The sequence below is a fragment of the gamma proteobacterium symbiont of Axiagastus rosmarus genome (genome assembly GCF_059730925.1).
In genome coordinates this window covers 1490116-1605458 of the sequence record NZ_AP035925.1, presented here as the reverse complement: position 1 = coordinate 1605458, position 115343 = coordinate 1490116, and the positions used below count along the sequence as shown (strand labels likewise).

Annotated in this window: 94 protein-coding genes, 1 tRNA gene and 1 riboswitch (2 of these 96 only partly in view); of the genes, 39 read left to right on the top strand and 56 right to left on the bottom strand. The window is 56.4% G+C overall.

The features are described from left to right. From AC6I8F_RS07330 to galF, 13 genes are all read right to left on the bottom strand, one after another. Nucleotides 1–350, bottom strand: the beginning of a protein-coding gene (locus AC6I8F_RS07330) for a glycosyltransferase family 4 protein (RefSeq protein WP_168715151.1). The gene continues 766 nt to the left of window position 1, outside the view; 350 of the gene's 1116 nt are visible here — the first part of the coding sequence; it begins with the start codon at nucleotides 348–350; its stop codon lies beyond the left edge, outside the window. Then, nucleotides 347–1513, bottom strand: a complete 1167-nt coding sequence (locus AC6I8F_RS07325; RefSeq protein ID WP_498028681.1) for a glycosyltransferase family 4 protein — start codon at nucleotides 1511–1513, stop codon at nucleotides 347–349. The genes AC6I8F_RS07330 and AC6I8F_RS07325 overlap by 4 nt, the downstream gene beginning before the upstream one ends. After that, the gene (locus AC6I8F_RS07320; protein ID WP_058757305.1) at nucleotides 1489–2391 is read right to left on the bottom strand and encodes a GDP-mannose 4,6-dehydratase; all 903 of its coding nucleotides are present in this window, start codon (nucleotides 2389–2391) and stop codon (nucleotides 1489–1491) included. The genes AC6I8F_RS07325 and AC6I8F_RS07320 overlap by 25 nt, the downstream gene beginning before the upstream one ends. 1 nt (nucleotide 2392) lies before the next feature. Then, nucleotides 2393–3433, bottom strand: a complete 1041-nt coding sequence (gene gmd, locus AC6I8F_RS07315) for a GDP-mannose 4,6-dehydratase (protein ID WP_058757304.1) — start codon at nucleotides 3431–3433, stop codon at nucleotides 2393–2395. A gap of 38 nt (nucleotides 3434–3471) precedes the next feature. After that, complete coding sequence (locus tag AC6I8F_RS07310; RefSeq protein WP_104189692.1) at nucleotides 3472–4857, bottom strand: glycosyltransferase family 4 protein; 1386 nt, start codon at nucleotides 4855–4857, stop codon at nucleotides 3472–3474. After that, complete coding sequence (locus AC6I8F_RS07305) at nucleotides 4850–6067, bottom strand: glycosyltransferase (RefSeq protein WP_498028680.1); 1218 nt, start codon at nucleotides 6065–6067, stop codon at nucleotides 4850–4852. The genes AC6I8F_RS07310 and AC6I8F_RS07305 overlap by 8 nt, the downstream gene beginning before the upstream one ends. Nucleotides 6068–6072: 5 nt before the next feature. After that, on the bottom strand, nucleotides 6073–6990 hold the full coding sequence (locus AC6I8F_RS07300) for an FkbM family methyltransferase (protein ID WP_498028679.1): 918 nt from the start codon (nucleotides 6988–6990) through the stop codon (nucleotides 6073–6075). A gap of 1 nt (nucleotide 6991) precedes the next feature. Then, complete coding sequence (locus AC6I8F_RS07295) at nucleotides 6992–8209, bottom strand: ABC transporter ATP-binding protein (protein ID WP_058757301.1); 1218 nt, start codon at nucleotides 8207–8209, stop codon at nucleotides 6992–6994. Next, nucleotides 8209–9006, bottom strand: coding sequence for an ABC transporter permease (locus AC6I8F_RS07290; RefSeq protein ID WP_058757300.1), 798 nt, complete (start codon nucleotides 9004–9006; stop codon nucleotides 8209–8211). The genes AC6I8F_RS07295 and AC6I8F_RS07290 overlap by 1 nt, the downstream gene beginning before the upstream one ends. Next, entirely contained in the window at nucleotides 9003–10382 is a 1380-nt protein-coding gene (cpsG, locus tag AC6I8F_RS07285; protein WP_104189686.1) for a phosphomannomutase CpsG, read from the bottom strand. The genes AC6I8F_RS07290 and cpsG overlap by 4 nt, the downstream gene beginning before the upstream one ends. A gap of 14 nt (nucleotides 10383–10396) precedes the next feature. Beyond that, nucleotides 10397–11812 carry a mannose-1-phosphate guanylyltransferase/mannose-6-phosphate isomerase gene (locus AC6I8F_RS07280; RefSeq protein ID WP_058757298.1) on the bottom strand — a complete coding sequence of 472 codons (1416 nt, stop codon included), beginning with the start codon at nucleotides 11810–11812 and terminating at the stop codon, nucleotides 10397–10399. Nucleotides 11813–12331: 519 nt separating this feature from the next. After that, complete coding sequence (gene galE / locus AC6I8F_RS07275; RefSeq protein WP_150058652.1) at nucleotides 12332–13345, bottom strand: UDP-glucose 4-epimerase GalE; 1014 nt, start codon at nucleotides 13343–13345, stop codon at nucleotides 12332–12334. A 45-nt stretch (nucleotides 13346–13390) separates the two neighbouring features. Then, complete coding sequence (gene galF / locus AC6I8F_RS07270) at nucleotides 13391–14287, bottom strand: UTP--glucose-1-phosphate uridylyltransferase GalF (RefSeq protein WP_021509335.1); 897 nt, start codon at nucleotides 14285–14287, stop codon at nucleotides 13391–13393. A gap of 531 nt (nucleotides 14288–14818) precedes the next feature. On the opposite strand from galF, the gene AC6I8F_RS07265 reads away from it, so the two are divergent. Then, a complete protein-coding gene (locus AC6I8F_RS07265; protein ID WP_021312959.1) occupies nucleotides 14819–15781 on the top strand; it encodes an IS110 family RNA-guided transposase in 963 nt (320 codons plus the stop codon). Nucleotides 15782–16247: 466 nt separating this feature from the next. On the opposite strand, the gene AC6I8F_RS07260 is transcribed toward AC6I8F_RS07265, so the two are convergent. The 11 genes from AC6I8F_RS07260 to wbaP form a co-directional block, all read right to left on the bottom strand. Continuing rightward, nucleotides 16248–17588 (bottom strand): MOP flippase family protein, encoded by a 1341-nt coding sequence (locus AC6I8F_RS07260; protein ID WP_021509334.1) that lies wholly within the window; start codon nucleotides 17586–17588, stop codon nucleotides 16248–16250. Further along, nucleotides 17585–18808, bottom strand: a complete 1224-nt coding sequence (locus AC6I8F_RS07255) for a glycosyltransferase (RefSeq protein ID WP_058775759.1) — start codon at nucleotides 18806–18808, stop codon at nucleotides 17585–17587. The genes AC6I8F_RS07260 and AC6I8F_RS07255 overlap by 4 nt, the downstream gene beginning before the upstream one ends. Before the next feature lie 3 nt (nucleotides 18809–18811). Continuing rightward, nucleotides 18812–20074 carry a colanic acid biosynthesis pyruvyl transferase WcaK gene (wcaK, locus tag AC6I8F_RS07250; protein ID WP_058757295.1) on the bottom strand — a complete coding sequence of 421 codons (1263 nt, stop codon included), beginning with the start codon at nucleotides 20072–20074 and terminating at the stop codon, nucleotides 18812–18814. Nucleotides 20075–20388: 314 nt separating this feature from the next. Next, nucleotides 20389–22599: a phage tailspike protein gene (locus AC6I8F_RS07245; RefSeq protein ID WP_282954584.1), complete on the bottom strand. Its 2211-nt coding sequence runs from the start codon at nucleotides 22597–22599 to the stop codon at nucleotides 20389–20391. 69 nt (nucleotides 22600–22668) lie between these two features. After that, a complete protein-coding gene (locus tag AC6I8F_RS07240; RefSeq protein WP_021509330.1) occupies nucleotides 22669–23703 on the bottom strand; it encodes a glycosyltransferase in 1035 nt (344 codons plus the stop codon). Between the two features lie 155 nt (nucleotides 23704–23858). After that, entirely contained in the window at nucleotides 23859–24611 is a 753-nt protein-coding gene (locus AC6I8F_RS07235; protein WP_058757293.1) for a glycosyltransferase family 2 protein, read from the bottom strand. A gap of 70 nt (nucleotides 24612–24681) precedes the next feature. Beyond that, nucleotides 24682–25599, bottom strand: coding sequence for a glycosyltransferase family 2 protein (locus tag AC6I8F_RS07230; RefSeq protein WP_282954585.1), 918 nt, complete (start codon nucleotides 25597–25599; stop codon nucleotides 24682–24684). 407 nt (nucleotides 25600–26006) lie between these two features. Continuing rightward, complete coding sequence (gene wzc, locus AC6I8F_RS07225; protein WP_021509327.1) at nucleotides 26007–28184, bottom strand: tyrosine-protein kinase Wzc; 2178 nt, start codon at nucleotides 28182–28184, stop codon at nucleotides 26007–26009. Between the two features lie 12 nt (nucleotides 28185–28196). Further along, nucleotides 28197–28631, bottom strand: coding sequence for an arsenate reductase/protein-tyrosine-phosphatase family protein (locus tag AC6I8F_RS07220; protein WP_021509326.1), 435 nt, complete (start codon nucleotides 28629–28631; stop codon nucleotides 28197–28199). Nucleotides 28632–28640: 9 nt separating this feature from the next. Continuing rightward, nucleotides 28641–29771, bottom strand: coding sequence for a polysaccharide export protein (locus tag AC6I8F_RS07215; protein WP_031280061.1), 1131 nt, complete (start codon nucleotides 29769–29771; stop codon nucleotides 28641–28643). A gap of 299 nt (nucleotides 29772–30070) precedes the next feature. Then, entirely contained in the window at nucleotides 30071–31504 is a 1434-nt protein-coding gene (wbaP, locus tag AC6I8F_RS07210; RefSeq protein WP_058757291.1) for an undecaprenyl-phosphate galactose phosphotransferase WbaP, read from the bottom strand. A 789-nt stretch (nucleotides 31505–32293) separates the two neighbouring features. On the opposite strand from wbaP, the gene AC6I8F_RS07205 reads away from it, so the two are divergent. After that, nucleotides 32294–33862, top strand: coding sequence for a TerC family protein (locus AC6I8F_RS07205; protein WP_498028678.1), 1569 nt, complete (start codon nucleotides 32294–32296; stop codon nucleotides 33860–33862). A gap of 118 nt (nucleotides 33863–33980) precedes the next feature. Here AC6I8F_RS07205 and asmA read toward each other — a convergent pair whose 3' ends face one another. The 3 genes from asmA to udk all read right to left on the bottom strand — a co-directional run bounded on the left by asmA (nucleotide 33981) and on the right by udk (nucleotide 37180). Continuing rightward, the gene (gene asmA / locus AC6I8F_RS07200) at nucleotides 33981–35780 is read right to left on the bottom strand and encodes an outer membrane assembly protein AsmA (RefSeq protein ID WP_498028677.1); all 1800 of its coding nucleotides are present in this window, start codon (nucleotides 35778–35780) and stop codon (nucleotides 33981–33983) included. Nucleotides 35781–35839: 59 nt separating this feature from the next. Then, complete coding sequence (gene dcd / locus AC6I8F_RS07195; protein WP_021509321.1) at nucleotides 35840–36421, bottom strand: dCTP deaminase; 582 nt, start codon at nucleotides 36419–36421, stop codon at nucleotides 35840–35842. A 120-nt stretch (nucleotides 36422–36541) separates the two neighbouring features. Next, complete coding sequence (udk, locus tag AC6I8F_RS07190; RefSeq protein ID WP_498028676.1) at nucleotides 36542–37180, bottom strand: uridine kinase; 639 nt, start codon at nucleotides 37178–37180, stop codon at nucleotides 36542–36544. 229 nt (nucleotides 37181–37409) lie between these two features. Here udk and AC6I8F_RS07185 point away from each other — a divergent pair, with 229 nt between their 5' ends. The 3 genes from AC6I8F_RS07185 (at nucleotide 37410) to yegD (ending at nucleotide 42357) form a co-directional block, all read left to right on the top strand. Next, a complete protein-coding gene (locus tag AC6I8F_RS07185) occupies nucleotides 37410–38021 on the top strand; it encodes a phosphatase PAP2 family protein (protein WP_021509320.1) in 612 nt (203 codons plus the stop codon). Nucleotides 38022–38364: 343 nt separating this feature from the next. Then, nucleotides 38365–40929, top strand: a complete 2565-nt coding sequence (locus AC6I8F_RS07180) for a diguanylate cyclase (protein ID WP_394521590.1) — start codon at nucleotides 38365–38367, stop codon at nucleotides 40927–40929. Between the two features lie 75 nt (nucleotides 40930–41004). After that, nucleotides 41005–42357 (top strand): molecular chaperone, encoded by a 1353-nt coding sequence (gene yegD / locus AC6I8F_RS07175; RefSeq protein ID WP_021509318.1) that lies wholly within the window; start codon nucleotides 41005–41007, stop codon nucleotides 42355–42357. A gap of 115 nt (nucleotides 42358–42472) precedes the next feature. Here the strand turns inward: yegD and AC6I8F_RS07170 are convergent, their stop codons facing one another. Both AC6I8F_RS07170 and AC6I8F_RS07165 read right to left on the bottom strand, forming a co-directional pair. Further along, nucleotides 42473–43807, bottom strand: coding sequence for a carbohydrate porin (locus AC6I8F_RS07170; protein ID WP_021509317.1), 1335 nt, complete (start codon nucleotides 43805–43807; stop codon nucleotides 42473–42475). A 221-nt stretch (nucleotides 43808–44028) separates the two neighbouring features. Continuing rightward, nucleotides 44029–44991 (bottom strand): aldo/keto reductase, encoded by a 963-nt coding sequence (locus AC6I8F_RS07165; protein ID WP_498028675.1) that lies wholly within the window; start codon nucleotides 44989–44991, stop codon nucleotides 44029–44031. A gap of 240 nt (nucleotides 44992–45231) precedes the next feature. Here AC6I8F_RS07165 and AC6I8F_RS07160 point away from each other — a divergent pair, with 240 nt between their 5' ends. The 8 genes from AC6I8F_RS07160 to yegS all read left to right on the top strand — a co-directional run bounded on the left by AC6I8F_RS07160 (nucleotide 45232) and on the right by yegS (nucleotide 58896). Further along, nucleotides 45232–46461 (top strand): MdtA/MuxA family multidrug efflux RND transporter periplasmic adaptor subunit, encoded by a 1230-nt coding sequence (locus AC6I8F_RS07160; RefSeq protein WP_088516600.1) that lies wholly within the window; start codon nucleotides 45232–45234, stop codon nucleotides 46459–46461. Further along, entirely contained in the window at nucleotides 46461–49583 is a 3123-nt protein-coding gene (locus AC6I8F_RS07155) for an MdtB/MuxB family multidrug efflux RND transporter permease subunit (RefSeq protein WP_371221157.1), read from the top strand. Before AC6I8F_RS07160 ends, AC6I8F_RS07155 begins: the two co-directional genes overlap by 1 nt. After that, a complete protein-coding gene (mdtC, locus tag AC6I8F_RS07150; protein WP_021509313.1) occupies nucleotides 49580–52654 on the top strand; it encodes a multidrug efflux RND transporter permease subunit MdtC in 3075 nt (1024 codons plus the stop codon). The genes AC6I8F_RS07155 and mdtC overlap by 4 nt, the downstream gene beginning before the upstream one ends. A 98-nt stretch (nucleotides 52655–52752) precedes the next feature. Next, the gene (gene mdtD, locus AC6I8F_RS07145) at nucleotides 52753–54159 is read left to right on the top strand and encodes a multidrug transporter subunit MdtD (RefSeq protein WP_498028674.1); all 1407 of its coding nucleotides are present in this window, start codon (nucleotides 52753–52755) and stop codon (nucleotides 54157–54159) included. Further along, a complete protein-coding gene (gene baeS, locus AC6I8F_RS07140; protein ID WP_058757282.1) occupies nucleotides 54156–55541 on the top strand; it encodes an envelope stress sensor histidine kinase BaeS in 1386 nt (461 codons plus the stop codon). Before mdtD ends, baeS begins: the two co-directional genes overlap by 4 nt. 9 nt (nucleotides 55542–55550) lie before the next feature. Further along, on the top strand, nucleotides 55551–56258 hold the full coding sequence (gene baeR / locus AC6I8F_RS07135; protein ID WP_498028673.1) for an envelope stress response regulator BaeR: 708 nt from the start codon (nucleotides 55551–55553) through the stop codon (nucleotides 56256–56258). A 139-nt stretch (nucleotides 56259–56397) separates the two neighbouring features. Next, nucleotides 56398–57768 carry a prephenate-dependent tRNA uridine(34) hydroxylase TrhP gene (trhP, locus tag AC6I8F_RS07130; RefSeq protein ID WP_498028672.1) on the top strand — a complete coding sequence of 457 codons (1371 nt, stop codon included), beginning with the start codon at nucleotides 56398–56400 and terminating at the stop codon, nucleotides 57766–57768. Nucleotides 57769–57996: 228 nt separating this feature from the next. Then, nucleotides 57997–58896, top strand: coding sequence for a lipid kinase YegS (gene yegS / locus AC6I8F_RS07125; RefSeq protein ID WP_058757280.1), 900 nt, complete (start codon nucleotides 57997–57999; stop codon nucleotides 58894–58896). A 132-nt stretch (nucleotides 58897–59028) separates the two neighbouring features. Here the strand turns inward: yegS and AC6I8F_RS07120 are convergent, their stop codons facing one another. Beyond that, nucleotides 59029–60150, bottom strand: coding sequence for a Gfo/Idh/MocA family protein (locus AC6I8F_RS07120; protein ID WP_498028671.1), 1122 nt, complete (start codon nucleotides 60148–60150; stop codon nucleotides 59029–59031). Between the two features lie 308 nt (nucleotides 60151–60458). On the opposite strand from AC6I8F_RS07120, the gene AC6I8F_RS07115 reads away from it, so the two are divergent. After that, nucleotides 60459–60534: transfer RNA gene (locus AC6I8F_RS07115), tRNA-Asn, on the top strand. Between the two features lie 55 nt (nucleotides 60535–60589). On the opposite strand, the gene AC6I8F_RS07110 is transcribed toward AC6I8F_RS07115, so the two are convergent. Genes AC6I8F_RS07110 through AC6I8F_RS07100 form a run of 3 tightly spaced genes read right to left on the bottom strand, consistent with a single transcriptional unit; the run spans nucleotide 60590 to nucleotide 62867 of the window. Next, on the bottom strand, nucleotides 60590–61363 hold the full coding sequence (locus tag AC6I8F_RS07110; protein ID WP_021509306.1) for a molybdopterin-binding protein: 774 nt from the start codon (nucleotides 61361–61363) through the stop codon (nucleotides 60590–60592). After that, the gene (locus AC6I8F_RS07105; RefSeq protein ID WP_498028790.1) at nucleotides 61360–62187 is read right to left on the bottom strand and encodes a cytochrome b/b6 domain-containing protein; all 828 of its coding nucleotides are present in this window, start codon (nucleotides 62185–62187) and stop codon (nucleotides 61360–61362) included. The genes AC6I8F_RS07110 and AC6I8F_RS07105 overlap by 4 nt, the downstream gene beginning before the upstream one ends. Nucleotides 62188–62231: 44 nt before the next feature. Then, entirely contained in the window at nucleotides 62232–62867 is a 636-nt protein-coding gene (locus AC6I8F_RS07100; protein WP_498028670.1) for a hypothetical protein, read from the bottom strand. 230 nt (nucleotides 62868–63097) lie between these two features. Between AC6I8F_RS07100 and AC6I8F_RS07095 the strand changes: the two genes are divergently transcribed. The 5 genes from AC6I8F_RS07095 (at nucleotide 63098) to AC6I8F_RS07075 (ending at nucleotide 68684) form a co-directional block, all read left to right on the top strand. Beyond that, a complete protein-coding gene (locus AC6I8F_RS07095) occupies nucleotides 63098–63643 on the top strand; it encodes a chorismate mutase (RefSeq protein WP_058780335.1) in 546 nt (181 codons plus the stop codon). 296 nt (nucleotides 63644–63939) lie between these two features. Continuing rightward, on the top strand, nucleotides 63940–64950 hold the full coding sequence (locus tag AC6I8F_RS07090) for a Zn-dependent oxidoreductase (protein WP_498028789.1): 1011 nt from the start codon (nucleotides 63940–63942) through the stop codon (nucleotides 64948–64950). Nucleotides 64951–65101: 151 nt separating this feature from the next. Beyond that, nucleotides 65102–66385 carry an MFS transporter gene (locus tag AC6I8F_RS07085; RefSeq protein WP_058757273.1) on the top strand — a complete coding sequence of 428 codons (1284 nt, stop codon included), beginning with the start codon at nucleotides 65102–65104 and terminating at the stop codon, nucleotides 66383–66385. Between the two features lie 52 nt (nucleotides 66386–66437). Further along, complete coding sequence (locus AC6I8F_RS07080) at nucleotides 66438–67898, top strand: mannitol dehydrogenase family protein (RefSeq protein ID WP_498028669.1); 1461 nt, start codon at nucleotides 66438–66440, stop codon at nucleotides 67896–67898. Between the two features lie 99 nt (nucleotides 67899–67997). Further along, a complete protein-coding gene (locus AC6I8F_RS07075; protein WP_021509299.1) occupies nucleotides 67998–68684 on the top strand; it encodes a GntR family transcriptional regulator in 687 nt (228 codons plus the stop codon). Nucleotides 68685–68888: 204 nt separating this feature from the next. On the opposite strand, the gene fbaB is transcribed toward AC6I8F_RS07075, so the two are convergent. The 3 genes from fbaB to thiM all read right to left on the bottom strand — a co-directional run bounded on the left by fbaB (nucleotide 68889) and on the right by thiM (nucleotide 71670). Then, nucleotides 68889–69941: a class I fructose-bisphosphate aldolase gene (gene fbaB / locus AC6I8F_RS07070; protein ID WP_058757271.1), complete on the bottom strand. Its 1053-nt coding sequence runs from the start codon at nucleotides 69939–69941 to the stop codon at nucleotides 68889–68891. Nucleotides 69942–70087: 146 nt separating this feature from the next. After that, on the bottom strand, nucleotides 70088–70888 hold the full coding sequence (thiD, locus tag AC6I8F_RS07065) for a bifunctional hydroxymethylpyrimidine kinase/phosphomethylpyrimidine kinase (RefSeq protein ID WP_058769946.1): 801 nt from the start codon (nucleotides 70886–70888) through the stop codon (nucleotides 70088–70090). Then, nucleotides 70885–71670, bottom strand: coding sequence for a hydroxyethylthiazole kinase (gene thiM / locus AC6I8F_RS07060; protein WP_058769945.1), 786 nt, complete (start codon nucleotides 71668–71670; stop codon nucleotides 70885–70887). Before thiM ends, thiD begins: the two co-directional genes overlap by 4 nt. 33 nt (nucleotides 71671–71703) lie before the next feature. Further along, a riboswitch (TPP riboswitch) is annotated at nucleotides 71704–71800 on the bottom strand. A gap of 345 nt (nucleotides 71801–72145) precedes the next feature. On the opposite strand from thiM, the gene AC6I8F_RS07055 reads away from it, so the two are divergent. After that, nucleotides 72146–72343, top strand: a complete 198-nt coding sequence (locus AC6I8F_RS07055) for a hypothetical protein (RefSeq protein ID WP_498028668.1) — start codon at nucleotides 72146–72148, stop codon at nucleotides 72341–72343. A 52-nt stretch (nucleotides 72344–72395) separates the two neighbouring features. Here the strand turns inward: AC6I8F_RS07055 and ahpF are convergent, their stop codons facing one another. Both ahpF and ahpC read right to left on the bottom strand, forming a co-directional pair. Beyond that, the gene (gene ahpF, locus AC6I8F_RS07050) at nucleotides 72396–73964 is read right to left on the bottom strand and encodes an alkyl hydroperoxide reductase subunit F (RefSeq protein ID WP_058769944.1); all 1569 of its coding nucleotides are present in this window, start codon (nucleotides 73962–73964) and stop codon (nucleotides 72396–72398) included. A gap of 70 nt (nucleotides 73965–74034) precedes the next feature. Further along, a complete protein-coding gene (gene ahpC / locus AC6I8F_RS07045; RefSeq protein WP_010617942.1) occupies nucleotides 74035–74598 on the bottom strand; it encodes an alkyl hydroperoxide reductase subunit C in 564 nt (187 codons plus the stop codon). 290 nt (nucleotides 74599–74888) lie between these two features. Here ahpC and AC6I8F_RS07040 point away from each other — a divergent pair, with 290 nt between their 5' ends. Then, nucleotides 74889–75332, top strand: coding sequence for a GNAT family N-acetyltransferase (locus AC6I8F_RS07040; protein ID WP_058757267.1), 444 nt, complete (start codon nucleotides 74889–74891; stop codon nucleotides 75330–75332). Nucleotides 75333–75335: 3 nt separating this feature from the next. On the opposite strand, the gene apbC is transcribed toward AC6I8F_RS07040, so the two are convergent. Beyond that, entirely contained in the window at nucleotides 75336–76448 is a 1113-nt protein-coding gene (gene apbC, locus AC6I8F_RS07035; protein ID WP_058757266.1) for an iron-sulfur cluster carrier protein ApbC, read from the bottom strand. A gap of 162 nt (nucleotides 76449–76610) precedes the next feature. Between apbC and metG the strand changes: the two genes are divergently transcribed. Beyond that, a complete protein-coding gene (gene metG, locus AC6I8F_RS07030) occupies nucleotides 76611–78644 on the top strand; it encodes a methionine--tRNA ligase (protein ID WP_498028667.1) in 2034 nt (677 codons plus the stop codon). Nucleotides 78645–78986: 342 nt separating this feature from the next. On the opposite strand, the gene AC6I8F_RS07025 is transcribed toward metG, so the two are convergent. Beyond that, nucleotides 78987–79334 carry an endonuclease domain-containing protein gene (locus AC6I8F_RS07025; protein ID WP_021509290.1) on the bottom strand — a complete coding sequence of 116 codons (348 nt, stop codon included), beginning with the start codon at nucleotides 79332–79334 and terminating at the stop codon, nucleotides 78987–78989. 151 nt (nucleotides 79335–79485) lie between these two features. Between AC6I8F_RS07025 and AC6I8F_RS07020 the strand changes: the two genes are divergently transcribed. The 5 genes from AC6I8F_RS07020 to sanA all read left to right on the top strand — a co-directional run bounded on the left by AC6I8F_RS07020 (nucleotide 79486) and on the right by sanA (nucleotide 84290). After that, nucleotides 79486–79869: a CidA/LrgA family protein gene (locus AC6I8F_RS07020; RefSeq protein ID WP_021509289.1), complete on the top strand. Its 384-nt coding sequence runs from the start codon at nucleotides 79486–79488 to the stop codon at nucleotides 79867–79869. Next, entirely contained in the window at nucleotides 79862–80554 is a 693-nt protein-coding gene (locus AC6I8F_RS07015) for a CidB/LrgB family autolysis modulator (protein ID WP_021509288.1), read from the top strand. Before AC6I8F_RS07020 ends, AC6I8F_RS07015 begins: the two co-directional genes overlap by 8 nt. 124 nt (nucleotides 80555–80678) lie before the next feature. Beyond that, on the top strand, nucleotides 80679–81575 hold the full coding sequence (gene cdd, locus AC6I8F_RS07010; protein ID WP_021509287.1) for a cytidine deaminase: 897 nt from the start codon (nucleotides 80679–80681) through the stop codon (nucleotides 81573–81575). 158 nt (nucleotides 81576–81733) lie between these two features. Continuing rightward, nucleotides 81734–83431 (top strand): NAD-dependent malic enzyme, encoded by a 1698-nt coding sequence (locus AC6I8F_RS07005; RefSeq protein WP_058757262.1) that lies wholly within the window; start codon nucleotides 81734–81736, stop codon nucleotides 83429–83431. 139 nt (nucleotides 83432–83570) lie between these two features. Then, nucleotides 83571–84290 (top strand): outer membrane permeability protein SanA, encoded by a 720-nt coding sequence (sanA, locus tag AC6I8F_RS07000; RefSeq protein WP_031280053.1) that lies wholly within the window; start codon nucleotides 83571–83573, stop codon nucleotides 84288–84290. Nucleotides 84291–84481: 191 nt separating this feature from the next. Here sanA and mglC read toward each other — a convergent pair whose 3' ends face one another. The 7 genes from mglC to AC6I8F_RS06965 form a co-directional block, all read right to left on the bottom strand. Beyond that, on the bottom strand, nucleotides 84482–85492 hold the full coding sequence (mglC, locus tag AC6I8F_RS06995; protein ID WP_021509284.1) for a galactose/methyl galactoside ABC transporter permease MglC: 1011 nt from the start codon (nucleotides 85490–85492) through the stop codon (nucleotides 84482–84484). Nucleotides 85493–85510: 18 nt separating this feature from the next. Next, the gene (mglA, locus tag AC6I8F_RS06990; RefSeq protein WP_021509283.1) at nucleotides 85511–87031 is read right to left on the bottom strand and encodes a galactose/methyl galactoside ABC transporter ATP-binding protein MglA; all 1521 of its coding nucleotides are present in this window, start codon (nucleotides 87029–87031) and stop codon (nucleotides 85511–85513) included. A 71-nt stretch (nucleotides 87032–87102) separates the two neighbouring features. After that, entirely contained in the window at nucleotides 87103–88098 is a 996-nt protein-coding gene (gene mglB / locus AC6I8F_RS06985; RefSeq protein ID WP_021509282.1) for a galactose/glucose ABC transporter substrate-binding protein MglB, read from the bottom strand. Between the two features lie 308 nt (nucleotides 88099–88406). Continuing rightward, nucleotides 88407–89447, bottom strand: coding sequence for an HTH-type transcriptional regulator GalS (gene galS / locus AC6I8F_RS06980; RefSeq protein WP_058757261.1), 1041 nt, complete (start codon nucleotides 89445–89447; stop codon nucleotides 88407–88409). A 141-nt stretch (nucleotides 89448–89588) separates the two neighbouring features. Then, a complete protein-coding gene (yeiB, locus tag AC6I8F_RS06975; RefSeq protein ID WP_498028666.1) occupies nucleotides 89589–90749 on the bottom strand; it encodes a DUF418 domain-containing protein YeiB in 1161 nt (386 codons plus the stop codon). Between the two features lie 54 nt (nucleotides 90750–90803). Then, nucleotides 90804–91469, bottom strand: a complete 666-nt coding sequence (folE, locus tag AC6I8F_RS06970; RefSeq protein ID WP_021509279.1) for a GTP cyclohydrolase I FolE — start codon at nucleotides 91467–91469, stop codon at nucleotides 90804–90806. 124 nt (nucleotides 91470–91593) lie between these two features. Beyond that, nucleotides 91594–92724, bottom strand: coding sequence for a YbfB/YjiJ family MFS transporter (locus AC6I8F_RS06965; RefSeq protein WP_127834345.1), 1131 nt, complete (start codon nucleotides 92722–92724; stop codon nucleotides 91594–91596). A gap of 103 nt (nucleotides 92725–92827) precedes the next feature. On the opposite strand from AC6I8F_RS06965, the gene ptrR reads away from it, so the two are divergent. From ptrR to fghA, 3 genes are read left to right on the top strand one after another with little or no spacing between them, the layout of a single operon-like run. Then, nucleotides 92828–93739 (top strand): putrescine utilization regulator PtrR, encoded by a 912-nt coding sequence (gene ptrR / locus AC6I8F_RS06960; RefSeq protein ID WP_058757258.1) that lies wholly within the window; start codon nucleotides 92828–92830, stop codon nucleotides 93737–93739. A gap of 45 nt (nucleotides 93740–93784) precedes the next feature. Continuing rightward, nucleotides 93785–94909, top strand: a complete 1125-nt coding sequence (locus tag AC6I8F_RS06955) for an S-(hydroxymethyl)glutathione dehydrogenase/class III alcohol dehydrogenase (RefSeq protein ID WP_152390648.1) — start codon at nucleotides 93785–93787, stop codon at nucleotides 94907–94909. Nucleotides 94910–94921: 12 nt separating this feature from the next. Continuing rightward, nucleotides 94922–95764 (top strand): S-formylglutathione hydrolase, encoded by an 843-nt coding sequence (fghA, locus tag AC6I8F_RS06950; RefSeq protein ID WP_498028665.1) that lies wholly within the window; start codon nucleotides 94922–94924, stop codon nucleotides 95762–95764. Nucleotides 95765–95811: 47 nt separating this feature from the next. On the opposite strand, the gene AC6I8F_RS06945 is transcribed toward fghA, so the two are convergent. The 5 genes from AC6I8F_RS06945 to AC6I8F_RS06925 form a co-directional block, all read right to left on the bottom strand. Further along, entirely contained in the window at nucleotides 95812–96600 is a 789-nt protein-coding gene (locus AC6I8F_RS06945) for an ABC transporter ATP-binding protein (protein ID WP_021509274.1), read from the bottom strand. Beyond that, entirely contained in the window at nucleotides 96600–97679 is a 1080-nt protein-coding gene (locus AC6I8F_RS06940; RefSeq protein ID WP_498028664.1) for a FecCD family ABC transporter permease, read from the bottom strand. The genes AC6I8F_RS06945 and AC6I8F_RS06940 overlap by 1 nt, the downstream gene beginning before the upstream one ends. A gap of 161 nt (nucleotides 97680–97840) precedes the next feature. Further along, the gene (locus AC6I8F_RS06935) at nucleotides 97841–99307 is read right to left on the bottom strand and encodes an amino acid permease (protein ID WP_021509272.1); all 1467 of its coding nucleotides are present in this window, start codon (nucleotides 99305–99307) and stop codon (nucleotides 97841–97843) included. Nucleotides 99308–99443: 136 nt separating this feature from the next. After that, the gene (gene yieE / locus AC6I8F_RS06930; protein WP_498028663.1) at nucleotides 99444–100310 is read right to left on the bottom strand and encodes a DNA-binding transcriptional regulator YeiE; all 867 of its coding nucleotides are present in this window, start codon (nucleotides 100308–100310) and stop codon (nucleotides 99444–99446) included. A 9-nt stretch (nucleotides 100311–100319) separates the two neighbouring features. Next, nucleotides 100320–100697 (bottom strand): YkvA family protein, encoded by a 378-nt coding sequence (locus AC6I8F_RS06925; protein WP_058757253.1) that lies wholly within the window; start codon nucleotides 100695–100697, stop codon nucleotides 100320–100322. 106 nt (nucleotides 100698–100803) lie between these two features. Here AC6I8F_RS06925 and AC6I8F_RS06920 point away from each other — a divergent pair, with 106 nt between their 5' ends. Further along, nucleotides 100804–101850 carry a YeiH family putative sulfate export transporter gene (locus AC6I8F_RS06920; protein WP_498028662.1) on the top strand — a complete coding sequence of 349 codons (1047 nt, stop codon included), beginning with the start codon at nucleotides 100804–100806 and terminating at the stop codon, nucleotides 101848–101850. Nucleotides 101851–101906: 56 nt separating this feature from the next. Continuing rightward, nucleotides 101907–102752, top strand: a complete 846-nt coding sequence (gene nfo, locus AC6I8F_RS06915; RefSeq protein WP_132465074.1) for a deoxyribonuclease IV — start codon at nucleotides 101907–101909, stop codon at nucleotides 102750–102752. Nucleotides 102753–102821: 69 nt separating this feature from the next. Here the strand turns inward: nfo and fruA are convergent, their stop codons facing one another. The 4 genes from fruA to AC6I8F_RS06895 all read right to left on the bottom strand — a co-directional run bounded on the left by fruA (nucleotide 102822) and on the right by AC6I8F_RS06895 (nucleotide 107133). Next, nucleotides 102822–104519 carry a PTS fructose transporter subunit IIBC gene (fruA, locus tag AC6I8F_RS06910; protein ID WP_058769933.1) on the bottom strand — a complete coding sequence of 566 codons (1698 nt, stop codon included), beginning with the start codon at nucleotides 104517–104519 and terminating at the stop codon, nucleotides 102822–102824. 16 nt (nucleotides 104520–104535) lie between these two features. Continuing rightward, entirely contained in the window at nucleotides 104536–105474 is a 939-nt protein-coding gene (gene fruK, locus AC6I8F_RS06905; RefSeq protein ID WP_021509266.1) for a 1-phosphofructokinase, read from the bottom strand. Next, the gene (fruB, locus tag AC6I8F_RS06900) at nucleotides 105471–106601 is read right to left on the bottom strand and encodes a fused PTS fructose transporter subunit IIA/HPr protein (protein ID WP_498028661.1); all 1131 of its coding nucleotides are present in this window, start codon (nucleotides 106599–106601) and stop codon (nucleotides 105471–105473) included. The genes fruK and fruB overlap by 4 nt, the downstream gene beginning before the upstream one ends. 277 nt (nucleotides 106602–106878) lie before the next feature. Continuing rightward, the gene (locus AC6I8F_RS06895; RefSeq protein WP_058775788.1) at nucleotides 106879–107133 is read right to left on the bottom strand and encodes a YkgJ family cysteine cluster protein; all 255 of its coding nucleotides are present in this window, start codon (nucleotides 107131–107133) and stop codon (nucleotides 106879–106881) included. Between the two features lie 152 nt (nucleotides 107134–107285). On the opposite strand from AC6I8F_RS06895, the gene yeiP reads away from it, so the two are divergent. From yeiP to AC6I8F_RS06860, 7 genes are all read left to right on the top strand, one after another. Continuing rightward, the gene (gene yeiP / locus AC6I8F_RS06890; protein WP_031280049.1) at nucleotides 107286–107858 is read left to right on the top strand and encodes an elongation factor P-like protein YeiP; all 573 of its coding nucleotides are present in this window, start codon (nucleotides 107286–107288) and stop codon (nucleotides 107856–107858) included. 99 nt (nucleotides 107859–107957) lie between these two features. Further along, nucleotides 107958–108932, top strand: coding sequence for a CobW family GTP-binding protein (locus tag AC6I8F_RS06885; RefSeq protein WP_058769931.1), 975 nt, complete (start codon nucleotides 107958–107960; stop codon nucleotides 108930–108932). 46 nt (nucleotides 108933–108978) lie between these two features. Continuing rightward, on the top strand, nucleotides 108979–109686 hold the full coding sequence (locus tag AC6I8F_RS06880) for a phosphatase PAP2 family protein (RefSeq protein WP_058769930.1): 708 nt from the start codon (nucleotides 108979–108981) through the stop codon (nucleotides 109684–109686). A gap of 514 nt (nucleotides 109687–110200) precedes the next feature. After that, on the top strand, nucleotides 110201–110776 hold the full coding sequence (gene mepS, locus AC6I8F_RS06875) for a bifunctional murein DD-endopeptidase/murein LD-carboxypeptidase (protein WP_031280047.1): 576 nt from the start codon (nucleotides 110201–110203) through the stop codon (nucleotides 110774–110776). A gap of 226 nt (nucleotides 110777–111002) precedes the next feature. Beyond that, nucleotides 111003–112568: a cyclic di-3',5'-guanosine monophosphate phosphodiesterase PdeN gene (gene pdeN, locus AC6I8F_RS06870; protein ID WP_058757525.1), complete on the top strand. Its 1566-nt coding sequence runs from the start codon at nucleotides 111003–111005 to the stop codon at nucleotides 112566–112568. 65 nt (nucleotides 112569–112633) lie between these two features. After that, a complete protein-coding gene (locus AC6I8F_RS06865; protein ID WP_498028660.1) occupies nucleotides 112634–114442 on the top strand; it encodes an extracellular solute-binding protein in 1809 nt (602 codons plus the stop codon). Between the two features lie 10 nt (nucleotides 114443–114452). Beyond that, on the top strand, nucleotides 114453–115343 hold the 5' portion of the coding sequence (locus AC6I8F_RS06860) for a microcin C ABC transporter permease YejB (protein ID WP_059009158.1). The gene runs 201 nt beyond the window's last position; the window shows 891 of its 1092 coding nt (coding positions 1–891); it begins with the start codon at nucleotides 114453–114455; the stop codon falls past the right edge of the window.

Below are 115343 nucleotides of genomic sequence, written 5' to 3'. Positions count from 1 at the left end.
TGATAGCTTACGATCGATGGCTTTTTTGTAAAATTTGAGAAATGCAGGACATCCATAAACGGATAGGGAAAATGATAATGAATAATGTCTGCCTGTGTTGCTAGCTTTTTAAACTCAGCAATAGCAGTAAATGAAATTGGCGTAGAAGCATACTCAAATAATGTTTTAACACGATGAATAGTATGATGATCCAACATTGAAATAGCATCATCAAAATCAGGACTATGCGTAAAAACCGTTGATTGGATATTTTCTTTCACACCGCCTTCAGCGAGCTGATAAATAACTTGCTCAATCCCACCAAAAGTATCCGGGTAATATGTTTTATAGCAGTGAAGGACTTTTATCATATTAATTTAGAAACCTGATCATACGCTTCTATCGTTTTATCGGCACAGAATGACCACGAATAATTTTGGGCTTGACTAAGACCAACCTGGATCATTTTCTGTTTCAACTCCTCATCATTAATCATCATTTTCAGATAATGCGTGAGCGATTCTATGTCTTCCGGTTCATGCATTAGCGCGGCATCTCCAACAACTTCAGGTAATGACGTTGCATTTGAACAAATAACGGGAGTGCCAGATGACATAGCCTCCAAAACTGGTAATCCAAACCCTTCATAAATCGAAGGAAAGAGGAAACTGTTAGCAGCACTAAAGAGCATGGGTAAATCGTTACCTGGCACAAAGCCTAAATATTTCAACCAGCCTTCCCGCTCGCCTTTATCAAAAAGACGAAAGAGCTCTTCATTTTCCCAGCCTTTATATCCGCTAATAACGAGCGGGAAATTGTTCTTCTCTTGTAATGACAAGCGATCATATGCACGTAGAAGCGTTAAAATATTTTTTCTGGGTTCGATTGTACCAGTATAAAGAAAGAAGCGACGCCATTTTAAATGATACTTATCCAATACTGCGTGAACATCCTCTTGAGTTCGCGAATGAAATTGGTGATTACACGCCAATGGTGCAACTGAAATTTTCTTCTCATCCAGCGAAAAAAATTCCATCAACTCATTTTTTGTATAATACGAATCCGTTATCAATACCGAAGCACGCTTTACAGTGTTACGCAACTCTTTCTGCATGAGATGTACTCTCCCAGCAGGATGGAACTGTGGCCAATGAAATACTGACAGATCGTGAAAAGTCGCAACGCAATTTTTAACACGCGGAGGGAGATAATAATTAGGACTATGGTAAATGTATTCTTTGAATTTTTTAAGTGCCCGGGACTTTAAATGAGGAAAAACAAGGCGATAAACTTCACTAACTATTTTGCTTTTTTGTAACTCTCGCTTAAGCGACTGAACGGATTGCGAAGATTCACTTGCAACCGCCAATGAATCTCTTATTCTTGTTCCATGCAAAAAAGTAAGTGAAAGTTTATCTTCCCGTTGCTGAAGTTGTTTCGCCAGTTCAAAAGCATAACGCCCGATACCCGTTAAAGGGTATTTTATGCAATCCGTCGAGAAAACAACCTCTAGCTTTTTGTTTCCAGCATCCATTTCAGAGTTTCCCTAAGTGGTACTTTTTGCATTTCATGGCCAATCAGACTATTCAGCAACGAAATATCACCGCACAACTCTTTGATTTCATTTGGTCTAACAAATCCAGGATTTACCTCAATGGTTATGGAGTGACCGGTAATATCTTCACAAAGGCTAATAACATCTCTAAGTGAATGCATCTCTCCAGTAGCAACATTGACCACTTCCCCAAAAGCTTTACACTTTAGTAATTCAGCATAGCATTTTACTAAATCTCGTACATCTGAGAAGTCACGCCATACATCTATATTACCAAGTTCAATAACGTCTTTGCGTTCGCGGAAATGTTTGACAATTTTAGGAATTAAAAAATTCTCAGCTTGCCCTACTCCCGTATAGTTAAAAGGACGGGTAATAATTAATGGCAACTTATCTTTAAACAGGTTAGCCATGTATTCCATAGCAAGTTTGCTAACGGCATAATCATTGGCAGGATTCGGAAGCGTTGATTCATCAAGCTTACCAGCAATATTATTTCCATAAACGTTTGCGCTACTTGCCACTAATACGGCTTCGGGCTTTTTCTTTGTTTCTGTTAACGCAGATAGCAAGTTGCGCGTGCCGGAAAGGTTGACATCATAGAATGCGTTCGGATTTGAGTGACCAACAAAAGCAATTGCTGCCAAATGAACGACCACATCGGGACTTATACAATCTACTGCGTTTTTAACTTGAATATTATCTGTGAGATCTACTTGAAAATAGTTATCGATATTATCCGAGGAAGCTGAACCCAGGCCATAAACATCATATCCAGCAGCGGAAAGTTCCGCTGCCATATAATGGCCGGTAAAGCCCTTGATCCCGGTGATCAATGCTTTTTTGCCATTAGTCATATTAGAAAGAGAATCCTTGTTCGTTACGGCGAAGGTCTTCTTTAACCATCATAGCACATAACTCTTCAAGAGTAGTTTTAGGTTCCCATCCAAGAATATCCTTAGCACGCTGGGGATTACCGATCAGTAATTCAACTTCGGCTGGACGGTAGAATTTCGGATTCACTTTTACAACAACTTTATTTGTTGCCACGTCAATTGCCACTTCCTGTTCGTCTTTACCTTCGAAACGTAATTCAATACCAGCAGCTTTAAATGCCATCGATACGAAGTCACGTACAGTTTCTGTTCGGTTGGTAGCAAGTACAAAGGTATCCGGTTCATCTGCCTGAAGCATCAACCACATTCCTTCTACATACTCTTTAGCAAAGCCCCAGTCGCGTTTCGCATCAAGGTTGCCCAGTTCAAGTACATCAAGCTTACCAAGTTTGATTTTTGCAACTGAATCAGTGATTTTGCGAGTAACAAATTCCTGACCACGCAGCGGGGATTCATGGTTAAACAAAATTCCGCTTGAAGCAAAAATGTTATAGCTTTCACGGTAGTTAATCGTCATCCAGTGCGCATACAACTTAGCCACGCCATATGGGCTTCTTGGATAGAATGGTGTGTCTTCTTTTTGAGGGATAGCCTGAACTTTCCCAAACATTTCGGACGTAGAAGCCTGATAGAACCGAATTGATGGATTAACAATTCGGATGGCTTCAAGCAAATTTACAGGGCCTACACCTGTTATTTCGGCAGTCGTCAATGGTTGTTCGAATGAGACACCAACAAAGCTCTGAGCCGCTAAGTTGTAAACTTCAGTTGCACCGCTAGTTTGAAGAAGGCGAATACTTGCTGATAGATCAGTCAAATCATATTCGATCAGATGCAAGCTTGGGTTGTTTTTAATTCCCAACTCTTCAATACGCCAGAAGTTCACGGAGCTAGTACGACGATATGTGCCATAAACTGTATAATTTTTCTGTAAGAGAAGCTCTGCAAGATAAGCACCATCTTGTCCAGTGATACCAGTTACGATTGCAACCTTGTTACTCATAAGAAATTCCACTTTTTTGGTTAAACATAAATACAGTTTTACTTTACTAATATAGATTCAGCGGTATCAGACCATTTGGTCGAACTATATTCTTTACTGATTCTTAACTCTTTCTGCCTTATAACATCCGGATTTTCAATAAGATACTTAATATTATTTGACCATGCGGGCACATCCCAGGGATCCACATAATCGAGCAAATCCCCAGCGATTTCTGGGATAGATGCTGCTGAAGAAGCCAGGCAGTATTTTCCAAACGCTAAACTCTCAGCAACAGGCAATCCCCAACCTTCATATAATGACGGATAAACTGTAAACCAACAATTTTTATAGAGCAGTGTTAATTCTGGATCGGAAACATTATTCAATTGAATAATATTACCTTTCACCCTTGGATCCAGATTCAAATCGGTAATAAAATCATTCATACCCCAACCTGGCATGCCAACAAATACAAGTAATGGCAGATCATGGACCTTGCTATCCACTAGTCTTGTATAGGCTTTATATAATACCTCATGATTCTTTCTTCTTTCAATCGTAGAAACAAATAATAAATATTTTTTGCCCAATAAAAATTGTACTTCATTAGAGATTTCTGGTTGCGTATCAACTTCACTAATTTCACAACCTAACTTAACGATAGTTAACTTTGGGATAGGCGTTCCAAGTTGCTCTAACAATTCTTTCAAATCATCCCTGGAGCATTTAGAAATACAAAATATTTCATCGGCACACCAGGCAACATCGGAAAAATAATGTGAAAATTTTCCAGCAACGTCCCCCACACAAAGATGAGGTAATTTTACAGGAATCACATCGTAACAGAAAAGCTTAACTTTAAGATTAAGTTCTTTTTTTAATCTATATAAATACTGAAAATCTTTTTGATCCCAATCCAGTCCCATTGATATGTATTCATCACCTTGGCTAAAAGGTGAATTCACATTATCAGAAGCCCTATGTCCAAGCTGCTGAACGTTTACGGGAGTTGCATTAGGTTTTAACAACTGCTGTAAAGCTAACTTTGCATATCTTAAGGAAGCTAACAAACTACTAGCCGCAATACGCCGTGGCAGAAGATAGTTTAAAACTCTTCTCTGTAAGCTCGTTGGTAACTTACGAATTAAATTAAGAATGAAACTTTTGAATTTTGCTTTATAATTAATCGTTGACGGTCCCGGCTGAGCAATTAAAGTTTCTTTCTTTTTAATATGTCCATTTATCCGCTTGATTGTTTCTTCGACAACTCCTTTCTCTACCTCATAATAACCTTTTGATGGATTATATGCGCAGAATTTAACAGAGGCTGATGAATTCATCTTTAAGGCATACGTGGCGCATTCAACTTCTGTTCTGACAATACCAACAGCAGATCTATGCCATCCTAAAATTGTTGTGACATCAATCCAAGTATTATGCATTTAGACTAGCCTCATATTCTTTTTCCACCTCGAGAATCAAACTATCCAATGTTTTGTCCCATGTTAACTTTTCTAAGCTGGAAAGCTCTTTGGAATCTAAAATTGGTGAAATTCTTGTCAAAACTTGCCTGGTTGCTGAAAAGAATTCTTCAGGATTATTAATAATATTGATACGAGAGCTATCACAAAATTCTTCGAAACCTCTAAAAGCTGATAGAGTGCCTATTACTGGCTTGCCTGAGTAAAGAGCTTCAGCGGTTTTGAGATTTGAACCACCACCATGTTCAATAGGTAAAAAATATGCATGTGCTCTATTCTTAACTTCCGCTAAGTCATCATCATCTAACACATACAAAAACTCTAGACGGCTGATATTAATGCTAGCCCATTTCGATTTTAAAACTTCTTTATAAATATGTTCACAAACACTACCAGCAATAACAAGCTTACTATCAGGCGGAATACAAGCTAAACTCTCCCCAATAATTTTATTAAAACTGGTAAAGTTAGGTGGATGAGCACTGGCAACATAGAGCATCCATGGGGATTTAGGTAATTTACTTTCCCATTTACTGGTCAAAGTATCCGTTTTCCATGGTTCAATACCATTTGCTGCTAACGTAATGGATTCACGGCCCCAACCTTGCATAGACTTAACATCATTTTTTGTCACCGCAGCTACTACATCTGCTTCATGTACGGCTCTCATTTCCAGATGCTTGATGTCTTCAATTACATCGTCTCGGTCTGCAATATTATATTGTTCTAATATATCATTCTTTAATAAAAACTCTATATTTTGAGAACCAAAAACTACGATCGAGTTTTTATATTTTGGAATGCTCTTTATTTTTTCGACCAGATTCCAGAGCCAACATTGTTCAACGTGAATTACGTCAATTTCTGTCGGGAGGTTAGCTAAAATTTTACTGAACCCTCCTTCATCTGAAGTAGCATATGCGCCAGTTAAAAGATCATTAATTAGTGGAACGTGTCGTCCCTTGTAAGATCTAAATAAGGAATCAACAGGAAATGGGATATCATAGGGACCAAGTTCGTCACCCAAAAAACTTTCTTCCTCATATACTGCGATGGACCTAGTCTTCCAACCATTTCGCTCGAACTTCTTGACTAACTGGCTAAGTCTGATCTGACCGCCATGTCTTGGTTTGGCAAATGGATAAGTGCTCAAAAAAAGGATGTTTTTCATTATATTTATTTCCTTCTTAAAAATGCTGAAACACGTCTAAAAGGAGATGTTAGCTTCCATGAGTGGCTGCTGTAAACTTCACTCAATTTATTTTTCAAGATCATATTTTCATCCAAAAAAATACGCAACTCTTCATTCTTGTCTATTAAAAGCTCATTCAGAGAGCTAACCTCGTCATTCATTACTTGAAGATTATCTTGAAGCTCCGCGATAACTTCTTTATTCAAATGTTCAGCATAAGTAATAAATTCGTCAAAAACATTAGGTGGATTTTTAAAATTAGGAAGTAATTCCTCATGCTCTTTGCTAATATAAAATCTATTCAAACCATCAAAGTATGAAAATATATAATCGTTAGCAAGCAATATCTCTTCCCAACTAGTATGACTTTCATTTTGTGAGTTTGGTGCTGTCGATTCAATAACAAGAATCCAGGGTCGATACTTTGACCAATCGTTACTCATTACGACTTGCTCTTCAACTCCTTCAACATCAATTTTTAGAAAATGTATATCAGTAATATTAGCTGGCAACGATTCTTCGATTGTTTGTTTAAGAGTTTTTACTGGCGTTTTTCTCCAAACGCCCTTAAATCCATTTAACTCATGTTGCTCGACAACACTTTTATCCAGTGTCGCCCACCCTCTAATATCAGATTCCCAAATATCTAATTCGCTTGTGCAATTTGATATAGCACAGTTCAGATTTATATCTCGTTCTCTATTTTCAACTAATGCATCGTAATGTTTTTTGAGTGGTTCTATATTTATCCCACTCCATCCATTTAGGTAAAAAAGATTGGTAACAGAATCGATTAGCGGGTCATTAGCACCAATATCAATATAGAATCCATTAGTTATATCTTTTAAAGAACGCCACAACATCACGTCTTCAAAGTTTTGAGCGAAACTTACTATCGGCATTTCAATTTATCTCTATATCTGGATCAATCCATGCGCATCCGGCAAAGTGTGGTTTATTAATGTTAATGATGTTAAAAACCATCGCCAAGTCTCGCCACTCGTAATTGTTAACTAAGTGAGTATCCGTACTGACTAATGCTGTTTGAATTGAGTAGCTACCAGGACCTAAGTTAGCGTTAAATCTAATGTTAAACACATACTCTGACCCTTTTCTAGCCTCAATTATGGCTTGTTTTTTTAAGTCAGTATTGGTTCCGTATATTACTTGTCCCAGTCTGTCTTTAATACCGTAACCCAACACAAGTCTCGGCAGATTTTCATTAACAACCACTGTTATTTTGAGTGTAACAGCTTCACCTACATCGATAAATTCAATGCTGTCTCCTTTCTGATTTAATATCCGAATATCTTTGACGGTTGCTTCTCCACTGCCCGATACAGTTTGGATACTACCATCAGCAAGCTCAACTTGTTCTATTTTCTGATTCTGTTTATCAGCCAACAGAGCATTATAGTAATCCATTACAGACTCAGGATCCCCTTCCATCTCCAGCTTGCCCCTGTTTAACAAGATGGCTTTATCACAAATACTCTGGATGGATTGTTTATCATGCGAAACTATAAGGAGAGTCGTGCCTGCACGACTGAATTCTCTGATTCTATTGAAGCTTTTATGCTGAAAATAAGCATCACCAACAGAGAGTGCTTCATCAACAATAAGAATATCTGGTCTAACAGCTGTAGCGACTGAAAAAGCTAGTCTCATTTGCATCCCGCTCGAATACACTCGAACAGGCTGATCTATATATGCTCCGATCTCTGCAAACTCCTCTATCCCCGGCATCAGCTGATAAATTTCTTCAAGACTAAATCCTAAAAGCTGTCCAGACATAATTACATTTTGTCTACCTGTAAAATCTGGATGGAATCCCATCCCTAATTCCAGCATAGCTGCAACCCTACCTTCTAAACTAATTTTTCCAGTAGTTGGTTGCGTGGTACCAGTAATCATTTTTAGAAGTGTGCTTTTACCTGCGCCGTTAATCCCTATAATACCCAGCGCTTCTCCAGGATGGACCTCGAAGGAAATATTTTCTAATACCCATTTTAGCTTATGGCGTTTTCTTTTACCTGGTAGAAACCATTCCGCTAAACGACTCCACCTTGTGGGATACTGCTTATATGCTTTTCCAACATTATTAACTGTTATCTTACCCATTACAATTCATCCACCATTTCACCGGAATGCTTGCGAAACAACTTCAAGCCAATTACGCATAGAATAATCCCGATAAATAACGTAGGTATTAACTGGTGCAGTTGAGGCGATTCGCTTTTGACTAGAATATTCTGCGCTGCAGTAATTACTCCATACATGGGATTGTATGATAGGTATTGCTGAGCCTTAGCAGGCAATATGTCTGCAGGATATATGATCGGAGTTAGCCAGAACCAAAACTGGAGAGCTATTCCGAAAAATTGCCCAACATCTCGAAAAAAAACATTCAATACACCTAATGTGATACCCAAGCCAATTGCAAAGACCATTAATACTAAAAGCACTGGAATTAAGTAAAAATAACTTAACCCCGGAAAGTTGCCAGAAACCAACAAAAATAGTGTAAATAAGCTAAAAACTATTGAGAAGTTTAATAAAGCATTACATATAATTGTCACTGGCAAACATAAGCGCGGAAAGCTAATTTTTTTAAGTAGATTAGCATATTCAAGGAATACATTCTGACCTCTACCAACGACTTCAGCGAAAAGCCCCCAAGTCAAAATACCGGAGCAAAGGTAAATGCTATAGCCAAAGCTATTAGTAACTCCAGGCATCCTCGAATGCATCACTTGAGAAAATATAACTGTGTAAACCACTATCATGGATAGTGGGTTAAGTATATTCCACAGCGCACCTAATAGTGAGTTTTGATATTTCGCTTGAAATTCTCGCTTAACATTACCTAAAACGAACCCACGATAACCCCATAAGGATTTAAAAAGAGATAGATTCATTCCTGCGCCTTAATTAAATAAGAGATAGCCTCAAGCTTTTCTTTCACTAAACCATCATTTGATCTTGATTCAACGTTCAATCTTAGTAATGGCTCAGTATTTGATGTTCTAACATTGAATCTCCAATCAGTAAATTCAAAGCTCAAGCCATCAATAGTATCTGATTTAAAAGCATCCAGTCCAAATTCACTTTTTAAATTTTCAAGGATTTTTTTTGCATCATTAACTTTATAGTTAATCTCGCCACTGCACGGAAATGCTTTCATACGTTCCGCAACCAGTTCAGACAGCGTCATTCCTTTCACCGCCAGCAACTCTGCTACCAGCAGCCACGGAATCATTCCGCTATCGCAATAAGCAAAATCACGGAAGTAATGATGTGCGCTCATTTCGCCGCCGTACACAGCATCTTCTTCACGCATGCGCTCTTTAATAAACGCATGACCTGTTTTAGACATAACAGGTATGCCACCCGCTTTAGTGACGACGTCGATGGTGTTCCAGGTCAAACGGGGATCGTGAATGATCTTCGCGCCAGGCTCTTTTTTGAGGAACGCTTCGGCCAGCAGGCCAACAATGTAATAACCTTCGATGAACTCTGCATTCTCGTCAAACAGGAAGCAGCGATCAAAGTCGCCATCAAATGCGATGCCCATGTCGGCTTTGTTCGCTTTCACCGCATCGGAGGTATCTTTCCGGCACTCTGGCAGTAAGGGATTAGGAATACCATTCGGGAAGTTGCCATTCGCTTCATGGTGAACTTTAACGAAGGTGACCGGTGCATTCGCCTGCCGGAAGCGCTTTTCGATCTCATCGATAACATGACCGGCAGCGCCATTACCCGAGTTGATGACCAGCGTCATGGCTTTGGTGAAATTTGCCAGATCAATGTAGCCCATCAGGTGATCGACATAGGCATCCAATACCGAAATCTGTTTATAGCTGCCACGCTTCGCTGCATCGACCGGCGCAAAATCGTTAGCTTCAGCCAGACGCTGAACATCACGTAAGCCTGTATCGCCACTGATAGGACGGGAACCTTCACGCACCAGCTTCATGCCGTTATAGTTCATCGGATTATGGCTTGCCGTCACTTCGATGCCACCATCAATGCCTAAATGGAAGGTGGCGAAATAAATCTCTTCCGTGCCGCTTAAGCCGATATCAAGTACATTGGTACCCGCATCCATTAAACCATTGGCCAGGGCCATTTTCAGGCTTTCGCTGGTCAGCCGAACATCGCCGCCCACAACAATCGTTTCCGGCTTTAAAAATTCGCCATAAGCGCGACCAATACGATATGCAATTTCTTCATTTAATTCCGCGCCAAGCTCACCGCGAATGTCATAAGCTTTAAAACAGGTCAATGCTGCCATGATCTCGTCTGTCCTTACTTACTTGCAAATTGTTCTTTAATCAGAATTAAATCGTCATCGCCCAGATAGGAGCCTGACTGAATTTCCAGCAGCTCTAACGGAATCTTGCCTGGATTTTCTAACGTGTGCTGATGGCCAATCGGAATAAAGGTCGATTGGTTTTCCGTCAACAATAAGGTTTTATCCTGAATAGTCACTTTGGCAGTGCCGGATAAGATCACCCAGTGTTCAGTTCGGTGATAATGCATCTGTAATTCGAAACGTTCACCCGGTTTAACGGTGATACGATTTACATTAAAACGGCCGGTATTGACCACCAGATCGCAGCGTCCCCATGGCCAGTAAGTTTCACGATGACGACGATATTCCGTACGGCATTCGCTCTTCAGGAACTCCACCACGCGTTTGACGTCCTGAACCTGATCTTTGCGCGCCACCAGCACGGCATCTTTGGTGTTAACAATCACCAGATTTTCCACGCCGATAGCTGCCACTAACTGATCTTCGCTGTTGATGTAGCAATTTTTAGTGTTGTGCAGGAAGGTATCGCCTTTCAGCGAGTTACCGGCTGCATCTTTTTCATTCACTTCCCACAGCGCGGACCAGGATCCGACATCGCTCCAGCCCGCATCCAGCGGCACCACGACGGCTGCGTCCGTTTGCTCCATCACGGCATAATCAACTGACTCATCCGGGCAGGCAATGAAATCGTCTTTATCAATGCTGATGAAGTCGTTACCTTCTGCCACGTTCGCCATGGCACGGCGGCAGGCATCCAGGATATCTGGACGGAATTTTTCCAGTTCCTGCAGATAACGTTTGGCGCGGAACATAAACATCCCGCTGTTCCAGTAATATTCACCGGAAGCCAGATAATCCTGAGCCGTTTTCAGGTTAGGCTTTTCCACAAAACGCTGCACGCTAAACGGCGCATGTTCATCACCCGCCAGCTGCTCACCGCGATGAATATAGCCGTAACCGGTTTCAGGTCCGGTGGGCACGATGCCGAAGGTGACCAGATGCCCCTGCTTGGCATATTTCGTTGCGGTGGTGATGGCCTGGTGGAATGCCGCGCGGTTCTCAATGACATGGTCGGCGGCTAACACTAACAGCACCGGATCATCGCCTTGCTCAATCGCGTTAATCGCTGCCAGAGCAATCGCTGGCGCCGTGTTGCGACCAACCGGCTCAAGAATGATGTTATGGGAAAGTTTGTTGATCTGACGAAGTTGTTCAGCGACGAGGAAACGGTGCTCTTCGTTGCAGATGACCAGTGGAGCTCGCGCTTCAACACCGGTCAGGCGGTTGACAGTCTCCTGCAGCATCGAGTGCTGTCCATGCAAGCTGATGAACTGTTTTGGATACAATTCACGTGAAAGGGGCCACAAACGACTGCCGGTTCCTCCGGCCATGATTACGGGAAGTAACATTCCACAACCTCTAATGTGTCTTTTAGACTGCTCTATCATTTCCAGCGGGACAATTTTTCAGCAAAACAAAAAATAGCCACGCTACCGCCCTTGGCTTGCAGCAACCAATATGCTGTGTAACAAGTCAATCCTGTGCTTTCCGTCTCGGCTAATTATGGTCAATATTGCAGCATCAACCGCTTTGTCTGAGACCATCGCAAATAATACATTTTGTGCTGCCGAATTAACATGGTTATTGTCCGATGCCAGCGCGACGAATCTTAATTTTCTTTCACCGGTGCGTTTATCGCCAAGCTACTGAGCCGGAAAGAATATAGCTGGCGATTCGCAGAATGAAAGGCTGTAACGAGGTTTCACTAAATCAATATGATGAGCTGTGACGTTGATGCATTAGTCTGGTGCTGATTAGGATTTTTCTGCATCCCGCAAATGAATGCCTGACCAAAAAAACATCAAAGTAAATTATTTGCCCATAAAAAAACCCGGCATATGCCGGGTTTTTACTCATTACCTGCTTAATCACTTAAACCCATTCGGGTTCTTCGACTGCCAGTTCCAGGTATCGCGCATCATCGCATCGATACCGCGCGTGACGCGCCAGTCGAGCTCTTTGTTGGCCAGGCTGGCATCCGCCCAGAACGCTGGCAGATCGCCGTCGCGGCGCGGTTTGAACTCGAACGGAATCTGTTTACCGGATGCCTGCTCAAACGCCTTGATCATCTCCAGCACTGAGAAGCCTTTGCCGCCGCCGAGGTTGTAAGCTTTGTAGCCTTCAACTTTTGGCAGGTGATCCAGCGCTTTCAGATGCCCTTCCGCCAGGTCGACGACGTGAATGTAGTCGCGCTGGCAGGTGCCATCTGGCGTCGCATAGTCATCGCCAAATACGCCCAGCTTCTCCAGACGCCCAATCGCCACCTGCGCAATGTACGGCAGCAGGTTGTTCGGAATACCGGTTGGGTCTTCGCCAATCTCTCCGGATTCATGCGCGCCGACCGGGTTGAAGTAGCGCAGCGCGATGGCTTTGAAGTTCGGCTCGGCTTTGGCGAAGTCGCGCATCACGAACTCAATCATCAGCTTGGAGGTGCCGTACGGACTGGTGGTGCCACCAATCGGCGTCGTTTCAACGTACGGAACCGGTGCGTCAGCGCCATATACGGTGGCGGATGAGCTGAAGATAAAGTTCCACACGCCAGCGGCGCGCATCTCTTCCAGCAGCACCACGGTCCCGGCGACATTGTTTTCGTAATATTCCAGCGGCATGCGCGTGGATTCGCCTACCGCTTTCAGCGCGGCGAAGTGGATGACGGCTGAGATGTCATTGCTGGCAAACAGATCGCGCAGGCAGGCGCGGTCGCGGATATCGCCTTCAACGAAGACCGCTTTCTTACCAGCCAGCTTCTCAACGCGATTGATTGCTTCGCGCGAGGCATTGCAAAGGTTATCCAGGACTACAACGTCGTCGCCGCGCTCTAACAGCGCCAGCACCGTATGGGAGCCGATGTACCCTGCTCCGCCCGTTACCAAAATAGCCATGTGTACTCCTTTAAAACCGCGCAACCTGCGCGGCGGGGAAAGAGATTATTTTGCCAGAATTTTTTGGATTGCTTCGCGGAAATCGCGGCCCTGGGTGTTGTTGCGCAGACCGTAAGAGACGAAGGCCTGCATGTAGCCGAGTTTACGACCGCAGTCGAAGCTGGTGCCGGTCAGCAGCTGGGCATCAACCGGTTTTTTCTGGCTCAGGGAGGCGATGGCATCGGTCAGCTGGATACGGCCCCAGGCACCTGGCTCCGTGCGCTCCAGTTCACCCCAGATATCCGCAGAAAGCACGTAACGGCCCACGGCGGTCAGGTCTGAGTTCAGCTCGGACGGATGCTCAGGTTTTTCCACGAAGTTGGTGATGGTGCTGATATCGCCCGGGTTATCCAGCGGCTGCTCGGTGGTCAGCACACCATATTCAGACAGGTCTTCGCCCGGCATGTGTTTCGCCAGAACCTGGCTGCGGCCGGTCTCTTCGAAGCGTGCCACCATCGCGGCAAGGTTGTAACGCAGGTGGTCAGCGGTGGAGTCATCCAGCAGCACGTCTGGCAGTACCACCACAAATGGGTTGTCGCCAATCATCGGACGGGCACACAGTACTGAGTGGCCAAGACCCAGCGGGTTCGCCTGACGCACGTTCATGATAGTCACGCCCGGCGGGCAGATTGACTGCACTTCGCTCAGCAGTTGGCGCTTCACGCGCGCTTCAAGCAGCGCTTCCAGCTCGTAGGTGGTATCGAAGTGGTTTTCCACTGCATTTTTGGAAGCATGGGTGACCAGCACAATCTCCTTGATGCCCGCCGCCACGCACTCGTCGACAATGTACTGAATCATTGGTTTATCGACGATAGGCAGCATCTCTTTCGGAATGGCTTTAGTCGCAGGGAGCATATGCATACCGAGACCCGCAACCGGGATTACTGCTTTAAGCTTGGTCATATTTATTCCATTTCATGAAGTGAATACGTGGGTCGATTATGCAGGATCGGCCGGTTGAGCAAGTATAATCTTTATCTGAAAAACCGGCACTAACTCTCTGTCAACACATAAAAAATCGTCAAAAAGTCCATCTGCCATCCGGTAATCAGGCGGGAAAAAAAAGCGGCTAAATGGCTGAAAAACAGTGGAAGGCAGAGTGCTGAGCAATGACCTGTGAGGCCAGTGATTGTTGAGCGTTTAGACCGGCGTTGCGGAAACATCATTGGGGCGAAGATGGAAGCGTATTTTTGAAAGGTCGCCATGAATGGCGCCCCTTATATCCCGATCATTCTCCTCCGGGTATGATGATCCCCGACTGATCATCGGGAAGTTGCTGGTGAGATGGGGGCGCCCCCTGGGCATAAAGCCTGCTTCGTAGATTCATCCCCGGCAACTTAACTCCCGCCTTCAAGACCGGACGGTATCCTGTGCCCCGAGCACGCATCCATAAGGATGGTCATGGCGGTTTCCCTGTGCTGTTAAGGAGAATCTATGCAAACCCGTATGCCTGTCGGCATTGATGTTGCCTCCGGAAAGTTTGATGTGGCCGTCTGGAAAGGCGACACGTCTTACAAAACCAAAGTCTTTCCCAACACCCCTAAGGGCTTTATCGCCCTGAAAAAATGGCTGGAGCCGTTCGGCTGCTGCCATATCTGCATGGAGGCTACCGGCGCGTACAGTGAGCCGCTGGCCACCTTCCTGCACGACGAAGGCTATGATGTCAGCGTGGAAAATCCCGCGCGCATCAGGCGCTTCGGACAGGCGGAGCTGAGCCGTAACAAGACGGATAAAGACGATGCGCGCATGATAGCGCGCTACTGTAAACTGCACGGCCCGTCGCTGTGGCAGCCGGCGCCGCTGAATGAACGCAGGCTGAAGGCGCTGGTGAAGCGCCTGACGAATCTTCAGGAAATGCGGCAGATGGAAGAGAACCGGCTGGAGGTCTCGGATGCGGTGGTGCAGCCCTCAATCCGCGTGGTCATTGCGGCGCTGGATGCGCAGATAGACGAAACGAAGCGGGCAATAAACGACCATATCGACAATGATCCGGGCCTTAAAAAGAACAGGGAACTGCTGGAGTCCATCCCGGGCATCGCGGGCGTGCTGAGCAGCACGATGCTGGCGTATCTGGGGGACATGTCGAGGTTCAGCAGCAGCAAGGCGCTTGTGGCGTGGGTGGGTCTGAATCCGATGCGGCAGGAGTCCGGTGAGTGGAAGGGCAAAAGCAGGATATCGAAGATGGGCAACAGCGCGATGCGCAAGGCCCTGTACATGCCTGCGATAGTGGCGATGAAGTGGAATCCGGCGGTGAGTGCGCTGAAGAAACGGCTGGATGCGGGTAAGAAAACGGGAAAAGTCGTGGTGTGCGCGGCGATGAAGAAGCTGCTGCAGCTGGCTTATGGCGTGCTGAAATCGGGTCGTCCGTTCGATGCCGAAATATGTCTTGCCAGGTAACCGGCAAGACGGTATCTACGGGATCACAGCAGGTTTTTGTAGGGTGCGCATTGATGCGCACCGGCAGCTGCACGTCATTCACCGTCCACATCTGATTTTGAAAGGTCGCCATGAATGGCGCCCCTACAGGATCACAGCATGTTTTTGTAGGGTGCGCATTTGATGCGCACCGGCAGCTGCACGTCAGTCACCTATCACATCTGATTTTAAAGGTCGCCATGAATGGCGCCCCTGCGAGATCACAGCAGGTATTTGTAGGGTGCGCATTGATGCGCACCGGCAGCTGCACGTCAGTCACCAATCACATCTGATTTTAAAGGTCGCCATGAATGGCGCCCCTACGGGATCACGGCAGGTTTTTGTAGGGTGCGCATTAATGCGCACCGGCAGCTACACCTCAGTCACCGATCACATCTGATGATGCCGGGCGGTCGCCGTTGCCAACGACCACTCCCGTCATTACCGCTTACAGCCAGCCCTCAAACCACTCGGGCATTACGAACAGGTTGAAATGATTCACCAGCAGCATCAGGCCGACAAACACCACCGACACCGACACCCATTGGCGCGCATACGGCATAAAGCGGATGCCAATCACCGGTTTGATGAAGAACGGATGCGCGAAGGCGGAGATCAGCACCTGTGAAATCGACAGCGTCAGCGCCACGTAAATCACGTTCGGCCAGATCCACGTGGTCGCCAGCACCACCACCACCACCAGGCTGGCGACGATATTCCAGTAGAACTCGACGTTGGTGCGTCCGTTCGCCTGGGAGATCGCGCCGGTCAGACCGCCCATCGGGCGCAGCATACCGAACAGCAGCATCAGCGGGATCAGGTGATACACCTGCTCGTGCGAAGCGCCATATAGCACACGCACAATCACCGGAGACAGAATACCAATCGCCAGGTACATCGCGCTGCTGAACAGCATGATGACGAAGGTGCCCTTAAGGAACAGTTTTTTCAGCTGCTCGGGATCGTGCTGCTTCTCGGCGAAGCGCGGCAGCGCCAGGCGGTTAATCACCGGCGACACCAGCTTCAGCGGCTGCAGAATCAGCTCTTTCGCCAGTGAGTAAATTCCCAGCATCTCGGCACCCATCACTTTACCGACGATCAGCGCATCGGCCTGAGTACGCAGCTGGTTAATGGTCTGCGAACCCAACTGATAGATACCGTAACGCACCGCGCTGACAAAGGTTTTGCCGTCGAACTCCCACGTTGGCCGCCACGACTTCTCGCCAAAGTAGATCATGCAGAGAATGCGCGTGAAGGCGTTGATGAACAGCCCGAGAATCGCCGCCGCTACCGTCAGGGAGGTGAAATAGAGCATCGCCACCGTACACAGGAAGGCAAACAGCTTGGTGCCCATCTCAATCTTCGCCAGCGTCACCATGCGTTTGGTTTTGACATAGTGCGCCTGATACTGCGACAGGTGGCCGAGCACGAGGAAGTTGAGGCTGGTGAGCATAATCAGCGCCGTCAGCTCCGGCAGATGGTAGAACCACGCCACCGGCCAGGCGATGGCCAGCATGATCAGACCGGTACAGAAGCTCAGCGAGACGTTAACCCAGTAAATGGTGCTCTGCTCACGACGTGTAATCTCCTGACGATGCACGATATAGCTGCTCATGCCCATGTCCTGCAGCACGGTAGCCACCGCCAGAATGGCATTGATGATCGCCAGCAAACCCAGCTCGTGCGCTTCCAGCTTGCGCGCCAGCACCGCCAGCTGCAGCACCTGCAGCAGCGCGGCAAAGCAGGTGCTGCCAAACAGCCACACCGCCTGTTTTTTTAATCCACTCACACCATGCGCTCCAGAATTTTCGCCAGCTCACCGTAAGCGATGTGCTGATTGAACTCAGTTTCCACTTTATGGCGCGCTGCGGCCACCACCGGTGCAACGTCAACGTCGCCGCGCGACAGGCGCAGCAGCGTGTCCGCCAGCTCATCGGCATCATTTTCCGACACCAGCCAGCCGCTGACGTTATTCTGAATCAGCTCCGGGATGCCGCTGTGGTAGGTGGACACCACCGGCAGGCCGACCGCCATCGCTTCCATCAGCGCCACCGGAATGCCTTCCATATCGCCATCGGCGGCGGTTTTCGACGGCAGCAGGAAGATGTCGGCCTCGCTCAGCGCCTGACGAATCTCCTCCTGCGGTTTGAAGCCCGGCATGGTCACCATGTCTTCCAAACCGGCCCGTGCGATGTGCTCGCGCATCATGCCGTCCTGCTCGCCGTTACCAATGATGGTGAACTGGAACTGACCGCCGTTATCGCGCAGGATTTCACTGGCTTTCACCGCCACGTCCAGCCCTTTTTTCTCGGTCAGGCGCGCCACCGAAACAATGCGCAGCGGTTTGTGGAACGCGTCGCGCGGCTGGAAGTTAAACTTCTCCGGCTCGATGCCCATACGCGTGACGTGCACTTTCTCGCGCGGACAGCCCATCTCAATCAGCTTGTTCTCCCACAGATGGCTGATGGGCAGCATCAGTTCGCTCTGTCTGAACAGGTTGATGTAATCCTGTTTGTGCTCTTCAAGAATGTGGCGACGCGAGATATCAGCGCCGTGGAACACCGTCGCCTGCTTGCCCTTCAGCACCCCCAACTCGCGCAGTTTATTCGCCAGCGCACCGGCATAGCCGAAGTGCACCAGGAACACATCGGCGGTAAAGGTCTGCCGGGCATTGGCGACAATGGCTGGCAGCAGCAGTTTTTTCGCCTGCGCACCGTAGCGGCCAACGTTAAGCGACTTCAGCAGCGCCGGCTTGGCGATTTTGGGCAGCATCAGTCCGATGCGCTGGGTCAGTTTGTCGAGGTTTGATACCTTCTCTTCCGGCAGCAGATAGTGGGTTTTCGCCGCCAGATTGTACTCATCGAACGCGGCATGACGGTTGATCATGTCGCCCGGAAACACCGAGATGATCTCGACGTCATAGCCGGCATCGATGAAATGCGTCACCTGATTGAGGACAAACGTCTCAGAGGCAACCGGAAAACGCATGGTGAAAAAGGTTAGCTTCATCACTTACCCCAGGACGTTGAGAATTTCTTCGGTGATGCGGTTGCCGATTTCACGCTCCTGCGCCACCGCGGTGTTCACTTTTTGCTTCACGTTGTCGTAGTCCGCCAGCACCGTCTGCACTTTGTCGATCAGCGAGCCGTCCATCAGGCTCTGCACGTCGGTGGCCATCTGCGGCAGACCCAGCTGGTTCATCACGCCGAGCGATTTGTGCTCGTAGTTGATGGCCACGGCTGGCGTGCCGAAGTTCATGGAGATGATTGCCGAGTGCAGGCGCGTGCCGATGGTGAGATGGCAGTGGCTGAGCAGGATGCCGAGTTCCAGGTCGTTGAACTCGTCCATGATCACATGGTAGTGCTCCGGTTGCTCAACGTGGTCGCGCAGCGTCAGCGCCACCATCCGGTCATCTTTGGCATAGCTGTCGATGCCGGTACAGGTGGAGAACGCCACCACCTGATAACCTTCGGCGATCATGGCGTTGATCACCCGGCCAAACGCGGCTTCGTACTCTTTCTGCGTGACGCCAAGACGTTTGTCGAACGGTGCCAGCTCACGCACGGTGATAGCGATGGTTTTGCGCGACTGAATGATGTTCTGCCAGTGCAGCAGGTTGTGGCTCGGATTTTCCACCTCGCGTGCCTGCACCAGGAACGCAGTGTCCACGCCCTTCTTCACCCGGCTGGTGGTCACGCCATCCTGCTTCAGGCGATCGAGGCTGACCTCTTCGCGCAGCACCAGGCTGTCGACGCGGTCAAAAACAAAGTTTGCCAGCGCATTAACGCGCGGGTTTTCGAACGGGCCCACCGAGTGACCGATCATGTGCAGCGGCTTCTTCGCCATCAGCGCGCACAGCGCGTGATCGAACTGGGTAACGCCGTACAGATCGACGAAGAACGAGCCGCCGACCTGAATGATGGCGTCATATTTCGCCAGGCTGCGGGTGAATTCCGCCAGATGCGGCGGCACCGAGAAGGATTTATACACGCCACCTTTGCCGAGGTGCGCCATCATGATGTCCGGCATCAGACGGTTGGCGACTTTGCGCTTCAGGCTGCTGACCAGCCCTTTTGGCGCCTTACTGTTATGCAGAAACAGCGAATCCTGCTGGATGTGCTGCTGCAGTAAATATCCGGAGCTGGTTGGATAGCGGCTGATGACATCGATATCCAGATCCCCACGCGCGGCCTGCAATGAATCAATCAGTCCACGTAAAATCGCGCCATCCCCACGATTTCCACAGGTATGGTTACCCACCAATAAAATCTTCATAAAAACTCCAGATAAATTTTTGTAATTTTTTACAAGCCGCCAGTTCCATACTGGCTAAGTGAACTCTGTAAGAAAAAACTGCTAATGGGCCAGCGGCCCGAAATTAACGACTGCCTGTTGTGACGTAAATGCGTTACCTGTTTAGCGGTGCTCATAAATGCGCACCCTACATATCTGGCGCTGCGCCGGGTATCAATCCGCGCCCTGCATCGCCGGTATACGGTGCGCATAAATGCGCACCCTACAAGTCCTGTGCGCGATGATGAGAAGTGCACAGACGTAGGGTCGCCATTCATGGCGACCGCCGCTCACCCTCACGACTTCAGCGCAAAATACGGCAGCGCCACCTGCTCGCCGTTGATCACCACTGAAACAAACCCCTTCGGCTGGCGCGTATCCACCTCTTCGGGCTTGAGCGCGCGCGACGCCAGCAGCAAATCGCCCTGCTCATTGCCGCCGATGCCGGCTTTACCGTTGTGCAGGCTAAACCGCTGCGGGGCCGGCTGGCTGCCGCTGGTCGGAGTGCCCTGCGCCATGGTGGCATCAACGCGCGCACAGCGGCCGGTGAGGAACCGGTCCTTGGCGGTGCTCTTAATCAGCACCACCGCCGTCGGCGTCCAGCCCGCCAGTTTGACGAACACTTTGCTATCGGTATCGCTGCGCGCATCGATGCGCACCTCCAGCACCGGCGAACTGCCTTCCGCGGACCAGCTGGCTTCCGCCTTGCTGGTTTTGCGCTGCAGATGAATCACCGCGCGACCGCCGGTCTGTTTACCGCCCATCACGTCGAGCAGCGGCTGTTTGTCGCTGCCGTTGCTGAACTGCGACTGACCAAACAACTCGATCTCCCAGCTGTCACCCACGGTGGGCGAGTAAAAATTCCCCAGCTCGAACCAGGTGGCCTGATTGGTGTTGTTGGTCAGACGGAAACGCGACGTGATGTAGTTGTATTTCAGGCTGCCGTCGATGGCCACGCCGTAAGACTCCACCCGCGTTGAGCCCATCTCCCAGATATTCAGCCAGCGCTCGCCTTCCAGCGAGTTATCGATCCAGCTGCCAGACTGCAGATTGGTCTGGCGCATGTTGAGGCGGGAATTGCGCGCGTTCAGCGGGTTTTTGCAATCTTCCAGGCTCAGCGCATCAATAATCCACTGGCCGTTCGAGATGTCGCCGGGGTGCTCACTGTGCTCAATCCAGCCGTTATGAATGATCGACTGGCTGCAGCGCGGCAGGTTAAGTACCATGCCGCCGGTACAGCGCTGGGCGTTGAAGTTCGACAGCTCAATCGCCGTACTGTGGTCCCACGCACCCTGCTTCTGTCCGGACCAGCTGGCTTTGATCACGTCACCGGTACAGGTGTCGGCGTACCACTGGTCGATTTTGCAGTCCAGCGTATCCAGCAGGCTGATCGAGGTGCCGCCGACGCGGTTGAAGCGCAGGCAGGCACCGCGGAAGAACTGGCCGCCCGGACAGGTGTTGCGGAACAGCCCCTGTTTGTTTGGCCGCTTGTCGTTCTGACCGTTGAAGATTAGGTTGGAGATTTCGGTCCAGCGCGCATTCACCTGGAACAGGAATTCGGAACGACCGTCAGATACCAGCGTGGTCGCCGGGAAATAGCCGAAGTTAACCATCGCGCCGGAAATGCGGAAGAAGCGCTGCTGCTGATCGCCAAAGTCACAGCCGGTCACGAAGAAGGTGCCTGCCGGAAACTGCACGCAGATCTGCTGGTTAGCCTTGAGCGACCACTGATACATGGCTTTTATCGCCGGTGCCGTATCGGTTTTGCCGTCGGCGATGGCGCCGAAGTCAAACAGCGTCAGGCGGTTGAAATCTTCCACCACGCGGCGCCAGTAGAACCCGTTGCCGCTGAAAATCACGCCGCCATCATCTTCGCCTTCGCCATACACGCCGACGAACTCGCCGCCGCCCACTTCCAGCCCTTCGTGCCAGCTTTTCAGCTTGATTTTCGCCCCGGCAAACAGCGGTCGGGTTTTACGCAGCTCTTCCACCGACGGTATTTCGCCGATCAGCTGATAGCCGTTCGGCTGCGCCAGGCGCTGGCTGAAGTTGCTGGCGTTCGGGCGCGACACGTCGCTGATGGAAAACAGCGTATTGCCCTGGTTATCTTCCACCACCATCGAGTGCGCGGGATTGGCGATTAACGCGGCGTTATCGTGAATAAACTGGGCAAAGTTGCCTTTATTGAGCGCAATGGGCTGGCTCACCTGGGACACCTTACCGCTGGCGTCGCGCAGATACACCGGAATCTGGTTGCCGGCCTGGCTGGCATCTTTGCCTGCTGCGCCAATCCACAGTTTGCCCTCAAAGTTCTGCCAGAACTGCGGTGGCATGGTATAGACATTTTCCGGCGTCAGAATCGGCACATCGCCCGGCGGGACGCTGGAGGCATCAACCGCTTTCAGCGCCGGCTGACCACTTTTGGCGGCGTAACTGGAAAACGCGCTCACCGACAGCGCGGCAACAATGGAGGAGGCTGCAGTTTGCAAGACTTCTCTTCTTTTCATGCTAACAATCCCGTGGTCATGGGGCCGCATGGCGGCCGAAAAGGTATCCCCGAGGCACGATAAAAGTGGTTACACCAGCGCCAGCCAGCTCTGTTTGATCTGATTACCGTCAAACTTCAGCGCCGTCTCTTTGGTCTTTTCGCTCATGGCAAAGAACAGGCGATCGTCGCTGGCCAGCTGCTCCATGCGCGCCAGGAATGTGGCTTTGTCGTTCATTGGCACCAGGAAGCCATCTTCGCCGTGGTTGATGATCTCCTGCGGTCCGGTCGGACAGTCATAGGCCACCACCGGCAGCGACCAGGATTTGGCTTCCAGCAGTACCAGCGGCAATCCTTCATAACGTGAGGTCATCAGCGCCATGTCGCTGTCGCGGTAGTAATCATTGATATTGCTGACTTTGCCGACAAAGTTAACGCTGCCGGTGATGCCCAGCGCCGCGGCCTGATCGTGCAGCTGCTGGCGCAGTTCGCCGTCACCGGCGATCACCAGCTTCCACTCCGGGTGTTTTTTGCTGAAGTCGGCCCAGATATCCAGCAGCAGGTCAAAGCCCTTCTGGTTATCGAGGCGGCCTACCGCCAGCGCCTGACGGCTGCGCGTCTCGCGCTGCCAGGATTTGTACACCACCGGATTAGGAATTTGCTGGCTGGGGATATGCCAGCGGGTGAAGACCTGATGGTCTTTGTCAGTCAGCACGATCACCTGATCGTAGTAGCGCAGCAGCAGCCACTTCAGCAGTTTGATCGGCTTGCTGAACGAGTTGATGGCGATGTGCTCGCAGGCGTAGGCTTTGAAGGTTTTTTTCTTCATTGCCATCAGGTTCCAGAAGGCAAACATCACGCTCAGGCGCCCCATACTGATCAGGAATACGCTGTCGAAGCCCTCCTGATGGATGCGCGCCACGGCACTTTTAATCGGGTTGCTGTGGCCTTCGAAGCTGACAATCTCTTTCACCCGCTCAAACGGGTAAAAGGTTTTGCCGTGCCCTTCAAGCGAGTAAATGGTGACGGCATGCTCTTCACCGAGGCACTCCGACATGAAGTTGCAGATGTTCTCCGTGCCTGCGTAGGAGTAGGCATCCTTAATAACCAAAACAATCTTTTTCATCTGATACTTTTCACCTCAAATTGCTCAAATCCAGACCCAAGTCATTTGCGTTGCCGCAAGGCGGCAAGTGCGTTCATTCCCGGGAGCTTACTCAAGTAAGTGACCGGGATGGACGTGCGCAGCCAACGTAGCGGCAGCGCGAAGGACACAGGGTCTTAGCGATGTTTAAGGGTGAAAAGAACCCCATTCACCATATACCAGCCGTAATAGTAATAGATTTTTAAAGGATTGTTTTTATAGATAATTCTTAATAATTCGAGGTGCCATTTCGCCGCTTTATTTTTGTTACGCGACAGCGAATCGCCCAGCTCGTAGTAGTTGACCAGCGTCTTCTGGATCACCCGGGCTTGTTTGTAGCGGAGGAACAGCTCATAGAGGAACAGGAAGTCTTCATGGCCTTTACGCTGGAAGAAGATGCCCTGTGGCGGACGTCGGAAACACACCGAGGAGAAGCAGACGCGATACTGCTTCTTCACGAAGTTTTCCTGCTGCAGATAAGGTTTGTGGTAGTTGATGTCGTGATCGGCGGTTTTGGTTTTGTAGTGATAATGGGTGATGACGAAGTCGTCACCGGCGGCCAGCGCCGCGGCCTGCTCGGCCAGTTTCTCCGCGTGCCATTCGTCATCGCTGTCGAGAAACGCAATGATCTCCTCTTTGGCCGCGCGCAGGCCCACGTTGCGCGTTTCCGCCGCGCCGAGGTTGACCTCGTTGCTGAGGATAGTGATGCGCGCGTCCTGGCAGTGCTCGCGCACAAAAGCGAGTGAATCATCGGTGGATTTATCATTGACCAGGTAGAGATGCCAGTCGCTGTAGGTCTGATTCACGATCGACTCAACCGCACGCAGCACGGTGTTGCGCGCGTTGTACATCGGCATCACGATACCGATGGTGCCAACATGATTTGTCATTTGTATACCCGGAGTGTCAGGAACCGAAAAAATGCTCCCGCTGCGGGAGCAAGTGAAAGTCATAAATCGATCAGGAAACCGCTCTTCGCCCCGTGAAGCGCGACTTCAGCTTATCGACCAGGCGATTGATGAAGTAGGCGCGGTTATCACGGTTGGTGAGGAAGAAGTGGCGCGCAAAACTGACGCTGGCCAGCAGCGAATTGCCATCCATTTTGTAGCGCAGCGGCAGCTTGAACGCTTTGTAGGTATGGATATCGCGCGCCGTCAGGTGCGGCTTCATGGTGTCGAGCCAGAAGAAGGAGTACTTCACCGACTCGCCTTTGTGTTTGGAACCAAATTTGGTCACCAGATGGTAGGTCGCCAGCGGTTTGGCGATCATCACAAATTCATAGCCCATGCGGTCGGCGCGGATGCAGAAGTCATAATCCTGATGGCGAATATAGCGCGCATCAAACTGGATTCTGGCGGCATCTTCGCGTTTCAGCACGATGGTACTGGTCTGGATAAAGCCGTAACAGCCAAACAGGTACTCCGCCACGGTCTCATTTTTCCCCGGCGGCTGCATCGGCATCACTTTGAGGAAGCTGCCGTCCTGATGAATATTGACCTGGCTGAAGATGACATAGCGCGATTTACCCTGCGCTTCCAGCTTGCGGATGGTATCGCACACTTCCAGCAGCTTGTCCGCGTGCCACTCGTCGTCGGCATCGAGGAAGCTGATGAAGTCGCCCTGCGCCAGTTCAATACCTTTGTTGCGCGCGCCGGCGCCGTTGAGTTTGACCTCAGACAGCTCCAGTTTGATGTCCAGATCCTGATAGCGCTCGCCGCGTACCACCTGCGCCAGTTCCGCGGCATCGGCGGATTTGTCATCCACGATGATGACTTCAAAGTTGCGATAGGTTTGCGCTTTGACGCAATCCAGCGTCGTGACAATCGATTTCGACGCGTTATAAGCGGGAATTACAATTGAGAAGCGGATGTCCTGCATTGCCAGCACCTCTTAAACAGCTGTTCCAGATTCAACGGTAACGCGAGCGGCCTGTAGAAAGGAATCGGCTTTGTTCTGAAAAATCATGCCGTTAGTATTCTTTTTCAATAAGACTTTTCGTACCGTCACGGAAATACCTAAGATTGTGCTGTGTGTATGTTGGATGGTGCAAAACGCACCGAAAAATTTAGTCGCCATGCATGGCGTTATGTTCGAGAAAGCGGTTTGCCGGTCGCCATGAATGGCGACCCTACAGCCTCGGGCACGGTTCTGACCGTCAGTGCATTTATGCGCACCAGCAAAGAGGTCAATTCTCCTGCACCGTCCACGTAGGGTGCGCATTTATGCGCACCTCGCTAACGCATTTTAGTCATAAAAAGGGGCGGAAAATCCGCCCCCGATGTTGCTTAGCTTTTGCTCTCTTTGCCGTATTCGTAGTTGTAATAGTCGTAGCCATAACCATAAGCATTCGACGCTTTACGGACCACGGCGTTGAGGATGACGCCTTTAATCTCGATACCGTTCTGGGCGAAGCGCTTGTAGCTGACATCCAGCTCTTTGGTGGTGTTGGTTTCGAAACGCGCCACCATCAGCGAGGTACCGGCCAGCTTACCGATGATGGAAGCGTCGGTCACAGCCAGAATCGGCGGCGTATCGATCAGCACCAGGTCATAGTTCTTGCTCGCCCAGTCCAGCAGCTCCTGCATGCGACGATGCATCAGCAGCTCAGACGGGTTCGGCGGCACCTGACCGCGCGGCAGGAAGTCAAAACCGTACACGCCCTTCTGAATCATCGCCGGCGAGAACTCGCTCTTGCCTGACAATACGTTAGACAGGCCGGTCTTATTGTCCGCACCCAGCAGCTCGTGGGTATAGCCGCGACGCATATCACCATCGATGAACAGCACGCGCTGACCTGCTTTGGATACCAGCGTCGCCAGGTTGGCACAGATAAAGGTTTTACCAATACCCGGGCTGGCACCGGTGATCATCAGGATATTGTTTTTCGCTTCCATCATGGCGAAGTGCAGGCTGGTGCGCAGGCTACGAATCGCTTCGATGGAGAGGTCTGTCGGGTTACCCAGCGCCAGCAGCGTGTTGTGCGGATCCGACTTCTCTTTGCTGCCGCGTCGCGCCAGCGCTTCGGTGTCTTTCTTACGCTGCCACTCGGAGAGCGGTACGCTGGCATAGACGTTCATGCCCAGCTCTTCCAGCTGCTCCGGATTGTCGATACCGTGGTGGAACAGTGCTTTCAGCAGCACCAGACCAACCGACAGCATCAGACCAACAATCAGGCCTGCGACAATAATCAGCAGTTTCTTCGGTGCCACCGGGCTGGTGCTGGTTTCGGCACGGTCGATGATGCGCACATCACCCACGGTGCTGGCCTTGCTAATGCCCAGCTCCTGCTGACGGTTCAGCAGCTGCATGTAGATTTCCTGACCGGCCTGCACATCACGCGTCAGACGCAGAATCTCCTGCTGGGTCTGCGGCATGGCCGAAATTTTCTTGTTCAGCTGCGCCTGTTCCGCTTCCAGCGTTTTGCGTTTTTCCAGCAGCGCGCGGTAGGTCGGGTGGTCTTTGGTGAACAGCTGGGAAACTTCGGCTTCACGGAAGGTCAGCTCGTTCAGCTGGCTCTGGACGCTAACGGACGAGTCGAGCGCCGATTTGGCTTCCAGTGACATGTCGACCGACTCGTTCTGACGACGGAAGGTGTTCAGCTTGTCTTCCGCATCGTCCAGCTTGGCACGCACGTTAGGCAGCTGGGTGCGCAGGAATTCGAGGCTCTTTTCCGCCTGCTCAGACTTACGCTCAACGTTCTGCAGCAGATAGTTGTTGACGATCTGGTTCAGCACGCGGCTCGCCTGCTCCTGATCTTCATCCTGGAACTCCAGGCCCAGCACGCCGGTGGTTTTGCCTTTATCGGCGACGGTCAGCGCGCCCAGCACAGTTTTAATCGCCTGCAGGTCGCTCAGCTTGGTAACGCTGAAGCTGGTGCCTTCGTCAGCCTGAATGCCGCTAACCAGCATGGTGACGTCGCCGTGCTGCTCCAGCTGGCCGACGCGGCCTTTGAACAGCTCGTCGCCGTCTTTGCTCACGGTATAGGTCTGCGGACCGGTGACTTCCAGCTCAACGGTACGTTTGTCGATGCTGCGCGGAATTTCCAGGCGTGAAATGGCAATCTGCGCCGGCTTGTTGCCCATCAGGCGCGACAGACCTTTACCGATCACCGGGAAGTAGTTTTGCTGAATGACCGTGTCCAGACCGAGGTCGTTAACGGTTTTACCAATCACCATGCGGGATTCGATGATCTGAATCTCGGTGTCTGATGCTGGCGTGGTCGGAATCACATCCTGTAATTCGTTCAGCACCGAGGCGGTGTTTTTCTGCTCCACCTGCACCATAGCGTCCGCGCTATAGATTGGCGTAGCAAACAGTGTGTAGAGCGTTGCCATCAGCATAAAGAAAGCGGTGACCGCCACGATGATCCAGCGATGATCGATCAGCTGTCCCACAAGATGCGCCAGATCCCATCCATTCGAATCTTCTTTTGGCGCAGTCATAACCTTGTTTTTGATATTCATGGATATTCCCAACTATCGGCTTAGTACGTTAACCCATTTCTGGGTAGCGTTTTCCAGTAACCCGTAAACCTCTTCAAAGGCCTCACGGCTTTTTTTGTACGGATCCGCAATTTCCTGTTGGTTAAGCCAGTGGCCCAGCAGCATGGTCTTCCCCCGCGCGGCCGGATCGATGCGGTTCACCTGCTCAACGTGGCGCTTCTCCATTACCAGAATCAGGTCAAAGTCACGGCACATGCTGGCCGTTAACTGCTGAGCCTCATGACCGTCCAGCGAAACGCCATGTTCAGCGGCGACGGCGCTGGCCGTCTTATCCGCCGGGTGGCCCTTCAGGGCGCCAAGACCGGCAGAAGCGATACGGGTATGCGGAAGTGCGCGTTTAAACAGACGCTCCCCGGTGGGGGAGCGGCAAATGTTGCCGACGCAGACGACTAACACTGACTTAATCATGGTAAAACCTTAGTCCGACCAGTTGCGGAAACGCAGCGCTGCGGAGCTTGCATCGTCGATACCCACGATGGTCGGCAGCAGTCCGGAAATCACGCGGTTCCAGCGGGTGATTGGTGTTGCGGTGACGTAGACAATGTCGTACGGCTCCAGTTGGAATTCGGTGCCCATCACCATCGACGCCGCATCTTTGGTGTTCAGCTGATAGATGTTGGCGATCTTGGTGCGGTTAGCACCGCGAATCGGACGAATGACGAATACGCCGGTGGCGTCAGAGGTGGTTTGATCCATGCCCTGTGCGTTACCCAGCGCTTCAGCCAGCGTCATGCCGCTGCGGTCCATCTTCAGCGTGGTCTGCTGTTTCACTTCGCCCATCACGAAGATCTTCAGATCGTCGTTACGCGGTACGTAAAGGATGTCGCCCGGATAGAGCAGATGGTTCTGGCTCAGGTCGCCGTTTTGCATCAGCGCCTGCAGCGAAATGCGCTGCTCGCGGCCGTTGTGCGTCAGCACCACGTTGCGCCAGTCGGCGTCGGCGGCAAGGCCACCCGCGGCGTTCACCGCATCCAGCACGGTCAGCGGCACGTTGGTGATCGGCTGCTGGCCGGAGGTGGTGACCGAACCAGTCACGTAGGCTTTCTGCGAACGGAACGCGGCCACATTGACATCCACCTGCGGACTTTCAATGAACTGCGCCAGACGACGCGCGATTTCACTGCGGATTTCCGTCACGGTGCGGCCTGCAACGCGCACTTTACCGATGTACGGATAGAAAATGGTACCGTCTGCCTGCACCCAGTTACCGGTGTCGCTGGCGCTACGGTACTGACCGGCCGGCGTGGTCAGCTCAGGGTGATCCCATACGGTGACGTTCAGTACGTCGCCGATGCCAACGCGGTATTGATAGCTCTGAATCTCGTTCTGCAGCAGCGGGTTAGCCTGAGCAACCAGCGGCTTCGGACGCATCTGTTCAACCAGACGCGGCGTCAGAGGGAAGACGTTAACGTATTTGTCGATGTCAAAATTGCTATCCTGTTGCTCAATGACATCTTTTCCGCTAGTGGAAAGGTGCGAACCTGGTTCGATGGTGCACCCGGAGAGGAAAGTCGCGGATACCAGTAACGGTATCAATTTAGTTTTCATTATCATCTGGTTCTTCGCTATCAGTTAATGATTGATAGAGGCGAAAACGCCGCTGTGTAAGCGTCTAACAAAAATAAAGGCAAGGAATTAAACACTGAAACTGAGGTTCATTATCATTAGCTCCCTGGTTTATGTTGTCATCCTGGTTGCAGACGACTTCAATTAAAGTGGGTTATCGTTAAGCGGCTTAATAACCCGCTCTGTTCGGGCTCGATAATGGCAGTTATCAGTTACAGACACTCCCAGCACCGGCAGTTATCAGGCGGGAACGTTATTTCGTCCCCTGCCCTTGCTGTCTATCAATAAGCGCCGTCGCGTTTGAGTACCACGCCGACCGTCTTAAACAGAATCGCGATGTCATTCCACAGCGACCAGTTTTTGACATACCACGAATCGAAATAGACGCGCGTCTCATAGTCAACGTCGTTACGACCGCTGACCTGCCACAATCCCGTCATGCCTGGCTTTGCCATCAGGTAATAATCAACATCACCGGCATAACGGCAGAGTTCATCTTCAATCACCGGGCGCGGGCCAACAAGGCTCATGTCACCGCGCACGACGTTCCACAGCTGCGGCAGCTCATCCAGGCTGGTTTTACGGATGAAATGACCGACTTTGGTAATACGTGGATCGTTTTTCAGTTTGAAATCTTTGTCCCACTCGGCACGGGCTACCGGGTCGGTGCGCAGCACCTCTTCCAGCACCTCTTTCGAGTTAATTACCATCGAGCGGAACTTCAGGCACTTGAACTTGCGGCCATTGAGACCCACACGTTCGTGACCGTAAATCGGTGGTCCGCCATCACGGCCAACCATGAAGCCGAGTACCAGCAGCGCAGGTGACAGCGCGATGATGATGCTGAGCGCGCCGACGATATCGAATGCCCGCTTCAGGACACGCGAGGTGCGTTTCGCCAGGTTGTTATTCACACGCAGAATCATCACTTCATGGCTGAAGATGTAAGCCATATCGGTGCCGTACAGCGGTACGCCGCGCAACGTCGGGATAACCGAGACCGAGCGACAGTTATGCATCGCCAGCATTTTCAGCCAGCGGTCGCGGTGCTGACTCTGCTCGAACTCAACCGCAACGATAAACTGGGTTTCGCTGTTGGTCAGTTGCCACAGCTCCTGCTCGTTATGCAGCACCGGTACACCGGAGATGCTAGCCTGCGGGCAGCTGCCATCGACGTCGAAGAAGGCGATCACATCAAAGCCCATCACTTCTTCGCTCTGCAGCGCCTGCCAGGCTTCCTGCGCGTTACGGTTGCTGCCAATAATAATGGTTTGCTTTTTCCACATACCGAAATGATTCAGCACGCGTTTGGAAATAGCGCGCGCCAGCGGAATCAGCACCAGCGCTAAAATCCACGTTAATACCCAGACAAAACGGGACATCTGCCATTGTGATAATGCTGAAATTGACAAATCGATGACAGAGAAAATGAGAATGGTACGAAAGATCTCTTTCAGCTCAAACCAGAAGGGTTTGCGATAGGTATAATGACGCAGGCGAACCCAGAACCAGCCTGTACAAATTAAGGACAGACAGACATGGGTGGCGATTTTTAAGTTGAGGTCTTTTTCAGAAATATCTGCCAGTGGAGAATCGGCGAACGAATTAATCAGCGCGAGTGCAATAAACAATGCCGCGTTGAAACAAATTAAATCCGAGCACGCCAGTAAAATTTTTGTCAGAAGACTTTTATATGTAAATTCATTATCGCGCATATTTGACTCTTTTATTTTATTTCCCTTAATCCCTAACGCCTAAGCCTGAGTAATTAATGAGCGATGCACTAACTAAACCAGCGAGACAAACTGCGGCGAACTCCCCGGCATTTAGGCCAATTCTCTTTCCAGTTAAGCAAGAAAATTGTGATAAATACCAACAGATTAGTCTGACTTCCTTTTGCCGCAAGGCCAGACAATTCTTAACCTGTGAAAACCACGTCAGGCACGCTACCGCCCTTGGCTGTCGCTGCCAATACCGCTTACAACACCCTATTTTTTTTCCGCGCTTTGTCGCCACGCCGGGAAATACCCGCCTTAACCCGTGCACGATCACAATTCACAACATTAAGAAGCTAAACAGCGCGCTATTAACAACATTGGCGCAGACATTTACTAACACGTTGCTATACTAGTTATTACTGGCTTGTTTACAAGTAGGCCCCGTCTTCCCTGCACTATTTTAGGAAAAAGACTACCAGCCATAAGTATTGATGCCAGCCCCGCCAGGCAATTTCACGCCAAATTTCAGAATAATTCGATACCCGTCTTCAGATTAGTCGCATTAAAAATGTACGCTTTTGCCGCTGGATAAGAATAAATAGTGGTCTTCATCCACACAGGATGTTTATCCATACTTTTCACTTATCGCCCGGCTGAACAAGGTAAGATTAATCCTAATAAGCCGCCAGCCCGCGACTTCCGCGCGGCCGGGGCGTATTTGTACCCTGTCTGACGATTAACTATCATCAGACTAAGCTCATTTTTAGACATTATGGTGATGAAAGTATGTGGGAGTGGATCATCGATCCGTCGCTCTGGGCAGGATTAGTCACGCTAATCGTTCTTGAGCTGGTGCTGGGTATTGATAACCTGGTTTTCATTGCCATCCTGGTGGAGAAGCTGCCGCCGACGATGCGCGACCGCGCGCGGGTGTTCGGCCTGCTGCTGGCGCTGGTATCACGGCTGGTGCTGCTGGCGTCGCTGTCGTGGCTGGTTACGCTGACCCAACCGCTGTTCACCCTCTTCCAGCACAGCTTCAGCGCACGCGACCTGCTGCTGCTGGGCGGCGGTATCTTCCTGTTGTTTAAAGCCACCACCGAACTGAACGCCCGGCTGGAGGGCAGCGACGAGGAATCGGGTCAAAATAACAGCGGTGCTAAATTCTGGCCGGTGGTGGCGCAAATCGTGGTGCTGGACGCCATCTTTTCACTTGATGCCGTCATTACCGCCGTCGGTATGGTCAACGACCTGCCGGTGATGATGATCGCCGTGACCATCGCCATCCTGTTAATGCTGCTGGCCAGCAAGCCGCTGACGCGCTTCGTTAACGGCCATCCGACCATTGTGATTCTCTGCCTGAGCTTTCTGCTGATGATCGGCTTTAGTCTGGTGGCAGAGGGTTTCGGCTTCGTCATCCCGAAAGGCTATCTGTACGCGGCCATTGGCTTCTCGATTGTGATTGAGATCTTTAACCAGCTGGCGCTGTTTAATCGCCGCCGTTTTCTTACCGCCGGACGACCGCTGCGCCAGCGCACCGCCGAAGCCGTGCTGCGCATTCTGCGCGGTGAAGCACAGCGCGCCGATCTGGATGCCGACACGGCATCGCTACTGAGCGATAACCAGGGCGCAGCGCTGTTTAATCGTCAGGAGCGGCGCATGATAATGCGCGTGCTGGGTCTGGGTCAGCGCCAAATCAACAGCATCATGACGTCACGCCATGACGTCGAGCACATCGATCTGAGCGAAGACCCGCAGTCGATCATGGATAAACTCGACCGCAACCAGCATACGCGCCTGCTGATCACCGAACAGGGGCGCGAGCCGCTGGGCGTGGTGCATGTGATCGATCTGCTGCATCAGTCGCTGCACAGTAAATCGCTGGATTTGCGTGCGCTGATTCGCCAGCCGCTGGTGTTTCCCGAGCGCGTCACCCTGCTGCAGGCGCTGGAGCAGTTTCGCCATGCGCGCACCCATTTTGCCTTTGTGGTGGATGAGTTTGGTTCGGTGGAAGGCGTGGTAACGCTGAGCGACGTGATGGAGACCATCGCCGGCAACCTGCCCAATGAAGGGGAAGAGATTGATGCCCGTTACGATATTCAGCCCGCAGAGCATGGCGGCTGGATCGCCAACGGCCATATGCCGCTGGAAGATTTAGCGCTGTACGTGGCGCTGCCGCTCGACGAGAGGCGCAATTACCATACACTGGCGGGATTGCTGATGGATAGCCTGCAGCACGTGCCGGCCGAAGGTGAGGAGTTGCGCGTCGGGGATTATCTGCTGCGCACCCTGCAGGTGGAGAACCATCGGGTGCAAAAAGTCGAGATTGTGCCGGTCGCGCCCGCACCGTCTATTTAACCCGGTGCCGGGGCGTGATTTATCGCGTGTTGCTTAGCTGGTCGCCATAAATGGCGACCCTACACGGAAAGCATCGGTTTTTTGTAGGGTGCGCATTCATGCGCACCGGCATCGGGTTTTATTGCCGCGGTGCAGACTTCTGGCTATCCAGCCACTGATTGAGGCGCGTTTTGGCTTCGCCCTGCAACTGCTGGCGCACCACGTCGTCCACTGGCAGTGAATACTGCAGATTGCCCCAGCTGCCGTACATGCGCAGCGGAATCGGCTGGCCGTTGAGTACTTTCGCCAGCCGGTCGTCGCCCTGCCAGCCGCGCAGAATCATATTAATGGTGACATCCAGCTGCTGCTTCACCACATCCACGTTGCCGTGGGTTTGCAGCGCCAGCCGGCTGCTGCCGCCCTGCAGATCCGGCAGCGTGATGTTGCCCTGCTTCAGGCTGATGCGCCCGCTTAACTGTTCAATTCCCTGATCATCCGGCTGATCGTTACTGACGCGATTGCTGACGCGCGCCACGGCGCGGCGCACCATCTGCTGTAAATTCAGCTGCGCCAGCTGCAGATTAGTCGCTTCCAGTTCTGCATTGCCCTGCCAGTTCTGTTTCGCCTCCGCCACGCTCAGCCCGGCACCGCTGATGTCGCCCTTGAGCGAGACCGTGCCCTGCAGCGAAGCTGGCAGTTCCAGCGCTTTAAGCAGCGGCGCAATGGCAATGCTGCTCAGCTCCGGCTGAAACGCCACCTGCGTGACCGGCTGACGGATATCCACCGAGCCGGGAATGGAAAAGTGGCCGTCACCAAATTTGCCCTGCAGCTTGTTGAGCGTCAGCAGCCCGCGCTGATTGCGGGCGTCAATTTGCAGATTGCTGAGCGTCAGACCGCGCCACACGCTGCTGTCAGCTTCGAGCGTCAGCTGTAAATCCATGCTGTTGAGCGGCGAGTCGGCATTATTGTGCGCGCGCGGCTCAGCGATCACCGGCGTGCGCATCACGTTAGCCTGCTGCGTGGTGCTGTTATCGCTGGCGGGCGCGCTGGCCATCAGGTTATCCAGATTGAGCGAGGTCGCGTGCAGCGCGAGGTTGAGCTGCTGCGGCAGGGCCAGCCGGCCCTCAGCGCTGCCGTCGAGGGCGCTGTCGTTCGCGGTTAACTGCAGCTTGTTCAGCGCAAACTGCTGCTGGTCGCCATCCCACTGCGCCTGCCCGCTCAGCGTGCCCTTGATGCCCTGCGGCGGCAGGTTCGCGCCGTCCAGCGTGTAATCCAGCTCATCCAGCTGGCCGCTGATACGGTGCGGATAGTGCGCTACGTCCATCTGCCCTTTCAGGTTCAGGCTGAGATTACGCTGATTGCGCGACACGCGTGTCGCCAGCTCAACGCTGGCCTGCCGGTTATCGTCCTGATTCAGATTGAGGTTGAGATCGCGGAAGTTGTACTCGTCACCGCCCGGCTGCTGCCAGATGAGCAGGCTATCGGCGATGCGCAGTTTACTGATGTTAAAGGTCCAGCCGTTGCTGGCGGCGATGGCCGGTTCACTGTCGCCCGGCTCAATCGGCGCGCCCTGCGGTTTCTGCACCGCACTGTCTGGCGTGGCGCGAATAATCGCGTTTTTCAGCATCACCTGACTGACGCTCAGCTGATGCGACAGCAGCGGCCACAGATTGACGTCCAGGCGCATATTATCGGCGGTCACCATCGGCTGGCTGGCGCCGGGCGCGGTCAGGCTCATGCGGCCCGCCAGAATGCTGAGCTGCGGCCAGACGTGCCAGCGCAGGTCGCCGCTCACTTCAAGCTGATAACCACTGCGCTGTTTTACCTGCTGTACCATATAGGTACGAAAGTCGTTGGGATTGACCAGCAATACCAGTGCCGTCATGCCCGCTACGACCACCACTAACAGGATGGCCAGCGTGGTTATCAGTCTTCTCATTGCATCCTCATCACCGTCAGATTTCAGGCCGCTGGCGCGAAATCACTCCAGGAGAAACGTTAGTCTTTATCAATACGGCTGGCGTCAGCGCCCTGCTGCCCGCGATATTTGGCGTCTTCGCGGCGATTGTAAGGACGCGCCGCCGGCCCGGACAGCGGTTCAAAGCTCAGTGCGCCAATCAGCATGCCGGGACGCAGCGCCAGCGGCAGCTTACCGGAATTGTAAAACTCCAGCACGATTCGGCCCTGCCAGCCCGGATCGATGCGGTGCGCGGTAACGTGCACCATCAGCCCGAGGCGCGCCAGTGACGAACGGCCATCCAGCCAGCCCACCAGATCGTCGGGGATGGTGACAGACTCCAGCGTCACCGCCAGCGCCAGTTCACCCGGATGCAGAAAGAACGCTTCGCCTTCCGGCAGCACAATCTCATCGCTCATCACGCGATCCAGCGCCGCGCTCACTTCATGCTTTGGACCACTCAAATCTATAAATGGGGCGGTGTGGCCGCTAAAAGTACGGAACTGGTTACCGAGGCGCACATCCACGGTAGCACCGTTGATGCGCTCAACCGGCGGACGGGGATCGATGGCCAGTTTGCCGCTGTCCAGCCAGCTTTCAATATCGCGATCGCATAATCTCATCGCAGAAACTCCATGATTTAAGTGTAGCGAAAGGTGGTCAGGTTGTGACAAACCGTTCGCGTCACGTCCATCCGGACGCACGGTGTCCCGTTCCGGTCCTGCTGAACCGGACGGGCGTCGTCAAAGATACTGGTTAATTTTGGCCTTGAGGATATCAATGGCGATGCGGTTTTTGCCACCGCGCGGCACAATGATGTCGGCATACTGCTTGGAAGGCTCAATAAACTGCAGGAACATCGGACGCACGGTCTTTTGGTACTGGCTCATCACCGAGTCCATCGAGCGCCCGCGCTCGTTGACGTCGCGCTTCATACGGCGCATCAGGCAGATATCCAGCGGGGTATCGACGAAGATCGAGAAGTTAAGCTCCTGGCGCAGCCATGCATCGGTCAGCAGCAGAATCCCTTCCAGAATAATCACTTTCTTTGGCTTCAGGTGAATACACTCGTCGGTGCGGGTGTGCTCAACGTAGCTGTAAACCGGCAGGTCGATATCTTCGCCGGCCTTCAGCGCGCGCAGATGCTGCAGCAGCAAATCGTGGTCCATCGCGCTCGGATGGTCGTAGTTGGTTTTCACCCTCTCTTCCATGGTGAGGTGGCTTTGATCTTTATAGTAGGCATCTTCGGGGATCACACCGATATGCTCGTCACCGACCTGGTCACGGATTTCACGATAGAGCGTGCTGGCAATAAGACTTTTTCCGGATGCGGATGCACCTGCAATGCCAACGATCACGCACTGATGAGACTTGTCAGTCATACTTTTTTAAGACCTGATAACTGGAGCCGGTTTCTGTCTGCACAAAAACAGGCCGATTGAGAGGGTTAGTTGGCGGCAATTATAGGGATTTCACCGGGTTGATGCCAGTGAAAACCGGCGCGCCGCCTTTTCAGACTATCCCGTTTTGCAGCCAGCGGCTTAATCGATACACTGTTTCTCTGCCCGCCGTGTGACTGGCGGGAGCCCGATAGTCGTTGCAAGGAAAAGTATGAGCTGGAGAACCCTGACCTATTTCGGCGACAGTATGTTGCTGATCCCCACTGCGGTGATCATCGCACTGGTGCTGCCGTGGAAAAGCGACAACCGTCGCACCGTCTGGTACTGGCTGCTGGCGTTTGGCCTGGCGGGCCTGCTGGTCAGCATCTCGAAAATTATGTTTCTCGGCTTCGGCATTGGCAGCGCGCGTTATAACTTTACCGGTTTCAGCGGCCATAGCGCGATGTCAGCGACGCTGTGGCCGGTGATGATGTGGCTGATTTCCGGCCGCTGGCCCACGTTCTGGCGCGCTCTGACTATCGGTATCGGCTATCTGATTCCGCTGATGGTGGGATTATCGCGCTTGGTGATCCATGCGCACTCGGTAAGTGAAGTACTGGCCGGACTGATGCTGGGCTTTACCCTGAGCAGCGCGTTCCTGCTGAGCCAGCGCCGCACCGCGCTGAAGGGGTTTAGCGTGGTGCAGGTGGCAGTGGCATTTCTGATTCCGCTGTTGCTGATGGGCCACGGCCGCGTCGCCACCACCCAGCAGTTCCTCGAGCGTTTTTCCGCTGACCTCGCCGGGCTGGAAAAGCCCTTCACCCGCGCCGATTTGTTTCGCTGAGTGCGTTGCGCGGTAAAGGGTGTAAGGTCTGTCCATTACGTTTTGAACACGTTTCATAAATGATTGCACATACGGTAGCGGCGCAATTTATTGCGCGATAAATCGCGCCGCTACAAAATTGTGCAATTTGTCGTGTCCTTACCTGAATCGCTGCAGATCCAGCAGGTGCCATACTGCCAGCAGATTTCACCGTTTTTGTCGGGTGCGCATTCATGCGCACCTGGATGCAGGCCGCAAAAAAACATTTCCGCACAAAGATATCTGACAGATGTGCTAGCATGGATTAAGAGATTGACTGGCGCATTTTTCTTCGAGTAATCAATGCGCGCTGCTGGATTCGTGCATGACTCTTGAGATAGTAACCTCGCAGGATAATCCGCAAAAAAAGTGGCTCAGCGCCCTGCTGCTTTGCGCGCTGGCATTTTTACTGACGCTGTTCTGTCTGGAACTGATTGTCGTCAGCGGCCGCATTTCCCCGCTCTGGTACTCCACCGCGTTAATGACCGTCGTGGTGTTCCGCGCGCCCTCGCGACAGGTACCGCTGCTGCTGGCCAGCTGCGTGCTCGGCACGGCGCTGGCCAATCTGCTGGTGATCGGCCCAGCCCTGAGCAATGTCAAATTCGCCATCCTTAATATGGTGCAGGCCATCCTCGGCGGGCTGATGCTGCGCGCGCTGCTCGACCGCAAAGCCCCGCTCAACTCACTGGCCGACTGGATACGCTTTGCGCTGGCTGCGGGCCTGATCGCGCCGCTGCTGGGCGGCGTGGTGGCGCTATGGATGCTGCACGTCGACGGCCACGCCTCGCTGCCGTTTTTCTCCACCTGGGTGATCTCTGAAGTGATTGGCGTGCTGGCCTTCGGTCCGGTGCTGCTGCTGTGGCCTGATAAACCGCTGCGCCAGCTGATCACGCCGGAACGTCAGCTGGAGACGCTGCTCACGCTGATCGTCACGCTGCTGGCCAGCTATCTGGCGCTACGCTTTCTGCCATGGCCGTTTACCTTTATCGTGGTGATTCTGTTCTGGTGCGCGGTGCGCCTGCCCAAATTCGAAGCCTTTCTGCTGTTTTTCCTTAACGCCAGCTTTATCTCGCTGCTGCTGGCGCTCGACTGGGTCAACCTGGCGCGCAACGATCTGCTGCTCGGCCAGGTTAGCACCTGGCTGCCGTTTCTGCTGGTGCTGCTGCCGAGCCACGTAATGTCGCTGGTGATGGATGCCTTCCAGCGTGAAAAGCACCACATCAGCGAAAGCGAAACCCGCTTCCGCAACGCTATGGAGTATTCCGCCATCGGCATGGCGCTGGTATCACCGGAAGGCGGCTGGCAGCAGGTCAACCAGTCGCTGTGCCGCACGCTGGGCTTCGCGGCGGAAGAGCTGAAAAAACTCACCTTTCAGCAGATCACCCATCCGGACGATCTCAACAGCGACCTGCAGCAGCTGGAGCGGCTGATCGCCGGTGAGATCCTGACGTATACCCTGGAGAAGCGCTATTTCCGCAAAGATGGCGAGATCGTCTGGGCGCGCCTCACAGTCTCGATGGTGCGTGATGCGCGGCTGCAACCGCTCTACTTTATCGCGCAGATTGTGGATATCTCCGAGCTGAAGCAGAGCGAGCAGGTCAACCAGCGGCTGATGGAGCGCATTACGCTGGCCAACGAAGCGGGCGGCATCGGCGTGTGGGAGTGGAACCTGCTAAACGGCGAGATGTTATGGGACAAGCGCATGTACGAGTTATTTGCGCTGGAGCCGCACCGGGTGCCGAGCTACGACCTGTGGCTGCATCTGGTCGATGTTCAGGAACGTGAAGCGGCCGCGCTCACCATTCAGCAGGCGATTGAACGCCGCAGCGCCTTTCAGCTGGAGTACCGCATCAATCTGCCGCAGGGCGTGCGCTACGTGCGCTCCGAGGCCAATAGCATCATCAGCAAGGATGGGCAGATCGAACGCATGCTCGGCATTTGCCAGGACATCACCTCGCTACGTACGCTGAATGAAGCGCTGTTCCAGGAGAAGGAACGTATGGCCATCACCCTCGACTCGATCGGTGAAGCGGTGATTTGTACTGACGATGAGATGCGGGTGACCTTCATGAATCCGGTGGCCGAGACGCTGAGCGGCTGGCCGCAGGCGAAAGCGGCTGGCGTGGCGCTGAGCGAACTACTGACGATTACGCGTGGTGCGCAGGGGCCGCGCGTGGAGAATCTGTTGCTGTGCAGCCTGCCCGCCAGCAAAACCACACCGGACCTGGAAGAGGAGCTGGTGTTGCATACCCCGGATGGTGCCCAGGTCGAGATTCACTACAGCATCACGCCGCTGAAAACCCTGACCGGCAGCGACATTGGTGCCGTAATGGTCATTCATGACGTCAGCGAGTCGCGCCGCATGATGAAACGCCTGAGCTACAGCGCCTCCCACGATATGCTGACGCGCCTGCCGAACCGTCACAGCTTTGAACAGCAGCTGAAGCGACTGGTGAATGACGCCGCCGCGCATCACAGCGAGCACGTGCTGGTGTTTATCGATCTGGATAAGTTTAAAGCGGTCAACGATACCGCCGGCCATGCCGCTGGCGATGCGTTGCTGCGCGCACTGGCCGATCTCATGCAGCAGCACTTGCGCAATAGCGATGTGCTGGCGCGCCTCGGCGGTGACGAATTTGGCCTGCTGCTGCCCTACAGCAATGTTGACCAGGTGCGCGAGGTGGTGCAGGGCATCGTCAGCGCGGTGCATGACTTTACCTTTATCTGGCAGGACCGGCCGTATCACGTCGGCGCCAGCGCCGGTATCACGCAAATCGATCAGCATAACTGCATCAGCAATGTGGTGATGTCGCAGGCCGATGTCGCCTGTTACAGCGCCAAACACGCCGGGCGCGGCCAGTATCAGGTTTACCAGGAAGTTCAGGGATAAACTGCGGCGCTGCCCATTGCCAGCCCGCGTTGGCTGCGCTAAAGTCGCCCCCTTTTTTCTGGCATGGGGGATACAATGTTTATCGGATTCGACTACGGCACGGCTAACTGTTCCATCGCGGTAACGGATAGCGGCACACCGCGGTTACTGACACTGGAAAACGGTCAGCGCCTGCTTCCCTCCATGATTTGCGCGCCCACGCGCGAAGCCATCAGTGAATGGCTGCACCGCCATCATCAGGTCCCAACGCCAGACAGCGAAAGCACCGCGCTGCTGCAGCGCGCGCTGCGTTATAACCGCGAAGAGGATATCGAGGTAACGCCTGCCAGCGTGCAGTTTGGTCTGACCGCGCTGCAGCACTATATGGTTGATCCGGAAGAGGTGTGGTTCGTCAAATCGCCGAAGTCGTTCCTCGGCGCCAGTGGCCTGAAACCCCAGCAGATCGCCTTCTTCGAAGATCTGGTGTGCGCCATGATGCTGCACATTCGCCAGCAGGGTGAAACCCAGCTCGATCAACCGATTGACCAGGCCGTGATTGGCCGGCCAATCAACTTCCAGGGACTGGGCGGTGAAGATGCCAACCAGCAGGCGCAGGGCATTCTGCTGCGTGCCGCACAGCGTGCCGGGTTCCGCGACGTCGAGTTTCAGTTCGAGCCGGTTGCCGCCGGTCTGGAGTTTGAAGCCACGCTGCAGCAGGAGACACGCGTGCTGGTGGTGGATATCGGCGGCGGAACCACCGACTGCTCCATGCTGCTGATGGGGCCGCAGTGGCGTAATCAGTCCGATCGCCGTGCCAGCCTGCTTGGCCACAGCGGCTGCCGCGTCGGCGGTAACGACCTCGATATCATGCTGGCATTCAAAACGCTGATGCCGCTGCTGGGTTTGGGCGGTAACACGCTGAAGGGCACTGCCCTGCCCGCGCTGCCGTGGTGGAACGCGGTGGCGATTAACGATGTGCCGGCACAAAGCGACTTCTACTCGGCCGCCAGCGGTAAGCTGCTGCGCGATCTGGTGCGTGATGCCGAACAGGGCGATAAAGTCGCGCATCTGCTGAAAGTATGGCAGCAGAAGCTGAGCTACCGGCTGGTGCGCGCGGCGGAAGAGAGCAAGATTGCGCTCTCCGATCAGCGCGAGACTGCGGCCTCGCTGGCGTTTATTGCGCAAACGCTGCAGGCGGAGATCAGCGCCGCGCAGCTGGAAGAGGCGATCAATCAGCCGCTGGCGCGCATTCTTGAGCAGGTGCAGCTGGCGCTGGCCAGTTGTGACACCCGTCCGGAGGTGATTTACCTTACCGGCGGCAGCGCCCGTTCGCCGATCCTGCGCGCCGCGCTGCAGCAGGCACTGCCCGACACGCCCATCGCCAGCGGCGATGATTTCGGCTCGGTGACCGCCGGCCTGGCGCGCTGGGCCGAAGTGATGTTCAGATAATTCCCTCTCCCGCTTGCGGGAGAGGGTTAGGGTGAGGGCCAGACAGCTCCGTGCGATTTTCCCCTCACCCTGCCCTCTCCCAAAGGGAGAGGGAAAAGTCACACATTCTGCCAGATTAGAAATTCACGTTCGCACTGATCCCACCCACAAACGCATCTTTCACTTCGCTCACCGCACCCGGTGCCACCACGTATTGCAGGTTTGGACGCAGCTGCAGCCATTTGGTCAGCTGCGCATTGTAATAAACCTCGTAGTTGTACTCGGAACCATCCTGAATCGGCAGATAAGTTGGGCTGTCGAAATCAGTTTCGCCGTTGGCATCATTCTGCTGACGCAGCGAACGGGTATACGCGCTGTTGACGTGAATACGCGCCGCGCCGACGCCAATCTCATCCTGCGGACGCGCATCAAACGGCCCTTTCCAGGTAAAGCTGATCGACTGATAGTTGTCGGTTTTCGAGGTTTTGTGATCGTTCATCACCGCCTGCACCGTCACGCCGAGGCCGCGGCTGGCATCGCCGCCCTGCGCGGTCAACTGCTGCTGTAACAGCACGTAGCCGCCGTAGGCGTGATCCTTGCTCTGATAAGCGCCATCGCGCCAGCTGCCGTAGTTATCGCCGTTGGCCGACGAGTAGTAGTAACCAATGCGGTAGTTACCCGGAAGGTTGGCCGGCCCGAAGGTCGGTTTCCAGCCCAGTTCCACCGGCACCAGATTGCCTTCGGAGTTGCTGGTGTCCAGACGGAAACCGTCACCGCGATCGTAGTTGGCACTGTTCTGGTTGTAGAAGCCCACCTGGAAGAACACTTCCGGCGTGAAGTTAACCTTCACGCGCCCGCCCCACTGGGAAACCGGCCAGTTAAACCAGCGGTCGCCGCGCCAGTTACCCGCCTGGCCGCTGCCGAATGCAAGGTTCTGGAACTTGCTGTCAAAGTTGTCGAAATCTTCCCCGACGGTAACGCGACCGGCTTTCAGGTTGACGGTGTTATCAAACAGCCCTTTGCTGAGCCAGAACTGCGTCAGACGCCAGGTCTGGCCACGTCCGTACACTTCCTGCACCGATGACAGCATGCCGGTACGGCGGTCTGCCACCTGATCGGAGATATTGCGACCGTTACGGTCGGTAATGGTCATCTGGAACTGCGCATCCTGCCAGTCGAGCAGTTTTTGCAGGTCAAGATTCAGGCCAAACGCCCACTGATCGCTGTAGCGCATCGAGGTGTTGGTATCGGCACCGCCGCCCAGGTTCGAGGCACTTTCCATGGTGTAGTTAACGTCGAACTTCACGCCGTCGTTTTCCAGCTGCGTTCGGTTACCGCCCCAGTCGCCAAACATGTAGGGGGAATCGTAGCTGAACGCATCGGCTGCCACCGCCGACGCACTCAACATGGCAAACATCAGGGTGCCCGCTGCCAGGCGAGGCATATGCTGCACTGCTTTTTTTCTGTTCATGATGATTATTCTTCTGTGAATTTCCGGAGAGGAACGGGCAGAGAATAATGCTGAGGTTATGTCAGTTTTTGCAAATCTGTGCGCAGTGAGTGCAAAGGTGACAGTGACTTAACGCAATTGTGACAGCGATCGATGAATGGATATGTTCTGGAGGAAAAAGGCATTTTTTGCGTGGCGAAAAAATTATTACGTGACGGGACGCCGCAGCGTCCCGCTTCGCGTTACGGCTTGCTGGCGCTGGCCAGCTCTTCAATCTCCTGCTTGCTGAGCTCCAGCTCAGTGGCTTTCACCAGCTCATCCAGCTGCTGCAGCGAGGTGGCACTGACAATCGGTGCCGTGATGCTCGGTCGCGCAATCTGCCACGCCAGCGCCACCTGTGTAGCCGAGGCGTCGTGCGAGGCCGCGACATCTTCCAGCGCTTCAATGATGCGCTTACCGCGCTCGTTGAGATATTTTTCTACAATGCCCTGGCCGCGCGCGCTTTTGCTGGCGTCTTCCGGCTTTTTGTATTTCCCGCTCAGGAAACCGCTGGCCAGCGAGTAGTAGTTAATCACGCCGAGACCGTTTTTCACCGCCACCTGCTCCAGTCCGCTTTCATACTCCTGACGATCGTATAGGTTGTACTCCGGCTGCAGGGTTTCATAGCGCGCCAGTCCCTCCTGCTTACTGATGTCGAGCGCTTCCTGCAGGCTCTGCGCGCTGTAGTTGGACGCACCAATAGCCCGCACTTTGCCCTCTTTGATCAGCGAGTCGAAGGCTTTCAGCGTCTCCACCAGCGGCGTGCTGTCGTCATCACGGTGCGCCTGGTACAGATCGATGACATCCGTCTGCAGGCGGCGCAGCGAATCTTCCACGGCCTGGCGGATATAGGCCGGTTTCAGCCCGGTTTTCTCCGGCGTCAGCTCCATGCCTACCTTGGTGGCGAGCACGATACTGTCGCGCTTACCGCTTTTTTTCAGCCATTTACCGATGATGGTTTCCGATTCACCGCCGGCGTTGCCCGGCGCCCAGCGTGAGTAAACGTCTGCGGTATCAATGAAGAACAGCCCCTTTTCCACCAGCGCGTCGAGCAGTGAAAACGAGGTTTTTTCATCGACGGTCCAGCCAAAAACGTTGCCGCCAAACGTCAGCAGCGGCACGCTGATACCGCTGTCGCCCAGCTGACGGGTTTTGTGTTGACGCATGTGATCCTCCTTAGTGAAACGAGACTGGTCTGTCATTCAGCTTAGCAAAGGAAAAAGTCACGCTTATGCGTATTGCTGCCAAAATATTTACTGAATATGAATACTTAGCGTGCCCGGGGCGATATTCTTAATTCCTTCAATTTTTGCCCGGCCCGGGCGACTACAATCATTTCGTTTGCGCCGCGGTTCGTTTGCGCGCGCATGTGGGGAAAACGAAACCGCCGGAGAGCACACAGAGCAATGAATAAACGATTAAAAACAGGCCTGATTAGCGTGGTGGTACTGGCTGCGCTGGCGGGCGCTTACTACTGGTGGCAGCATCCGGCCGAGCCTGCGCAGGCTACCCAGGCTGATGGCCAGCCGCATCACGGACGCGGTGGCAACAACGGCGGTGGACGCCGTCCGCTGGCACCGGTGCAGGCCGCAACCGCGACCACCGAAAGCGTGCCCTATTACCTCAGCGGACTCGGCACCGTCACCGCGGCCAACACCGTTACGGTGCGCAGCCGGGTCGACGGCCAGCTGATGGCGCTGCACTTCACGGAAGGTCAGCAGGTGGAGGCCGGCGCGCTGCTGGCAGAAATCGATCCCCGCCCATGGCAGGTAGCGCTCACCCAGGCGCAGGGCCAGCTGGCCAAAGATCAGGCGACGCTGGCTAATGCGCGCCGCGACCTCAGCCGTTATGAAAAGCTGGCGAAAACCTCGCTGGTGTCGCAGCAGGAGCTGGATACCCAGCGCTCGCTGGTCAGTGAAACCCTCGGCACCATCAAAGCCGACGAAGGCAATGTGGCCAGCGCGCAGCTCAATCTGACCTACAGCCGCATCACCGCGCCGATTGCCGGACGCGTCGGGCTGAAGCAGGTGGATGTCGGCAACTACATTACCGCCGGCGATACCAATGGTCTGGTGGTGATCACCCAGACGCACCCGATTGACGTGGTGTTCAGCGTTGCCGAGAACAATATCAGCCAGATCCTGAAAGCCCAGAAAAGCGGCCAGCCGCTGCCGGTTGAAGCCTGGGATCGCAGCAATAAAACCCTGCTGACCACGGGTGCGCTGCTGAGCATTGATAACCAGATCGATGTCACCACCGGCACCATTAAACTCAAGGCGCGCTTCAGCAATCAGGACGACGCCCTGTTTCCCAATCAGTTTGTTAATGCCCGGCTGAAGGTGGATACGCTGCAAAACGCAGTGGTGATCCCGACCGCCGCGCTGCAGATGAGCAACGACGGCCACTTTGTCTGGGTGGTGAACAGCGATAACAAAGTGAGCAAGAAACGTGTCACCGCCGGGCTGCAGGATAGCCAGAAAGTGGTGATTGATGCCGGGCTGCAGGCCGGTCAGCGCGTGGTCACCGACGGTCTCGACCGCCTGACCGAAGGCGCCACGGTGGAAATTGTCGCCGCACAGAGTACCGCCACGCACAGCACGCGCGCGGCGCAACCGGCTCGCGGAGAACGTCAATAATGCAGGTGATGCCTCCCGACGCCAGCGGCGGCCCGTCACGCCAGTTTATTCTGCGCCCGGTGGCCACCACGCTGCTGATGATCGCAATTTTGCTGGCCGGCGTGCTGGGCTATCGCTTCCTGCCAGTTTCCGCGCTGCCGGAAGTCGATTACCCGACCATTCAGGTCGTCACGCTCTATCCCGGCGCCAGCCCGGATGTGGTGACCTCGTCGATTACCGCGCCGCTGGAGCGTCAGTTCGGGCAGATGTCCGGCCTGAAGCAAATGGCGTCGCAAAGCTCCGGCGGTGCCTCGGTGATTACGCTGCAGTTCCAGCTGACGCTGGCGCTCGACGTTGCCGAACAGGAAGTGCAGGCGGCGATCAACTCTGCCACTAACCTGCTGCCTAACGATCTGCCAAATCCGCCGGTGTACAGCAAAGTGAATCCGGCCGATCCGCCAATCATGACGCTGGCCGTTACCACCACCAGCATGCCGCTGACGCAGGTGCAGGACATGGTGGAAACGCGGGTGGCGCAGAAGATTTCCCAGGTCTCCGGCGTCGGTCTGGTCACGCTCTCCGGCGGCCAGCGCCCGGCAGTGCGGGTGAAGATGAACGCTCAGGCGCTGGCGGCCCTCGGCCTCACCAGCGAGACGGTGCGCACCGCCATCAGCAACGCCAACGTCAATTCGGCGAAAGGCAGTCTTGATGGCCCAACGCGCTCCATCACGCTGTCAGCCAATGACCAGATGACCTCCGCGGAGGATTACCGCAAGCTGATCGTCAGCTACAGCAACGGCGCGCCGGTGCGGCTGGGCGACGTCGCCACGGTTGAACAGGGCGCAGAAAACAGCTGGCTGGGCGCCTGGGCCAACCGTCAGCCGGCGATTGTGCTGAACGTGCAGCGCCAGCCGGGCGCCAATATTATCGCTACCGCTGACAGCATCCGCGCGCTGCTGCCGTCGCTGACCGCCACGCTGCCGAAGTCGGTTGACGTCAAACTGCTCACCGATCGCACTACCAACATTCGCGCCTCAGTAGCGGATACCCAGCATGAGCTGATGCTGGCCATCGGGCTGGTGGTGATGATCATCTATCTGTTTCTGCGCAATGTCCCGGCCACCATTATTCCGGCAGTCGCGGTGCCGCTGTCGCTGGTCGGCACCTTTGCCGCCATGTATTTCCTTGGCTTTTCGATCAATAACCTGACGCTGATGGCGCTGACCATCGCCACCGGCTTTGTGGTCGATGACGCCATCGTGGTAATCGAGAACATCTCGCGCTACATCGAAAAAGGCGAAAAGCCGATGACCGCCGCGCTGAAAGGTGCCGGTGAGATTGGCTTCACCATTATCTCCCTCACCTTCTCGCTGATCGCGGTGCTGATTCCGCTGCTGTTCATGGGCGATGTGATTGGCCGTTTGTTCCGCGAGTTCGCCGTGACGCTGGCGGTGGCGATTCTGATCTCGGCGGTGGTCTCGCTGACGCTGACGCCGATGATGTGCGCGCGCATGCTGAGCGCCGAATCGCTGCGCAGGCAGAACCGCTTCTCCCGCGCCAGCGAGGCGATGTTCGATAAGGTGATTGCCGGCTATGGCCGCTGGCTGACGCGCGTGCTGCGCCACCCGTGGCTGACGCTGTCAGTGGCGCTTGGCACGCTGCTGCTGACGGTGCTGCTGTGGGTGGTGATTCCGAAGGGCTTCTTTCCGCAGCAGGACAACGGCATCATTCAGGGCACGCTGCAGGCGCCGCAGTCGGTCTCTTACGCCAGTATGGCGCAGCGCACCCGCGACGTGGCGTCGATCATTATGAAAGATCCGGCGGTGCAGAGCCTGACCTCGTTCGTCGGCGTGGATGGCACCAACGCGGCGCTCAACAGCGCGCGGCTGCAAATCAACCTGAAACCGCTGGACCAGCGTGACGATCGTATTCCGGTGGTGCAGCAGCGGCTGCAGCAGGCGATCGATCGCCTGCCCGGCGTGTCGCTGTGGCTGCAGCCGGTACAGGATCTGACCATTGATACCCAGGCGAGCCGCACGCCGTACCAGTTTACCCTGCAGTCGGGTTCGCTGGAGTCGCTGGGCAGCTGGGTGCCGAAACTGCTGGCACAGCTCAACACCTTGCCACAGCTGCGCAACGTCAGCAGCGACTGGCAGGATCAGGGGCTGGAAGCCTTTGTGCGCGTCGATCGCGACAGCGCCAGCCGGCTCGGCATCAGCATGGCAGACATTGATAATGCGCTGTACAACGCCTTTGGTCAGCGCCTGATCTCAACGATTTACACCCAGGCCAATCAGTATCGCGTGGTGCTGGAGCAGGACAACACGCAAACCCCCGGTCTCGCCAGCCTCGACGCGATTCGCCTGAACAGCAGCGACGGCGGCAGCGTGCCGCTCAGCGCCATCGCGCAAGTCGAAGAGCGCCACGCTGCGCTGAGCATTAATCACCTCGACCAGTTCCCGTCGGCCACCTTCTCGTTTGACGTGGCGCACGGCTACTCGCTCGGCGATGCGCTGCAGGCGATCACCACGGCGGAAGATCAGGTCGGCATGCCGGCCGAGATGATGACGCAGTTCCAGGGTAGCACGCTGGCGTTTGAAGCAGCGCTGACCAGCACCATCTGGCTGATCGTCGCGGCGGTAGTGGCGATGTATATCGTGCTCGGCGTGCTGTATGAGAGCTTCATCCACCCGATTACCATTCTGTCGACGCTGCCCACCGCCGGCGTTGGTGCGCTGCTGGCGCTGATGCTGAGCGGCAACGAGCTGGATATCATCGCCATCATCGGCATCATTTTGCTGATCGGTATCGTGAAGAAGAACGCCATCATGATGATCGACTTCGCGCTGGCCGCCGAGCGTGAACAGGGCATGGCGCCGCGTGAGGCGATCTATCAGGCCTGTCTGCTGCGCTTCCGGCCGATTCTAATGACCACACTGGCGGCGCTGCTTGGCGCGCTGCCGCTGATGCTCAGCACCGGCGTCGGAGCAGAGCTGCGTCGTCCGCTCGGCATCGCCATGGTCGGTGGCCTGGTGCTGAGCCAGGTGCTGACACTGTTTACCACTCCGGTGATCTATCTGCTGTTTGATCGCCTTGCCCATGCCACGCGCCGGCGTCTGAAAGGCACGGAGGCGCAGTCGTGAAGTTTTTCGCCCTGTTTATCCATCGGCCGGTTGCTACCACGCTGCTGACGCTGGCGATTGCGCTGGCGGGCATCCTTGGCTTCCGTCTGCTGCCGGTAGCGCCGCTGCCGCAGCTGGATTTCCCGGTGATTCTGATCTCGGCCTCGCTGCCCGGCGCGTCGCCGGAAACCATGGCGGCCTCGGTCGCCACGCCGCTGGAGCGCTCGCTGGGGCGCATTGCCGGCGTCAGTGAAATGACCTCCACCAGCTCGCTGGGCAGCACGCGCATCATTCTGGTGTTTGATTTCGACCGCGACATCAACGGCGCGGCGCGCGACGTGCAGGCGGCGATCAATGCCGCCCAGAGCCTGCTGCCGACCGGTATGCCCAATCGCCCAACCTACCGCAAAGCCAACCCGTCCGATGCGCCGATCATGATCCTCACCATGACCTCGGACATTTATAATCCCGGTCAGCTGTATGATTACGCGTCGACGCAACTGGCACAGAAGCTGTCGCAGATTGATGGCGTCGGTGATGTCACAGTGGGCGGCAGTTCGCTGCCGGCGGTGCGCGTCGACCTCAATCCGCAGGCGTTGTTTAATCAGGGCGTGTCGCTGGATGCAGTGCGCACCGCCATCAGCAACGCCAACCAGCGCCGTCCGCAGGGTGCCATCGACGATACCCAGCAGCGCTGGCAGGTACGGACCAACGATGAGCTGCAAACCGCCAGCGTCTACCAGCCGCTGGTGGTGCATTACAACAACGGCGCGGCGGTGCGGCTGAGCGATGTGGCGAACGTGCAGGATTCGGTGCAGGACGTGCGCAACGCCGGGATGACCAACGGCAAACCGGCGGTGCTGCTGGTGGTGCGCAAGTCGCCGGACGCCAACATCATTGATACCGTCGACCGCATCCGGGCGGAAATGCCGGAGCTGCATGAGGTGATCCCGGCAGCTATCGACCTGCAAATCGCCCAGGACCGTTCGCCCACTATCCGCGCCTCGCTGCATGAAGTGGAGCAGTCGCTGGTGATCGCCGTGGCGCTGGTGATTCTGGTGGTGTTTTTCTTCCTGCGCGACGGCCGCGCCACGCTGATTCCGGCGGCGGCGGTACCGGTATCGCTGATTGGTACCTTCGCCGCCATGTACCTGTGCGGTTTCAGCCTGAATAACCTGTCGCTGATGGCGCTGACCATCGCCACCGGCTTTGTAGTGGATGACGCCATCGTGGTGCTGGAGAACATCGCGCGTCACGTCGAAGCTGGGATGAAGCCGCTGCAGGCGGCACTCACCGGGGTGCGCGAGGTGGGCTTTACCGTGCTGTCGATGAGCCTGTCGCTGATTGCGGTGTTCCTGCCGCTGCTGATGATTGGCGGTATTATTGGCCGCTTCTTCTCGGAGTTTGCCATCACGCTGTCGGTGGCGATTCTCATCTCGCTGTTTATCTCCATTACCCTGACGCCGATGATGTGCGCTTATCTGCTGAAACCACAGGCGAAGCGCAGCCAGCCGCGCACGCGCGGATTTGGCCGCGTGCTGCTGGCGGTGCAGCAGGGCTATGCGCGCTCGCTGGGCTGGGTGCTGAACCACGCGATCTGGGTGCTGTTGCTGCTGCTCGGCACCGTCGGGCTGACCATCTGGCTGTTTATCGCCATCCCGAAAACCTTTATGCCCGAGCAGGACACCGGCCGTCTCAACGGCTTTATCTCCGCCGATCAGAGCATTTCGTTTCAGGCGATGCGCGGCAAGCTGCAGGATTTCATGAACATCATCAAGGCTGACCCGGCGGTCGATAACGTCACCGGCTTCACTGGCGGCTCGCGCACCAACAGCGGCTCGATGTTTGTGTCACTCAAGCCGCTGTCAGAACGCAGCGAAAGCGCGCAGGAAGTGATCGCCCGCCTGCGCGTGAAGCTGGCGAAAGAACCGGGTGCCAACCTCTACCTCAATGCGGTGCAGGATATTCGCGTCGGCGGCCGCGAGTCGAACGCCAGCTATCAGTACAGCCTGCTGTCGGATAACCTCGCCGATTTACGTGAGTGGGAGCCGAAAATCCGCCAGGCGTTTGCCGCGCTGCCAGAACTGGCCGATGTGAACTCGGATCAGCAGGACAACGGCAGCGAAATGGCGCTGACTTACGATCGCGAAAGTATGGCTCGCCTCGGCATCGACGTGTCGGCGGCCAATGCGCTGCTGAATAACGCCTTCGGCCAGCGGCAAATCTCCACCATCTACCAGCCGCTGAATCAGTACAAAGTGGTGATGGAGGTGGATCCGCGCTATACCCAGGATGTCAGCGCGCTGGATCAGATGTTCGTGATCAACAGCGACGGCAAAGCGATTCCGCTCAGCTGGTTTGCCAAATGGCAGCCGGCCAACGCGCCGCTGTCGGTCAACCATCAGGGGCTGTCGGCGGCCTCGACCATCTCGTTTAACCTGCCGGAAGGGGTCTCGCTGTCGCAGGCGTCAGAGGCCATTGACCGCACCATCACGGCGATTGGCGTGCCGTCCAGCGTGCGCGGCAGCTTCGCCGGCACCGCGCAGGTATTTCAGGATTCGCAGTCGAACCAGCTGTGGCTGATGCTGGCGGCGATTGCCGCGGTGTATATCGTGCTCGGCATTCTGTATGAGAGCTACGTGCATCCCCTGACGATTCTCTCTACCCTGCCCTCGGCGGGCGTCGGCGCGCTGCTGGCGCTGCAGCTGTTTAATACGCCGTTCAGCCTGATTGCGCTGATCGGCATCCTGCTGCTGATCGGCATTGTGAAAAAGAACGCCATCATGATGGTGGATTTCGCGCTGGAGGCGGAGCGCAACGGCAACCTGTCGGCGCGCGACGCTATTTTCCAGGCGTGCCAGCTGCGTTTCCGCCCGATTCTGATGACCACGCTGGCGGCGCTGTTTGGTGCGCTGCCACTGGTGCTGACCAGCGGGGACGGCGCGGAGCTGCGCCAGCCGCTGGGCATCACCATTGCCGGTGGGCTGGTGATGAGCCAGCTGCTGACGCTGTACACCACACCGGTGGTGTACCTGATGATGGATAAACTGCGCCGTCGGAAAAAGCAGCCGCGGTTGATAACGGAGCCATAACGTCATACTTGCACTAAGCGTAGCGGCGCAATTCAACGCGCGATAAATCGCGCCGCTACGCGACCTGCGGCTGATGAAACTGTTAACACGGGATGACCATGAACGCACAAACCGCCACCGTCCGCTGGCAACTGTGGATTGTGTCCTTCGGCTTTTTTATGCAGACGCTGGATACCACCATTGTGAACACCGCGATTCCGGCGATGGCCCACGATCTCAACGTCAGCCCGCTGCATATGCACTCGGTGATTGTCTCCTACGTGCTCACCGTGGCGGTCACGCTGCCGCTCAGCGGCTGGCTGGCAGACCGCTTTGGCGTGCGCAACATCTTCTTCTGCGCCATCGTGCTGTTTAGCCTCGGTTCGCTGCTGTGTGCCTTCGCCACGTCACTTGACCAGCTGGTGATGGCGCGCGTGGTTCAGGGCATCGGCGGTGCGATGATGGTGCCGGTAGGCCGGCTGACGGTGATGAAGATCGTGCCGCGTGAGCAGTACATGTCGGCCATGACCTTTGTCACCCTGCCCGGCCAGATTGGCCCGCTGCTCGGCCCGGCGCTGGGCGGCATTCTGGTGGAGTATGCCAGCTGGCACTGGATCTTCCTGATTAACATTCCGGTTGGCATCATCGGTGCCATTGCCACGCTGCTGCTGATGCCGAACTACACCATGCAGACGCGACGCTTTGACTTCCTCGGTTTTGTGCTGCTGGCGGTCGGCATGGCTACGCTGACGCTGGCGCTCGACGGCCAGCGCAGCGCCGGCGGCTCGCCGCTGCTGCTGTGCCTGCTGATTCTGCTGGGGGTGTTTTCCCTGCTGTTCTACCTGATGCACGGCCGCAACAACGATAACGCGCTGTTTAGCCTGAAGCTGTTTGATAACCGCATTTACGCCATCGGCCTGCTCGGCAGCTTCACCGGCCGCATCGGCAGCGGCATGCTGCCGTTTATGACGCCGATTTTTCTGCAGGTGGGTCTCGGCTTTAGCCCGTTCCACGCGGGTCTGATGATGATCCCGATGGTGCTGGGCAACATGGGCATCAAACGCGTGGTGGTGCGCATCGTAAACCTGTTTGGCTATCGTAACGCGCTGGTGGGCGGCACGCTGGCGCTGGCGCTGGTGGTGCTACTGTTTCCCGTGGTGGCGCTGCTCGGCTGGATCTGGCTGCTGCCCGTGGTGCTGCTGTTGCAGGGCATGGTCAATGCCATCCGCTTCTCGTCGATGAATACCCTGACGCTGAAAGAGCTGCCGGACGAGCTGGCCTCGAGCGGCAACAGCCTGCTGTCGATGATCATGCAGCTGTCGATGAGTATCGGCGTCACCGTGGCCGGTCTGCTGCTCGGCGCTTTCGGCCATGGCGCGGTGAGCGACAGCGCCGCGACCCATCAAACCTTCATGTACACCTATTTGTGCATGGCGCTGGTGATTGCGCTGCCGGCGCTGGTGTTCTGGCGCGTACCCGCCGATGTGAGTAAAAACGTGGACCTGAGAGGCAGGAGAAAAGGATGAAGCAGCCGGTAAAACTCGGCATCAGCGCCAAACTGTTTATGGCGATTTTTTCCACCTGCATGCTGGTGATCATCACCATGCACTGGGGCGTGCGCCTCAGCTTTGAGCATGGCTTTGTCGATTACATCAAAAAGGGCAATGAGCAGCGCCTGACGCTGCTGAGCGATGCGCTGGCCGATCAATACGAACAGCACGGTAGCTGGGACTTTTTGCGTAACAACGACCGGCTGATTTTCACCATTCTGCGCTCGCTGGAACAGAATCCCGGCAGCGGCACTCAGCTGCCGCCGCACGGCTGGCGCACCCAGTTCTGGATTATCGATCAGCAGTACAAAATATTGTCCGGCCCGCGCTCGCCGGTGCCGCCGGAAGGCTCGCGCCGCAATATCACCACCAGCAACGGCAAGATTGTTGGCTGGGTGATTGCGTCGCCCGCTGAGCGACTGACGCGCAGCACCGATATCAACTTTGACCATCAGCAGCGCCAGACCAGCTGGCTGATTGTCGGCCTCACCACGCTGCTGGCCGCGCTGGTCACCTGGCTACTGGCGCGCGGTCTGCTGGCGCCAGTGAAACGGCTGGTGGACGGCACCCATCAGCTGGCGGCGGGCAAATTTACCACCCGGGTGGAGGTCGGCAGCAGCGACGAAATTGGCCAGTTGGCGCGCGACTTCAACCAGCTGGCGCGCTCGCTGGAGAAAAACGAGAGCAACCGGCGCGCCTTTATGGCCGATATTTCCCATGAGCTGCGTACGCCGCTGGCGATTTTGCGCGGTGAGCTGGAGGCGATGCAGGATGGCGTACGCAAGCTGACGCCCGACGCCATCAGTTCGCTGCAGAGCGAAGTCGCGCTGCTGACCCAGCTGGTGGAAGACCTGCACCAGCTGTCGCTCTCCGACGCGGGTGCCCTCGCCTACCGCAAACAGCCGGTGGATCTGGTCAGTCTGCTGGAGGTGGTGGCGGGCAGTTTTGGCGAACGCTATCGCAGCCGGGGGTTGACGCTCAGCCTGATGCTGCCGGCGCAGGCCAGCAGCTTTGGCGATCCGGACCGGCTGATGCAGCTGTTTACTAACCTGCTGGAAAACAGCCTGCGCTACACCGATGCCGGCGGCACGGTGCAGCTCAGTATGCAGCTCAGCGGCGAGCAGTGGCAGCTGCAGTTTGCCGACAGTGCACCGGGCGTCGAGCGTCAGCAGCAGGCACAGCTGTTTGAGCGCTTCTTCCGCGCCGAAAGCTCGCGCAATCGCGCCAGCGGCGGCTCCGGGCTCGGTCTGGCGATCTGCAAGAATATTGTTGAGGCGCATGACGGCAGCATTAATGCGGCCGACTCTGATTTAGGTGGGCTGAAAATCACGCTAAACTTGCCGTATGTTCCTCACTAGACACCCTTTATGAGCACGGAAAATAGCGATCCCCTGATTCTTGTTGTGGAAGACGAACCCAAACTGGCGCAGCTGATGATTGATTATCTGCAGGCGTCAAACTACCGCACGCATCACCTCGCCGATGGCAACGCGGTACTGAGTTATGTGCAACAAACGCCGCCAGACCTGATGCTGCTGGATTTGATGCTGCCGGGCCGTGACGGCCTGACGCTGTGTCGGGAAATCCGCCGCTTCTCCGAGTTGCCGATTATCATGGTGACCGCACGCACGGAAGAGATTGATCGCCTGCTCGGGCTGGAGATTGGCGCTGACGACTATATCTGCAAACCCTTCAGCCCGCGTGAAGTGGTGGCGCGGGTGAAAACCATTCTGCGCCGGGTGAGACGTTCGCCAGAAGAGGCGCAGCTGGCCTCGCATCTGCTGATCGATGAAGGACGTTTCCAGGCCAGCTGGCGCGAACAGCCGCTGGAGCTGACGCCTGCCGAGTTCCGCCTGCTGAAAACGCTGGCGCTGGAGCCGGGCAAAGTGTTTTCGCGCGAGCAACTGCTGAACCATCTGTATGACGACTATCGCGTGGTCACCGATCGCACCATTGACAGCCACATCAAGAACCTGCGGCGCAAGCTGGAGAACCTTGATGCCGAACAGCCGTTTATTCGCGCCGTGTACGGCATGGGATATCGCTGGGAAGCGGATGTTGGCCGCCTGCTGTAACCGCTTAGATTGATCCAGGTCAATTTACATCGGGAGTCGCCCTGCCTACAATTCCCCACCTTTTGCAGGGCCGTCTGACGCGGCCGCTGCACGTGCCATCCGTGATGGCATGCTGACCTGACATCAGTGAGAACTCCCCATGCTTAAACCCGAACTGCTTTCGCCGGCAGGCACGCTGAAAAATATGCGTTACGCCTTTGCCTACGGCGCCGACGCGGTGTATGCCGGCCAGCCGCGCTACAGCCTGCGCGTGCGCAACAACGAATTCACCCATGAAAACCTCGCTAAAGGCATCAGCGAGGCGCACGCGCTCGGCAAGAAGTTTTACGTGGTGGTGAATATTGCCCCGCACAACGCCAAGCTGAAAACCTTTATCCGCGATCTGACGCCGGTCATCGAAATGCAGCCGGATGCGCTGATCATGTCCGATCCCGGCCTGATCATGCTGGTGCGCGACGCCTTCCCGCAGATGCCGATTCACCTGTCGGTGCAGGCTAACGCGGTGAACTGGGCCACGGTGAAGTTCTGGCAGCAGATGGGGCTGACGCGCGTGATTCTGTCGCGCGAGCTGTCGCTGGAGGAGATCGCCGAAATTCGCCAGCAGGTGCCGGAGATGGAGATTGAAATCTTTGTTCACGGCGCGCTGTGCATGGCCTACTCCGGCCGCTGCCTGCTCTCTGGCTATCTGAATAAGCGCGATCCCAATCAGGGCACCTGTACCAACGCCTGCCGCTGGGAATATAACGTGGCCGAAGGCCAGCAGGATGAGGTCGGCCACATTGTTGGCTTTCATCAGCCGGTTGCGGTGCAGCCCGCGACGCTCGGCGTCGGTCAGCCTACCGATCGGGTATTCCTGCTGGAAGAGAAGATGAAGCCAGGCGAGGTGATGAGCGCGTTCGAAGATGAGCACGGCACCTACATCATGAACTCGAAAGATCTGCGCGCGGTGGCGCACGTCGAACGCCTGAGCCAGATGGGCGTGCATTCGCTGAAAATTGAGGGCCGCACCAAATCGTTCTACTACTGCGCGCGCACCGCGCAGGTGTACCGCCGCGCAATCGACGATGCGGCCGCCGGCAAACCTTTCGATCCGGCACTGCTGGAGACGCTGGAAGGGCTGGCGCACCGCGGCTATACCGAAGGTTTTTTGCGTCGCCACACCCATGACAGCTATCAAAACTACGAGCAGGGTTTTTCCATTTCGGAGCGTCAGCAGTTTGTTGGTGAATTTACCGGTGAACGGCGCGGTACGTGGGCGCAGGTGGCGGTGAAGAACAAATTCATGCTGGGCGATAGCGTGGAGATCATGACGCCGGACGGCAATCTCAACTGCACGCTGCAGGCGATGCAGAATGACAAGGGTGCCGCGGTTGAGGTGGCTCCGGGAGATGGTCATCGCGTCTGGATCAGCGTGCCGGAGGGGGTCGATCTGGCCTATGCGCTGCTGCTGCGCAATTTTACCGACGGTAACAGCACTTACGATCCGCACGGTAAAAATCGCACTAAATGAAAAGAAAACGGCGAAGTTAGAACAGGATCACAGACCGCCGCTTCGCCGCGCTTTAGAATCGCGCCTGCTGCTAACGAGTAACAACAAACAGCAGGTAGTACCAGGAACCACCTCATTCACCCGCCCGGCTCCCCCGTGCGGGTTTTCTTTTTTCATCGTTCGCCGATAAAGTTCCCGCCGCAGCTATGCTATAACCACAGCTCTGTCTTACTCATCAGGGAAGCGATAATGCAAAATAAACCCCTCACTTTGCTGATTCTGAATGGAAAAGGCGCAGGCAATGAAGAGTTGCGTGCCGCCGTGAATACCCTGCGCGACGAAGGCTTTAACCTGGCGGTGCGCGTGACCTGGGAAAAAGGCGACGGTGACCGCTACGTGCAGGAAGCGCTGCAGCTGCAGGCGGAAACCGTGGTGGCTGGCGGCGGCGATGGCACCATCAATGAGATTGCCACCGCGCTGGCCGCCCTGCCGCCAGCGCAGCGGCCGGTGCTGGGGATTTTACCGCTTGGCACCGCCAACGATTTTGCTACCAGCGCCGGTATCCCGGCAGAAATGGAAGCGGCACTGCGGCTGGCGGTACTGGGCAAAGCCACGGCCATCGATCTGGCGCGGGTGAACGGCGACCGTTACTTCATCAACATGGCGACCGGCGGTTTTGGCACACGCATCACTACGGAAACGCCGGAGAAACTGAAATCGGCGCTGGGCGGCGTCTCCTATTTTATTCATGGCCTGATGCGCGTTGATGCGCTGAAGCCGGACAGCTGCGAAATCAGCGGACCGGGCTTTCACTGGCAGGGTGACGCGCTGGTGATTGGCATTGGCAATGGCCGTCAGGCCGGTGGCGGACAGCGGTTATGTCCGGAAGCGCTGATCAACGACGGACAGCTCAATCTCAGCATCGTAACCGCCCAGGAACTGCTGCCAACGCTGCTGCACTCGCTGACGCGCGACGATGAAAACCCGAACATTGTCGCGGCACAGCTGACGTCACTGACCATCCGTTCACCGCATGAGATGACCTTTAACCTCGACGGCGAGCCGCTGTCCGGCAGCGAGTTTGTGATTGAGGTGCAGCCCGGCGCGTTGAGCTGCCGCCTGCCGCCACAGTGTGCGTTGCTGGCGTAATCATTGGAAAATTCCTGCATTATCCCGGTGCGCATAAATGCGCACCCTGTGAGGCTCGCCATCCCTGCACGCACAGTGTAGGGTCGCCATTGATGGCGACCGGTTACGTGCGTCTGCGGCTGACGCTCTGCATCACACCTTCATCCAGCGGCGCTCCATGGCGGAAATCGCCACCGCTTCCAGCACCTTCTGCACCTGCAGCCCTTCGGCAAAATCCGGCCACATGCGATCGCCGGCGGCGATGCCGTTGATCAGATCGCGAATCTCGACCGTTTTCTGATCGTTGAAACCGATGCCGTGGCCAGCCGAGACGCAGAAGCTGGCATAATCCGGGTGCGCCGGACCGGTGAGAATGGTTTTAAAGCCCTGGCGGCCGGCCGGATCGTCGTGCAGATACAGTTCCAGCTCAGCCATGCGCTCCTGCGTGTAGCGCAGCGTGCCTTTAGTGCCGGTCACCACATAAGTCAGCCCCATCTTGCTGCCGCAGGCGATACGCGAGGTTTCAATCACGCCGTGCGCGCCATTCTTGAAGCGCAGCAGCGCGCTGGCCTGATCTTCATTTTCCACCGGCAACATTCGTGACGGCGCCTTCGGATCTGGTCGCTGTTTGATCACCGTCATCATGTCACCGCTCACCTCATCAATATCACCGACCAGATAGTGCGCCATGTTGACGATATGCGCCGCCAGATCGCCAAGCGCGCCGAGACCGGCCAGCGCTTTCTGGCAGTGCCAGTCGAGCGGCGTCTCCGCGCGCGCCAGATAATCTTCGTTATGGGTGCCGTAAAAGTGCACCACCTCGCCGATCTCACCGCGCGCAATAATCTCCCGCGCCAGCTGGCTGGTGGGGTTTTTCATGTAGTTGAAGCCCACCAGGGTTTTCACTCCCGCCTGCTCTGCCGCCTGCACCATCTCTTCGGCATCGGCCACCGAGAGCGACAGTGGCTTTTCGGAGTAGACGTGCTTGCCGTGGCGAATCGCCTCCAGCGCCATCTCTTTGTGCAGGAAATTGGGCGCGCAGACATCGACCACGTCGATGTGCGGATCGCGCACCAGCTCGCGCCAGTCGCCCGTCGAACGGGCAAAGCCAAACGTCGCCGCCTGCTGCGCCGCCAGCACCGGATTCACCTCTGCCAGCATCTCACGCACAATCTCACCCTTCAGGGCGAACACCGTGGGTGCCTGCGCATAGGCAATCGCGTGACAACGCCCAATATATCCACTGCCAATCATACCGATTCTGACTTTGTTCATGCTGCACCTGCGGTTCACGGGGAAGAGTTTCACGGAATATATGTTTCGTTTTGGGCGGCGACAACGGCGAAATGAAATATCTGTGATCATACATGCGAGGTATCTGACAGAAGCGACAAATCAGAATGTAATTTTGCATAGCATTGGTGACATCTCTCACAATCAGGCGCAGTGCTGGCGCTAATTCGCGCCATCGCGCGGGCCCGCGTCGGGCAATTGACGCTTTATTCAGCAGTCAGAAAAAATTGTGAAAAAGAGCTTTGACAAGCCACAGCCTGCCCGATAATATGCGCCCCGTTCCAAACGATTCCTCTGTAGTTCAGTCGGTAGAACGGCGGACTGTTAATCCGTATGTCACTGGTTCGAGTCCAGTCAGAGGAGCCAGATTTAGAAAAGCCTGCTTTTACAGCAGGCTTTTTGCTTTTCTGCGTTCTGACGTTCAGATACCGCCATACCACTCGTAACCGCGATCTTCCCAGTAGCCGCCGCGTCCGCCCCACAGCTGGGCAAACGAATCCACCACTTTAATTTCCATCAGATACTTGGCGTGCTTGTAACCGAGCTGGCGCTCGACCCTGAGACGTAGCGGCGCACCGTGCGCAACCGGCAGCGGCTGATCGTTCATACGGTAGGCCAGCAGCGTTTGCGGATGCCACGCATCCTGCAGATCGATACTTTCGTAGTAGCGCCCGCTGCCGTCCAGCGTCTGCTCCAGCTCGTCGGCACACAGGAACACTACGTAGCGGGCACCTGGCCGCAGGCGCGCCGCATCCAGCACCAGTCCGAGCGGTACGCCCTGCCATTTGCCAATCGCGCTCCAGCCCTCCACGCAGTCGTGCCGGGTAATCTGTGTGCGACTGGGGAACCGCTGCAGATCGCTGAGCGATAAACTCAGCGGCTGTTGCACCAGCCCGGTGACGCGCAGCCGCCAGTCGGCAAACCCGTTCGCCAGCAAACGCGCATATTCGTCGGAGTCGGGCATTTGCGTGCCGTTGGCGCGGAACAGCGGCGAAATATCGGCCTCGCTGAACTCCGGTGCCAGCCGCTGGCCGCCCAGCAGGCGCTGGCTGGCACGCGTCAGCCGCTCGGTCTGATTGAGCCAGCCGCTGACCGTGTCGTTTTGCGTCAGTTGATCGCAACCGCTCAGCAGCGCCGCGCCGGCGCCGGACAGCGCACCCAGCAGCAGGCGGCGACGCGACAGCTCGATTTTCATGATGGGGTATCCTCTTTGTCGATCGCGTAACGGCCGGTGATCATCGAACGCAGGTTATTGAACACGCCTGACACCAGCACCATCACTACATGCACCAGCACAAACAGCACCAGCAGCGTGGCGGTGACAAAGTGCACCGTGCGCGCCGTCGGACGGCCGCCAAACAGATCGGGTAAAAACGGCAGCGCCGCATCCAGCGCTGGCGACAGGGTTAATCCACTGAGCAGCATCAGCGGCAGCAGTATGAAGATCACCAGCAGATAGCTGAGTTTCTGCAGCGCGTTATAGCGCCGCGCCGCGTCACCGCGGGCGAAGCGCAGCCGGGCGTGGTCGCAAATCTCCTGCCACAAATGACGGGCGCCCAACTGCTGACGGTCGGGCAACAGATCGCGGCGAAAGTGCCGGTGCCAGAAACCGTGCAGCAGATAAATCACGCCGTTGAACAGCAGCAGCCAGGCAAAAAAGAAGTGCCAGTGGCGACCGGCTCCCAAATCCTGCCACGACGGCAGCGTCAGCCAGCCGGGGAACGCGCGCGCCGTCAGCGTGCCCTCCAGCTTCGAGACACCGAGCACGCCGGTGGTATTGAGCTGCAGCGAGCCGAGCCGGACAAATCCCTGCTGCTGACGATTGCCGATTTCAAACACCGGCTGCTCATGGTCCGCGCCATACAGGCCGACATACAGACGTGGATGCGCATTAAAGATTTGCAGTCCGCTCATCAGCAGTACGGCAAAACACAGGGCGTTGACCCAGTGCGTCACGCGCACCAGCAGCGAATGACGACGGATTAGCGTTTTACTGTGGGAAGGTGAAGGCTGTTGCATCATCGAGCCCCTTACCAGCCAGGCGAGGCCTGGCTGGAGCCGGATTACATCGGCGGCACTACGCCGTTTTTGCCGACAATGATATTGCCTGCGGTGAGCTTACCGTCGGCGCCCTTCTCGGCAGGAACAAACACCGTGGTGCCGGGTTTCAGGTCATCCGGGGTGGCCGCCGCCAGCGTCACCACCGGCGTACCAGCCGGAATGGCAATTTTTTTCTGATGGCCGTGATAGCTCACCGTCACTTCGCTGTTATCCACCGAGGTGACGCTATTGGCGACTGTGGCGTTGGTCATTGAGCTGCCCGGCTTCAGATCCCAGCTGAAGTTGCCCTCGCCTGCACCTTTCAGCTGCGCCGGGAAAATCAGCACTTCGAGCGCGCCATCTCCGCCGCCTGCTTTCGGCAGCGAGGCAATGCCCACGTAATCGCCTTTTTTAATGTCGCTGATGCTGGCCTTCGCCACCGCAGACACCATCGCGCCTGGCTTCATGGCCACGCTGACCTCCGATCCTTCGCGTGACTTGATAGTGAGCTGCTGCCCGTTTACCGATTCAACAACGCCACGTACCTGCACTTTTTGCCCTGCCATCTCTGCCGCCATCACCGGCGACAGCGTGGTGCCGGCCAGCAGTGAACCGGCAATCAGCAGTGAAAGGCGTTTGTGATGTGATAAGACCGTCATGGAGTGTTCCTTTTGATGATAAGCGCTGCCTCAGCGGCAGCCCTGTGCCAGAAATCATTCAACCCAAAGCGCAATAACATTGCGGCAAAAGGCGCTGGAAAACAAACCTACTAGTTGGTAGATTAAAAAACAAGATAATTTTTCACCCTGTACTTTGTCATGTCATTATTTTGTCTTAGCCTGAGCCTCGCGCAGATCCAGCGCCTGGGTTGAACATTGGGAGCATCAGTATGGAAATGCAGTTACGATCGGCCACGTTAGCGCTGCTGATTTGCAGCTGTTCCGCCGCCGCGGCAGAACTCAGCAGTCCTTCGCCGGGCCAGCTTATTAACACGCGTTTGTCTTACATGAAGGATGTGGCGGGTTATAAAGCGCAGCATCATCAGCCGATTGAAGATTTGGGTCAGGAGCGCAAGGTGCTGGACAAAGCCCTGGCGGAAGCGCGTCAGCTGGGCCTGGACGATGCCACGGTGCAGCCGTTTATTCAGGCACAGATGGATGTGGCGAAAGCGGTGCAGTATCGCTATCGCGCCGACTGGCTGGCAACGCCGGAGCCGCACTGGCAGCCGCGTCCGCTGGATGAGGTGCGCAAAAGCATTGGTCATTACAGCGACGCGATTCTGACGCAGCTTGCCGCGCAGTTGAAACAGGGCGCGACGCTGCAGGCACCGCAAAAGGCCGAATTTATGCGCGACATTCAGCAGCGCAACGTGTCATCGCAGGATAAAGAGTTATTGTGGCGCACGCTCAGCGCGGTGACGTTACGGCGGCCGTGATGTTGCGCGGCGAGCGTGCCGTCGATCGCCGCAGGCCTGTCATTTAGCTGCGTTTATTCCGGTCGCCCTGAATGGCGACCCTGTAACCGGGTGAAGACTTCCAAGGGTGCGCAGTGATGCGCACCGCAACGCCATTCTGAAACTTCTCTTTGCAACTACTCCATCCGCTCTGTGATTGTGTTCACAACTCTGCAACATCAACTTGTATGGTAGTATTATTGCGCGTATTTTTTCATCATTACTGTCGCGTTATTACTGGTGTGTCGCGCTTTCAGGCCACCAGCCAGGAGTGAATGATGAAAAGTGTGGTGATTGAACAACCGGGTATACTGCTGCTGGACGAGCGCGCGCTGCCGCAGCCCGCCGCTGATGAAGTACGGGTAAAAGTGAAATTTGCCAGCATCTGTGGCTCTGATGTGCACATCTGGCACGGTCACAATCCATTTGCCCGCTATCCGCGCGTGATCGGCCATGAGTTTTTCGGCGTGATTGACGCGGTCGGACAGGACGTTGATGCCAGCCGGCTGGGCGAACGCGTGGCGGTCGATCCGGTGGTGAGCTGCGGTCACTGCTATCCCTGCTCCGTTGGCCGTCCTAATGTCTGTCAGTCACTGCAGGTGATTGGCGTTCACCGCGACGGCGGCTTCAGCGAGTATGCGGTGGCGCCAGCCAAAAATGCCCATCGCCTGCCGGCGAGCATTCCCGACCAACTCGCCAGCCTGGTTGAGCCCTTCACCATTGCCGCGAATATCACGGCGTTCCTCAAACCGCAGCCACAGGATGTGGCGCTGATTTACGGTGCCGGTCCGATGGGGCTGACCGCCATTCAGGTGCTGAAAGGCGTGTACGGCGTACAGCAGGTGCTGGTGGTCGACCGCCTGCCGGAGCGGCTGGCGCTGGCGCAGCAAAACGGTGCCGATCGCCTGTATAACAACAGCGAGGTCCCGCTGGCGGCGCAGCTGGAAGGCGTTCAGCCGACGCTGATTATTGACGCCGCCTGCCATCCGGCGATCCTCGCCGAAGCGGCGGCGCTGGCCTCGCCGGCAGCGCGTATCGGCCTGCTCGGGTTTTCTGCTGAGCCGTGCAGCCTGACGCAGCAGGCGTTGACCAGCAAAGAACTGTCGCTGTTTACCTCGCGCCTGAACAGCAACCGCTTCCCGCAGGTGATTGCGTGGCTGGAACAGGGGCTGATCCAGCCAGAGAAACTGGTTACCCACTATTTCCCGCTGGCGCAGATCGAGCGCGCCATGACGCTGTTTGAACAAGACCCGCGCACCTGCTGCAAAGTGATCCTGCAAATGGATTGAATGATGCGCCACACCAGATGTCCCTGATGCCGGTGCGTACCCGCCGGCCACAACAATAATCCCCTGCATAAATCAGGCGCAGCGCCGCGGTCATCAAGGTCATCTCCCCGTGATGCTGCAGCCTGAAGAAGAACAGGGAAACGGAGTTTCTATGCTGAAGAATCTACGCTGGACCCTCGTACTGCTGCTGTTCCTGGTGTATATGATCAACTACCTCGATCGTATTGCCCTGTCGCTCACCGTGCCGCTGGTGGAAAAAGATCTGATGATCAATGCCGAGCAGTTCGGCCTGATCTTCGGCAGCTTCTTCTTCGGCTACGCGCTGTTCAACTTTATTGGCGGTTTAGCCACCGATAAATTCGGCCCGACGATTGTGCTCGGCACCGCCGTCGGCATGTGGTCGCTGTTCTGCGGCATGACCGCGCTGGCGACCGGTTTCTGGTCGATGATGATTCTGCGCGTGCTGTTCGGCATGGCGGAAGGTCCGATTTGCGCCTCGGCCAACAAAGCCATCAACGGCTGGTTCCCGAAAAAGCAGGCCGCCACCGCCATGGGCCTGCTGAGTGCCGGTTCCCCGCTCGGCGGCGCGGTCGCCGGGCCGATTGTCGGCTACCTGGCGCTCTCCTTCGGCTGGCGTCCGGCGTTTGTGGTGATCTGCCTGATTGGTCTGGTGTGGATGGCGCTGTGGTTCTTCTTCGCCGCCGATAATCCGGCGCGCAGTAAGCGCGTTTCTGCGCAGGAGCGCGCGCTGGTAGAGAAACTGAAAGCGGAAGAGCCGGCGGATATCATCGACGCGGACGGCAAAGCGCACGGCATGGGCTACTATCTGCGTCAGCCGATTATCCTCGTCACCGCCTTCGCCTTCTTCTGCTACAACTACATTCTGTTCTTCTTCCTGAGCTGGTTCCCGGCCTATCTGGTGCAGGCGCACGGGCTGGATATCAAAGCCATGAGCATCACGACCATGATCCCGTGGATTGTCGGCTTCGTTGGCCTGGCGCTGGGCGGCTGGATTTCCGATAAAATCTTTAATATTACCGGTAAGCTGCTGCTATCACGCAAGATTGTGCTGGTAGTGTCGCTGCTGGCGGCAGCGATATGTGTGGCGCTGGCGGGCACCATCAAAGAGGTGAATTCGGCGGTGATCATGATGTCGATCTCCATCTTCTTCCTCTACATCACCGGTGCCATTTACTGGGCGATTATTCAGGATGTGGTGCACAAGAGCCGCGTCGGCAGCATCAGCGGCTTTATTCACCTGATTGGCAGCCTGTCCGGCATTATCGGCCCGATCGTTACCGGCTTCATCGTGCAGCACACCGGCAAATTTGACAGCGCCTTTGTGCTGGCGGGCGTGGTGGCGGCCCTTGGCGCGCTGCTGGTACTGTTTGTGATTCGCAGCCCGAAAGCCAGCGACAAACCGGTTTCCGTTTAATCGAATGACTCTGCCGGGGCGCCGCGCGCCCCGTTTGCCACAAGGATTATGCATGTTACAACCCGATCGCCTTCCCGCTGACGTACAGCGCCCCCGTTACGACCGCAGCCAGTTGAAAACCCGCATGGTGCACATCGGTTTTGGTGCCTTTCACCGCGCGCATCAGGCGCTGGCCACTGACCTACTGGCGCAGCACGGCAGCGACTGGGGCTACTGCGAAGTGAATCTCAACAGTGGCGCGCTGATCGCCGCTCTGCGCCAGCAGGATTTGCTGTACAGCGTGACCGAAATGGCCGACGACAGCCTGCACACGCGCATTGTTGGCGTAATTACCCAGGCGCTGCACGCGAAAAGTGACGGTATTGAGGCGGTGATTGAAGCGATGAGCCAGCCGGAAATCGCCATCGTGTCGATGACGGTCACGGAAAAAGGCTACTGTTCGCTGCCGTCGAGCGGCCAGCTCGACCTGACGCATCCGGACATCGTGCACGATGTGGCGCATCCTGACGCGCCGCGCTCGCTGCCCGGCGTGATCCTGGCAGCGATTGAACGCCGTCGCCAGCGCGATCTGCCGCCGTTTAGCGTGATGTCGTGTGACAACATGCCGGAGAACGGCCACGTTACGCGCAATGTGATAACCCAGCTGGCGCAGCGCCGCAGCCCGGCGCTGGCGGATTACATTCAGACCCACCTCACCTTTCCCTCAACCATGGTGGATCGCATCGTACCGGCGATGACCGATGAATCTTTCGCGACGCTGGAAGCGCGGCTCGGCAGTCGCGATCCGGTGGCGGTGGAAGCCGAACCTTTTTTCCAGTGGGTGATTGAAGATAACTTCGTCAGCGGCCGCCCGGCGTGGGAACAGGCCGGTGCAGAGCTGGTGCGTGATGTGCTGCCGTACGAAGAGATGAAGCTGCGCATGCTCAACGGCAGCCACTCGTTCCTGGCTTATCTCGGCTACCTGGCCGGGTATCAGCACATCAGCGATTGCATGGCCGATGCCAATTTTCGTCAGGCGGCGCGCGCGCTGATGCTGCAGGATCAGGCACCCACGCTGCGCACGCGGGATGTTGATTTGGTCGCCTATGCCGACTCGCTGATCGCCCGTTACGAAAACCGGGCGATTAAACATCGCACTTATCAAATCGCCACCGACGGTACCCAGAAGCTGCCACAGCGCCTGCTGGATAGCGTGCGCTGGCATCTGCGTAACGGGACGGCCTGTGATTATCTGCTGCTGGGCGTAGCAGGCTGGATGCGCTATATCAGCGGCGTCGATGAGCAGGGCGCGGCGATTGAGATTCGCGATCCGCTCAGCGCGCAGCTGGCCAGCATTGTTGCCAATAGCGAGGATGGCCCGCAACGCGTTGAGGCCTTACTGCGCCTGCAGGCGGTGTTCGGCGACGATTTACGTTATCACTCAGTGTTTGTTACGCGGCTTACCGAGCTGTATCAGCAGCTGCGGCTTACCGGTGCACACGCCACGGTGCAGGCGCTGGTCACAGAAGGCTAAGCCGCCTGCACAAATGTGTAGCGCAGACGCAGCGTGCTGATTAGACTGACGCTTTCTCATCGGGCTGGCGGCGGCCAGCCGTAATACGGATATTGCTGCATGTCGATTGCCTATACCATAACCACCAGCGAACCGGTAAATCAGCAGATTTATCGCTATCTGCGGAAGGATATCGTAACCTGCGTGATCCATCCGGGCTCGCTGCTGTCGGAGAAAGAAGTGTCGGCGCGCTTCAACGTGTCGCGGCAGCCGGTGCGGGAAGCCTTTATCAAACTGGCGGAAGCCGGCCTGGTGCAGGTTCTGCCGCAGCGCGGCACCTTCGTGCGCAAAATCTCCGCCCAGCGCGTGGCCGACGGCCGTTTCATCCGTGAAGCGGTGGAGATCGCCGTGGTTCGCCGCGCCGCGCTGGAGATCGCTGCCACCGGACTGATGGCGCTGGAACACAATCTGCAGCTGCAGCGTCTGGCAGCGGAACGCCACGACAGCCAGGCGTTTCTGGCGCTCGACGATGAGTTTCACCGGTTGATTGCCGAAGGCATTGACTGCCTGCTGGCGTGGGAGACGGTGGAGAACATTAAAGCGACGATGGACCGCGTGCGCTTTCTGACGCTGAGCGAAGTGTCGCCGCCGGAGAGCCTGATTCAGCAGCACGAAGAGATTTTTGCCGCGCTGAAAGCGCAAGATGCCGATGCGGCGGAGAAGGCGATGCGGCGACATCTACAGGAGATGATTCTGACCATCACGCCGATTGCCGAGCGCAACAGCGAATGGTTTGAAGGGCCGTAGTGCTGTGGGGTGAGCTTGCGGTGGGGTGCGGTGCGGTTTGATGCGGTGCGGTGTGATGCCCTCACCCCGGCCCTCTCCCACCGGGAGAGGGAGCTGTTCCAGTAAGCTGTCAGCGAATTAATACATTAAAAAACCGCACAAAACAGTCCCCTCTCCCGCCTGCGGGAGAGGGCTAGGGTGAGGGGGAAAAAGCACCTCACACCATCAGGCAATCGTCACATCCTTCGCCAGATACACATCCTGCACCGCATTAATCAGCGCCACGCCCTCTTTCAGCGACTTCTTAAACGCCTTGCGCCCGAGAATCAGCCCCATGCCGCCGGCGCGTTTATTGATCACTGCCGTACGCACCGACTCTGCCACATCGGTCGCACCGGCTGAAGCACCGCCGGAGTTAATCAGCCCGGCGCGGCCCATGTAGCAGTTGGCTAGCTGGTAGCGCACCAGGTCGATCGGATTCTCACTGGTCAGCTTGCTGTACACGCGCTCATCGGTGTGGCCAAACTTCACCGCGTTATAGCCGCCGTTATTCTCTGCCATTTTCTGCTTCACAATGTCGGCACCAATAGTGGCCGCCAGATGGTTAGCCTGACCGGTTAAATCGGCGCTGGCGTGATAATCCACCCCATCCTTCTTGAAATCGTTGTTGCGCAGATAGGCCCACAGCACCGTCACCATGCCCAACTCGTGCGCACGCTCGAAGGCCGCTGCAATTTCCTCGATCTGCCGGCGTGACTGCTCAGAGCCAAAATAGATGGTGGCGCCGACCGCAACCGCGCCCATGTTGAACGCCTGTTCAACGCTGGCGTACAGCGTCTGGTCATACTGCGTGGGATAGCTCAGGGTTTCGTTATGGTTCAGCTTGACCATAAACGGGATGCGGTGCGCGTAGCGACGTGACACGGAGGCCAGCACGCCATAGGTTGATGCCACACAGTTACAGCCGGCTTCAATCGCCAGCTCGACGATATTCTTCGGGTCGAAATAGGCCGGATTGGCAGCGAACGAGGCGCCGGCAGAGTGTTCGACGCCCTGATCCACCGGCAGAATCGACAGATAGCCGGTACCCGCCAGACGGCCGGTGTTGTAGAGCGTCTGCATATTGCGCAGTACCGCAGGAGAACGATTGTTATCAATCATCACGCGATCGACATAATCCGCGCCCGGCAAATAAAGGCTGTCCGCTGGAATGGTCATGCAGCGATGTTGAAGAAGCGTATCCGCCTCTTTACCCAATAACTGTACGATGTCCGTCATGTTCGCTCCTGATAAATGGCTGGAAAAGAACCGGCACCTGCCGATTCGCCCCCACAGCCTGGACCGAAACGCGCCAGGCTGGCAAATTGCTGACTCCATTTTTCAGACGGATACGCAGTGAAAAAACGGCAATCTGGCGTTACGCCCTACCACCACTGATGGAAATGATGCACCGGCCCAATGCCGTGGCCGACCTCAAGCGAATCGGCGTGCAGCAGCGCCTGCTGCAGCCAGGCCTTGGCCTCCGCTACGGTGCCCGCCCAGTCCGCATGGCGCGGTCGCAATGCCGCCAGCGCCGCCGACAACGTGCAGCCGGTGCCGTGCGTATGACGGGTGTTAACGCGCGGCGCGGTAAAGCGCTGGCGGCCGGCGCGGGTGATCAGCCAGTCCGGGCTTTCCGCATCGCTGAGATGACCGCCCTTCATCAGCACCGCTTCACAGCCCAGCTCCAGCAGCGCATCGCCCTGTTGCAGCATAGTCGCCTCGTCCTGCGCCATGCGGCAACCCAGCAGCGCCGCGGCTTCCGGCAGGTTGGGTGTGATCAGCGATACCTGCGGTAGCAGCCGTTCACGAATGCTGGCTACCGCATCGGGCGACAGCAGCGCATCGCCACTTTTGGCAATCATCACCGTATCCAGCACCACAAACGGCAGGCTGGCGCGTTTCAGCTTCTCTGCCACCACCTCAACAATCGCCGTCTCCGCCAGCATACCGATTTTCGCGGCGTCAATGCGCACGTCGTCCAGTACCGAGTCGAGCTGTGCAGCGACAAATGCCGGTTCGATGCGATACACCGACTGCACGCCGCGGGTGTTCTGTGCCACCAGCGCGGTAATCACGCTGGTGCCGTACGCGCCGAGCGCGGAAAACGCTTTCAAATCGGCCTGGATACCTGCGCCGCCGCTGGGGTCGGTGCCGGCAATGGTCAATGCATTGATACGTTTCATGCCGCCACCTCCAGCGTCCAGAGCGCATCGAGAAAAGCGGCGACGAAGCTGCCCGGCCCTGCCACGCTGCGCGCGGCCTGCTCACCGGCCAGCGACATCAAGCGGCAGGCCGCTGCCACGTGCTGGAGGCGCTCGCCCGGCAGGCTGCTGCACGCCGCGACGACGGCGGATAGCGCACAACCGGTACCGACCACGCGCGTCATCAGCGGGCTGCCGCCGGGTATTGCCAGCGTCTGGCGGCCATCGGTGACGTAATCGACTTCGCCGGTTACCGCAACGATAGTCGTGCAGCGTTGCGCCAGCTGCTGCGCGGCGTTCAGTGCAGCATCGGCCTGATGCACGCTATCCACACCGCGTCCGCCCGTGGCCTGGTGCGCTAAGGCGAGAATCTCTGAAGCGTTGCCGCGAATGGCCGCCGGTCGCAGGCTTAGCAGCTGCTGACAGAATTCCGTACGCAGGGTTAGCGCGCCTACCGCCACCGGATCGAGCGTCCACGGTGTGCCGGCCTGGTTAGCGGCCTGTACCGCCGCCAGCATCGCATCGCGGCGCTCGCGGGTTAAGGTGCCAACGTTAATCAGCAGCGCATCGGCGAAACCGGCAAACTGCGCCGCTTCATCGCCATCAATCACCATCGCGGGCGAAGCCTGCAGTGCCAGCAGCACGTTGGCGGTAAAAGTTTGCACCACGTCGTTGGTCATACAGTGCACCAGCGGTGCCTGCTGCCGCAGCAGTTGCAGAGAGTGCGCGAGTTGCGCCGGGGAAAGAGGGTCAGGCTGTGTCATAAGGCTCCCAACCGGCAATCAGGAAGGCGAATGCGGTCAGGCATCTGACTTCCCTACGCTGGCATTATCCAGATCAGGTATTACGGGTATTTCTCAGCCTTCACAAAGAAGGGCACCCCGAGTCATGCACGTCCGTGTCAGACGTGCCTTCACAGCATAAAGGGTCAGCTTAAAGTTGTAAATCCTGCGGCGGGTGCGCTTTTTTTGCCGGGCAACGATGAGCAAAAATACGTGCGCCATCAATTTTCATGATTTTTTGATCATCAGGAAAATATAAACAAATCGACGGAGATCAATTTTCCTAAAAGCCCTAAAATTCATCAGGATAGTTAATTTAATCTGCCGGGGCAGTATCCGGGAAATAAACAGAAGAAAGCGCGCAACTTGATTAATATCAAACCGGCCGGCAGCGTAACACGGCCTAATTCCCTTCCGGATTTGAAGACCGCTGTTTCACCTTCACCCGGAATCGCTAATGACTTTATTCAGTTTTCTTCCGCACGCGCATCACTGGCACTATATCACCATTTCCCGTCAAGGCGCCGTTGCCCCCGGTGGCCGTTACCGGTACTCCACGTACCTCGAAGCCGAATGCAAACGCTGCGGCGAGCGCATCCATAAAATTTATTATCGCGATATCAGCGATGAACAGGCGCGTCGCTGGCTGGGATAAAAAAAAGCCCCGCAACACAGGTTGCAGGGCGCTTGCGTGGCTATCGCAAAACTTATTCAGCCGGTTTGGTGCGGATCAGGTAATCAAACGCGCTCAGTGACGCTTTGGCCCCTTCCCCGCTGGCAATGATGATCTGCTTGTACGGCACCGTGGTGCAGTCGCCGGCGGCAAATACGCCTTTCAGGCTGGTTTCGCCTTTGGCGTCGATCAGGATCTCGCCCATGCGGTTGCGCTCTACCGCGCCTTCCAGCCAGTTAGTGTTGGGCAGCAGGCCAATCTGTACGAAAATACCGCTCAGCGCCAGTTCGTGGCTGGTCTGGTTATTGCGGTCGATGTAGGTCAGACCGGTAACTTTACTGCCGTCGCCTTTTACTTCGGTGGTCTGCGCGTTCAGGATCACATCGACGTTTTTCAGGCTGCGCAGTTTATCCTGCAGCACTTTATCGGCGCGCATTTCGCTGGCGAACTCCAGCAGCGTAACGTGCTCGACAATACCGGCCAGGTCGATGGCCGCTTCAACGCCGGAGTTACCGCCGCCGATCACCGCCGTGCGTTTGCCTTTAAACAACGGGCCGTCACAGTGCGGGCAGTAGGTTACACCTTTGGTGCGATATTGCTCTTCGCCCGGAACGCCCATGTTGCGCCAGCGTGCGCCGGTAGCAATGATGATGCTGCGTGATTTCAGCACTGCGCCGGAAGCGGTTTCGATGGCGTGCAGACCGCCCTCTTTCGCTGCCGGGATCAGCTTGATGGCGCTCTGGGTGTCAATCACGTCAACGTCATAGTCATCAACGTGCGCACGCAGAGAACCGGCGAGCTTGGCCCCTTCGGTTTTCGGCACGGAGATGTAATTTTCAATGTCAACGGTATCCAGCACCTGGCCGCCAAAGCGCTCGCCCATCAGGCCGGTACGAATACCTTTACGCGCCGAGTAGATGGCCGCCGCAGCGCCCGCCGGGCCGCTGCCGACGATCAGCACTTCATAGGCGTCACGCTTGTTCAGCTCTTCAGCCGCACGCTTATCCGCGTTGGTGTCTACCTTACCGACGATTTCTGCCAGGCTCATCCGCCCCTGACCGAACTCTTTACCGTTGAGGTAAACCGCCGGCACGCCCATGACGTTGCGTTCGGTGATCTCGTTCTGGAACATGCCACCGTCGATGGCGGTATGACGGATGCGCGGGTTGAGCACCGCCATCAGGTTCAGTGCCTGTACCACGTCGGGACAGTTGTGGCACGACAGAGAGTAATAGGTTTCGAAATGCAGGTCGCTGTCCAGCGCAACAACCTGATCCAGCAGGCTCTGCGCCTCTTTCGACGGATGTCCACCGGTCTGCAGCAGTGCCAGCACCAGTGAGGTAAATTCGTGGCCCATTGGCGAACCGGCAAAGCGCGGACCGCTGTGGCTGCCTGGGTTAGTAATCAGGAATGATGGTTTACGTACCGGTTGATCGTTCTCTTCACGGAAGCTGACTTTATCAGACAGACTCGCGATATCGGTCAGCAGAGTACGGATCTCTGCGGATTTTGCGCCATCGTCCAGTGTGGCAATCAACTCAACCGGTTTCGTTAGTTTCTCAAGGTAGGCCTTGAGCTGGGTTTTTAAATTGGTGTCGAGCATAGTGAGTTCCTGTGAAGAAAATCGGGTGCCGCAGCACCCGATGGAAGAAAGATCAAAGGGCGGCGGTGACTTAGATTTTGCCAACCAGGTCCAGTGATGGAGCCAGCGTTGCGTCGCCTTCTTTCCATTTAGCCGGGCAAACTTCACCTGGGTGAGAAGCCACGTACTGAGCGGCTTTCACTTTACGCAGCAGGTCAGATGCGTCACGGCCGATGCCTTCTGCAGTGATTTCGATGGCCTGGATGATGCCTTCCGGGTCAACGATGAAGGTACCGCGGTCAGCCAGACCTTCTGCTTCACGCATGATTTCAAAGTTACGGGTCAGAGCACCGGTCGGGTCGCCGATCATCGCATACTGGATTTTCGCGATGGTGTCTGAAGAACCGTGCCAGGCTTTGTGGGTAAAGTGCGTGTCAGTTGAAACGGAGTAGATGTCTACGCCCAGTTTCTGGAACTCTTCGTAGTGGTCTGCCACGTCACCCAGTTCAGTCGGGCATACAAAGGTGAAGTCAGCCGGGTAGAAGAAGAAAACACTCCATTTACCTTCAACGTCTTTCTCGGTTACGTCGATGAATTCGCCGTTTTTGAATGCAGCGTTTTTGAACGGTTTGATTTTGGTATTGATGATAGACATGGGTGACCTCCGTTAAAAAGATGTGATGCAGGCTACATAATTTTCGGGCCAACTTCTAATATGCAGACGTTATCAATCAGATAATCAAAAGCTATCAAAGTGCCGACGCCAGATTTGATGCGGCTTGCCGCGGCATTCTACACAGAAAAGCCGCAGAGTTAACAGGCTTTATCTTTGCGCGCGGCAACTGCTATTTTTTTAAAAACGTTCAATCATCTTTGCTGCACGATTTTACTGCGTGCGCAACGCCGCTACAAAACGTGCCCGCTTACTCGTCATGGAGTCTGGAAGTGAAAATTCGTCTTTTTGAAGAAGCCGACCGCCCTTTTTTACGCACGCTGTATCTCGCGGCGCGCCGTCATAACTGGACATGGCTGGCCGGCGACGACTGGCAGCTGGAAGATTTCGACGCGATTATTCCCGGTGAAACGGTACTGGTAGCGGAGATCGACGGCCACCGCGCAGGCTTTGCTGGCGTGATGGATAACGATAATTTTCTGCACAGTTTGTATGTCGATCCGGCCTTTCAGGGCCAGGGCGTCGGCAGTGCGCTGCTGAACGCGGTGCAGCAGCGTTTTACCTCCACCGGCGCTCTGAAATGTCTGCTACAGAACGAAGCGGCGTTGCAGTTTTATCAGCAGCACGGCTGGCAGCGCGAAGCGCTGGGAGAGAGCGAACAGGGCCAATACGTGTTGATGCACCTGCCGCTGGCGTCGCGCACCAGCGGCAGCTAAGACTTAAACCGCGCGGAAGGCGATGTCGCCCGGAATCACCTCACCCTGCCAGTAAAGCTGGGCGGCAACCCGGCCCGCAAGTTCACGATACAGCGCGGTGAATTCACTCTCCGGACGGCGAATCACGGTCGGTTCACCGTCGTCGAGATCTTCGCGCAGATTAATGTGCAGCGGCAGCTGAGCCAGCAGGCGGGTGTGATAATCCTCAGCCAGCTTCTGCGCACCGCCGGTACCAAAAATCGGCTCGTGATGCCCGCATTCGCTGCAGATGTGCATGCTCATGTTTTCCACCACACCCAGCACCGGCACGCTGACTTTTTCGAACATCACCATGCCCTTGCGTGCATCAATCAGCGCAATGTCCTGCGGCGTGGTCACCACCAGCGCGCCGGTCACCGGCACGTTCTGCGCCAGCGTCAGCTGAATGTCACCGGTGCCCGGCGGCATATCCAGAATCAGGTAATCGAGATCCGGCCACAGCGTTTCGTTCAGCAGCTGCATCAGCGCCTTGCTGGCCATCGGTCCGCGCCACACCATGGCGTTATCGTCGGTCACCAGATAGCCGATAGAGTTGGTTGCCAGGCCGTGCGCCATGATCGGCGCCATGTGCGTGCCATCCGGCGAGGTGGGACGCTGCTTTTCGGTGCCGAGCATGTCCGGGATCGACGGACCGTAAATATCCGCATCAAGAATACCGACGCGCGCTCCTTCGGCCGCCAGCGCCAGCGCCATATTCACGGCAGTGCTGGATTTGCCCACGCCACCTTTACCGGAGCTGACGGCGACGATGTTTTTCACGCCGTTGACGCCCGGCTGATTTTTCACGCGTTTCAGGGTGGCGATGTCATGACGCAGCCGCCAGTCGATGGCGCGCGTGTTGGTCAGGCGCAGCAGTTCCGCGCTGGTCTGGGCTTTCAGCGCCTCAAACGCGCTGGCCCAGGCAAATGGCATCACCAGTTCAATGTGCAGCTTGTCGTCGAGCAGCGCCACGTGGCGCAGCGCTTTGAGGGTAGTCAGATTGTGTTGCAACGTCGGATGCTCAAACTCGCTCAGCACGCCGATAACCACGGCGCGCAACGCTTCAGGTGAATGATGGTCCCGGGATTGTGCGGTCATCCCAACTCCTTATTTAGTCATGACGCCAGACGATGGCGGTGTGCCATCAATCATATCAGATAGGCGCTAAAAGTGACGTGGCCGAGCTGCTGTGTTTACGCCAGAGGGTGCTTCGGTTAACATCTAAGCCCGATTTTTTATTCACGGAATGCTACGCAAATTATGACTCAAGTCGCTAAAAAACTACTGGTAACGTGCGCCCTGCCGTACGCAAACGGCTCTATCCACTTAGGTCACATGCTTGAACACATTCAGGCTGACGTGTGGGTCCGTTACCAGCGAATGCGTGGCAATCAGGTGTTCTTCATCTGTGCGGACGACGCCCACGGCACGCCGATCATGCTGAAAGCCCAGCAGCTGGGTATCGCGCCGGAGCAGATGATTGCGGAAATGAAGCAGGAGCATGAGACCGATTTCGCGGGTTTCAACATCAGCTATGACAATTATCACTCCACGCACGGCGACGAAAACCGCCAGCTGTCTGAGCTGATTTACACGCGCCTGAAAGAGAACGGTTTCATTAAAAACCGCACCATTTCGCAGCTGTACGATCCGGAAAAAGGCATGTTCCTGCCTGACCGCTTCGTCAAAGGCACCTGTCCGAAATGTAAATCGCCCGATCAGTACGGCGATAACTGCGAAGTGTGCGGCGCGACTTACAGCCCGACCGAGCTGATTGAGCCGAAATCGGTGGTGTCAGGTGCGACGCCGGTGATGCGCGATTCTGAACACTTCTTCTTCGATCTGCCGTCCTTCAGCGCGATGCTGCAGGCGTGGACGCGCTCCGGCGCGCTGCAGGAGCAGGTGGCGAACAAGATGCAGGAATGGTTTGAAGCCGGTTTGCAACAGTGGGATATCTCCCGCGATGCGCCGTACTTCGGCTTCGAGATCCCTGGCGCGCCGGGCAAATACTTCTACGTCTGGCTGGATGCGCCAATCGGCTATATGGGGTCGTTCAAGAACCTGTGCGACAAACGCGGCGACATCGATTTCGACGAGTTCTGGAAGAAAGATTCCAGCACCGAGCTGTATCACTTCATCGGCAAAGACATCGTCTATTTCCACAGCCTGTTCTGGCCAGCGATGCTGGAAGGCAGCAATTTCCGCAAGCCAACCAACCTGTTTGTGCATGGTTATGTCACGGTGAACGGCGCGAAGATGTCGAAATCGCGCGGCACCTTCATCAAAGCCAGCACCTGGCTGCAGCACCTTGATGCCGACAGCCTGCGTTACTATTACGCGGCCAAGCTCTCTTCGCGCATCGACGATATTGACCTTAATCTGGAAGATTTCGTCCAGCGCGTGAACGCTGACATCGTTAATAAAGTGGTGAACCTCGCCTCACGCAACGCCGGCTTTATCACCAAACGCTTTAACGGCCAGCTGGCAAGCGAACTGGCGGATCCGGCGCTGTATCAGACCTTTGTTGATGCGTCAGAGAAGATTGGTGAAGCCTGGGCCAGCCGCGAATACAACCGTGCGATCCGCGAGATCATGGCGCTGGCCGACCTGGCCAACCGCTACGTTGACGAGCAGGCACCGTGGGTGGTGGCGAAACAGGAAGGCCGCGATGCCGACCTGCAGGCGATTTGCTCTATGGGTATCAACCTGTTCCGCGTGCTGATGACCTGGCTGAAGCCGGTGCTGCCGTCGCTGAGCGAGCGTACAGAAGCCTTCCTGCAAAGCGAACTGAGCTGGGATGGCATTGCGCAGCCGCTGCTCAACCACAGCGTAGCGCCGTTTAAAGCGCTGTATGGTCGTATTGAGATGGCAAAAGTGGAGGCGCTGATTGCGGCTTCGAAAGAGGACGCAGCAGCGGCGAACCAGCCGGCGGTAAGCGGTCCGCTGGCCGAGGCACCGATTGGCGAGACCATCACCATTGATGACTTCGCCAAAGTCGACATGCGCGTAGCGCTGATCGAGCAGGCTGAGCTGGTAGAAGGTTCCGATAAGCTACTGCGTCTGCAGCTGGATCTGGGTGGCGAGAAGCGCCAGATTTTCTCCGGCATTCGCGCCGCTTATCCGGATCCGTCGGTGCTGGTGGGCAAGATGACCATCATCGTCGCCAACCTGGCGCCGCGCAAAATGCGTTTTGGCGTGTCCGAAGGCATGGTACTGTCTGCCGGCCCTGGCGGCAAAGATCTGTTTGTGCTGTCAGTGGATAGCGGTGCCCAGCCGGGTATGCCGGTGAAGTAAGGGTTAGTGCGGTCTGGCCCTCACCCTAACCCTCTCCCGCCTGCGGGAGAGGGAACTGCTGAGTGCGGGGTTTGGGTTCAGAGCCAGGCCTGCACATAGCAAAACCCCGCACAAGACTACCTCCTCTCCCGCTTACGGGAGAGGGAACCGCTGAGTGCGGGCTCTGGGTTCAGAGCCATGCCTGCACCTCGTTCGCTTGACTCACTCTCCCGCATTAAAAAGGGCCGAACAGCGCACGTTGTTACCCAGGTATCAAACCTGCACATAGCAAAACCCCGCACAAGAATACCCCCTCTCCCGCCTGCGGGAGAGGGCTGGGGTGAGGGGAAAACCGCACCGCGCTTATCGCGCCAATATCAGACAGCGATAAATCTCCGCCATCACCACCTCAAACTCATTAAATACCTGATGATTCCAGAAGCGAATTACGCGCCAGCCGCAGCGCTGTAAATACGCCGTGCGCCGGGCATCGTAAGCCTGATCTTCAGGCGTATTGTGCTGTCCACCATCCAGTTCCACGATCAGCGATTGCTCAACGCAGGCAAAATCAACGATGTACCCTCCAACTGGATGCTGGCGGCGAAACTTCGCGCCACACACATTTCGGTTGCGTAAATAGCGCCATAGTTTTTGCTCCGCTTGCGGCATCGCCTTTCGCAGCGCGCGCTGCGGTTGGACGGTGTGGTTCATCGCTGCTCCTTCGCTCTGGCCACCAGCTTACGCCGCTTTACTCAGCTTCAAAGCAGAGGTGTTGAAATCCTGAATCTGCATTCCAGTGTGATCGCTAGCACGCTAAGCGCTTAATGCGTATGATGAAGCGCCACGAAAACAGGAGCCTGACATGCCCACCGTGCTATCTGCCTGCTGGCGCTATCTGCGCGCCTTTGCCATCGTCTATGCCGCGCTGTATGCCGGCAACGGCCTTGCTGCCCTGCTGCCATTTACCATTCCCGGCAGCATCCTTGGCATGCTGTTGCTGTTTGCCCTGCTGGCGCTGCAGATTATCCCGGTAACGTGGGTGAAACCCGGCTGTCAGCTGTTGATCCGCTACATGGCGCTGCTGTTTGTGCCGATCAGCGTTGGCGTGATGGGCTACACCGATATCCTCAGCGCACAGTTTGGCCCGATTGTCGTCTCCTGCATGGTCAGCACCCTGCTGGTATTACTGATTGTCGGCCTGAGCGCCGAGCGCCTGCAGCGTCCGAAGGAGTCCGGCCATGAGTGACGCCTGGTGGTCACTGCCACTTACCGTAGTGGCGTATCTGCTGGCACGCCGTCTGGCAGCCAGAATCAACCTCTCTATCGTCAATCCGCTGCTGGTAGCCATGGCGATCATTATTCCACTGCTGCTGCTGACGCACCTGCCCTACGCGCGCTATTTCGCCGGCAGCGCGCTGCTTAATCAGCTGCTGCAGCCCGCCGTGGTGGCGCTGGCGCTGCCGCTGTATGAGCAGATGCACCAGATTCGCGCGCGCTGGAAAACCATCATTAGCGTCTGCTTTATCGGCAGCATTACCGCCATGGTGTCCGGCACGGCGATCGCGCTGTGGATGGGGGCGACGCCGGAAATCGCAGCCACCATCCTGCCGAAGTCGGTGACCACGCCCATCGCCATGGCAGTATCGGGCTCGCTACACGGTATTCCGGCCATCAGCGCCATTTGCGTGTTGATTGCTGGCGTGCTGGGCGCGGTGTTTGGTCACATGCTGCTGAATCTGTTTAAAGTGCGCAGCAAGTCATCACGCGGGCTGGCGATTGGCAACGCGTCACATGCGCTCGGCACCGCGCGCGCCGCGGAGATTGACTATCAGGAAGGCGCCTTCAGCTCGCTGGCGCTGGTAATCTGCGGCATCATCACCTCGTTACTGGCGCCTTTCATTTTTCCTTTGCTGATGCGCTTACTGGGGTAAAACTTGCGAGAGATCTCGCAAAGTTGAAACAAGCCAATCAGCTTGCATTGTCATAGCGACATGGATCACATATAAACCTTGAGGCGGCGCTTCGCCGCTGACGAGTTAATGAGGCCATAACATCATGCATGCACGATTCACTTCCGCTTTCTCTGCCCTGCCCGCTACGCTGCAGAGCGCGCTCCAGCCGCTGCTGGACGCTGCTGATTTTCACGGCGTGCTGCGACCGCAGGAGGTGACTCAGCTGCAACAGGCAACCGGTCTGGATGATGATGCGCTGGCACTCGCACTGCTGCCGATTGCCGCCTGTTGTGCCGTGGCACCGGTTTCGCACTTTAACGTGGGCGCTATTGCGCGCGGCATCAGTGGCCACTGGTACTTCGGTGCCAATATGGAGTTCTTACATGCGCCGCTGCAGCAAACGGTCCACGCCGAGCAGAGCGCAGTCACGCATGCCTGGCTGCGGGGCGAAGCGCAGCTGGCGACCATTACCGTCAACTACACGCCGTGCGGGCACTGTCGCCAGTTTATGAATGAACTGAATAGCGGTACGGCGATTCGCATCAGCCTGCCGGGCCGCGCGGTCAGCACGCTGGCCGATTATTTACCGGACGCCTTTGGCCCGGCCGATCTCAATATCAGCGAACGGCTGCTGACCCCCGTCGACCACGGTTTCCTGCCGCAGGGCGATGCGCTGCAGCAGGCCGCGATTGATGCCGCCAGCCGCAGCCATGCACCTTACAGCCAGAGTTATAGCGGCGTGGCGTTGCAGAGCCGCAGCGGCCAGATTTACACCGGGCGCTATGCCGAAAATGCCGCCTTTAACCCGAGCCTGCCGCCATTACAGGCCGCGTTGATTCTGATGAATATGCACAACGAAGCGCTGGAGGAGATTCAGCAGGCGGTGCTGGCAGAAAGCGCCGACGCCACGCTGAGCCAGTTTGATGCCACCCGCACCACCCTCGCCGCGCTCGGCTGCAGCAATTTCTCAGTTACTTTAGTTTCGAAACCAACAGTTTAGTGATCCTTTTACCGCTTTTGTGACCTTCTATTAACAAAAGCTGTACATCTGCAGGAATTTTCATAGGATCGGGCGCCAGAACTTCACAATAAACGGGTCTGGCGTTACCTTCTTGCTGGCGACACGTCAGAAAACACTGCAACCGGAGCAAACACTGCATGGAACTCGAGTACGAAAGTAAACGTCCGCTGTATATTCCTTACGCGGGTCCGATCCTGCTGGAATTTCCGCTGTTGAACAAAGGCAGCGCCTTCTCGCTGGAAGAACGTAACGAATTTAACCTCAATGGCCTGCTGCCAGACGCCGTAGAAACCATCGAAGAGCAGGCCGAGCGCGCCTGGCGTCAGTTCCTGGACTTCAAAAACAATAACGACAAGCACGTCTACCTGCGCAACATCCAGGACACCAACGAAACGCTATTCTATCGCTTGCTGGACAACCACCTGGAAGAGATGATGCCGATCATCTACACCCCAACGGTTGGCGCGGCCTGCGAGCACTTCTCAGAAATTTATCGTCGCGCGCGCGGGGTGTTTATCTCCTATAACAACCGCGACCGCATTGAAGACATGCTGCAAAACGCCACCAAGCAGAATGTCAAAGTTATCGTGGTCACCGACGGCGAGCGTATTCTCGGCCTCGGCGATCTGGGCATCGGCGGCATGGGCATTCCTATCGGTAAGCTGTCGCTGTACACCGCGTGTGGTGGCATCAGCCCGGCCTACACCCTGCCGGTGGTGCTGGATGTCGGCACCAATAATCAGCAACTGCTGAACGATCCGCTCTACATGGGCTGGCGCCATCCGCGCATCACCGGCGAAGAGTATGAAGCCTTCGTTGATGAATTCATTCAGGCGGTGAAGCGCCGCTGGCCAAACGTGCTGCTGCAGTTTGAAGATTTCGCGCAGAAAAACGCCATGCCGCTGCTGGAGCGTTACCGCGATGAGATCTGCTGCTTCAATGACGATATTCAGGGCACGGCCGCTGTCACGGTGGGCACGCTGATCGCTGCCAGCCGCGCCGCAGGCAGCCGTCTGTGCGAGCAGAAAGTGGTGTTCCTCGGTGCCGGTTCCGCCGGCTGCGGTATCGCCGAGCAGATCGTCGCACAGATGAAATCCGAAGGCCTGAGCGATGATGAAGCGCGCGCGCGCGTGATGATGGTAGACCGTTTCGGCCTGCTCACTGACAAATTGCCTAACCTGCTCGATTTCCAGAGCAAGCTGGTGCAGAAGAGCGACAATCTGAAAGACTGGGACGTCACCAGCGATTCGATTTCACTGCTCGACGTGGTGCGCAATGCCCAGCCGGATATCCTGATCGGCGTTTCCGGCCAGCCGGGACTGTTCACCGAAGAGATCATTCGCGAGATGCACAAGCACTGCAAACGCCCGATCGTGATGCCGCTCTCGAACCCGACCTCACGCGTGGAAGCGACCCCGGCTGATATCATCGCCTGGACCGACGGCGACGCGCTGGTCGCCACCGGCAGCCCGTTTGCACCGGTCACCTGGAAAGGCAAAACCTACCCGATTGCCCAGTGCAACAACTCCTATATCTTCCCGGGTATCGGTCTCGGCGTGATCGCTGCCGGTGCCACCCGCGTAACGGATTCGATGCTGATGACCGCCAGCCGCGCGCTGGCTGACTGCTCACCGCTGGTTAACGACGGTGAAGGTCCGGTGCTGCCAGAAATTAAGGACATCCAGGGCGTCTCCAAAGTGATCGCCATGGAAGTGGGCAAAGCGGCGCAGCTGGCGGGCGTGGCGGTGGTCACCTCCGAGGACGTGCTGTCGAAAGCCATCAACAACAACTTCTGGCTGCCGCAGTATCGTCACTACCGCCGTACCTCGATTTAATTGCAGACCGACGCTGCCGCACGCTTCAGGTGCGGCAGCGCTTAAAAAAACGCCAGCCGACCGGCGCGAACTTGCTTAGCCGTGCCGCCTCAAGTAGCCTTGACCCATCTGAATTTTCGTCAACCGAGTGCCCGTGCGCATACTTAAACGCGTTTTCTTTGCTCTGTTTATCATCATATTACTGGTGATGGCGACCGCGCTCGGCCTCGATCGCTGGATTAGCTGGCGAACCGCGCCGTTTATTTATGAAGATGTCGCTTCGCTGCCGCATCGTCAGGTCGGCGTGGTGCTGGGCACCGCCAAGTATTACCGCACCGGCGTCATCAATCAGTATTACCTGTATCGCATTCAGGGCGCGCTCAACGCTTACAACAGCGGCAAGGTGAATTATCTGCTGCTGAGCGGCGATAATGCGCTGCAGAGCTACAACGAGCCGATGACCATGCGACGTGATTTAATCAAAGCCGGCGTCGATCCCTCAGACATCGTGCTGGATTATGCCGGTTTCCGTACGCTGGATTCGATTGTGCGCACACGCAAAGTCTTCGACACCAACGACTTCATCATCATTACCCAGCGCTTCCATTGCGAACGCGCACTGTATATCGCCCAGCACCTTGGCATTCAGGCGCAGTGCTACGCCGTGCCGTCGCCCAAGAATATGCTATCGGTGCGGTTCCGCGAGGTGGGTGCGCGCCTCGGTGCGCTGGCGGATCTCTATCTGATGAAGCGCGAGCCGCGTTTCCTTGGCCCGCTGGTGCCGATTCCGGCGGTGCATGAAGTGCCGGAAGATGCGCAGAGCTACCCGGCGGTCACACCGGAACAGTTGCTCGAGCTGGAAGAGAAGCTACGGAAATAATCGGCGAGAGGCCAGCAGCTGGATCTGACGTTGGCGAGTTAAGCAGGATCGCGGCGATGCTGCCGGTGCGCATCAATGCGCACCCTACAAAATACCGGCCATCCCCTGCAAGTCTCACCGCTATTCTCAATGTACAACAAAAACAACAAGGGCCGCGTTGCCGCAGCCCTGATGGTTGACCTGGTTCTTTGCTATTTCTTGCGCGCGTATTTCAGCGAATCAAGCGCCACGGCGAAGATGATGATGCCGCCCTTAATGATGTACTGCCAGTACGGGTTCACGCCGATGTAGGTCAGACCGTAGTTGATGACGGTGAAGATGATCACACCGGTCACCACACCCGCGACGGTACCTACCCCGCCGGCAAACGACACGCCGCCCACCACGCAGGCCGCAATCGCATCCAGCTCATACATAAAGCCGAGGTTGTTAGTGGCGCTGCCGATACGGCCCGCTTCGAGCATCCCGCCGAAGGCATAGAACACGCCGGACAGCGCATACACCAGGATCAGGTTAAGCGGAACGTTAACACCAGAGACTTTCGCCGCTTCTGGATTACCGCCGATAGCAAAAATGTTTTTGCCGAAGCGGGTTTTATTCCACAGGATCCAGACGAACACGATAGCGATAATCGCGTAGAAGGTGATAAACGACAGCTTGAAGTCGCCGAAGCGCAGGAAGCCCTGGGCAAACTTCGAGAAGCCAGCGTCAAATCCGGCAATCGGTGAAGCGCCCACGAAGTCGTAGTACAGCGAGTTGATGCCGTAAACGATGATCATGGTGCCCAGCGTGGTGATAAACGGCGTCACCTTCAGGTAAGCGATGATCACGCCGTTAACCAGACCAATCACGCCACCGATGATGCACACGGTCAGAATCACCAGCGGAATCGGCACGGTTTCCAGATGCGGGAACACCTTGTTGGCGTTATCCATCGACTGCAGCAGCGTTGCCGCCACCACCGCCGCCAGACCCACCTGGCGCCCTGCCGACAGGTCGGTGCCCTGAGTCACGATCAGACCGGCTACGCCGAGGGCGATAATAATACGGACCGATGACTGAGTCAGAATGTTACTCAGGTTCATCAGGCTTAAAAAGGTCGGATCCTGGAAAATAATAATCGCCAGCAGTACCAACAGGACAACATAAATGCCGCCCTCTTTTAACCAGGTTAGCGCATTCTTTTTAGTAGTCGCTTTCATGTTAAAGCCCTTGCTTCATTAAAGGTGTAATGACGCTAAACGCAGGATTTCATTCTGCGAGGTCGTTTTAGTATCGACAATGCCCGCTACCTGACCATTACTCATTACCAAAATACGGTCGGTAATGCCCAACAGCTCTGGCATTTCAGAAGAGATAATAATGATGCCCTTTTCTTTTTTCGCCAGCTCCGAGATCAGCTGATAAATCTCGAATTTAGCGCCGACGTCAATACCGCGCGTCGGTTCATCAAGCATCAGTATTTCCGGCTGCGTCAATAACCAGCGACCAATAATGACTTTTTGCTGGTTACCGCCGGAGAGCGATCCAATTTGGGTATGATGGCCGGGCGTTTTCACCCGCATGGCATCAATGACCCACTGGGTATCGCTTTTCATGCGTTTATTATCCAGCAGACCCATACTGGATTTATATTTCTTGATATTAGAAATGAGCGAGTTAAAACCAATATCCAGGTAGGCATAAATCCCGGTGGAACGCCGCTCTTCCGTTACCAGCGCAAAACCATGGTTGATGGCTTCGTTGGCGCTGTGGTTATTAATCGCTTTACCGTGCAGTTTAATGGTGCCGCCCGACTTCTCACGGATACCAAATAAGGTTTCCACAATGTCAGTACGCTTGGCGCCCACCAGGCCGGCAATCCCGAGAATCTCGCCTTTATGCAGATCAAACGAGATATCACGGATCGATGGCTGGCGCAGCGAGGTCAGATTGCGCACCTCCAGAATCACTTCACCCGGCACGTTAGTTTTGTCCGGGAAGCGCTGGTTGAGCGAACGGCCGACCATCATGGCGATGATCTTGTCCATGTCCAGCCCTTCCAGCGGCTGGGTGGCAATCCACTGGCCGTCACGCAGAATGGTGATCTCATCGCACAGCTGGAAAATTTCTTCCATTTTATGCGAAATATAAACAATACCGCAGCCGCGATCTTTCAGCTTACGGATAATGGTGAACAGGTGGTTAACTTCTTTTTCGGTCAGCGATGACGTGGGCTCATCCATAATGACGATTTTCGCGTCATAGGAAAACGCCTTGGCGATTTCAATCATCTGCATTTGCGATACCGAAAGCGTCGCGACTTTATCGCGCGGATCGATATCAATATCTAATTCATCAAAGATCGCTTTGGTATCACGATACATTTTATCCTGATCGACAAACGGACCTTTGCGCGGATAGCGCCCCAGCCACATGTTGTCCATCACGTTGCGCTGCAGCACCAGATTTAATTCCTGATGCACCATTGAAACGCCATTTTCCAGCGCCTCTTTGGAGGATTTGTAATCTATTTCCTCACCCTGAAACAGGATGCTCCCCGTATCCTTTTTATAAATCCCAAACAGGCATTTTAATAAAGTGGATTTACCGGCGCCGTTTTCACCCATTAAGGCATGGACGGAGTGCGGCCGCACTTTTAAATTCACATTATCTAAGGCTTTCACCCCTGGAAATGATTTCGAGACATTCGTCATCTCCAGCAGATATTCTCGCTGTGTGGTCGGATTCTCACTGGCCATAATTTACCTGGCTAAAAAAAGCGTTGGTCAGATGCAATAAGGCGCGGCAGAAAAGCCGCGCCCGGGACGAATTACTTCACAAACTGCGACAGGTTTTCTTTATCAACCGGTACGTACGGTACGCGGACCACTTTGCCGTCCATCTTGAAGTTAGTACCTGCGGTTGGCTCTTTGCCATTGGCCAGGTTATTAGCAATGTCCAGCGTGGCTTTCGCCTGGTTTTCCGCATCGTTCAGCACGGTACCGGCCATCGCACCGGATTTCACCAGCGCCAGCGCTTCTGGCAGGGCGTCAACACCAAACACCGGAATGCTGGTTTTGTTGTGCGCCTTCAGCGCTTCAACCGCACCCATCGCCATCGCATCGTTGTTCGCGATGATTACTTCAATTTTGTTGGCGTTCGGGCCAGACAGCCAGGCATCCACTTTGTCTTTCGCCTGCGCGGTATCCCACATTGCAGTATCCATCGCCAGCTGCTGGGTTTTGATGCCGTCTTTGTTCAGGGTTTCGATGACGTATTTGGTACGTGCTTCGGCATCCGGATGGCCCGGTTCACCTTTCAGCAGCACGAACTGAATCTGACCGTCTTTGTTCAGATCCCAGGCTGGCGTAGCTTTCCAGTGTTTCTCGATCAGCTCACCCTGCTTGATGCCGGACTCTTTGGAGTCGGTACCGACATAGTAAGCTTTGTCGTAGCTGGCCAGCACTTTCGCGTTAGGCTCTTTGTTGAAGAACACCACCGGCACGTCGTTCGAGCGCGCTTTGTCGATCACCACTGCCGCAGCAGCCGGATCCACCAGGTTGATGGCCAGCGCTTTCACGCCTTTCGCCATCAGCACGTCAATCTGGTCGTTCTGTTTGGATTGGTCGTTCTGTGAGTCGTTCATCAGCAGCTGAATGCCGCCAACGGCTTTCGCCTCTTTTTCGATGTCCTTGCGCACCATCGACATGAAGTTGTCGTCATATTTATAAATTGTCACGCCAATGCGGGTATCGGCGGCGTGCGCAGTTGCACCAAACATCATGCTGGCAACCAGTGCTGTGAGCGTGAAAACCTTCTTATTCATGGTATCTCCGGTTTTTTTATGCAGGGTATTTCATCGCGCCGTATTGCCTGCGGGCAGACAGCGCAGTCGGTTGAAACGCTATTTTTTATGGGGCAGGCGCTGCTACCAAGCCGGACCACCATCGCTATCCTGACTTCCCTGTAGGTAAACGCTTCCTGAAGTGTGTTGTGAACCATTTCAATCGGCTACTGAAACCAGACCGGGGAAGGAAAGCCCGGCGTTACATAATGTTTCAGTCCGGTAAGACGCTGCCATCATAGTGAGCGCCATGTTAATTAACTGTGAATACAATCACAGATTGGAAACGGTTACACGGCGCTATCGCCTGAATTAGTGACCGACTCCACAATTTGCCGCTGCGCCACCGAATGGCGCCGCACCAGCGTAGGCATGAAGCAGTGCGCGGCGTGCGGATCGAGCGTGCCTGCTGCGCCCTGCAGGGCCAGCTCAGTCGCCAGTTTCGCCATAGAAACAATGGGATAGCGCACCGTGGTCAGTTGCGGGTCGGTGTAACGGGAAATGGGAATGTCATCGAAGCCGATGACAGAGAAATGCTGCGGTACCTGAATACCATTATCTTTCAGCGCGGTGAGTGCACCGGCCGCCATGCCATCGTTATAGGAGAACACCGCAGTGAGGTGCAGATTACGCCCCAGCAGCTCCACCATCGCGGCTTCACCGCCCTGCATGTCCGGTTCGGCATGCGCAATCCAGCCCTCCGGCGGGCGGATGCCCTGCTCCGCCAGTGCCTGCAGCCAGCCGTCGCGGCGCTGAGCCACGTCCTCAATCGGATGGCTGGAGCTGAGGTAACCAATGCGCTGATGGCCCTGCTGTAACAGCATGCGCGTCGCTACCTGCGCCCCGGTAACATTGTCGAGGCAGACGCAGCGGTGCTCGTAACCGGGAATAGTACGATTAATCAGTACCATACCGGGAACCTGATCCATAAACTGCGCCAGTTCCGCGTCTGTAAGCGTTTTCGCGTGCACCACCAGCGCGTTGCAGCGCTGGCGGATCAGCACCTCAATGGCATGACGTTCTTTCTCTTCCTGATGCCACGAATTGCTGATGAGCACATGCTTGTGCATGCGCTGCGCCACGGTATCCACCGCTTTAACCAGCGCACCAAAGAAGGGATCGGAAACGTCCATGACCACCACGCCGATGGTATCGCTCACCTGGGTAGCCAGCGCCTGCGCGTTGGCATTCGGCCGGTAGCCGAGCGATTCAACCGCCTGCAGCACGGCTTCGCGGGTATCAGAGGTGACTGCACTGCTGTTATTGAGCACCCGCGACACGGTGGCAACGGAAACCCCGGCCTGACGGGCGACATCACGAATCGTTATCATGCAGTTGTTCCACAGAGGAGAAAATGCGCGACTGGCGCGTAACGGCGCTATTCTGTCAGGGCATCGGAAACAGCTGCGTGAATTACGTCACACGGATGAAAACGGTTACATACAATTATGCAACCTTTGTGATGAACATCATTATCTGCCGGCGGACGCGTTATCCGCTTTTCCGGCGGCGAGCTGCGTCAGCCGGCGCCAGAGCCACTCCATCGGTCCCTGCGGGAAGACGCGCAGCCACAGCCCGGAGAACAGAATATTGACCAGCCAGATGGCCGGTACAAAAGCCAGTAGCTGCAGGCGGTCAAATTTGAGGAACAGATCGAAGCGGTAGAACAGCGTGGTGCAGATCAGCGTCTGCAGCAGATAATTGCTCAGCGCCATGCGCCCGACGCACTGAATGGCGTAACTGAACCGCGTGGCGGCGATGGCCGGCCAGTAACCAAGACAGAGCGCAGCGTAGCCAAGGCTGATAAACGGACTGGCGAGATCGCGTGGCACCTGCAGGAAAAAGCCGCTCCAGCGAAATTCCCACTGTAGCAGCCACTGCGCCAGCACGCCGGGTATGGCAATCAGCCAGCCGATGGTCAGTAACAGCGCCGCCGCGCGTCGGTAGTGTTGCAGACTAAACTGGCCGCTCAGCCAGCCGCTGCGCATCAGCGCGGCACCGATCAGCATCAGCCCGGCCAGCTGCCAGCCATACTGCGAAGCCAGCGCCATCAGGCCGGATGACAGGTGTTCGAGGCGATTCTGCACCGCTTCCCAGCCACCGACCAGTTTCCAGTAGCTCTCATACTCCAGATCTGCCGCGCCCGGCAGCCACGAACGCGTCGGCTGCGGACTGGAGATGACGCCAAACACCAGCAGCACGGCACAGCCCACCAGATAGAGCAGCACGCCGGTATGTAATAGCGCCCGCTCCGACGGCACGTCACGCAGCATGCGCCAGACAATCAACCCAATCAGGCCATAATCCAGCAGGATGTCGCCTTCCCACAGGAACACCGCGTGGATGAACCCGATGAAGACCAGCAGCGTTAAGCGTGAGGAGATCCAGCGGCTGCCGCGCGGCACCTGCAGGGCCAGTCCGGCACCAAACAGCAGCGCAAACAGCGTCAGGAATTTTAGCTGCGCCAGACCATCCATGATTGCCCAGGTCCAGGCATCAGAAACGGAGGCTTCACCCTGCCAGGCCGGATTGAGATAGGCCGCCGAGGGCAGACCAAAGCCGACGATATTCAGCAGCAATATGCCGAGAATGGCGCAACCACGAATGAAATCCAGCGCGAGATAGCGTTGCATCGAGTGCCCTGACGGTGAGAGGAACACGGGCGACAACGACGCCGCCCGCGCTGCTTAGCTGTGGCGTACCGCGCGCAGAAACTCCTGACGCGTGTTCTGGCTCGATTTGAACAATCCGCCGAGTGAAGTGGTGGTGGTCGCGCTGGTCGCATCTTTGACGCCGCGCGCTTTCACGCAGTAGTGCACCGCATCGATCGACACCGCCACGTTATTGGTGCCCAGCAGGGTTTGCAGCGCCACCAGCACCTGCTGGGTTAAACGCTCCTGCACCTGCGGACGCTGGGCGAAGAACTGTACGATACGATTAATCTTCGACAGGCCAATCACCTTGTCTTTAGGGATATAGGCCACGGTGGCTTTGCCGTCGATGATCACGAAGTGGTGTTCACAGGTGCTGGTCAGGGTGATATCACGCACGGTGACCATTTCATCCACCTTCATCTTGTTTTCGATGACGGTGATTTTCGGGAAGTTGGCGTAATCCAGACCTGAAAAGATTTCGTCGACGTACATCTTGGCGATGCGGTGCGGCGTCTCCATCAGGCTGTCGTCTTCCAGGTCCAGATTCAGCAGCTGCATAATCTGGGTCATGTGGCCGGCGATCTCGCGCTTGCGTGACGCGTCGTCCATGTCGCGCACCGGGGCGCGTAATGGCGTTTCCAGGCCACGCGCCAGCAGTGCTTCGTGAACCAGGGCGGCTTCCTGACTTAAGGTGCTCATCGTACTCTTCTCCGGCAGGTGATGCGCCCGCAGGTCTGCGCCTGCGGGGGAAATTCTGAGCGCGTATTGTGAAACACAATGCGCGCTTAATCCAGCAATCAATCCGATTGGAAATGAAAGCGTTTCAGGTGGGCGATCGCCGCATCACCAGCGCCCCCGCCAGCAGCAAACCACCGCCGGCCACCCACAGCGCCGGATCGAGCCGGTGCCACAGCAGGCTGGAAATCCAGGACAGCAGCGGCCCACCGAGCTGTCCGATGGCATAACCGGTCGTGAGCAGGCCGGCGAGATAGCGCGCGTGGTGCGGCGCCAGCTCCCGGCTGTACTGCAGCGACAGCTGCACCACGCAGAGAAAGCCGCCGCCAATCAGCAGCGCCGCCAGCAACAGACCGTTGATGCCCGGCAGTACGATGGCGGCGATCACGCCCAGCGCCTGCGCCCACAGCACCAGCGCCAGCCGCCGATGGCTGCTGCCCCAGTGGCGCGTCACGATCCCCAGCACGATGCCGATCACCGCCGCCCCGCCAAACACCGGCCAGACAAACTGCGCAAAAGCGCTATCAGGGAAGCGCGCCGCCGCCATTTGCGACAGGAAGGTGGCGGGCAGAATATAGCCAAAGCCAGCGAGGCTGTAGCTGAGGATCAGGCGCTTCAGGTCACGCGTCAGCAGCAGCGGTGCGGCGGCCTGTTGCGGACGATGCAGCTGTCCGCTGCGCGGCAGGAAACGCGCAATCGCGGCAATTAGCAGAAGCGCCAGCACACCATATGCCGCCCAGGCAAACGCCGCGCTCACGCCGCTGGCGTGCAGCAGTACCGCCAGCATGCCGCTGATGAAGATGCCGGTGCCGGGACCGGCAAACACCGCTGCCGACAGGCCCGGCCGGCCGTGATGCAGCAGTTGCTCATTGCTCCATGCTGCCACCAGCACCATTGCCCAGCCGCTGGCGACGCCGATCAGAAAACGCACCACCGCATGCAGCCACGGCCCGCTGATACAGGCGGACAGCAACGTCAGCGCGACGGCACCCCAGACACCCAGCTGCAGCCGCCACTCCACGCGCCGCTGCGCGCGCATCGCGTCAAACGATCCGGCCAGATAACCGAGATAGTTCAGCGCCGCGACCAGGCTGGCGCTGGCGAGCGTGAGCTGATCGTCGTGAATCATCAGCGGCACCTGCGGGGTAAACGCAAATCGCCCAATCCCCATTGCAACCACTAAACTTAAAAACGCGCTAAGCGCGACTCGCCACGCCATTCTGACTCCGGATCGATTGGATTATCACTTGTCAGCAGCATGCATGACGTTTAGACTCACGAAAAGTGAATAATATTAACCAAGTTGTTTACGAGAAGAGAATATGGATTTAGTACAGCTCCGCATGTTCTGTTCCGTGGCCGAAACCGGCTCACTGGCGCGCGCCGCCGAAATGCTGCATCGCGTGCCGTCTAATCTCACCACGCGACTGCGACAGCTGGAAGAAGAAATCGGCGTCGATCTGTTTATTCGTGAGAAGCAGCGCATTCGTTTGTCGCCGATGGGCCACAATTTCCTCAATTATGCGCAGCGTATTCTGGCATTGAGCGACGAGGCGCTGAACATGGCGCGCGCCGGTGAACCCGGTGGTAACTTTGCCTTCGGTTCGATGGAGAGCACCGCCGCCACCCGCCTGCCGGGATTGCTGGCCGCCTATCATCAGCGCTTCCCCAACGTCGCGCTGTCGCTGGTGACCGGCACCTCAGGCGATATCATCGATAAAGTGCGCGCCGGCACGCTGGCGGCGGCGCTGGTGGACGGTCCGGCCAGTCATGACGACCTGAATGGCTGCATCGCCTTTCGTGAAGAGATGGTGCTGATCACCAGCCTCGAACACGCGCCGATTCACAGCGCCCGCGATACGCAGGGCGATACGCTGTTTGCCTTTGGCAACAGCTGCTCGTACCGCACCCGGCTGGAGTCCTGGTATCGCGACAGCCAGAGCGCACCGCACAGCGTTATGGAGATTCAGTCTTATCACGCCATGGTCGCCTGCGTAGCCGGTGGTGGCGGCGTGGCAATGATTCCCGCCTCGGTGCTGGCGCAGATGCCGGCCCGCGCGCGCGTGCAGCAGCACAGCCTGCCGCCGACCTGGCGCGACACGGCCACCTGGCTGATGTGGCGCCGCGACGCCTTTACGCCCAACGTTGAGGCGCTGAAGTATCTGATTATTGAAATGTTTGATGACCGCCCGCTCAACGATGAACTGCTGCATCCGCTGCAGGCCGCTGAGTAAGCGTTATTTTTTATCCAATCACGACATCACAGGAAGAGGGATTGCATGAACATGATTAAAACCCGCGCGGCCGTGGCCTGGGCTGCTGGCGAACCGCTGAAGATTGAAGAAGTGGATCTGATGCCGCCACAGAAAGGGGAAGTGCTGGTGCGCATCGTTGCCACCGGCGTGTGCCATACCGATGCTTACACCCTGTCAGGTAAAGATCCGGAAGGCGTATTCCCGGCGATCCTCGGTCACGAAGGTGGCGGCGTGGTTGAAGCGGTGGGCGAAGGCGTTACCAGCGTGGCGGTCGGCGATCACGTGATCCCGCTGTACACGCCAGAGTGCGGCAAGTGTAAATTCTGTCTCTCCGGCAAAACCAACCTGTGTCAGGCAATCCGCACCACGCAGGGCAAAGGGCTGATGCCCGACGGCACCACCCGCTTCTTCAAAGACGGCAAGCCAATCTTCCATTACATGGGCACCTCGACCTTCTCTGAGTACACCGTCGTACCGGAAATCTCCCTGGCGAAAATCAGCAAAGAAGCGCCGCTGGAAGAAGTGTGCCTGCTCGGCTGTGGCGTAACCACCGGCATGGGCGCGGTGATGAATACCGCCAAAGTGAAAGAAGGCGACACCGTGGCGATTTTCGGCCTCGGCGGTATTGGCCTGTCGGCGATCATTGGGGCGAAAATGGCGAAGGCCGGTCGCATCATCGGTATTGATATCAATACCAGCAAGTTTGACCTGGCGCGCAAACTGGGCGCGACCGACCTGGTTAATCCGAAAGATTTTTCCAAGCCAATTCAGGAGGTTATCGTCGAGATGACCGACGGCGGCGTGGACTTCTCGTTTGAGTGTATCGGTAACGTCAACGTGATGCGCTCCGCGCTGGAGTGCTGCCATAAAGGCTGGGGCGAATCAGTGATTATCGGCGTTGCCGGTGCCGGCGAAGAGATTTCTACCCGGCCGTTCCAGCTGGTTACCGGTCGCGTATGGCGCGGGTCGGCGTTTGGCGGCGTGAAAGGACGCACTCAGCTGCCAGGCATCGTGCAGGATTACCTCGACGGTAAGTTTGCGCTGAATGATTTCATCACCCACACCATGCCGCTGGAAGAGATCAACGAGGCATTTGAGCTGATGCATGAAGGCAAATCGATCCGTTCCGTGGTGCATTTTAATAAGTAAGCAGGAGGCGACATGGCATCCACTCTGGAGCTGCTGGAAGAACACCGTATTTTTGGCGGCTGGCAGCAGCGCTGGCGTCATCAGTCGGCCGTGCTCAACTGCCCGATGACGTTCAGCATTTTTCTGCCACCGCCGCGCGACGACGCGCCGCCGCCGGTGGTGTGGTTTCTCGCCGGGCTGACCTGCAACGATGAGAACTTCACCACCAAAGCCGGTGCGCAGCGCGTGGCGGCCGAACTCGGTCTGGTGCTGATTATGCCGGACACCAGTCCGCGCGGCGATGCAGTGGCCAATGACAGCGGGTACGATCTGGGCCAGGGTGCCGGGTTTTATCTCAACGCCACGCAGCAACCGTGGGCGGTACATTATCGCATGTTCGATTATCTCAGCGAGGAGCTGCCGGCACTGGTGGCGGATAACTTCAAGCTGAGCGATCGCCAGTCGGTAATGGGGCATTCGATGGGCGGCCACGGCGCGCTGGTGCTGGCGCTGCGCCTCGGCGGGCGCTTTGCGTCGGCGTCCGCGTTTGCGCCAATCGTCAATCCGACCGAAGTGCCGTGGGGACAGAAAGCCTTTGCCGCCTATCTGGGCGACGATCGCCAGACGTGGCGCGAGTGGGATAGCTGCCTGCTGATGCAGAACGCTGAACATCGCCTGCCGGTGCTGATCGATCAGGGCGATAGCGATCAGTTCCTCGCCGATCAGCTACGCCCGGAGCGGCTGGAAGCAGTGGCGCGCGAGCAGAACTTCCCGCTGGAGCTGCGTATCCAGCCGGGGTATGACCACAGCTACTTCTTTATCGCCAGCTTTGTGGAGGACCATCTGCGGTTCCACGCGCAGCATTTACTGGCGTAGTGCACTTTTCTGCCCCTCTGATGCTGAGGGGCAGAACGTGTCTGGCGTCAGGCCAGCGATTCCGCCACCAGCCCATCAATCATTACCTGCGGCATGCCCTGTGAGCAGTGCTCAATGCGGCCGCGCACGCCATACACCTGCGCCAGCGTCTCCGGCGTAATCACCTGCGACGGCACACCGTCGGCCAGCAGTTGCCCCTGCTTCAGCATCAGCGCGTGATCGGCATGACGCAGCGCGATATTGATGTCATGCACCACCACCACCGTCACCATGTTGCGCAGCCGGGTTTCGCGCCGCACCAAATCCATCACGTGGAACTGATAATTCAAATCCAGCGCGCTGAGCGGTTCATCCAGCAGCAGCAGTTCCGGACGGCGAATCAGCGACTGCGCCAGCCCGACCAGCTGCTTCTGGCCACCGGACAGCTGATCGAGATAACGCATCGCCAGGTGGGCAATGCCCAGCTGCTCCAGCAGGTGCATGATTTCCGCTTCACTGGCGGCGCTGTGTAATCCACCGGAGGCACGCTGCGCCACGATGATCGACTCCAGCACGTGCAGATGCACACCGGCTGGCAGCGTCTGCGGCAGATAGACCACGCGCTGCGCGCGCCGGGCAAACGGCTGGCTCATCAGCTCTTCACCGTTGAGCCACAGCTCGCCCTGCCCTTTGCTCAGACCGGCCAGCGCGCGCAGCAGCGTCGATTTGCCGCAGCCGTTGGGCCCCAGCAGCACGGTGATTTTGCCGCGTGGCAGCTGCGTGACATTGAGATCGTCGATGACGTTCCGCTTCGGGTAACCGGCGTAAAAGTGGCTGACGCGTAAGCCCTGCTCCATCACACTGTCCCCCGATGCCGCAGAATAATGCTGAGAAAGAACGGCACGCCCACCAGCGAGGTGACGATGCCGACCGGAATGATGACGCCGGGGATGAGGTTTTTCGAGGCCACCGACGCCAGCGACAGCACCAGCGCGCCGGTCAGCGCACTGGCCGGCAGATAGTAGCGGTGATCTTCACCAAACATCATGCGCGCAATGTGCGGCGCGACCAGGCCGATAAAGCCGATCGGGCCGACGAATGCCACCGCCAGCGCTGAGAGAATGCTGATGCGCAACAGCGTCGCCAGCCGCAGACGCCGCACATCAATGCCGAAGCTCACCGCGCGATCTTCACCCAGGCGCAGCGCCGTGAGTTTACAGCTGCTGAGCATCGAGAACGGCAGCAGGATGGCAAAGGCGGCGCTCAGCACGCCCAGTTTTTCCCATGAGGCACGCGCCAGACTGCCCATGGTCCAGAACACCAGGCCCTGCAGCGTATCTTCGCTGGCGATGAACTGCATCATCGAAACCAGGGCGTTAAAGGTGAACACCAGCGCGATGCCAAACAGCACCACGCCGGAGGTTGAGACTTTGGTCCAGCGCGTGATGCCATCCAGCATCAGCGCGGCAAACAAGGCGAAGACAAAGGCATTGGCGGAGATCAGCCACTGGTCCGGCACGCCGGGAATACCGATGCCGAGAATGATTGCCAGCGCGGCACCAAACGCCGCTGCCGACGAGACGCCGAGCGTAAACGGGCTGGCCAGCGGGTTATTGAGGATGGTCTGCATTTCAGCGCCGGCGAGGCCGAGTGAGAAGCCGACCACCACTGCCATCAGCGCATACGGCAGACGGATGTCCCAGACGATCACGCGCGTGCCGGCGTCCACCGCTGCGGGATGGAGCAGCGTTTGCCACAGCGTGTCGAGCGTCAGGCCGGCCGGGCCAAGGGTGAAATCGAGGATAACTGAAGCGAGGATCGCCAGCACCAGCACACCAATCAGCAGCAGTCGCTGACGCAGAACCTGACGATAACGGGTCAGGGTATCGGCTTCGGTGCCATGTTCCGCCACCAGCGCGGAGTCCGTACTACGCATTGTTCTACCTGTTTCCTGTCGCCTTATAACGGCTGCCACAATAGAGCAGGTGATAATAATTATCAATGCTGTCTCTGTAACAAAGCCCGAATGGTTTGCGCCAGGTTTGCATAGCGTAATAGATCGCAAAAAAAACGCGGCCGTGGCCGCGTTGTCAGGCATTACTGCTTAAAGGAGGGGAATTCCATCTCGCTGTATTTCACGAAGCGGGTGCCGCGCGTCAGCTTATAGCCCAGCCAGATCACCAGGAACAGCGGAATGCCGATATAGGTTGCGGCTACGCCGTACCAGTCGATGCGATCGGCGAGGAATGCCTGATAATTCTGCCCCAGCGTAATGATCAGACACAGCGCGAACGCAAACATCGGACCCAGCGGGAAGAAGCCGGAGCGGTAAGGCAGATCGGCCAGATTCAGCCCCTGCGCCACATAGCCGCGGCGGAAGCGATAATGGCTGATAGCAATGCCGAGCCAGGCGATAAAGCCGGTCATCCCTGACGTATTCAGCAGCCACAGGTACACTTCCTGATTGCCAAATTTCGAGGTCAGGAAGCACAGCGCTGCCACCACCGTGGTCGCCAGCAGGGCATTACGCGGTACGCCGCCTTTCGACAGCTTCGCAAAAATGCGCGGTGCCTTGCCTTCCTGCGCCAGGTTAAACAGCATACGCGTTGAGGCGTACATGCCGGAGTTACCCGCCGACAGCACCGCCGTCAGGATCACCGCGTTCATCACCGCCGCCGCGGACAGCAGACCGGCATTCTGGAACACCAGCGTGAACGGGCTGACGCTGATATCAGTGACATCGTTATGCAGCAGCTGCGGATCGGTATACGGCAGAATCAGGCTGATGATCAGGATCGCGAACACATAGAACAGCAGAATACGCCAGAACACCTGGCGCACCGCGCGCGGGATATTCTTCGCCGGGTCTTCTGATTCACCGGCGGCAATCCCGATCAGTTCGGTGCCCTGGAAGGAGAAGCCGACAATCATCGCCACGCCAATCATCGCCGCAAACCCGCCGGCAAACGGCGCATCTCCCACCGTCCAGTTGTGCCAGCCTGCATTTTCTGCGCCGCGCAGGATGCCGGTAATCATCAGCACACCGACCACAATAAAGATGATAACGGTGGCGACTTTGATCAGCGAGAACCAGTATTCCGCCTCGCCGAAGCCTTTGACCGAAATGTAGTTGAGCAGGAACATCAGACCGAGGAACAGCGCGCTCCAGATCCAGCCCGGCGTATCCGGGAACCAGTAGTTCATCACCAGCTGTGAGGCGACGAGGTCAACGGCGATGGTCACCGCCCAGTTGTACCAGTAGTTCCAGCCCAGCGCGAAGCCGAAGCCCTCTTCGACATATTTGGCGCCGTAGGTGGCAAAGGAACCTGAGACCGGCATAAACGCCGCCAGTTCGCCGAGGCTGGTCATCAGGAAGTAGACCATCAGGCCGATCAGCGCGTAGGAGAGTAACGCACCGCCAGGACCCGCCTGAGAGATAGTGGCACCCGAGGCGACAAACAGGCCGGTGCCGATAGAACCGCCAATGGCGATCATGGTGAGATGGCGCGCTTTTAATTCACGGCGCAGCCCAGGTTGTTGTGTTGTTTTTGAGTCATTATGCATGTGTAAACGCTATGCTGAATAAAAATAAGGCGCGATTGTAGCAGCAAAGCCTGCACTGTATAGCATTCGCCTCGGGTTATTAGTTACCTTCATAATCGGCCGGGAATTATTAGCCACAGCACAGGACACACCGCAGCTATTCCCGGCAATAGGCGAGGAAGCGGCTCAGCGCTTTCGACAGATGTTTCTGCCGGTGATGGATGCGATACAGGGTGCGCGTCAGGCGCGGCAGGGGCACCGGCACTTCCGTCAGCGTGCCCGCCTCAAGCAGATCGGTAATCACCCGGCGCGATAAGCAGCTGATGCCCATGCCGTGGCGCACCGCGTGTTTAATCGCCTCCGAATTGCCTAACTCCATCCCCAGCTGAAACTGCGGCAGGTGCGACAGCAGCAGGTAATCGACAATCTCACGCGTACCGGAACCGCGCTCGCGCAGGATCCACGGCGCAGCGGCCAGCGTCTCCAGCGTCACCGGCTGCTGTAACAGCGGCGCATCCGGCGCGGCGAACACCACCAGTTCATCTTCCAGCCACGGTTCGCTGATGATATCCGGCTCATGGCACGGCCCTTCAATCAGGCCGATATCGACGCGAAAATCAGCCACCGCATTGATGGCGTCCTGGCTGTTGCCGACGCTCAGCTCCAGCGGCAGCGTGGGAAAATCACGGCGATACGCGGCGATCATCCCCGGCAGCAGATAGTTGCCGATGGTGCTGCTGGCAAACAGGCGAATCGCTCCGTTGTCTTCTTTAAACAGCTGTTCGATCTCAATCGCCTGCTCCAGCAGCCCGACCGAACGCGGATAGAGCAGCCGGCCGTGCTCGTTGAGCACCAGCCGTTTGCCGACGCGGTCAAACAGCTGCACGCCGAGCTGACTTTCCAGATCGGCCAGGGCCGCGCTGACCGCCGACTGCGACAGCGCCAGCACCTGCGAGGCCTGCGTGGTGGAGCCGCTTTTCAGCACCTCGGTAAACACTTCAATCTGACGCAGCGTAATGTGCATGCGTGCTCCTTACATGGCGTACCGCTTCACCAGATAGATCACCACCGCCAGCCAGATCAGCAGCATCAGAATCAGGCCGCTCCAGCTGACGATCTTTTTGCCGCGCGCCCGTTGCACCTCGGCGCGTTCGGCGCTGCTGATGCGCACGTCGCGCGGCAGCAGACGCAGCAGGATCATCACGCCAAGCGGGATGATAATCGCGTCATCCAGCAGGCCAATAATCGGGATGAAGTCCGGAATCAGATCGATGGGGCTGAGCGCATAAGCGACGATGCCAAACGCCAGCAGCTTAAACCACCACGGCGTACGCGGATCGCGACAGGCAAACCACAGCGTCAGCACGTCCCGTTTGATGAGCTTCGCCCAGCGGCGCAAGCGCATGAACATTGTTGCCCTTCTTTATCACTTATTCCGGTTGATTATAAATATATTATCAATTTCACTTTTAAGCCAGCCAGGCGCACGCTAAAGCCTCACTGAGGAGAAGCGTATTATGGCTGAACTAAGCGTCAACAAAACCCCTTTTCATGTTCATCGCTGGCTGCCGGGACTGCTGCTGACCGCCGCCATCGCCGCAGGTGCCGCGTGGCTGGCCAATCAGCCGTGGCTGGCTGGCGCGGGATTCGGCGCGCTGACGCTGGCCATCATTATCGGCATCGTGCTGGGTAATAGCCTGTATCCCCGCGTTGCGACCCCGTGCGACAGTGGGGTGCTGCTGGCCAAACAGCGACTGCTGCGACTCGGCATCATTCTTTACGGCTTCCGCATCACCATACAGCAGATCGCCGATGTCGGCGTCAGCGGCGTGCTGATTGATGTGCTGGTGCTGAGCTCAACCTTTCTGATCACCTGCCTGATCGGCATCCGTTTACTGAAAATGGATCGCGAAACCGTGTGGCTGATTGGTGCCGGCAGCAGCATTTGCGGTGCGGCAGCGGTGCTGGCAAGTGAACCGGTGATCAAAGCCGCACCGTCGAAAGTGGCGGTCGCGGTGGCCACCGTGGTGCTGTTTGGCACCGTCGGCATTGTGCTGTACCCGTTTCTCTGGACGCTGCTGCCGCAGGTCAGCGCACAGCACTTTGGCATCTTTACCGGCTCGACGCTGCACGAAGTGGCGCAGGTGGTGGCGGCCGGCCATGCGATGGGCGCGGAAACGGAGAACACGGCTGTCATCGCCAAGATGCTGCGGGTGATGATGCTGGCACCGTTTCTGCTGATCCTCGGCAGCTGGCTGCAGCGCCAGCGCAGCCACCAGCGTCAGGCACAGCAGCCGATCCGCTTTCCGTGGTTTGCCCTGTTGTTTATTGTGGTGGCGCTGTTTAACTCGCTGCACCTGCTGCCACCGCCGGTGGTAGCGGGACTGAATCAGCTGGCGAATCTGCTGCTGGCGATGGCGATGGCGGCGCTGGGCTTAACCACCCGTTTCGGCGCGCTGAAGCAGGCGGGCGTCAAACCGCTGCTGCTTGGTCTGCTGATGTTTATCTGGCTGATTCTTGGCGGCGGCGCACTGAATGTGCTGGTGCAACATTTCATGGCGTAAGCGCATCCGCTATCATGGGCGTTTTGCATCAGCAATCGCCCATTCAGGAGAGCGGCATGAAATATATCGGCGCACACGTAAGCGCATCCGGCGGCGTAGACCAGGCAGTGATCCGGGCCCATGAAATCGAAGCCACAGCCTTTGCGCTGTTCACTAAAAATCAGCGCCAGTGGAAAGCCGCGCCGCTCTCTGCGCAGGTGATCGACGCTTTTAAAACCGCCTGCGATCAGTACAACTTCAGCGCCGCGCAAATCCTGCCGCACGACAGCTATCTGATTAACCTCGGCCATCCGGTTGTGGACGCGCTGGAGAAATCACGCGAGGCGTTTATCGATGAGATGCAGCGCGCCGAACAGCTTGGTCTGACGCTGCTCAACTTCCATCCCGGCAGCCACCTGCAGCAGATTGATGAAGATGCCTGCCTGAAGCGCATCGCCGAGTCGATCAACATTGCGCTGGATAAAACCCACAACGTGGTAGCGGTGATTGAGAATACCGCCGGCCAGGGCAGCAACCTCGGTTTCCGCTTTGAACACCTCGCGGCGATTATTGACCACGTCGAGGATAAATCGCGCGTCGGCGTATGCATCGACACCTGCCACGCCTTCGCTGGCGGATATGATTTACGCAGCGAAGCTGCCTGTGAAGCCACCTTTGCCGAGTTTGAGCGCGTGGTAGGCTTCCAGTATCTGCGCGGTATGCACCTCAATGATGCCAAAAGCACGCTCGGCAGCCGCGTGGATCGCCATCACAGCCTCGGCGAGGGCAACATTGGCAAGACCGCGTTTAGCTGGCTGATGAAGGATGCGCGTTTTGACGGTATCCCGATGATTCTCGAAACCATCAATCCGGATATCTGGAAGGATGAAATTGCCTGGCTGAAAGCAGAGCAGCAGGCGTAACGGGTTTCACCGGGGCCTGTCGCCAATAACAAAGGGAGCCGCGGCTCCCTTTGTTGTTCCTGGCTGCCGTTACGCGGCTTTGGCCAGTTCTTCTTCCGGACGTTTCAGAATCGCATAGCCCAGACCCGCAATCAGGGTACCAATCACAATCGCCAGCAGGTAACCCAGCACCGGGGTAATGGCGCCTGGAATCAGCAGGACGAACAGCCCGCCGTGCGGCGCCATCAGTTTGGCCCCCATCGCCATGGAGATCGCACCGGTCACTGCGCCACCCACGATACAGCATGGCAGCACGCGCATCGGATCACGCGCCGCAAACGGAATGGCACCTTCCGAGATAAAGCACAGGCCGAGTACCAGCGCGGCTTTACCGCCCTCCTGCTGACCTTTATTGAACTTACGACGCGCTACCAGCGTTGCCAGCCCCATCGCCAGCGGTGGCACCATACCGGCCGCCATGATTGCGGCCATCGGCGCGTAGGTTTGCGAACTCAGCAGACCGACACCAAACGCGTAAGCCACTTTGTTCACCGGACCGCCCATGTCGGTACACATCATGCCGCCCAGAATCGCGCCCAGCAGAACCGCGTTAGCGGTGCCCATGTTCGCCAGCCAGCTGGTCAGGCCGCTCATGATGCCGGCAACCGGTTTGCCTACTACGTAAATCATCAGCAGGCCGGTAATCAGACTGGCCACCAGCGGAATGATCAGAATCGGCTTCAGCGCTTCCATACTTTGCGGCAGCTTCACTTTGCTGCTCAGTAGTTTCGCGGCGTAACCGGCGATGAAACCGGCGATGATGCCGCCAAGGAAACCGGCGTTGATGCTGGTGGCGATCATGCCGCCAATCAGACCTGGCGTCAGGCCCGGACGGTCAGCAATCGAGAAGGCGATAAAGCCCGCCAGCACCGGCACCATCAGCGCAAAGGCGCTGCCGCCACCGATCTGCATCAGCGCCGCGGCTAAGGTGCCCTGCTCTTTAAACGCGGTAATACCAAAGGCGAATGACAGCGCAATGCTCAGACCGCCGGCGACCACCATCGGCAGCATATAAGATACGCCGGTCAGCAGATGCCGATAGGCACCGGCTTTCTCTTTGCTGTCGCTCTGGCTGGCTGCCGCCTGGTTGCCGGAAGGCTGCCAGACTTTGGCTTCTGCCTGCGCTTTATCCAGCTCCTGTGCGGTTTTCTTCAGCGCCAGACTGGTGGAGGTACGGTACATCGGCTTGCCGGCAAATTTCGCCAGGTCAACGTCGATATCCGCCGCAACGATCACCAGATCGGCCGCCGCCACTTCTTCCGGGGTGATCGGGTTGCCGGCGCCGACTGAGCCGCGGGTTTCCACTTTTACCCACCAGCCGCGCTTGCTGGCTTCCGCCTCAATCGCCTCGGCTGCCATGAAGGTATGCGCCACGCCGGTCGGACAGGCAGTGACGGCCACAATACGTTTCTGCCCGGAGCTCTGCGCCGGTGCACTTGCCGCCGGGGTTGCCGCAGCCGGCTGCCACGGTTGCGCCGCATCTTTAGCCAGCGCCAGTGCCGCCTGCGGATCGCGCAGCGCCTGCTGCACATCCACGAGGGCAACGGACTTGCCGGCGAGCTGCGCGTTGTCGGTAACCTGCTGGCCAATCACCAGCACCAGTTCGGCGTCCGCGGCGCTGTCGACCAGCGTCAGTCCCGCCTGCCCTGCCGCCGCCTGCAGACGTTCTGAGGCTAAATGGCCTGATGCCAGACCGAGTGAAGAATCTTTTATCAGCAGCGTTTTCATTATCGCTCTCCTGCTGTTAGTTAACGGGTTGTAAGTCGACGCGCGCCATCATCGCGGCCAACTGGGTACGATCGGTCACGCCGACGTTGCTCTGGCTGACGGCCATGGCCGCCACCGCCGTCGCCAGACGCAGCGTGTGTTCACTGGATTCCCGCATCAGCAGGCCATAAATCAGGCCGCCAACCATCGAATCTCCGGCGCCTACGGTGCTGACCACTTCACACGCAGGCGGTTTGGCGATCCATTCGCCTGAGGCATTGACCCACAGCGCGCCTTCCGCACCGAGGGAGATCACGACGTGGGCAATGCCCTGCTCGCGCAGCTGGTGCGCGGCGTCAATCACATCCTGCAGCGTCGGCAGCTTGCGGCCGGCCCAGATCTCCAGCTCGCGGCGATTGGGTTTTACCAGCCACGGTGCCGCTTTCAGACCGGCCACCAGCGCTTCACGGCTGCTGTCAAAAATGATGCATGGGCAGTGGGTGCGCAGATCGCTCATCCATTTGGTGAACGCGTCCGGCGCAACGCCCGCTGGCAGGCTGCCGCTGACGCACACCATATCGAACTGGCCCAGCCAGGTCAGCGAGTCGGCAGTGAAGCGGTCCCAGTCCTGGGGCGTGACGTCAAAGCCCGAGAAGTTGAGGTCAGTGACGTCGCCGTCTTTTTCCGTCAGCTTAACGTTAATGCGGGTACGGCCCTGCACCACCTGAAAACGGTTAGCAATACCGAGTTCGCTGAACAGCTGCTGAAAGCCGTCCTGATTCTCTTTGCCGAGGAAGCCGCCGACGGTGACGTCGATGCCGAGATCTTTCAGCACTTTGGCGACATTGATGCCTTTACCCGCAGCGTGCAGCCCGGTGGTTTTGACCAGGTTAACTTCGCCGCGCTCGATCTCCGGCGTGTAGCCGACCAGATCGTACGCCGGGTTCAGGGTGATAGTGGCAACGCGACGACTCATGCTGCCCCCTCGCCCAGACCGCTATTAATGGCTTCTTCGATAGCGTGCAGTGCCTGCTGCGCATCGTCACCGCTGGCGGTGAAACGCAGACGATGGCCTTTCTTCACGCCGAGCGCGACCACCTTCATCAGGCTGCGCCCGTTAGCCGGCTTACCGCTGCCGTCGAGATTGGTCACGGTGATATCGCTGTTGAACTGCTTGATCACGCTCACCAGCGCGGTGCCCGGACGCGCATGCAGACCGTGCTCGTTGCGAATGGTGAATTCCGCGGTTAAGACGTCCGCAGCTTCATCAACTTCGCTGGTCAGCAGCGCAAGAATGCCTGCCGCGTCCGCTTTCAGCAGGCGTTCAGCCTGCTTGTTCAGCAGCAGATTGCTGAGGTAACCCAGCACCTCAAGCGGGCGCTGATCGGTGGCGGCGACCGTCAGCAGCAGCGCTACCGGTTCGCCCTGATGCATCAGCGGCGTCGCGCTGCGGCTCACTGCCACCGCGCTGTTGAGGTTGCCGTGCGTGCTGTCGCTCAGCCAGATGCCCTGACCGAGGCTGAGCGGCGCGTGCGAGACAACGTCCGCGACAAAGCTGGCGTCAACGGCACCGGCCGCCTGCAGACGACCGGCGTTCAGCGCCTGCAGCGTCATCAGATCGCTGGCAGCCACGTCAGTGGCGATCAGCGACGTATCGAACTGGAATTCAGCGGCCTGCTTTTCACCCATCAGCAGCGCGCGCAGCTCTTCAGCAGAGGCAGATTTCAGCTGCTCCGCGATGCTGTCATCGCTTAATACGTGGGTCAGCTGGCGCAGCAGCGCGAGGTGCTCGTCAGATTTGGCGGCAATGCCGATGGCGACGTACGCCGTCTGGCCATCACCCCAGTCCACGCCCTGCGGGAACTGATAAACCTGCACGCCGGTTTTCAGCACCAGATCGCGGGTATCGGTGGTGCCGTGCGGAATGGCGATGCCGTTGCCGAGAAAGGTGGTGGTTTGCTGTTCGCGCGCCAGCATGCCGTCGACGTAGCCTTCGGCCACATTTCCGGCCGCAGTAAGCGCAGCGGCAACCTGACGAATGGCCTGTTCTTTATCGGACGCGCTGGCGCCGGTGTGAATGGCCTGAACTTCGAGCTGGAACATATTTCTCCTCGCTTGCTGAAAGTGAATCGTTTCAGCCTGATGGCGAAAAAATGCGCTGTGCGATACGGACTTAGCCGGGAGGACAACGCTGAAACGTTTCAGGGAATATGGTACAGCCCCCGATTACAGGCAAGAAAATGCGCAATCGGCGTAGCAGATTTTTGATGCTCCGCACACTTCGCGGCGGATTTAGGATTTTTCACAGCGGGCGCGCTGACGCGTTGCTGTAACGCGGTACCTGTGACGAGCGTGCTGTTCAGCTCGCGTCAGCTTAAACTCAGGGCGCGGTATCGGCTTCCAGCTGCAGCAGGTAGATCATGGCATCGGCGCGGCTGCTGCCGCACATCTCCGCCTGTGGCTGTAAACCGGCACACACCGCCGGACGCAGCGGCGAGCCAAAAATTTTGCAGCGCTGCTGTTCGTCGAGCTGCACGCAGCGGGTATTGGCCGGTTTGCCGTCAGGCATACCCGGAATGGGGGAAGAGATGGAGGGGGCTGTGCAGCAGGCACCGCACTGGTCTCGACATAACATCATGCGCTCCTGCAAAGATTAGCGGCCGACAATAGCAGTCTGCACCGCGGAATTCTATGCGCGACCAACAATTTTCACCGGCCTCACTTGCCTGTTTTTCACCGCGCGAGTAAGTTGGCGCGCATCTACCTGGTTATAGCGAGTCAAGCATTATGCCAAAGGCAAACGAAATCAAAAAAGGAATGGCCGTCACCTGGAACGGTAAACTGTTGCTGGTGAAGGATATCGATGTCCAGAGCCCAAGCGCGCGCGGTGCCGCCACGCTGTACAAGATGCGTTTCACCGATGTGCGCACCGGCCTGAAAGTTGAAGAGCGCTTCAAGGGCGACGACATTATTGATGCCATCCAGCTCAGCCGCCGCGCGGTGACCTTCTCATACATCGACGGCGACGAATACGTGTTTATGGATGACGAAGATTACACGCCGTACAGCTTTAAAAAAGATCAGATCGAAGAAGAGCTGCTGTTTATTCCGGAAGGCGGCATTCCCGGTATCCAGGTGCTCACCATGGATGGTCAGGTGCTGGCGCTGGAACTGCCGCAGACGGTAGACATGGAGATTGTTGATACCTCACCTGGCATCAAAGGGGCATCCGCCAGTGCGCGCACCAAACCGGCGGGCATGAGCACCGGGCTGTCGATTCAGGTGCCGGAGTACCTGAGCAATGGCGATCGCATCCGTATCCATATTGCCGAGCGTCGTTATATGGGACGCGCCGATTAAGCGCACGATTTTCTCCGGCGGCGGTTGATTGTTATAGTATAACAACAGCCTGCGCGCCGGATGCGGTTGTCCGGCGCGGCTATTTTAACGGAGTAAATCATGACGCGCGTGAACCTGATTACCGGTTTTCTCGGTAGCGGTAAAACCACCACCCTGTTACATCTGCTGGCGCACAAACCGGCCAATGAAAAGTGGGCCATTCTGGTCAACGAGTTTGGCGAGATCGGCATTGACGGCGCCCTGCTCGCCGACCGCGGCGCCACGCTGAAAGAGATCCCCGGCGGCTGCATGTGCTGTGTTAACGGCCTGCCGCTGCAGGTTGGGCTGAATATGCTGCTGAAGCAGACCCAGCCGGACCGCCTGATTATCGAACCTACCGGTCTTGGCCATCCCAAACAGTTACTGAATATGCTGCGCGCGGCGGTCTATCAGCCGTGGATCCGCGTGGACGCCACGCTGACGCTGCTCGATCCGCGTCAGTTAGCCGATACGCGCGTCACGGAGAATGAAAACTTTCGCGACCAGCTGATCGCCGCAGACATCATCATCGCCAACAAAAGCGACAAGTGGGATGCGGAAGATCGCCAGCGGCTGGCGAGCTGGCAGCAGCAGCATTTAGGCGACCGTCAACTGGTGGAAGCCAGCTGGGGCAATATTGATCCGGCGTTGCTGAGTCAGCCGGCATTGGCGGATCGTGCGGTACCCGATGCCGCGCATCATCATCATTCGTCACGCCCGCAGGGGCTGGCGGCGCTGAAACTGGAAGGCGAAGCGCGCTGGCGTCGTGCGTTAAATGAAGGTCAGGGCTATGCTTCCTGTGGCTGGATTTTCGATGGTGACACGGTGTTCGATACCATTCCGGCTTTAGAGTGGGCGCGGCTTGCGCCGGTGGATCGCGTGAAAGGCGTGCTGCGTACCGCTGACGGTCTGGTCAGCATTAATCGTCAGGGCGAAGACCTGTTCATTGAAACGCGCCCGGTCACGCCGCCGGATAGCCGTATCGAATTGATCCACCATCAGGCCGCCGACTGGAATGCCTTGCAGACTGCCCTGTTGAAGATTCGTTTAAATTAGCTGCGGTAGGTTTGCCCGTTATTTTTTTTCTTTTTGAGTTACTTTTATGCGCACTACTCGTTTGATCACCATCCTGCTGCTGAATGCGCTGGGTGTGATGCTATTTATGTCGTGGTATCTGCCGCCGGAGCACGGGTTCTGGTTCGCTCTCGACAAAGGCATCTTTTTTGGCTTTAACGACCAGATGGTCGACCATCACGGCTTTGCGCTGCTGGTGGCGATTACCAATTTCCGCGGTTTTGACGCGGTGTCACTGCTGGCGATGGGCCTGCTCTATCTGTGGTTCTGGCGCCGCGAAACGCCGCAGGGCCGACGTCGTATGCTGGCGATTGGTATCACCATGCTGCTGACGGCGGTGATTCTTAACCAGCTGGGCCATCTGCTGCCGGTTAAGCATGCCAGCCCGACGCTGTTCTTTGATAACGTGCATCGCGTCAGCGAACTGACCGGCATTCCGGCAAAAGATGCGTCCCGAGACAGCTTCCCCGGCGACCACGGCATGATGCTGATTATCTTCGCCTGCTTTATGTGGCGCTATTTCGGCTTCCGCGCCTTCCTGATGGGCCTGCTGATTGTGGTGCTCTTTTCCCTGCCGCGCGTGATGGCGGGTGCGCATTGGTTTACCGATATTGCGGTCGGTTCGCTGTCGGTGGTGCTGGTGGGCCTGAGCTGGTGGTTATTAACACCGGCCAGCGACAAACTGGTGAACTGGCTCTATCGTTCGCTGCCCGGAAAATATAAACCCCAGGCGTAATTGTTTAGCGCGGGCGATTATTTCCTGTTTTTAAGATCGCCTGCGCTTATTTAATCCTGCAATAAATTATTAGCGAACTAAGCGTTTTCTGATAAAAGAAAAACCTATGCGTCAAATCGTCTGACAATGGCGTTATTCCTGGCCTGTCCAGTCAGAACCCTCTTAAAATCTCTCTTAGCGCCAGAATTAGCCGCTGTTCCTGCCGTTAATTGACGCTTAAATCGCTACCAGTTGTTGATAAAGTAACCGTTGTGTTACAGATTGATTTCACATCAAAAAAACCTATAAAAATTTATATAAAAGCACTCGCCACGCGGTCTGTAATCGGTTAACCTCAACTCCGATTACTACCGTGCAGCATAAAATTCGGTACCTTAAGCAACAAAAATGTGTGCATTAACACATTTTAGTAATTAAGGAATTGTCTTAGAGGGTCGCACTTATTAATCTCAACCCGTTTTGTCATCTGGCTGGCGACATTCTGTCGTAAGGACATCGAAGGAAAACACGTACAATGGTCAAGTCTCAACCAATTCTGAGATACCTCAGGCGGATTATTCCCGCAGTAGCATTAGCAACCCTCTTATCGGCATGTAGCAGTACCCATAACGGTCAGAACGCGAATAACGAGAATCATGAAGTTAACAACCAGAATGGTTTTTTACTTCAGGCGTCTCAGGACGAATTTGAACAAATGGTGCAGAACGTGGACGTTAAGTCCCGCATCATGGAGCAGTACAGTGACTGGAAAGGTGTGCGTTATCGCTTAGGCGGCGACACCAAACGCGGCATTGACTGTTCTGCTTTTGTTCAGCGCACCTTTCGCGAACAGTTTGGTTTAGAGCTGCCGCGTTCCACATCGGAACAGCAGGACAGCGGTAAAGAGATTTCACGCAGTAAATTGCGTCCGGGTGATTTAGTGCTGTTCCGCGCCGGCTCCACCGGTCGCCATGTCGGCATCTATCTCGGCAACGACAATTTTGTACACGCGTCTACCAGCAGCGGCGTGATGATTTCCAGCCTTAACGACAGTTACTGGAAAAACCGCTACCGCGAAGCGCGTCGGGTACTGGCAAAAAACCCCAGTTAACCCCTTCCTTCCTGATGTTCTCAGCCAGAGAATCTGAAAACGCTGCCCCGGCAGCGTTTTTTTTCGTCTGCAGTTGCTTAAACCAAATCCATGGCGGAAAAAGTAATTGTGAATCAAAAATATAACGAGACTTTTCGCGCAGCCTCGTTATATTCTCGTTGCCTTGAACCAGCACAGTTGTATGCGTTTTTATAATAAAAAGGGCAAGATCAGGGGAACCAACTCCATGCCACTGTCGGGGACGTTAAATCGTCATGCCAGCTACTCGCGGCGCATCGCCTGGAGTAGCGTAATTATTGGGGTCGCGTTTTTTATCCTGTTTGTCACCGTCCTGCTCACGCTGACCTGGCAAAAACGCGTCCAGCAACACCAGCAGCTGCTGGCTCACAGCCGTGACGATCTGCAACAGGTGATGTCAACCCTGGTCGAGAGCCTTTATCCACTGCAGCAATACACTCAACTCAGCTGCAACAGCGTCAACCGTGAGCTGACCTCTCGCGCCGCCTTTGCCGGCAACATTCGCGCGATATTACTGGTACGCGACGGCAACGCTTACTGCTCTTCGGCTACCGGCGCATTTCTGCTGGCCGCCAGCGCCATTTCACCCGATTCAGAGCTGGAGCGCGACCGTGACGTCCGCCTGCTGCCCGGCACACCGCTGCAGCCCGCCAAACCAGCGCTGGCGCTGTGGCTGAAAAGTCCGGGAGCGAACGAAACCGGCATCCTCGCCACCATGAACCTCAGCATGACGCCTTACCAGCTGCTGGCCTCTTACCATCCCGAAATCACGCGCATGGCGCTGGTGGCAGGCGACAGCGCGCTGCTCAGCGGCACCAGCCAGGTGGTGCGCAGCCGCGATCTGCCGCCTGCCCTCACCGACCTGACGCTTGATGACGGCAGCATGCGCTTTGTGCTTTACGGCAGCACGCTGGCCTCACGCGATTACACGCTGGCGTTGCTGACCGGCCTGCTGCTGGCGCTGCTGGTTGCCGCAATCAGCTGGCTGCTGCTGTCGCTGCATCAGCGACCGGGACGTGAAATCCTGCTCGGCATCCGGCGCGGTCAGTTTCACGTTGAGTATCAGCCGCTGGTAACGGCACACAACGGCAAACCCTATGGCGTTGAAGCGCTGCTGCGCTGGACTCACCCGGTTGAAGGCATGATCCCCCCCGATGTATTTATCAGCCACGCCGAAGCGCAAAACCTGATTATTCCTCTGACTCAACATCTGTTCAGCCTGGTAGCGCGCGACGCGCGTTTTCTCTGTCAGCAACTGCCGCGCGGCACCCGTCTCAGTCTGAATATGTCACCGCAGCATCTGGCATCGGCCAGTTTTCGCCGCGACGTGCAGGCGTGGATCGCCAGTATGCCCGCCGATCATTTTAACTATGTATTTGAAATCACCGAGCGCACCATGGTGCGGGAGAAGAACGCCGGCGAAATCTTCGCCTGGCTGCATGAACACAATTTCAAGATTGCCATCGATGATTTTGGCACTGGCCATAGCGCGCTGATCTATCTGGAAAAATATCCGTTCGACTACCTGAAAATCGATCGCGGCTTTGTGCAGAGTATCGGCACCGAAACCGTAACCTCGCCGGTGCTTGACACCGTGTTGCTGCTGGCAAAGAAACTCAACCTGAAAACCGTGGCGGAAGGGGTGGAAACCGGCGACCAGGCGGCCTGGCTGGTTAACCGGGGCGTCACGCATCTGCAGGGGTATCTGTTTAGCCGCCCGCTGCGCCCGGAAAAGCTGATCAGCTACTATCAGAGCCAGGCCAGTTTGGGTTAACGTCACGTACCGCGCATGAAACTGCTACCATACAGTGCGGATTACCACAGGAGAGCGCCCCACTTATGCTGCTTCGTCTTGCCACAGCACTACTGATGTGCAGCGCCATTGCGCCGGTGCACGCGGTCACTATCCATGAAAGCTATGCCTTTGCGAAGCTGGGCGAACCTAAATACGCGGTCAACTTCAGCCATTATGATTACGCCAATCCGGCGGCGCCAAAAAGCGGCAAGATCACCCTCGCCGTGGTGGGCACTTACGACAACTTCAACCGCTATGCGTCGCGCGGCAACCCCGGTATCGGCACTGACACGCTGTACGACGGCCTGTTTACCACCTCAGACGATGAGCCCGGCAGCTACTATCCGCTGATCGCCGAATCAGCACGCTATCCCAGCGATTATCACTGGATGGAGGTGTCGATCAATCCGCACGCGCAGTTTCAGGACGGTACACCGATCACCGCGCAGGATGTCGCCTTCACCTTCAGCAAATTCATGACCGAAGGCGTGCCGCAGTTTCGCGTGGCGTTTCGCGGCGTGCAGGTGAAAGCGCTGAACCGGCTGACGGTGCGCATTGAGATGCCCAAACCAGATAAAGACCTGGTGCTGAGCTGGATCACGCTGCCGGTGCTGCCGGAAAAATTCTGGCAGAACAAAAAATTCAATGAGCCGATTGGCTATCCGCCGCTCGCCAGCGGGCCTTACCGCGTCACTTCGTACAAATCCGGCCAGTTCATCCAATATAGCCGGGTGAAGAACTACTGGGCGGCCGATCTGCCGGTGAACCGCGGTCGCTTTAATTTTGATACCCTGCGCTACGATTACTATCTCGATGACAACGTGGCTTTTGAAGCGTTTAAGGCCGGTGCCTATGACCTGCGCGAAGAGAGTTCGGCGAAGAAATGGGCCACACAATATCGCGGGCGCAACTTCACCAGCCACGCCATTGTGAAAGCCACCACGCCGAATGACGTCGCCACCGACACGCGCTGGCTGGCGTTCAATAACGAGAAAGCATTATTTGCCGACCGCCGCGTGCGCGAGGCGCTGACGCTGGCGTTTGATTTTGAGTGGATGAACAAAGCGCTGTTCTACGGCGCTTACAAGCGAACCGACAGCTACTTCCAGAACACCGCTTACGCCGCCAAAGGCTATCCTGACGCCGATCAGCTGGTCCTGCTCGCGCCCTACAAGGCGCAGCTGCCTGCCGAGGTCTTTAACAACGCCTACGCGCCGCCGCATTCTGACGGCAGCGGCTTTGACCGCAACAATTTGCTGCGGGCGATGGCGCTGCTGAAGCAGGCAGGCTGGCAGATCAAAAATCAGCAGCTGGTGAACGTGAAAACCGGCCAGCCGTTTCAGTTTGAACTGTTGCTGCGCAGCGGTTCTCTGAACGACTGGGCGCTGCCGTTCCAGCACAGCCTGGCACGGCTTGGCATTACGATGACGCTGCGCCAGGTGGACAGTTCGCAATATCTGCGCCGGCTGCGCGAAGGCGATTACGACATGATTCCGTCGCTTTATCAGGCGATGCCGTGGCCTTCCACCAGCCTGCAGTATGTCTGGCAGTCGGATTACATCAGCTCCTCGTGGAACACCGCGCGGGTAAAAGATCCGCTGGTCGACCATTTCGTGCAGCAGATCGTGGCGCATCAGGGCGATGAAAAAGCGCTGCTGCCGCTCGGTCAGGCGCTGGATCGCCTGCTGCTGTGGAACGCCTACATGATTCCGATGTGGTACAACGCTGAGCAGCGGCTGGCCTGGTGGGACAAGTTTTCCCATCCGCAGATTAAACCGGCGTTTGCCACCGGGCTGGAAAACTGGTGGTACGATGTGAACAAAGCCGGTCGTTTACCGGCCGATCGACGCTGAGGAGAGCGGTTTGGGTGCTTATTTCCTGCGCAGGCTGTTGCTGATTATTCCCACGCTGTGGGCCATCATCACCCTGAATTTCTTTATCGTACAGATTGCGCCGGGCGGTCCGGTCGATCAGGCGCTGGCCAACATCCAGTTTGGTCATAGCACCGGTCTGCCTGGCAGCGGCGGCAGTGACAGCGGCGCGCGCGGTGCGCTGGTGCGCGACAATCCCGGCGACAGCCAGTACCGCGGCGCACGCGGGCTGGATCCGGAAGTGGTGGCAGAAATAACCCATCGCTACGGCTTCGATAAGCCACTGCTGCAGCGCTATGGCGAAATGCTGTGGAATTACCTGCGTTTTGACTTTGGTGACAGCCTGTTTCGTAACGCCTCGGTGCTGCAGCTAATTAAAGAGAGCCTGCCGGTGTCGATCAGCCTCGGGTTGTGGAGCACGCTGATCATCTATCTGGTGTCGATTCCGCTGGGCATCAAAAAAGCGGTGCGCAACGGCAGCGCGTTTGATATCTGGAGCAGCATCTTTATCATCATCGGCTACTCAATTCCGGCGTTTTTGTTTGCCATCATGCTGATTGTGCTGTTTGCCGGCGGCAGCTATCTCGACTGGTTCCCGCTCCGTGGCCTCACTTCGCCGCAGTTTGACACGCTGCCGTGGTACAGCAAAATCAGCGATTATCTGTGGCATATCACCCTGCCGGTGCTGGCTACGGTAATTGGCGGCTTTGCCACCCTGACCATGCTGACGAAAAATTCGTTCCTTGATGAGGTGCGCAAACAGTACGTCGTCACGGCACGCGCCAAGGGCCTGGATGAGAAGCGCATCCTGTACGGCCACGTGTTTCGCAACGCCATGCTGCTGGTGATCGCCGGGTTTCCCGCCACCTTTATCAGTATGTTT

What these genes read in the sequence shown, in the direction of transcription:
- mdtD (WP_498028674.1), top strand. Translation starts at nt 52,753, where the DNA reads ATGAACGCACAAACCGCCACCGTCCGCTGGCAACTGTGGATTGTGTCC.
- AC6I8F_RS06895 (WP_058775788.1), bottom strand. Translation starts at nt 107,133, where the DNA reads ATGTTATGTCGAGACCAGTGCGGTGCCTGCTGCACAGCCCCCTCCATC.
- AC6I8F_RS07230 (WP_282954585.1), bottom strand. Translation starts at nt 25,599, where the DNA reads ATGCAGGACATCCGCTTCTCAATTGTAATTCCCGCTTATAACGCGTCG.
- AC6I8F_RS07100 (WP_498028670.1), bottom strand. Translation starts at nt 62,867, where the DNA reads ATGACGGTCTTATCACATCACAAACGCCTTTCACTGCTGATTGCCGGT.
- fruB (WP_498028661.1), bottom strand. Translation starts at nt 106,601, where the DNA reads ATGTTCCAGCTCGAAGTTCAGGCCATTCACACCGGCGCCAGCGCGTCC.
- AC6I8F_RS06955 (WP_152390648.1), top strand. Translation starts at nt 93,785, where the DNA reads ATGAACATGATTAAAACCCGCGCGGCCGTGGCCTGGGCTGCTGGCGAA.
- AC6I8F_RS07180 (WP_394521590.1), top strand. Translation starts at nt 38,365, where the DNA reads ATGACTCTTGAGATAGTAACCTCGCAGGATAATCCGCAAAAAAAGTGG.
- AC6I8F_RS07185 (WP_021509320.1), top strand. Translation starts at nt 37,410, where the DNA reads ATGAGCTGGAGAACCCTGACCTATTTCGGCGACAGTATGTTGCTGATC.
- mepS (WP_031280047.1), top strand. Translation starts at nt 110,201, where the DNA reads ATGGTCAAGTCTCAACCAATTCTGAGATACCTCAGGCGGATTATTCCC.
- cdd (WP_021509287.1), top strand. Translation starts at nt 80,679, where the DNA reads ATGCATGCACGATTCACTTCCGCTTTCTCTGCCCTGCCCGCTACGCTG.
- ahpF (WP_058769944.1), bottom strand. Translation starts at nt 73,964, where the DNA reads ATGCTCGACACCAATTTAAAAACCCAGCTCAAGGCCTACCTTGAGAAA.
- wcaK (WP_058757295.1), bottom strand. Translation starts at nt 20,074, where the DNA reads ATGAAGATTTTATTGGTGGGTAACCATACCTGTGGAAATCGTGGGGAT.
- AC6I8F_RS07205 (WP_498028678.1), top strand. Translation starts at nt 32,294, where the DNA reads ATGTGGGAGTGGATCATCGATCCGTCGCTCTGGGCAGGATTAGTCACG.
- AC6I8F_RS07310 (WP_104189692.1), bottom strand. Translation starts at nt 4,857, where the DNA reads ATGCATAATACTTGGATTGATGTCACAACAATTTTAGGATGGCATAGA.
- AC6I8F_RS07155 (WP_371221157.1), top strand. Translation starts at nt 46,461, where the DNA reads ATGCAGGTGATGCCTCCCGACGCCAGCGGCGGCCCGTCACGCCAGTTT.
- nfo (WP_132465074.1), top strand. Translation starts at nt 101,907, where the DNA reads ATGAAATATATCGGCGCACACGTAAGCGCATCCGGCGGCGTAGACCAG.
- AC6I8F_RS06935 (WP_021509272.1), bottom strand. Translation starts at nt 99,307, where the DNA reads ATGCATAATGACTCAAAAACAACACAACAACCTGGGCTGCGCCGTGAA.
- apbC (WP_058757266.1), bottom strand. Translation starts at nt 76,448, where the DNA reads ATGACCGCACAATCCCGGGACCATCATTCACCTGAAGCGTTGCGCGCC.
- galE (WP_150058652.1), bottom strand. Translation starts at nt 13,345, where the DNA reads ATGGCTATTTTGGTAACGGGCGGAGCAGGGTACATCGGCTCCCATACG.
- AC6I8F_RS07235 (WP_058757293.1), bottom strand. Translation starts at nt 24,611, where the DNA reads ATGACAAATCATGTTGGCACCATCGGTATCGTGATGCCGATGTACAAC.
- wbaP (WP_058757291.1), bottom strand. Translation starts at nt 31,504, where the DNA reads ATGCGCGATAATGAATTTACATATAAAAGTCTTCTGACAAAAATTTTA.
- ptrR (WP_058757258.1), top strand. Translation starts at nt 92,828, where the DNA reads ATGGATTTAGTACAGCTCCGCATGTTCTGTTCCGTGGCCGAAACCGGC.
- cpsG (WP_104189686.1), bottom strand. Translation starts at nt 10,382, where the DNA reads ATGGCAGCATTGACCTGTTTTAAAGCTTATGACATTCGCGGTGAGCTT.
- gmd (WP_058757304.1), bottom strand. Translation starts at nt 3,433, where the DNA reads ATGAGTAACAAGGTTGCAATCGTAACTGGTATCACTGGACAAGATGGT.
- AC6I8F_RS07160 (WP_088516600.1), top strand. Translation starts at nt 45,232, where the DNA reads ATGAATAAACGATTAAAAACAGGCCTGATTAGCGTGGTGGTACTGGCT.
- pdeN (WP_058757525.1), top strand. Translation starts at nt 111,003, where the DNA reads ATGCCACTGTCGGGGACGTTAAATCGTCATGCCAGCTACTCGCGGCGC.
- AC6I8F_RS07215 (WP_031280061.1), bottom strand. Translation starts at nt 29,771, where the DNA reads ATGAAAACTAAATTGATACCGTTACTGGTATCCGCGACTTTCCTCTCC.
- mglC (WP_021509284.1), bottom strand. Translation starts at nt 85,492, where the DNA reads ATGAAAGCGACTACTAAAAAGAATGCGCTAACCTGGTTAAAAGAGGGC.
- udk (WP_498028676.1), bottom strand. Translation starts at nt 37,180, where the DNA reads ATGACTGACAAGTCTCATCAGTGCGTGATCGTTGGCATTGCAGGTGCA.
- AC6I8F_RS07255 (WP_058775759.1), bottom strand. Translation starts at nt 18,808, where the DNA reads ATGAAGCTAACCTTTTTCACCATGCGTTTTCCGGTTGCCTCTGAGACG.
- yieE (WP_498028663.1), bottom strand. Translation starts at nt 100,310, where the DNA reads ATGCACATTACGCTGCGTCAGATTGAAGTGTTTACCGAGGTGCTGAAA.
- AC6I8F_RS06940 (WP_498028664.1), bottom strand. Translation starts at nt 97,679, where the DNA reads ATGCGTAGTACGGACTCCGCGCTGGTGGCGGAACATGGCACCGAAGCC.
- AC6I8F_RS06965 (WP_127834345.1), bottom strand. Translation starts at nt 92,724, where the DNA reads ATGGCGTGGCGAGTCGCGCTTAGCGCGTTTTTAAGTTTAGTGGTTGCA.
- AC6I8F_RS06885 (WP_058769931.1), top strand. Translation starts at nt 107,958, where the DNA reads ATGACGCGCGTGAACCTGATTACCGGTTTTCTCGGTAGCGGTAAAACC.
- galF (WP_021509335.1), bottom strand. Translation starts at nt 14,287, where the DNA reads ATGACCAAGCTTAAAGCAGTAATCCCGGTTGCGGGTCTCGGTATGCAT.
- AC6I8F_RS07055 (WP_498028668.1), top strand. Translation starts at nt 72,146, where the DNA reads ATGACTTTATTCAGTTTTCTTCCGCACGCGCATCACTGGCACTATATC.
- asmA (WP_498028677.1), bottom strand. Translation starts at nt 35,780, where the DNA reads ATGAGAAGACTGATAACCACGCTGGCCATCCTGTTAGTGGTGGTCGTA.
- AC6I8F_RS07220 (WP_021509326.1), bottom strand. Translation starts at nt 28,631, where the DNA reads ATGATTAAGTCAGTGTTAGTCGTCTGCGTCGGCAACATTTGCCGCTCC.
- yegS (WP_058757280.1), top strand. Translation starts at nt 57,997, where the DNA reads ATGCAAAATAAACCCCTCACTTTGCTGATTCTGAATGGAAAAGGCGCA.
- fruK (WP_021509266.1), bottom strand. Translation starts at nt 105,474, where the DNA reads ATGAGTCGTCGCGTTGCCACTATCACCCTGAACCCGGCGTACGATCTG.
- mglB (WP_021509282.1), bottom strand. Translation starts at nt 88,098, where the DNA reads ATGAATAAGAAGGTTTTCACGCTCACAGCACTGGTTGCCAGCATGATG.
- AC6I8F_RS07090 (WP_498028789.1), top strand. Translation starts at nt 63,940, where the DNA reads ATGAAAAGTGTGGTGATTGAACAACCGGGTATACTGCTGCTGGACGAG.
- AC6I8F_RS07005 (WP_058757262.1), top strand. Translation starts at nt 81,734, where the DNA reads ATGGAACTCGAGTACGAAAGTAAACGTCCGCTGTATATTCCTTACGCG.
- AC6I8F_RS07295 (WP_058757301.1), bottom strand. Translation starts at nt 8,209, where the DNA reads ATGGGTAAGATAACAGTTAATAATGTTGGAAAAGCATATAAGCAGTAT.
- thiM (WP_058769945.1), bottom strand. Translation starts at nt 71,670, where the DNA reads ATGACACAGCCTGACCCTCTTTCCCCGGCGCAACTCGCGCACTCTCTG.
- galS (WP_058757261.1), bottom strand. Translation starts at nt 89,447, where the DNA reads ATGATAACGATTCGTGATGTCGCCCGTCAGGCCGGGGTTTCCGTTGCC.
- ahpC (WP_010617942.1), bottom strand. Translation starts at nt 74,598, where the DNA reads ATGTCTATCATCAATACCAAAATCAAACCGTTCAAAAACGCTGCATTC.
- AC6I8F_RS06920 (WP_498028662.1), top strand. Translation starts at nt 100,804, where the DNA reads ATGGCTGAACTAAGCGTCAACAAAACCCCTTTTCATGTTCATCGCTGG.
- AC6I8F_RS06880 (WP_058769930.1), top strand. Translation starts at nt 108,979, where the DNA reads ATGCGCACTACTCGTTTGATCACCATCCTGCTGCTGAATGCGCTGGGT.
- AC6I8F_RS07240 (WP_021509330.1), bottom strand. Translation starts at nt 23,703, where the DNA reads ATGAAAAAGATTGTTTTGGTTATTAAGGATGCCTACTCCTACGCAGGC.
- baeS (WP_058757282.1), top strand. Translation starts at nt 54,156, where the DNA reads ATGAAGCAGCCGGTAAAACTCGGCATCAGCGCCAAACTGTTTATGGCG.
- AC6I8F_RS06925 (WP_058757253.1), bottom strand. Translation starts at nt 100,697, where the DNA reads ATGTTCATGCGCTTGCGCCGCTGGGCGAAGCTCATCAAACGGGACGTG.
- AC6I8F_RS07080 (WP_498028669.1), top strand. Translation starts at nt 66,438, where the DNA reads ATGTTACAACCCGATCGCCTTCCCGCTGACGTACAGCGCCCCCGTTAC.
- AC6I8F_RS07020 (WP_021509289.1), top strand. Translation starts at nt 79,486, where the DNA reads ATGCCCACCGTGCTATCTGCCTGCTGGCGCTATCTGCGCGCCTTTGCC.
- yeiP (WP_031280049.1), top strand. Translation starts at nt 107,286, where the DNA reads ATGCCAAAGGCAAACGAAATCAAAAAAGGAATGGCCGTCACCTGGAAC.
- metG (WP_498028667.1), top strand. Translation starts at nt 76,611, where the DNA reads ATGACTCAAGTCGCTAAAAAACTACTGGTAACGTGCGCCCTGCCGTAC.
- AC6I8F_RS07105 (WP_498028790.1), bottom strand. Translation starts at nt 62,187, where the DNA reads ATGCAACAGCCTTCACCTTCCCACAGTAAAACGCTAATCCGTCGTCAT.
- trhP (WP_498028672.1), top strand. Translation starts at nt 56,398, where the DNA reads ATGCTTAAACCCGAACTGCTTTCGCCGGCAGGCACGCTGAAAAATATG.
- AC6I8F_RS07280 (WP_058757298.1), bottom strand. Translation starts at nt 11,812, where the DNA reads ATGTTACTTCCCGTAATCATGGCCGGAGGAACCGGCAGTCGTTTGTGG.
- yeiB (WP_498028666.1), bottom strand. Translation starts at nt 90,749, where the DNA reads ATGCAACGCTATCTCGCGCTGGATTTCATTCGTGGTTGCGCCATTCTC.
- AC6I8F_RS07290 (WP_058757300.1), bottom strand. Translation starts at nt 9,006, where the DNA reads ATGAATCTATCTCTTTTTAAATCCTTATGGGGTTATCGTGGGTTCGTT.
- AC6I8F_RS07245 (WP_282954584.1), bottom strand. Translation starts at nt 22,599, where the DNA reads ATGAAAAGAAGAGAAGTCTTGCAAACTGCAGCCTCCTCCATTGTTGCC.
- AC6I8F_RS07170 (WP_021509317.1), bottom strand. Translation starts at nt 43,807, where the DNA reads ATGAACAGAAAAAAAGCAGTGCAGCATATGCCTCGCCTGGCAGCGGGC.
- thiD (WP_058769946.1), bottom strand. Translation starts at nt 70,888, where the DNA reads ATGAAACGTATCAATGCATTGACCATTGCCGGCACCGACCCCAGCGGC.
- AC6I8F_RS07095 (WP_058780335.1), top strand. Translation starts at nt 63,098, where the DNA reads ATGGAAATGCAGTTACGATCGGCCACGTTAGCGCTGCTGATTTGCAGC.
- mglA (WP_021509283.1), bottom strand. Translation starts at nt 87,031, where the DNA reads ATGGCCAGTGAGAATCCGACCACACAGCGAGAATATCTGCTGGAGATG.
- AC6I8F_RS07320 (WP_058757305.1), bottom strand. Translation starts at nt 2,391, where the DNA reads ATGACTAATGGCAAAAAAGCATTGATCACCGGGATCAAGGGCTTTACC.
- AC6I8F_RS06865 (WP_498028660.1), top strand. Translation starts at nt 112,634, where the DNA reads ATGCTGCTTCGTCTTGCCACAGCACTACTGATGTGCAGCGCCATTGCG.
- fghA (WP_498028665.1), top strand. Translation starts at nt 94,922, where the DNA reads ATGGCATCCACTCTGGAGCTGCTGGAAGAACACCGTATTTTTGGCGGC.
- fruA (WP_058769933.1), bottom strand. Translation starts at nt 104,519, where the DNA reads ATGAAAACGCTGCTGATAAAAGATTCTTCACTCGGTCTGGCATCAGGC.
- AC6I8F_RS07300 (WP_498028679.1), bottom strand. Translation starts at nt 6,990, where the DNA reads ATGCCGATAGTAAGTTTCGCTCAAAACTTTGAAGACGTGATGTTGTGG.
- baeR (WP_498028673.1), top strand. Translation starts at nt 55,551, where the DNA reads ATGAGCACGGAAAATAGCGATCCCCTGATTCTTGTTGTGGAAGACGAA.
- AC6I8F_RS07015 (WP_021509288.1), top strand. Translation starts at nt 79,862, where the DNA reads ATGAGTGACGCCTGGTGGTCACTGCCACTTACCGTAGTGGCGTATCTG.
- fbaB (WP_058757271.1), bottom strand. Translation starts at nt 69,941, where the DNA reads ATGACGGACATCGTACAGTTATTGGGTAAAGAGGCGGATACGCTTCTT.
- AC6I8F_RS07325 (WP_498028681.1), bottom strand. Translation starts at nt 1,513, where the DNA reads ATGGATGCTGGAAACAAAAAGCTAGAGGTTGTTTTCTCGACGGATTGC.
- AC6I8F_RS06945 (WP_021509274.1), bottom strand. Translation starts at nt 96,600, where the DNA reads ATGGAGCAGGGCTTACGCGTCAGCCACTTTTACGCCGGTTACCCGAAG.
- folE (WP_021509279.1), bottom strand. Translation starts at nt 91,469, where the DNA reads ATGAGCACCTTAAGTCAGGAAGCCGCCCTGGTTCACGAAGCACTGCTG.
- AC6I8F_RS07025 (WP_021509290.1), bottom strand. Translation starts at nt 79,334, where the DNA reads ATGAACCACACCGTCCAACCGCAGCGCGCGCTGCGAAAGGCGATGCCG.
- AC6I8F_RS07305 (WP_498028680.1), bottom strand. Translation starts at nt 6,067, where the DNA reads ATGAAAAACATCCTTTTTTTGAGCACTTATCCATTTGCCAAACCAAGA.
- AC6I8F_RS07165 (WP_498028675.1), bottom strand. Translation starts at nt 44,991, where the DNA reads ATGCGTCAACACAAAACCCGTCAGCTGGGCGACAGCGGTATCAGCGTG.
- AC6I8F_RS07120 (WP_498028671.1), bottom strand. Translation starts at nt 60,150, where the DNA reads ATGAACAAAGTCAGAATCGGTATGATTGGCAGTGGATATATTGGGCGT.
- AC6I8F_RS07075 (WP_021509299.1), top strand. Translation starts at nt 67,998, where the DNA reads ATGTCGATTGCCTATACCATAACCACCAGCGAACCGGTAAATCAGCAG.
- dcd (WP_021509321.1), bottom strand. Translation starts at nt 36,421, where the DNA reads ATGAGATTATGCGATCGCGATATTGAAAGCTGGCTGGACAGCGGCAAA.
- wzc (WP_021509327.1), bottom strand. Translation starts at nt 28,184, where the DNA reads ATGAATATCAAAAACAAGGTTATGACTGCGCCAAAAGAAGATTCGAAT.
- AC6I8F_RS07265 (WP_021312959.1), top strand. Translation starts at nt 14,819, where the DNA reads ATGCAAACCCGTATGCCTGTCGGCATTGATGTTGCCTCCGGAAAGTTT.
- AC6I8F_RS07110 (WP_021509306.1), bottom strand. Translation starts at nt 61,363, where the DNA reads ATGAAAATCGAGCTGTCGCGTCGCCGCCTGCTGCTGGGTGCGCTGTCC.
- AC6I8F_RS07085 (WP_058757273.1), top strand. Translation starts at nt 65,102, where the DNA reads ATGCTGAAGAATCTACGCTGGACCCTCGTACTGCTGCTGTTCCTGGTG.
- yegD (WP_021509318.1), top strand. Translation starts at nt 41,005, where the DNA reads ATGTTTATCGGATTCGACTACGGCACGGCTAACTGTTCCATCGCGGTA.